Raw genomic sequence first — 115,343 nt, forward strand, 5'->3', positions numbered from 1 at the left:
GCCGGGTTGTAGGTCAAACGAAATGTCGTGAAGCACGGTAAGTGTCTGACCTGCGCTCTGGTAGGTCTTCGTCAGGTTTTCGACGCGTAAACTCATAAATCAGGTTGTATCAGGTACGTTGCACTGGTTGTCACGTACCTACCCATAACCATAGCGGATTCATTTTCGTCACGGTGCGGGAAAGAATTAGGCGGATCGGTCGCAATCGACGGATTATCGGCAAAAACTACCGGATTAAGTTGCGTTCAGGTTTCCGCCTGAGTTGGTCGTGCGTCCACTACCCACGTTGCAGTATGCCCATCTAAACGTTAATCAGACTTTCAGGGTTTGATAAAGCAACGACCAACGTCATCACCATTATGCATTTGATTGCCCGTTTTGCGCCCCTGCTGGGCCTCGCTATCTGCCTGAGCTGCACCTCAAAAACCGATACGTCGAAAACAGAAACCACCGGTGCCGACACAACGGCCACAACAACCACGTCGACAAAAAAGAAAGTCATTGTTTTCTTTGGCAATAGCCTTGCCGCGGGCTACGGACTGGAAAACACGGCCGACGCGTTTCCGAACCGGATTGGTGCCCGCATCGATTCGCTGGGCCTCCCCTACCGAGTCGTAAACGCTGGCCTGAGTGGTGAAACAACCGCCGGCGGACGTAGCCGTGTGGGCTGGGTGTTGCGCCAGGCCGCCGATATTTTCGTGCTTGAATTAGGTGGCAACGATGGCCTGCGGGGTATTCCATTGAAGTCATCGCGTGAAAACTTACAGGCCATTATTGATACTGTACGTTTGAAAAACCCGGCGGCACAGGTCGTCATTGCCGGCATGCAGATTCCGCCGAATCTGGGCAAAGCGTATACTACTGAGTTTCGGGGAATTTTCAAGGAACTGGCCGATAAAAACAAGGCCGTTCTGATTCCCTTTTTGCTGGAAAACGTAGGTGGCGATCCTAAACTTAACCAGGCCGACGGTATTCACCCCAACGTGGAGGGTCACCGCATCGTGGCCGAAAATGTCTGGAAAATCATTGGGCCGATGGTGCAGAAAGAGTTGTAATAGTATACCATTATGTTGTGGAATGTAGGAGGAAACAGCATCATTCAGTAGCCATTTTTCTATCTGAAAGACCATGTTCCTCAAAAAATTCTCGACCTGCCTGACGGCGGGATTAACTCTTTCTGCGCTATTATTGGTACTTGGCAATAGTGGTACACTAGCCTGGTTTCCTCCTCCGCTTGTCTTCTCGCTGGTGGGTATCAGTTTGGGTAGTGCAGTCATTTTTCCGTTTATCTGGCAACGATGGGAGCGTCATCCAACCCATAATGCCGACCGGATATATGCCATTCTCTTCACAGTCATTCGGTACAGCATTGCCTTTAATCTGGCAAGCTTCGGCTGGAAGAAGGTATTTGGACTACAATTTATTGTTCCGCCTGATCTGGCCGGCGAGCCGATGAACCTACAGTCGGGCGAAACCCTGGTCTGGTATTTTTTTGGTTATTCGCACCCTTTTGGCCTTATCACCGCACTGATCCAGATCATAGGCTCTTACTTTTTGCTGGTTCGGAGAACCTTCCTGTTGAGCTGCCTTGTCCTGTTTACCCTCATGCTGAACATTGCCCTGGTTGATATTTTTTACCACCTCAACGCCGGTGCTTTAATCCAGGCAGTGATACTGACACTAGGACTACTGTTCCTGCTATTAACTGATAAGCAGAAGCTGGTGGCCTTATTTCTTAAATCCGATCCTGCTATTCCGTCAATAACCTATAAAAACAAGTGGCTGAAAAATGCAGCCCGGCTGTCGGCGCTTACCCTCTCGTTGCTATTTGTGTACTACATAGTAAAAGCGTAGTCTGTAACAGACAAACGCCTACAAATCAGTTTGCAACCGATTTGTAGGCGTTTGTCTGGATAGTCGTGTACTAACGGCCCCGGTTCTGAGCGTATTTCTGCGCTTCGGGTATTTCAGCTTTCAGGTCAGCGATCCGGCGAGTATCGGATGGGTGATCGGAGAAGAACTCGGCGGGTGCTTTTCCCTGGCTATTTTGCGCCATCCGGGTCCAGAACGTGATCGCCTCGTTTGGATCATAACCCGCCATAGCCATAAAGATCAGACCGAGGTGATCGGCTTCCGATTCCTGCTTACGACTGTGGGGCAAGGCGCCGAAATACTGGTACATCAGAGGGCCACCGGTGCCAATTGCCTGCTGGAAAAGTGCCTGCGTTTGTGGCGTTTTGTTCGATGTGGCGATGCCGGCCGCCACCTGTCCAACCTGCAAGAGACCATTGGCCACCAGGCCTTCGCTCATGCGTTCGTTGCCATGCTGGGCAATGGCGTGCGAAATTTCGTGGCCTAATACAGTGGCCAGACCCGCTTCGTTCTGCGTGTAGGGTAGAATTCCAGAGTACACCACGATCTTACCACCGGGCATGCACCAGGCGTTCACCTGCTTATCCTGAACCAAATGGTATTCCCATTTAAACCCTTCAATACGGGCACCGTACCCGTTCTGATTCATGTATGTTTCTACGGCCTGCCGCAGGCGATTGCCCACCCGGTCGACCATAGCTGCATCGGCCGTGCTGTTGATGACCCGGCTCGTGTCAAGGAACTGTTTATACTCCGTTGAACTCAACTGTAACATCTGGTCATTGGGCACCAGCAAAATCTGGCGGCGATTGGTCAGCGGCACCTTCGAGCAGGCAACCACGACCGCGAGCAGTAACGCTCCAAGTAAGATTCGTTTCATGTTGGAATGTAGGTAATTTATCAATAGTGTTCCCGGATAATACTCGCCAGACCGGGGGTTTGTTGCCAAAACTAGCTTAGCGGCCTTTTACACCTTAGATTTGCAAGTCGTACATTCGTTTAATAGACCCGCTGAGCAGGGTATTCTACTACATGAAAATTATTGCAGTTGGCCGCAATTATGTTGAGCACATTCAGGAGCTAAACAATGAACAACCCGACGATCCGGTCATCTTCCTGAAGCCGGAAACGGCCCTTTTGTACCGAAACGCGCCGTTCTTCTACCCCGATTTCTCAACCGATGTGCACCATGAAGTAGAGGTGCTGGTGAAGATCAACCGGGTTGGAAAAAACATTGAAGAGCGGTTTGCGGCTAAGTATTACGACGAAATCGGGTTGGGTATCGACTTTACCGCTCGCGATCTACAGAGCAAGCTTAAAGCTAAAGGTCTTCCCTGGGAACTGGCCAAGGCTTTCAATGGCTCTGCCCCTATCTCCGAGTTTGTCCCCAAAACCGACTTCGCCGACGTGCAGAATCTGAACTTCGGGCTGACGGTCAACGGCGAAACGAAGCAGCAGAGCAACACCAGCCTGATGCTGTTCAAAATCGACTACCTCATCTCGTTCGTATCACGCTATTTTCTCCTTCAGAAGGGCGACATCATCTTCACCGGCACGCCCAAAGGCGTTGGCCCCGTACAGATCGGCGATCGGCTGGTGGGTACGCTGGAAGGACGCGAGATGTTCAATTTTGGGGTAAAGTAAAATTCTCAGACGCTCGCCGGGACTAAAATCGTTCTTGCCTGTAAATACTATTACTGATTGACGATTTGAAATTCCTTCGTTTTCTTCCCCTGTTCTTTCTGCCCGCACTGCTGTTTGCGCAAGCGAGCAAGCCGTTGCCTTCACTGGTGCAGCCCGGCTATCTGCTGTTTCCCATCAATCCGGGTCAGGCGGGGTCGCTCTCGGGCGGCATGGGCGATCTGCGTGGCAACCATTTCCATGCCGGGTTAGATATTCGCACGGGTGGGGTCGAAGGTGTTCCCGTACGGGCCGCTGCCGATGGGTACGTATCGCGCATCGCTGTGTTTACGGGAGGCTACGGCAACGTCATTTTCCTGAAACATCCCAATGGGCTCACTACCGTGTACGGGCACCTTAAAACGCTGAATGATACGCTGGGTACGTACCTGCGGGAAAATCAGTACATCAAGAAAACCTTCGAGATCGACCTGCGTCCGCAACCCAACGAGTTTCCGGTGGCGAAAGGAGATATTATCGCGTTGTCGGGCAATACGGGCGGATCGGGTGGGCCGCACCTGCATTTTGAGGTGCGTGACCCCAGCGATAACCTCCTGAACCCACTCCTCTACGGCTTTCCCGAATTGTCGGACGATGTGCCCCCCTATTTCGAGCGCATCGCCATCCGCACACTGACGCCCAACTCGCGCCTGAACGGGGAGTTTCAGCGGCAAACGTTCACCCCAACCCGACGCGCCGATGGATCGTACGTCATTAGCCAGCCCATTTCAGGGTCGGGTTTGCTGGGGCTGGAATTGCTGGCCTACGACAAAGCCAACGGCTCGCCCTACCGGAACGGGCTGAACTGCGTGGAAATCCGGCTGGACGGTAACGAGGTGTTTGCCTACAGTATGAACATGTTTCCGCATGAGCAAACCCGGTTCATCAACGTGCACATGAACTATGAGGCCGAGCAACTGAGCGGTCAACGCTACCACCGGGGCTACGTGGCCGATGGTAATCAACTGGCCCTGTACCACACCAATGCCTACCGGGGTAAACTGCCGCTATTCGACGGTAAACCGCACGAGGTAACCATTACCCTGTTCGACAATTACGAGCATTCGGCCGTGCTCCGCTTCATCATTCAGCCCGAATCGCTGGCCGCGCCCGTTACCGTCCAGCCAGTGCCTGTTGTTGCCACAGATAGTACGCTGGCTCCCCTTCCCGATCCCATTCAGGCAGGACAGGGTATACCCAGCGTAACCATTACGCCCGACGATAATGTGCTGAAGCTGGCAGTGCGTGGCCTGACCGGTACGCCGCCCAACGCGCTACTGTTTACCGGCAAAAAAACAACCGAACTGCCCGTTGCCTACACCCGCGACAGCAAAGCGGTTTACCTGATCGACCTGAACAAGACGCTGCCCGACTCCGTACAAATCGGTCGTGGTCGGTTGCCGCTCAATTTCCGGCAGGCTGTTGTGCCGGGACGTACCCAGGTAGTCGATGCAGGCAACGTAAGTATTCGTTTCAACGCCGAGTCACTATTCGATACGCTTTATTTGTCGACACGCACTTCAGCAGGTAATGTTTTGGAGATTAACCAGAACACGATTCCGCTGAACGATTTCATCGACGTCCGTTTCAGGCCTATGTCACCGATTTCCATCGACACCATGCGCACGAAAATGTACCTGCTTTCTGGCGGGCGGCAGCGGTTCGTTGGTGGTACATGGACGAAGAACCGCATCGATTTCCGAACGCGTGAACTGGGCCGGTTCGGCTTGTTGACCGATATGACGCCACCCGCCATTCGGGTGTTGGGTGCCACGGGCAAAAGCATTGTTGCCCGCATCAGCGACGATCTGTCAGGCATCGACCAGTTTCGGGTGTTTGTCAACGGAGAGTGGACGCTGATGCAGTACGACTACAAACGCGCCCTGATCTGGTCGGACAAACTCGACCCCAACACGCCGTTTGAACCGGGCTCGGAAGTGATCGTTCAGGTACGTGACCGGTCAGGTAACGTTGGCGAAGTATCGACGACCATCGCTCAGGCACCGATAGCGAAACCGAAGCCGGTAAAGAAGGTGACCGCAAAAAAACGCGGACGGAAACGCTAAGGTGAATATGTTTGTACCAAATTCCTGACTATGGCCCTTTCTGTTGGCGACCCTGCCCCCGATTTTACCGCAACCGATCAGCATGGAAACCCCCTGACGCTGTCTGATTATCGGGGCCGAAAAGTAGTGCTGTACTTTTACCCGAAAGACGACACGCCCGGTTGCACGGCTCAGGCCTGTAGCCTCCGCGACAACTACGCGGAACTAAAAAAAGCCGGTTACGAAGTATTGGGCGTGAGTATCGATCCGCAGAAAGCTCATACTAAGTTTATAGCCAAATACGATCTGCCTTTCTCGCTGGTTGCCGACACCGATCAATCGGTTGTAGGGGCCTACGGTGTATGGCAGGAAAAGTCGATGTATGGCCGCACCTACATGGGCACCGTCCGTAAAACGTTCCTCATCGACGAGAACGGCCTGATCACCGACATCATTGAAAAAGTAGACACAAAAAATCACGCAACGCAAATTTTGAAATAGTCATTTGCTTCGCGTCATTACTAGTCACTTGTTGTCATTCAGAGTCATTTGTTCTTTGCAATTAATGACAATAGATGACTAGTAATGACGCGAAGCAAATGACCTTAAGACTATGGAAATACAACAACTCGAACACATCGCCTCGCAGGTACGTCGCGATATTCTGCGGATGGTATCTGCGGTCAATTCAGGCCACCCCGGTGGTTCACTGGGCTGCACCGACCTGTTTGTCGCTCTTTACTTCGACGTACTTCGTAAGAAACTGGACGCCGACGGCAAACCGGTTTTTGACATGGATGGTAAAGACGAAGACCTGTTCTTCCTGTCGAATGGCCACATTTCGCCCGTTTTCTACTCGGTATTAGCCCGCACAGGCTACTTCCCGGTCGATGAACTGTCGACGTTCCGCAAGCTGGACAGCCGGTTGCAGGGTCACCCTACCACCGCTGAGCACCTGCCGGGCGTTCGTATCGCGTCGGGTTCACTGGGGCAGGGTCTGTCGGTAGCTAATGGCGCTGCTTTTGCCAAGAAGCTGAACAAAGACGACAAGCATGTGTATGTGCTCATGGGCGACGGCGAACAGCAGGAAGGTCAGGTTTGGGAGGCCGCTCAGTTTGCGCCCAACAAAAAACTGGGCAACCTCACGGCCATCATCGACCTGAACCACGCGCAGATCGACGGTACCACCGAAGGGGTGAATAACAACCGCGATCTGGCCGCGAAATACAAAGCCTTCGGTTGGAACGTGACCGAGATGCAGGGCAACGACATGGGCGACATTATCAAAACCCTGAAAGATGCCAAGTCTGACCCGGACGTACCTACGCTGATTCTGATGCACACCCTGATGGGCTATGGCGTCGATTTCATGGCGGGTAATTACAAGTGGCACGGCACGGCCCTCAACCCCGAGCAAATGGCCAACGCCCTCGGCCAACTGCCTGTGTATTCAGGCATGGAAGATTATTAAAAGAAATGTCATTTGCTTCGCAGTCATTGGTTGTCATTAGGTAGTCATTTATCGTAAACACTCGTTGTTAAACGATAAGTGACTACCTAATGACAACCAATGACTGCGAAGCATAATGACTCTTTTTATGCAGATCAAACGCCTCGTCATCGAAAATTTCAAGTCCATTGAACGGATCGAGCTCATTGAGCCGAATCCGTTCACGGTCTTTGTCGGCCCCAACGGTTCCGGCAAATCGAATATTTTCGAGGCGCTGGAGTTTATAAACTACATATCTGTGAATGACAGACATGCAGGATTGAGATTATTTGGTGGGCGAGATAACGTGGTTAATAGGAAGAACAAAAACGACATTTTCCGCTTCAGTGCTGACTTTAACGGTAATACACCCGATTTTGCCAACTTCGAATTCAATCTAACTAAAACAGGTCCACCCTTCAATTACTTATCGTTGATAAGTGACAAGGGGGCGAGTTATAGAGATTTTCTTTACGAAAGTGGAAATTGGTTTCATGACTATAGCCAGTTTTACGATTCTTTCAGTCGTCTATTTATAGGAGACAGGAAAGCCCCTAAAATCGATTTTCAGGATGATGAGGCCTTAAATACAACAGCATCAAACCTTGAGAAGGTCCTTAAGCGCATTTTAACTGACGAAGTTTTAAAGCGTGAAATTTTTGAATGGCTTGAACTGTTTGTACCGGGATTTAAGGCTGTTGAAATTGATGATCGAGATGAGTTACACTGGTTTGAGGAGTCGAGTGATCGTTATTTTACCAAAGACTTAATTTCTGATGGTACGTATAACATACTCTCACTACTCACTGCCGTATACCAGCAAGACCATGAGCCTCAATTCTTGTGTATTGAAGAGCCTGAAAATGGTCTTCACCCGAAAGTAGCACGTGAACTGATGGATTTTTTTCGTCTAATGTGTGAAGAACGAGGCCACTATATTTGGGTTAATACTCATTCTCCATATATGGCTTCGCGTGTGAGACCTGAAGAATTAGTGACAGTAAACAAGATTAATGGATCAACGCAGGTGAAGCAATTCAAAGGCATGAATTGGCACGGACTAACTGCGGATGAGGTATGGCTTTCGAATGTACTTGGCGGCGGAAATCCATGGTAAAGCTTGGAATCATTTGCGAGGGTGAATCGGAAAGCGTCATTTTCAGCACGCCTAATTTTAGAGAATGGCTTTTTAGGCTAAATATCGAGTTTGTGGGATTTGCCATTACAGGGAGCAAAACGCAATACAAGGAAAACCTCCTGCCAGTCCACAGAAGAGTTCTGATTGACTTGGGTGCTGAACGAATTATTGCGCTGTTGGATATGGATAATGATTCATGCATAACGTTCACTAAGCAAAGTATCCCCCAGTTTGACGATCAAGTCATTGTCGTAGCAGTTAAAGAATTTGAGAATTGGTATTTAGCAGATAGCCAGGCACTAAGTTCCTTTGTCGGAAAAAACACGTTTATCGAAAAGCCAGAGGAAGAACTGGAAGCTGATCGCTTGATTATCAGTCTATATGGCCAACGGTTTTCGAAAAGCAAAATCAAGCTAGCAAACAGCATGAAGCGTTGTGGCTTCACGATTGAGCGTGCGGCGGGGCATCCGAACTGTCCGTCGGCGCGGTATTTTTTGAATAAATTGCAAACACTCGCTTCGGCGAATTGAGAATAAGATGAAAAAATTCGAATACACGGATAAGAAAGACACCCGGTCTGGCTTCGGCGCGGGGATTTACGAACTGGGCAAAACCAACCCGAATGTGGTCGCCCTCACCGCCGATCTAGCCGGATCGCTGAAGCTCGACGCCTTCATCAAGGATTTTCCAGACCGGTTTATTCAGTGCGGTATTGCCGAGGCCAACATGATCGGCGTATCAGCCGGTTTGACCATCGGCGGGCACATTCCGTTTGCCACTACGTTTGCCAACTTCGCAACGGGTCGCGTGTATGACCAGATCCGGCAGTCGGTAGCGTATTCGGAGAAGAACGTGAAAATCTGCGCGTCGCACTCCGGCCTGACGTTGGGCGAAGATGGCGCTACGCACCAGATTCTGGAAGATCTGGGCATGATGAAGATGCTGCCCAACATGACGGTCATCAACACCTGCGATTATAACCAGACCAAAGCCGCCACCATCGCCATTGCCGAGCACGTGGGTCCGGTTTATCTGCGTTTTGGTCGTCCGGTACTGCCCGTATTTACCCCCGCCGATGAGAAATTCGTAATTGGCAAAGCCTGGCATATGAACGAAGGCGACGCCTGTTCGGTGTTCGTTACGGGTAACCTGGTTTGGGAAGCCGTTCTGGCGGGCGAAATGCTGTCGGCAGAAGGCATCGAAATCGATTTGATCAACATTCACACGATTAAACCGTTAGATCAGGAGGCGATCCTGAATTCGGTGAAGAAAACGGGTTGTGCGGTCTCAGTTGAAGAACACAACATCTGGGGTGGTCTGGGCGAAAGCATCGCGCACGTATTGGCCCAGAATTTGCCCCGTCCTCAGGAGTTTGTTGGCACCAAAGATACCTTTGGTGAAAGCGGAACGCCCGACCAGCTTTTAGAAAAATACGGCCTCAAAGCATCGTACATCGCAGACGCCGTTAAACGGGCAATAGCACGGAAATAAGTTTAATGTTCAACGGTTTAAGGTCTAACGTTGCTTCGCATTTCACCCACAAGGTTGATTGGCAACGCAACATTAAGCCTTGAACCTTTGAACGTTAGACGCATTTTGAATGACTGACCAGGAACTACTCGAAAAATACCGCGATCCGTCGAGCCGGAACTATGCTTTTAATCTGATGGTAAAAAAGTACCAGCAGAAGATATACTGGCATATTCGGAAGATGGTGATCGACCATGATGACGCCGACGACCTGGTGCAGGATACGTTTGTGAAGGTATGGGCGAGTCTGGAACAGTTTCGGGGTGACAGTCAGTTATATACGTGGATATACCGCATTGCGACCAACGAATGCCTGAACTTCCTGAATAAAAAGCGGCGACGGTTCTTTTTGCCCATCGGCGACGTGGAAGGCGAGTTGATGGAAAAGCTGGAGAGTAACGCCGACTATGTCACGTCGGGCAATGACCCCAGCGGCGAAGAGGTACAACTTGCGTTGCAGAAAGCGCTGCTTAAACTACCTGATAAACAGCGCCTTGTATTCAACATGAAATACTTCGACGATATGAAGTACGAAGAAATTTCGGAAATTACAGGTACGTCGGTAGGCGCATTGAAGGCATCGTATCACCTGGCAGTAAAGAAGATTGAGGATTTTTTAACCAACCGTTAAACCCCGGCGCGGGCTGAGCATCAAAGAAGTATGAACAGTAAACAACCAATACGGCTTGAGGAAATCGACGCGGGGCATCCCCTGCGCCAACATCCATTTGAGGCGGTAGGTGCTGGGGTGCCCGACGGATATTTTGACTCGCTCGCTTCACGGGTGCAGGCCCGGGTAGCGCATCAGACGCAACCAGCCAATCCGCTTATCAGTTGGTCGTGGGGCCGGTCTATGGCTACGCTGGCGGGTGCTGGCCTGGTGGCTACGCTCGTCTGGCTTACCTGGCCCCAACGGCAGGACTCGATCGGTCGCGATCAGTTGAGTGGCGTGAGTGATGCAGCTATTGTCGCGTACCTCGACGAACAGGGATTGAACCCCGATGAACTTACGGCACTTCAGACGAACACCGCTACGGCTGATGATGAATCAGCGTCACTTAAGTACCTCGACATTAAATCCGACGCGATTCGGCAGCACCTGGAATCGCAGGACATTAGCGACGAACTCACGAACACTGGCTCCTGATTCTTATAGAACACACCTATGAAACACTTAATATTGGCTCTCCTGTTGCTGACGACCGTATCCATGGGCCGCGTAATGGCGCAGAGCGACATGCAGAAGATTGAGTCGCAAAAGATTGGCTATATCACGAATCGCCTCAACCTCACCACCGAACAGGCCCCTCAGTTCTGGGCTATTTATAACGAGTACAACGGCAAGAAGAAGGAGTTGAATCGGAAGGTTCGTCAGTTGACGGGTGAGAACTCGCGGCAAGGAATTGCTCCTAACGATGCGGCTGTTCTTTCTAATCTGAAAGAATTGAACAATGCCAAGCAGAAAATCGGCGAACTTGACGATGAGTACATGCCCAAGTTCCTGAAGGTGATCAGCCCTACTCAGTTGCAGGAATTGTACAAAGCCGAACGCAGCTTTACGCGGCAGTTACTGGAGAAGCTAAACAGCAATCAGGACTAACACATCTACAGCCAGACTCGACTAACCCCGGTTTCAACCATGAAGCCGGGGTTATTTTTTGCGCCTACGTACCTGATTCGCTAAAATGCTATCTTGTAGGCTGTTCAGCCTGGCCCAAGTCATATAGGGCATCAGCCCCGTGTACGACTTGGCTTACGCAAACCACCGTCGGCTGAAAAACGAATATAGATAAAGCCACGTAAGGCAGACTTTAGTCGGGGACGCCTAGTCCGCTTTTTAGATCAGCAAAAGCGGACTAGGCGTCCGCGTTACATTCCTATGAAACGAATTGTTGAAAACAAGCATCCGCTGGCCATCCGCTGGTTCCATTGGGTCAACTTCCCGGTGCTGGCCGTCATGATCTGGAGCGGGTTACTGATCTACTGGGCGTACCATCCTTACAAAGTTCAGATTGGCAGTTTCACGCTGGTCACCTTTTTTCCGGACTGGTTCTTTAAGGGGCTGCATCTGAAACAACGGCTGGCCGAAGGCATGTCGTGGCACTTTGCGTTGATGTGGCTGTTCACCATCAACGGCATCCTTTACGTGGGTTATACGCTTTTTTCAGGCGAATGGCGCTATTTGTTTCCCAAACGGGGGTCGTTCAGCGAGGCCTGGCAGGTGGTGCTGCATGACCTTGGCATCAGGAAAGGGCCGCTACCGGTCGAGAAATACAACGCCGCCCAGCGTATTGCCTACAGCAGCATTATTGTGATGGGCATTGGCTCGTTGCTCACCGGATTAGCCATTTATAAGCCCACACAACTATCCTGGCTAACCTTTATACTTGGCGGCTACGAAATGGCCCGCCTTCTGCATTTTGCCCTGACGGTTGGGTACGTCCTGTTCTTCGTAGTCCACATTGCGCAGGTGGTAAAAGCGGGCTGGAACAACTTCCGGAGCATGATTACGGGTTTTGATGTGGTCGATGAAAAAGCATAAACCGATGGAGACGAACGAACAAACGCCGCAGATGCCTGAGCGTGAAGTACTCACGACAGAGCAGCAAATTCGCCGCCGTACACTGAAAGCATTTGGTCTTTTCGGACTGGCCAGCCTGTTACCGGTGGGCATCTGGAAATATGTTACCTCACAACCCAAAGAAGCCGGTATTCTAAAACCACTACGTGCTATTCTGAATAGCAATGAACAGGTAGCCAACACCTATTTTTCGAATCAGCACCTGGCACCCACCTTCGCCGTTGAGCAGGCCGCCAAAGCGGTGCGTATCAACGGACGCGAGGGCATTCGCACCGAACTTGACCCGGCAACCTGGCAGCTACAGATTCAGCAACCTGGCCGCGAAACCATGATTGTCACCCTGGATGAGATCAAAGCCTTACCGAAACAAGAACTGGTGTTCGATTTTAAGTGTGTGGAAGGCTGGAGCCAGATTCAGCACTGGGGCGGCACTCGTCTGGCCGATCTGATTTCGCATTACAAGCTAGGCACCCGAACCGGTCAGCCAGCAGCCAGCGAGGCGGATTATTTCAACTACCTGGGCATGGAAACGCCCGACAAGGGCTACTACGTTGGCCTTGACATTGCCAGTGCCATGCACCCGCAGACGTTACTCGCTTACGAAATGAACGGTGAACCGCTGACAGGCCCACATGGCGCTCCCCTGCGGCTTATTATTCCGGTAAAATATGGCGTCAAGAACCTTAAACGAATCGGCACCATGACCTTCGCCGACGATCGCCCACGCGATTTCTGGGCCGAGCGCGGCTACGATTACCACGTTGGGCTCTAGGTACGTTGGTTGCTGACCCACGGCGCGAAGCCACACAGCAACCAACGAAACCCAACTCACCAATTTCGTTAAAACAACAAATCACAATGAAACTCAACCTATTGATAATAAGCGCGGCCGCTGCTTTCACGTTGTCGGCAACGAACGTACCTACGGCAAATCATCCGGTGGCGGTGATCGAATTATTCACCTCACAGGGTTGTTCGAGTTGCCCGCCCGCCGACCGGCTTTTGATGGAAACGGCCGACAAAGCCGCAACAGCTAGGCAACCAGTCTATGCCCTTTCTTTCCACGTCGACTACTGGGATCGGCTTGGCTGGCGCGACCCGTTCAGCGATGCGCGGTTTACGGCCCGGCAACGGCAATATGCCCGTCAGCTTGGCCTCGAAACCGTGTATACGCCGCAGGCCGTTCTGAACGGCAAACAGGAATTCGTCGGTTCAAACCGCGCTCGATTAACCAGTTTGCTGGCCGATGCCCTGAACCAGCCAGTGCCCGTTATGATTCAGGTGAAGGCGACGCAGAAAGGGCAGTCGGTGGTGGTTGATACGAAGCTCGCAGGTACGTTGGCGGGCGCCGTTTTAAACGTCGCGCTGGTGAGCAACACGGTCAGTACGGTCGTTAGCCGGGGTGAAAACGCGGGTAAAACCTTGACGCATAATAACGTAGTTCGAGCCTTTACGACCGTCCGCGCAACCGAAAGTGGACAAGTCACGTTAGCGGTTCCAGCCAATTTCGACCCAGCCAATGGCGCTGTGATCACGTACCTGCAACACGAAAAAACGCTGGCCGTTCTAGGCGCTGAACGCGTAGCACTGGGTAAGTAGCGTAATCACGTGCTGGCTAGCTCTCTAGCTCTGGATTTGCCCTTTTCCACAGCTTTCATGACCCGAAAGAAGTTGCCGCTCCAGATTTTCTCAATGTCTTTCTTCGAGTAGCCGCGCCGGACCAGTTCGATGGTTATGTTCTCGTACTGACTCACGTCGAAACAATCGGCGAGTGCGCCGCCACCGTCGAAATCAGCGCCCATACCGACGTGGTCGATACCGATCATCTTTACGATATGGTCGATATGATCAACGGCATCTTTCACCGTAGCCAGTTGAATCGGATACTTCTGGTTGACCTCCATGAGTTCGGCGCGAGCCTTTTTCTGATCGTCTTCCGATAGTTTGCTCATTGCGCCCATCAACGCCCGGCGGTCTTTTACGCCCCATTTGTCGAGCACTGTTTTCATTGCCGCCTCGCGTTCCGGACTGGCGGGAATGGTTTTGATGTAATCGCTCAGCAAGTTTAGTTGCACCACACCGCCGTTTTTAGCGAGTGTCCGCAACATGTCGTCGGTCAGGTTACGTGGGTGATCACAGATCGCTCTGGCTCCCGAATGTGAAGCGATGACAGGTACGTTCGATAACCGTACCACGTCATAAAACGTCGAATCGGATACGTGCGACACGTCGACCATCATACCCAGGCGATTCATCTCCGACACAACCTGCTCGCCCAATGGGCTTAAGCCCTGGTACTCGGCTCCTTTCGGGTCCGTAGATGAGTCACAGATGTCGTTGTTGCTGGAATGACAGAGCGTCATGTAGCGGGCACCGAGATCATAAAATTGCTTCAGCAGCGCGAGGTCGTGCCCCATTGGGTAGCCATTTTCGACGCCAATGAAAATGACCCGTTTGCCGGTCTTCCCAATCTGGTAGGCTTCGTCGGGCGTGGTAGCCAGGGCTGCTTCCGACGCCGTGTTTTTAAGGGTGGTATGAACCGCATCGAAAATACCCAGTGCCTTCTTCTTCGCCGTCTCGTGCCCTTCGGCCGTCCGTGGTCCCTGCCCCAGATAAACGGCCCAGAAGATGGCGTCGAGGCCGCCACGTTTCATGCGCGGGTAATCCACTTTGCTGTTCGTCTTGCGGGCGTCGTTGTCTTTCGTGACGTCGAAACCACCCCGCGACAGCAGCATGGGCGTATCGGCGTGGGTATCAACGGTGAAGGCTTTGTCGTGAATTTTATGCGCTTTTTTCAAGAGCGCCGCCTCATTTTGCGCAGACGCGGAGAAAGCGAGCAATGCCAGGCACGCCGCCGTATATAACTGGTTTTTCATGGTTGTATGTGGGTTGGGGGTTGATGCTTCGCGCTGTAGGTTGCTTTGGCTCTAGGCCCTTCGACTCCGCTCAGGGTGACAGGCTCACTCAAGATTGTCACCCTGAGCGGAGTCGAAGGGCCTAGAGCAAAAGCAACCTAACTCGCAAAGCATCTACCCCTACGAATCAATTACTTAGCAAACCACAACTTCAGGCGCATCGTATTCTGCCCACCCTGCCGGGTCAGGGCTTCGTTGTAGTTGACGCGGTTGAGCGATTCTTCCGAACCCGGATACGGCAGGCGGGTCGGAATCACGTTCAGGTTGGTGTTCAGGGCGGGGGGCGTCAGGGCGGGAATACCCGTGCGGCGGAATTCGGTCCAGGCCTCAACGCCTTGACCATACAGGGCGATCCATTTCTGCTCCATCAACTGCGTGTAGCCAGCCGTACCCCCTTTGAAGGCGTTGGTGGTCAGGTACGTTGCCGTAGGCGTCAGGCCATATTGACCGTACGATGCTTTAATGGCATCGGCGTATAGAGTAGCTGCATCACCGGCCGCAGTAATGCCTTTGTAGGCAAATTCAGCTTTGATGAAGAGCGATTCGGCGTAGCTCAGGAGCACACCCGGCGCAGTTGCCGCCACGAAGTAGTTACCCACTTTCGAGGTTTTAGACAAGCCCAGCGAGTTGGCATCGGAAGCCGCCAGCCCGTTGGGTACGCCGACATAATCACCGCCGTCGGCCGGAGCATTGGCATAAACAGCCAGACGAGCATCGCCCAACGCTTTCATTTTGTTTACCAGTGTAGCCCCAATGCGGTGGTCATCGCGCGTTTTACGGTTTTCGTTAACGGGGTTGTTGCTCGGTGCCGCCGACAGGTAGACGAGTTGAACGTTATCTGCATTCGAGGCCAACGTAGGGTATTTCGCCGGATCTTTCAGGATGCGCTCAATCTCCGTTTTTGCATCGATGGGCGAATCGGTTTTACCCAGCATCCGGTTCAATATGCGCAGGCTAAGGGTGTTGGCAAATTTCCGCCACTTCGTCAAATCGCCGTTGAACATGATGTCGCCGCCGATCGCTTTGCTTTTATCGGCTACGTCGATCTGTTCGCCCGCTGCTTTCAACTCGGCAACGAGGCCAGCATATACATCTTTTTGCGCGTCATATTTAGGCTGCAATGTGCCTTCCAGGCCCTGAATCGCCTGCTTGTAGGGAATATCGCCGTACACATCGGTCAGCACTGAGAAGGCCCACGACCTCAGAATGACGGCAACCGCCTGGTAGTTGTTGTTGCCCGTTTGCTGGCCGATCTTGTAAATACGCTGATAATCAGCCATCGACTCGATGTACAGCGTTTGCCAGCCCGTGTTCGCCACGTCGTTGGTTACGGTGTACTGGTCAATATCGGTGTATTGAATTCGGGCCCAGTGCTGCGAAAACCCATCCCCAACATCCATGCCCAATGATCCGCCTGTATAGGCGTCAACGGCGGTCTGAATGCCGTGTGGCATGAACAGGTCGGCCGAGGCGTTGGTGGGGGTATTGGGATTGGTATTGATTTCGGCAAACTCGCCGGTGCAGGCAGACAGGCCCAGCAATAAACTGGCTGTCAGTGCTTTATATCGGAACGAATGAATGATACGGTTCATGATTCGGGAGTGACTGTCTGAGTTTATAGGCTAAAGCTGACGTTGAAACCGATGGAGCGCGTCGACGGTGTTTGTCCGTTTTCAATCCCCTGCAAGTTGCCATCGTTGTAATAGCTAGTTTCCGGGTCGATATGCGGAATGTTGCTGTACAGCAGCGCCAGATTACGACCTACGGCCGAGATGGTAATATCGCGGAAGGGCAGGCGGGTAAACACTTTGCCCGGCAGACGATAGGTGAGCCGAACTTCGCGCAGTTTCACGTAGCTGCCGTCGAAAATAGTGTTCTCGTTGTTGGTCAGCAGGTAGTATTTATGATGCCATTCTTCCGACGAAATCGACTTGGTATTGGGTACGTATACCGGGTTTTCGGCCGTGCCGGTATTCACAACGCCCGGCCCAACAATACCTGTTTCGCGGCCAAGTGTCGTTTCGGCCAGCACACCGGTGTAACGACCGATGTTGATCGTTTGCGAGAAAATATCGCCGCCCGCTTTAGCATCGATCAGCGTGCTGAGCGACAGGTTTTTGTAGGTAAATGTGTTCTGGAAACCGCCAATCCAGCGGGGGGTGAAATTGCCCAGTATCCGCCGAACCGGATCGACGCGGGGATAGCCGCTGTTGTCATAGACGATGTTGCCGACCGGGTCGCGCAGGAAACCCTGCCCGAAGAACGTGCCGTAAGGCTGTCCAATCCGTGCCTCGACGGTCATACCCCGAACACTGCCCAGCGTGTAGGTATCCAGCCCTTCGGCCAGTTCAACCACTTTGTTCTGGTTCCGCGCCCAGTTTACCGCTACATCCCACTGGAAATTGCCCGTTTTTACGGGTGAACCCGTCAATTGAATTTCTACGCCCCGGTTTTGCAGCCGACCCGCGTTCAGCAGTTTCGACGAGAAGCCCGTTGCATTGGAGATATTGACGTTCAGAATCTGGTTGTACGATTGCTTATCATAGTAGGTCACGTCGACGCCCACGCGGTTGTTCCACAATTTCACTTCGGCCCCCACTTCATACGAATCGGTCAATTCAGGTTTGAGCGCCGCGTTCAGCATGGCATTGCTTTCGGCTAGTGATGGCGTTGAACCCCAGGCATTGGCATAATTGTAGGTTTGCAGCAGGTTGTACGGATCGGTATCATTACCCACCCGGGCAACGCCAGCGCGCAGTTTTGCGAACGATAACACATCCGAATTCACCTTGAATATGTCTGTCAATACCGCACTCACCGCCGCTGATGGGTAGAAGTACGACAGGTTATCGGCCGGTAATGTGCTCGACCAGTCGTTCCGAACGGTCAGGTCGAGGAACAGGTAGTTGCGGAAACCGATGTTCGACGAAGCGTATACGCTGTTGATGACTTTGCGCGAGTACATGGTGCCATCGGTGACAGGCCGCTGCCGGGAGTTACCGATGTTCCAGACGCGGGGAATGGCCAATTCGGTAGCGCCCGTGTAGTTGCGCTGCGTGAAGTTGGCGCGGTGGTTGCCGCCCACATTGGCCGTCACGTCGAACTCACCGAATTTATGGGTAGCGTTCAGCAGGAAATCCGAGTTCGATTCCTGCACAAAGATCAAGTCTTCGTTGTAGCTGTCGAACAGGTTCGAGGTACGGGCAGCGTTCTTGGTCTTGCGCCGATCCTGGTAGAAATCGGTCCCCGAGCGACCGGTCAGCGTCAGCCAGGGCGTGAACTTGTAGGTTACGGCTACATTGCCAAACAACCGGTCTTTGGCGTTTTCGCGGGCGCTTACATTGAGTTGGTAATACGGGTTTGTCCAATAGTTGTCGTTCCAGTTGTACTGATAAATGCTGCCGGGAGCCTGGTAATTTTTCAGGCTTTCCATATCGACCTGCCGGCCAAACCAGATGAAGTACAGGCCCCAGTTGGTGCGGTTATCGCTGCCATCATTGACGTAGTTTCCGGTAGCGCGAATGCTCAGCTTGTCCGTCAGGTTCCAGCCTGCGTTCAGGGCGACGGTGCGGCGGCGATAGTCGGTGTTGGGCAGAATCCCGTTCTGGCTCAACTCGGTGTACGACATGCGGAAATCGCCTTTGTCGCTGCCGCCGGTCAATGATACGTTGTTGGTCAGGGTACGTCCTGTCTGGTAAAACTGATTCACGTTGTCGGGATGCGCGATCCAGGGCGTTGGCTGCCGAACGCCGTTGACAATGGGCGAATCGAACTGCTCGATGAGGCGACCGTCCAGTTTTGGTCCCCAGCTCTCATCGACGCCATCGTTGATACCCGCTCCCCGACCGTCTACATATTTAAACGTGCCTTTAGCACCCTGACCGTACTCATTCTGCCACTGCGGTTGGCGAAATGGCGTGTCGAAAGTGGTATTGGAATTAACCGCAACACCAATTCCTTTCGACCCTTTACCACTTTTCAGCGTAATCAGAATAACGCCGTTGGCCCCGCGAGAGCCATAAAGCGCAGCCGCACTCGGGCCTTTCAGAACGCTTATATTTTCAATATCGTCCGGGTTAATCGATGCCGCTCCATTACCGTAATCCACGGCAGTACCGGAGCCAATGTTGCTGTTATCGATTGGCACCCCGTCCACCACAAACAGCGGCTGGTTGTTGCTGCCGATTGAGTTGGAACCCCGAATCAGCACCCGTGATGATGCACCGGGCGCGCCGTTGGAGCCGGTTACCTGCACGCCCGCGATCCGGCCCGACAGGGAGTTGGCCAGGTTCGTTTCGCGGGCCTGGGTCAATTGCTTACCGCTTACTTCCTGCACCGAATAGCCCAGCGCTTTTTTCTCGCGGGTGATGCCCAGGGCGGTTACCACTACTTCGCCCAGAATAGACGCATCTTCGTCGAGCGTGATCGACAGCGTTGTGTTGTTTCCAACGGCCAGTTCGGTCGGCTTGTAGCCAATGTAGGAGACTACCAGCGTAGCATTGGGCTGCACGTTCAACGTAAACTCGCCATTTGCGTTGGTGGTGCTGCCACGATCTGTGCCTTTAATGATGACGTTGGCGCCGGGCAGGCCTGCTCCATCCGATTTGGAAAGAACACGGCCAGTCAAAGCTCGATCCTGAGCAACGATGCGAAAGCTACAACTTAGCAGGAGCGCTATGTAGCAACCGATGGATAGCAGTCTGTTCATAGGGGTTGTATTTAAGCAAAGATTAAGTATAACTATTTCAATAAGTAAGTAGTACAGATCCGGTAGCTGTTTGCGATACAGCAGGCACATTAACGACTGAATTCAGATGAATTGACGGGGTCGGGTAATCCGTTATTAAAAATTACTTAAAATTGAAACTACTAAACATTCTTAACATACATACACAAAATTCTTATTTTATTAGATTATTCAAAATTAGTATTGGTCAAATAGCATTTGTCCAAAATACGTAACTATCGGTAACTATAAATTTTACAGCATTTCTCTTCACTTGCCCTTATTGCATGGTCTTCCTACTTTTTAAATTATATTTATAATTTTTTGAAGATTCCCTGACAGGCCAGATCAGCCGGTTTCTCAGGAATGGCTTACCTCGTCTAGTTAATGAGAGGTAATATCTCACCGGGGTGGAACCCCGGTGGGCTAGTAGGCTAATTGTATCTGGGTACGTTTGCCCGGCGCCGGCTTGACGGCCCAACGGGGTGAAACCCCGATGAGCTATTGCCTCATCAGTCAGCGTAGCTTATCAGGGCAACGTACCTACAACCAACGGCCGAGCTGGCGGAGACTGTCGACGTTGTGGGCGGGAATAAGCCCATCGATGTGGGGCAGGGCAGCCTGCATGCCGGAGGCAGTGGGCTGAAAGGAGGGATTACCCGCCAGCGGATTCAGCCAGATTACTTTTTTAGCTTTTGCCCGGATGCGGAGCAGGCTATCACTCAGCAGAGAAACGTCGCCGGTGTCCCAACCGTCGCTGAGCACCAGCACGAGCGTATGCTTATCAACCAGCGACAGGTACTCGTCGGCAAACGTGTGTAGCGACGCACCAATGCGCGTACCTCCGCCCCAGCCCGTTACCGTTGCAGAGAGTTGCTGCAACGCCTCACTGAACGGGCGATTTTTCAGCGTCTGCGTGATGCGGTGCAAGTCGGTACTGAACACAAACGTATCGATGCGCCGGTAAACCGTCTGGAAGGCGTACATAAACTGGATCAGAAACGTACTGTACAGATCCATCGACTGGCTTACATCGGCCACAATAATTACGTTGAGGTGGTTTTTGCGCGGTTTCCGGTAGGCAATTTCGATCAGTTCACCACCACGGCGAAGGCTTTTACGCAAGGTCCGGGCCAGGTCAAATTGGCGACGGGCGGCTGTTTTCCGGTGCCGCCGATTCGCGCGCCGTGCCATTGCCAGCGACAGGTCGCGGATGCGCTGCATCACGTCCGCCAGTTCGTCGGCGGGAATGGCGGAGAAGTCTTTTTGGGTCAGCGAAACCTGCATGGAGTAGGTAGCTATCTCAGCTTCTTCGGTGGGCTTGTTGCCGTATAGCCACGACTTCAACTGGTTGAACGCTGCCCCGGCTTTAGGCGCCGGCCGCTTCCGGTTTGGATCGTCTTTCGTTTTTGAGTCAACCGCTTTTTCGAGTTCTTTCCAGTATTGGGCAAACAACTGGTCGAACGGTTCAAGATCCTGCGCCCGCCGACAAAGGGCCGTCCGTAGAGCCAGCCGAAACGCCACCCGGTCGCCCACCGGAATATAAGCCAGTGCCAGCAGGGCCGTACCTTCTTCGTCGGGGCCAATTTCCAGCCCATTCACCCGCAAAAACCGGCAAAACGCAACGATGTTGTGGGATAAACTGGTGCGGCGCGAAATCATAAAGTTAAAACCGTCAACGTAATGAAGGAATTTAGCTAAATCCTTTCATTACGTTGACGGTTTTTAGGTTTTCTACAGATTATCCCACTTCGAGACGATACCCGTCTGCTCGTATAACTCGCTGAGCGAAAGCTGAACGTGGCGAACATCTTTCCAGTCTTTCAGCACCACGCCAAGGGTTTGTTCGATGATGGCCTTGTCGAGGTGATCGAAGTGAAGGGCGGCGAGGGCCATTGCCCAGTCGAGGGTTTCGGCGATGCCGGGCGTTTTTTCAAGGCGTAGCTGCCGCAGGGCCTGCATAAACGCGCACAGTTGTCTGGCCAGACGGGCGTCTATTCCGGGCACTTTATCAAGCACGATGCTCAACTCCTTATCGTAGTCGGGGTAGTCGATGTACAGGTAAAGGCAGCGGCGACGCAGGGCTTCAGACAGTTCACGGACGCGGTTGCCCGTCACCACCACATAGGGAATATGTGTGGCACGAATCGTTCCAATTTCGGGAATGGTGATCTGCCAGTCGGACAGCACTTCGAGCAGAAAGCTTTCAAATTCTTCGTCGGCACGGTCTACTTCGTCAATCAGCAGCACCGGTGCTTTATGATGGGTAATAGCCTGTAAAAGTGGCCGTTTCAGTAGGAATTCATCTGAGAAAAGTGCCTTTTCCTGTGCCTGCAACGTACCTGATGAACCGTCAGGTACGTTACGGGTCGTGTCTTTCGTGACTTCCAGCAATTTCAGATGCAACAATTGCCGCTGGTAGTTCCACTCGTACAGGGCGTGGCTGGCGTCGAGCCCTTCGTAGCATTGCAACCGGATCAGATCTGTGTTGAGTGCCCGCGCCATTACTTTGGCAATCTCGGTTTTCCCTACTCCGGCTGGCCCCTCGATGAGCAACGGCTTGTTGAGTTGCATAGCCAGAAACACCGACATCACCACCTGCGGATCGGTCTGGTAACCCTGATTTTCCAGTAACGTTTGTATCGACTCGCGGGTGTGCTGGGGCATGAGAGAAAGTTTCCTGGCCTCCGTCTTCTGCCCTCTGTTGCGTTGCTAGCCTACGTACCTGGTTTTACGTAGCAGCGCAACAGAAGACGGAGGACGGAGGACAGTAAGTTAAGCGATTGCTGCCAACGCGCGGCCGAGATAGACGTTGGCCAAGTGTTGACGGTACTCTTCGGAGGCGTAATGATCTGACATGATTGGCTGACCGCTGGCGGCAGCTCCGGCCGGTTGTCCACTGGCCAGTTGCTGCTCAACGGCGGTATCGCGGAAGGGCGTGTCGGCCACGCCTGAGAAGGCGACACGTACCTGACCCGTCGCCGATTTGGCCACGGCGCACCCAACCAGTGCATATCGCGAAGCAGGCTGCGCAAACTTCAGGTACGTCATCCTGACGCCGGCTTCTACTGGCACGCGAATCTGGGTTAGTAGTTCATCCTCGGCCAGTGCCGTGCTGAACATGCCAGTGAAAAATTCGCTGGCTTTCACCGACCGGCTGCCTCGTGCGCTTTGCATAACGAGGGTGGCATCGGCGGCGAGTATCATCGCGGGCCAGTCGGCCGACGGGTCAGCGTGGGCGAGTGCGCCACCAATAGTGCCCCGGTTGCGTACCGCCGGATCACCGATCTGACTGGCTCCTTCGGCAAACATGGGCAGGTGTTGTTTCACCAGCGCCGATGAGGCAATGTCGCCGTGGGTTGTACCGGCACCGATCACCAGTTCGTTTCCGTCGATGGTGATGCCTTTCAGTTCCGTCAGCCGACCTACGTCGACGAGGGTATCCGGGGAACTAAGCCGCAGTTTCATGGACGGAATCAGGCTGTGCCCACCCGACAGGGCTTTGCCGCCTTCGGCCAGCAACGCCACCGCATCGGCTACACTACTGGCTCGTTTATATTGAAAAGGGTATGTTAGCATGGATTTGGGGTTTGGGATTTTGGATTTTGGATTGGCTTTGCGCTGGCCTGAGTACGTTCTCTTGCAGCGCAAATCCCAAACCCTACATCCGAAATTAATTTAGTTCATGGCCCGCCAGACGCGCTCGGGGGTTAATGGCATGAGAATGTCTTTCACCTGATGGCCACCGCTCCAGAGCGCGTCGATGACGGCGTTGACCACCGATGGCGTTGATCCAATGGCACCGGCTTCACCAGCACCTTTTACGCCCAGCGGGTTGTGGGGGCAGGGCGTTACCTTGCGGTCCGTCTCAAAGAATGGCAGATCATCGGCGCGGGGCATGCAATAGTCCATGTAGGTGCCATTGGTCAGTTGGGCATTTTCGTCATAAATCGTGCCTTCCAGCATCGCCTGACCAATCCCCTGCGCCAGTCCGCCGTGAATTTGGCCATCCACGATCATCGGGTTAATCACGTTACCCACATCATCGACGGCGATCATGCGTTTCAGCGTTGTTTTGCCCGTTTCTTTATCCACTTCGACCACCGCAATGTGGCAGCCAAACGGATACGTAAAGTTGGTAGGGTCGTAGAAACTCGAGAAGTCGAGACCAGGTTCGAGGCCCGCCGGGTACACGTGGGGTACGTAGGCGGTCAGGGCGACGTCACCGAAAGCGATCGACTTGTCGGTGCCTTTTACCGTCCATTTACCTTCAGCGTATTCCAGATCACCTTCGGCACATTCGAGCTTATGGGCAGCGATTTTAGCGCCTTTTTCCAGCACTTTGTCGATGCTTTTCATGATAGCCGATCCACCCACAGCCAGCGACCGCGAGCCATACGTACCCATGCCAAATGCCAGCGCATCAGAATCGCCGTGAGCAAGGTCGACGTCTTCCATCGGAATACCCAGTTTATCGGCCACCACCTGAACAAACGTTGTTTCGTGTCCCTGTCCGTGTGAGTGCGACCCGGTAAACACGCTCACCTTGCCCGTTGGCTGCACCCGTACCTGCGCCGATTCGTAGAGACCGGCCCGCGCACCCAGAGCCCCAACAACAGCCGACGGGGCAATACCGCAGGCTTCCACGTAGGTGGAGAATCCAACGCCCAGCAGCTTATTCGTTTTGGCCGCTTCTTTCTGAGCGGCACGGAAATCATCATAGCCCAGCATTTCCAGCCCCCGTTCGAGCACAGGATGGTAATTGCCGGAGTCGTATTGCAGGGCCACCTGCGTCTGGTAGCCGGGCTGCGTAACCCCATCAAAGGGCGGAATGAAGTTCTGGAACCGCAGTTGCGCCGGGTCTTTACCCATCTCGAGCGCGGCCAGGTCCATCAGGCGTTCCAGCAGGTACGTTGCTTCAGGCCGACCGGCACCCCGATACGCATCGACGGCAACCGTGTGGGTAAACACACAGGTCATGTCGATGTTGATTTTCGGCGTTGTGTAGAGGCCCTGCAGCAGCGTTCCGTGCAGGTACGTTGGCACGGCGGGCGCAAACGTGGACAGGTACGCGCCCAGATTAGCCACCGTTTTTATGCGAAGGCCCACGATATTTCCGCCGGCGTCGAAACCCATTTCGGCTTTCGTCACGTGGTCGCGGCCGTGGGCATCGAGCAGGAACGCTTCCGACCGATCGGATGTCCACTTTACGGGTTGCCCGATCTGTTTCGAGGCCCAGGTAACGAGTGCTTCTTCGGTGTAATGGTAGATTTTTGAGCCAAAACCGCCGCCTACATCCGGCCCCACAATGCGGACTTTATGTTCGGGAATGCCCAGTACAAACGCGCACATCAGCAGCCGGATCAGGTGCGGGTTCTGGGTCGAGGTATACAGCGTATACTTATCAGACACCTCATCATATTGACCAATATAGCTGCGTGGCTCCATCGCATTGGGCACAACACGCTGATTTACAAAGTCAAGCGTCGTTATATGGGCCGCACCAGCCATGGCTGCATCTACTTCTTCGATGGGGTTGCCCAGCGACCAGTCGAAAGCGATGTTGTCGGGAAACTGCTCGTGTACTTTCGGGGCGTCGGGCTTGAGTGCATCGGCGGGACTGGCTACGGCGGGCAGGTCATCCCATTCCACCATGATCGACTCGGCGGCATCGGTGGCAATGGCTTTGGTCTCGGCAATGACAATGGCCACGGGATCACCGGCATGTTTGACGGTATCGCCGGTGGCAATCAGCATCGGGTGTTTAGGTTCGCGCATGGTTTCACCATTGCGGAAATTTACCTGCCAGCCGCAGGGCACACCGTTGAGTTCTTTCACGTCGTCGCCGGTATAAATGGCGATCACACCGGGCATCGCTTTGGCCTCGGTCATGTCGATAGCGACAACGCGGGCATGAGCGTAGGGGCTGCGAACGAAGTGGGCATGCAACATGCCCGGCAGCACAATATCGTCGGTGTACCGGCCTTTTCCGGTTATGAACCGCTTGTCTTCCAGCCGTTTAACCGACTGGCCAATGAATTTATTGCTCATATTTTTTAAAGTTTACTGCCCTCAGTCCACTGTCTTCGCGGTACGCCGCCCGGTCCTCTGTTGCGTTGCTATTTAAAACCAGGTACGTAGGCTAGCAGCGCAACAGAGGACCGGGCGGCGTACCGCGAAGACAGTGGACTGAAGACATTTTTAAACTGCCTCAGGCGTTGCTACTTCATTCGTCCAGACATGATGATCGGCGAGCAGGGGGGCGGCGGTATGGTCGGCGGCCCATTGAATGGCTTTCACGATGTTGTGGTAGCCTGTACAGCGGCAGATGTTTCCTTCAAGCGCCTCCCGGATTTCGTGTTCGGATGGGTGCGGATTACGTTTCAGCAGGTCGGCGGAGGTCATGATCATGCCGGGGGTGCAGAACCCACATTGCAGGCCGTGGCACTCTTTGAAGCCTTCCTGTAACGGGTGCAACTGGCCGTTTGTGTTGCCGGTAGCCTGCGCCAGCCCTTCAATAGTCGTGACCTGGCAACCATCTGCCTGAGCAGCCAGCAGCGTACATGATTTCACCGCTACGCCATCGACGTGCACGGTGCAGGCCCCGCAGGATGAGGTGTCGCAGCCAACGTGGGTGCCCGTCAGGCGGAGGGTATCGCGGAGGTAATCGACAAGCAGGGTCCGGTCTTCAACGTCCGCGTTTCGGGCCTTGCCGTTCACTGTAAGGTTAATTTGCATAAGGATATAGGAGATTTAGTGTGTGTCTTCTGATTACCCCTAAATCCCCTGAAGGGGACTTGGCTCCGCTGTTTTACCAAATTGATGATAAGCAGCGCAAAGTCCCCTTCAGGGGATTTAGGGGTAATCAGAAGACGTTAAGCCGGTTGTTGTTCCAGCGCTTGTTCCAGGTTCGAGAAGAATTGTTTGGTGAGGGTGTTGGCCACGCCGGAAATGACGCGCTGACCCGTTCGGGCAAGCAGACCGGAGAGTTTGGCGTCACCATCGAAAGACACTTCTGTCTGGGTATCGCTGAGTGATTTCAGCGAAATAGCCACCACCGCGTCGGCATTGCCAATCTTGCTGGTCTGCTTTACGTGCAGTTTATAGCCTTCGTTTTCGCGAATGTCGGATAGCGACAGATTGCCTGAGAAAGACCCACTGACGGGGCCAAGTTTTAGCTCGGCAATGGCGAGATATTCGTTTTCAGCGGTTTTTTCCAGCCTGGATACCGCCGGCACAACCTGCGCCAGTGTGTCGGCGTCCATCAACATGGTCCAGAGCCTGGACACAGGGGCATTTAGTACGTGGGAACCAGTGAGTTGCATGGTCTTATACTTGCGCTTTCGAGACGGCTCCCGGCCGCCTTAGCTGACAAAGTATAATTATACCAGTGTTTAATGATATTTTACAGGCAACCGCCAAAAAAAAGTAAACTTGATAGGATCGTTCACAAGTATGATCGAAAAAATCAGCCTGCGAAGGCAATGCGATACGAATTCCTGATGACTTTTTTTGTCAGTGTGTAAAATGCGGACTGAAGTCCGCGCTACGTAACTGCCTGACGGCCTGCACTACATGGCTGATTGCTTGCTCAATGTCGGCGTCGGTGGTGAATCGGCCGAGGCTGAAGCGTACCGAACTGTACGCTAATTCATCGGACAGGCCCATCGCTTTCAATACGTGTGATGGATCGGTAGAGGCGGCGGTGCAGGCCGAGCCGTTTGATACGGCGATGTCGTTCAGGCTCATCAACAGAGCTTCGCCATCTACCTGGGCAAACGCCAGATTGGCCGTGTTTGGCAGGCGGTGAGCGGTGCTGCCGTTTACCTGTACGTCGGGTAGTTGCGCACGTATGCCCGCCTCAAGTGTATCGCGCAGGTGAGCAAGCCGACTGCCCTCGTCGGTCATCAGTGTACCGGCCAGTTGAGCAGCCTGGCCCAGCGCCACAATGCCCGGTACGTTTAAGGTCCCCGACCGCCGGCCACGCTCATGCCTCCCCCCATCCTGCTGGGCAATTAGCGATGTTTTTTGCCGGACAAATAAGGCTCCGATCCCTTTTGGCGCGTAGAGTTTATGACCTGAAAAACTGAGCAGATCAACGGGCAGGTCGGCCAGATCGATAGGCAGCTTACCCACGGCCTGCGTGGCGTCGGTGTGTACCAGCACGTTATGCTGTTTGGCTACCGCCGCAATTTCTTTCAGCGGCTGAATAACCCCCGTTTCATTGTTGGCCAGCATCACCGACACCAGCAACGTACCCGGACGGATGGCGGCTTCTACCTGTTGTGGTGTGATCAGTCCGTCGGCATCCGGTGTCAGGTACGTTACTTCGGTGCCGAGTTGTTCCAGATGCTGACACGTATCCAGTCCGGCTTTATGTTCCGTAGCGACCGTGATGATATGATTTCCCCGGTGGCTGTTGGCCTCGAATGTACCTTTCAGGGCCAGATTAATTGCCTCGGTCGCCCCACTTGTAAATACCAGTTCGTTGGGCAAGGCACCAATCAGCGTCGCCACCTGCCGACGGGCCTTATCAACGGCCTCCTCGGCTTTCAGCCCGAAGACGTGCGTACGCGAGGCCGCATTTCCGAAGTGGGTAGTCAGGTACGGCAACATTGCGTCCAGCACCCGCTGATCAACGGGCGTGGTGGCGTTATAATCCAGATAGATGGGGTACTTCATAGTCGTTAGCCTGCGGCGTCATTATGTGGTCATTACGCTTCGCTGTCATTAGGTGGTTATTAGCCTGCGGTGTTATTAATGGTCATTTATCGTTTTTCAACTAATGACGCCGCAGGCTAATGACCACCTAATGGCATTTCCCTATTCGCGTTCGTGGATGGGGGCCTGCCGCAGGCGAAGCGACGAGCCATCGCGACCCGACAGCACGGCCTTGATTTCGGCCACAATCGACAGGGCGATTTCTTCCGGTGAGGTGGCCCCAATATCGAGGCCAACCGGCGCGTGAACCCGCTCTTCGAGGCTGATAAAAACGCCCTCCGCCGCCAGTTCCGACACCATCCGCTCGGTGCGTACACGCGGGCCAAGTACGCCAATGAACGGGGCTTTCGTGCCCAGTGCTTTAGGCAGGTTGGCCCGGTCGGTGTTGAAATCGTGGGCCATCAGCACAAAGGCGGTCTGGTCGTCGATGGCGATTGTGTCGAATTCGGCGGGAGGAACAAGCGCATTCGCCTGTGAGAAAAATGCCTTCGTCACCTTCTGCGGATTGGCTACGACCGTTGCCTGCCAGCCCAGTTCGTTGATGAGACGAACCAGCGGGTACACATCGTACTGCTGACCCATCACCACCACGTGCGGCACCGGCGGAATCACTTCCACGAATATTTCGAGCAGCCGACCGTCGGGCAAATCGAGGCGAGCCGGGGCCGATTTACCTTTGGCAACGTACCTACGAATAACCTCGTCGAGCGCAGCGGTAACTGTATCATCGCCAAAAATGGACAGGCTTCCGGTACCGGTATACCGATACATACCGCCTATAGAAAGTCCGTTGAATTCGCCAGATAACTGGGTGATGGTCAACAGAATGTGTGTCTGTCGGGCGCTGCTTACACAGGCCTTCAGCAGGTCGATAGCCGTTGGTTGTGTAGCGTCGATGGGTGAAATCAGCACGTCGATGATGCCGTTGCAGCCCAGACCTACACCAATCTGGTAGGCATCGTCTTCGGTGGTATCGTAGGTCACCAGCGTGGGTTTGGCCTGCGCCATTGCCAGCCGGGCCCGTTTCAGCGCGTCGCCTTCCAGACACCCACCACTGATTCCGCCCACCCACACGCCATTGTCCATGATGAGCATCCGCGCGCCCGTTCGCCGATACGATGATCCTTCTACCCGCACCACGGTGGCCAACGCGGCTTTGGTGCGGGTCGGGTCCATGTTCTGGTAGGCGGTCAGGATGTTGGTAATCTCTTTCATGGTCTGCTTGGGCAATTATGTACAAACACCAAACGGGGCTCGGTGTTGCGTGTACTACAAAAGAAATAAAGATTTACGGATAATGATAGAACGCAGAAAAGCCGCCCGGCTGTTCAGCAGAGCGGCTTTGTAGGAAAGGGCAGGATAGGATAATCTTGCAGGTCAGCTCAATACCGGGATACGTTGAGGCTCGACAGGCCACCGTCGTAGCGGATCGTGATCTTTTTGGTCGATGCGTTGTAATTGGGGCTCAGGTACGTGTTGTTCCCCACCCTGTCAAAATCGTCGTCGATATCGGTCGAGTTCAGGCCACCGTCGGTCGTGATCTTAACACCCGCTGATTTCGGCACCCGGATTTTCACCGATGCCATTCCCGACGAAATTTTCACGTCCGATGTGGCGGCTCTGTCGCCCAGGCGCAGTTCGAGGCTGGCGGCACCCGCTTCAATTTTCAGCGTTTTTACCGCGTAGCGAGTCAGGTCGAACTCAGCAGCTCCGGCTCCAAAGTCCATCTGCATGTCCCAGAGTGGGCTTTCGTTCAGTTTCACCAGTACCTCCCCAAAGTCGGATCTATCATCGTCGTTATCGAACAGCCGGATGTTCCCGTCGCTTCCTTTCGCAGGCGATAGCCGAACCGTAGGTATCTGCGCCGTGTTCCGGTCAATGCTCATGCTATAGAGGTTTATAGCCTTGGTGCGGGCGTCGATCAGTTTGGGCGTCGTATCGTCCATCCGAAATTTAGCGGCACCACCTTCCAGTACAAACCGGGCCTCGGCGGGTGCTGGATTGGGCATATCTTCCATAAACGAGCCCGATTTCAGGTTACGGTATGTATGATTGCGGTCGTCATTGTCATCATCCTCGTTATCGTCGTCGTCATCATCGTCCATGCTCATTGACGGAGGGCTGGGCGGACTAGGCGGTGAGGGTGGCGAAGGCGGGTCGAAGCGCATCGAAATATCGCGATCTTCCCCATAGTGGCGGTGCCGACCCATGTAGCTAAATAGCCAGAAGGGAAGGGCAACGGCCAGAATACCTGTGGCAATCACCGACATAAGCGGTGTAGAGGTTCTCAGAATCAGAGCAATACCGCCCAGAATCAGCAGGATTGGCCAGAGCGTGCGCACAAAGTGCCAGTCGGGCATTGGAAACAGGTTCCAGTTGCGGGCCAGAAACAACACGCCAAGCGTGATGCAGGTGAGGCCCCAGAAAAGGTTGCGCTGTGTGTTCATAAAAAGACCTCACCCCCGGCCCCTCTCCGTTAGAGAGGGGAGCCGCTCTAGAGCAGCTTCGCTAACTGGCGGAGCATTGCTCCCCTCCCTGACGGGGAGGGGCCGGGGGTGGAGGATTACAGTTGATTGATAGGCCGGTTTGGATCGTACGGATCAGTTGAAGGCGGTGTTGGTGGGGTGGGCGGGGTCATTGGCGGCGTGGGGTCGCTGTCGAGGTAGCTGGTCGTATCCGTTTTACGATCACGGTCTCTCAGGATGAGCCAGGCCCCAAAACCAATGAGCAACAACGGCCACACATCGCTGAAATCGATGTCGGTATAGCGCTCGAGCAGGGCGAAAACGCCGATAATAATCAGGACGGCACCACCGATCAGGTTGCCATTACGTTTTTGGTCAGTAGACGACATAGAGAAAGCAGGATTTGAGAAAACGGTTGATTGCGTTGAGGTCGACAGGCCAAACCGGCGTTCGGGCAGAACCACCCACAAGATAATGTACAAAACCAGTGCAGGGGCCGAGGGAACAAAGATTCCTGCCACAAAAAGTACCCGGATCAGCGTCCGATCGATGTTGAAGTAATGGGCCAGTCCGGCCGCCACGCCCCCGATCTGTGCTTCGTCGAGGTAACGTTCCAAACGTTTTTCCATGTCAGTAGGTATCTTCTGTTGAAGGATGGGTCAAACGTACAGGGTGCAGGATAAACGGCAAATGGAGTTGGTAAGAACGGGGCCGGGTTTTGATGAAGGGACTTTTTTAACGTTAGTTGGCAATGCATAGTAGCGGGCATTAGCTTGTTAACGTTTAGGTACGTTCATACTATCTGGAGTTTATCCGTCCAACGGCCGGGCCAATCCTTCTTAGAAAGTAAGCTGGGTACGTTGGTAAGAACTACGACCTTTGCTAACGAATCATTACCTGACGTATGCGCCCCCTACTTTTCACCTGCCTGTTGCTGTTGGCCTCACACCTGGGCTACACCCAATCACCCGTCGCCGATCTGGTTGTTGATTTCCTGCGGAACAACCCGACGCGTTCGGCACTGTATGTGATTCGGAATGATACGGTGCTTATCAGCCAGCGCCCCGATCAGAAAATGCCGCTGGCGAGTGCGGTAAAAACAATCATTGCCATCGAGTTTGCCCGGCAGGCGGTCGCCGGTAAACTCGATCCAGCCGAGCGCGTTCCCCTCGCCGACCTGGATTTGTATTACCTGCCCAACACCGACGGCAATGCGCATCCGGGCTGGAAGCAGCAACTGGAGCGGCAGAATTTGATCGTCAATGAAACAGTGCCGCTGCTGGAGGTGGCAAAGGGCATGATCCAGTTCAGTTCGAATGCCAACACCGAGTACCTGCTCGATCGCCTGGGCATCGACGCCGTAAACGCAAACCTGAAAACCCTGAACCTGCCCAACCACGACACGATTTACCCGATTGTCTCGGCGCTCTTTTTGTATTCGGCCTCGCCCGCCGATTCGGCAAAGGCAATCACAACGGCGCGAGGGTTATCGGCTAAATCGTATGCGGCCCGGTGTCTGGCCATTCACAACCGCCTGAAACTGGATCGGGATGGGGCGTATAAAAAGGCATTTATTTTCCCCGCTATGTCGTTGCAGAAAGTATGGTCAGATCGGTTGCCCGGTTCAACGGTGCGGGAGTATGCCTCGATAATGCAAAAAATATCGTCGCGCAGCTACTTCCCGCCCGCTGTGCAAACTGTGCTCGACTCGATCATGGAATGGCCGTTTACGGTCAATCCCGGCAACAAAGACGTGTATGCGCACATTGGCATGAAGGGTGGCTCAACGGCGTTTGTGCTGACCAACGCATTTTACGCCGAAACACTGAAAGGTAACCGCGTTTCGGCTGCTGTCTTTTTCAACAACCTCACCCCCGCCGAATTCGATATGTTAAGTAAGCAACTGAACAGTATCACCCTTCGCTGCATCGGTAAAATGCAATCGGCCGCACTGGCCGCTGCGCTGGCGAAGTAGATGTAGGCTTCGTGAGCTATGTGCGCATAAATTATCAAACTTTCATATTTGCTATTAAGAGCTACGTCGCCCAAATCTTAAGGTAAAAACCTATCGACGACGGCGTGGATGACCGATTCGCTGCTTTGGATTCGTTCGTATTCGCTGGGTACGTTACTGGCCATGGGTACGTTCGCGCGCCGGAATTCCATTGGGCCTTCTGTGGCCACGCTGCCGCTTAGGTGCAGGGCCGACACACCCGTTTGGGCTAGTTGCGTAGCGTTTTGTCCATTTACACCCGAACCAGCCATGATCGTTATTCGCCCGGCGGCCTGTTTAACCAATGCTTCCAGTAACGGCAATGCGTCGATAGCCCGTGCCTGCTGCCCGGATGTCAGCACCGTCTGTACTCCAAGTCCGATCAGCGTGGCGAGTGCCTCATGCGCATCGGCGGTCAGGTCGAAAGCGCGATGGAATGTAACGGGCAACGGGCTGGCGACTTGCATCAAGTAGCGCGTCGCGTCGCGATCGACCCGACCGTCTGGCCGTAACATACCCAGCACAACGCCATCGGCACCCGCTCGCCGGGCGGCATCAATGTCGGCTTCCATCACGGCCAGTTCGGTTGTCGAGTATACGAAATCGCCGCCCCGGGGGCGAATCATCACGAATATGGGCAGTGTAATGGCTGCTTTTGCCTGCTGAATCAGGCCAATACTGGGCGTTAGTCCACCTTCGGCCCGCGCCGAACAGAGTTCAATACGATTGGCCCCGGCCCGCTGCGCAGCCAGACAATCATCAACCGAATATGCACAGACTTCGATGAGCATGGGGATACAGTTTGTGGTTTGTAGTTTGAGGTTTGTGGTTGCGCTGCTCCCCTAAACCCCAAACTACAAACCTTTTTTCTAGTAGAATCCCCACTTCACCGGGTTTCTATGGCTACAAATAACCCACGAAAATCAATGCGTCTGTCAAGTATTTGTGTCGCCTCGCTCCTCCTTTTGTCCGTAGCGGCCACGCCGCCCAAAAAACAACGTGTTACGCTGAAACGGGAAACGGGCCGGGTAGCCGTGCTGGTAGATGGTCAGCTCTTCACGGCCTACATTTACCCCGGTGCCGATGTGCTGAAAAAGCCCGTACTGTACCCGATTCTGACCGCTACCGGCAACCCCATCACCCGTGGCTGGCCAATGGACCCGCGCCCCGGCGAACGCATCGACCACCCGCACCATGTGGGACTATGGTTCAACTATGGCGATGTAAACGGCTACGACTTCTGGAATAATTCGTCGGCCGTTGACCCGAAAGGCATGTACGGTACGATTACCAGCACCAACATTGCCCGGCTCAACGAGGTGGGTGACCATGCCGAACTAACCGTTGAAGCCGACTGGAAAGATAAAGATGGCAAACCCCTGCTGCACGAAACAACGCAGTTTACCTTCTCGGCCGATGGCGCAACCCGCCGCATCGACCGGCAAACTACGCTCAAAGCGGTTGGCAACGATGTGGTGTTCAAAGACAACAAAGAAGGCTTGATTGGCCTGCGCCTGGCCCGGCAACTGGAACACCCATCGACCAAACCCGACCTGTTTACTGATGCGTCGGGCAAGACGACCGCCGTTCCCAAGCTGGATAATAAAGGCGTAACGGGTAAATACCATAGCGCCAAAGGCATCGACGGTGACGCCGTTTGGGGCACCCGCGCTCCCTGGGTTACGCTGACAGGTACGTTGCCCAACAACGAAGCGGTGGCCGTTACACTCATCGATCACCCCGGCAACCCCGGCTACCCCACCTACTGGCACGCTCGTGGCTACGGCCTTTTTGCCGCCAACCCGCTGGCTCCCAGCGTTATGTCGAGCGGTAAAGATGCGCCGATGAACTACACGCTGAAAACGGGGCAGTCAGTCGTTTTTCGGCACCGGCTGCTCATCACCCCAACAGCCGAATCTGATGCGGCCCTGAACAAGGAAGCTGCGCAATTCGGAAAATAGACTATTGGATTTGGAGTGTTGGAGTTAGGATTTGCTCCGCTTGAGGACCAAAATGTACTTGAGGGGAGCAAATCCTAAATCCGACAGCCTATTTCCGACATCTACTACCTAACTGCGTACCTTTGCGATGATGTCGCTGTTAACTGCCTCCACCTTACGCCGGGCCTATGGGCCTTTACCTGTACTGAATGACGTGAGCCTGTCGGTGGCGGCGGGCGAAGTGGTCTCGATCGTGGGGGCATCGGGCGCCGGGAAAAGCACGTTGCTTCATATCCTTGGCACGCTCGACCGTCCCGATTCAGGCACGGTAACGCTGGCAGATCAGGACGTGTTCTCGCTGAATGACACGCAACTGGCCCGATTCCGGAATGAAAAGATTGGGTTCATCTTCCAGTTTCATAACCTGCTGCCCGAGTTCACCGCCCTGGAAAACGTGTGTATTCCGGGCTTCATCGCCAACCGGGACGAGCGCGATGTACGGCAACGAGCCGAACAACTGCTGGCCAAGCTTGGGCTAGTTAATCGGCAGGGGCATTTTCCGTCGCAACTATCGGGGGGTGAGCAGCAGCGTGTAGCGGTGGCCCGGGCGCTTATCAACCAGCCCGCCGTTGTTTTTGCCGATGAACCCAGCGGCAACCTCGACTCGCGAAACGCGGAAGAACTCCACCAGCTTTTCTTCGACCTGCGCGACGAATTCGGCCAAACGTTCATTATTGTTACTCATAACGAGCCATTGGCTGCACTGGCCGACCGCACTATTACCCTTCGGGATGGGCGGGTTGTTTTGTGAAGAGTACTTACTTAACTGTATTTCCCCGTCACTCAATAAGTAGGTATGCTTAACCAGCCAACAACTCTCTGAGGGTTATCGCCTATTTTTTTAAATTTTATTTACTGTTACTTACCTGACAATTAACGATTTACATAAAGCATGTAAAATTTTTATTACCACTTGAACTGAATAATCACTTTTCTGCTTTATACTTGTATCGAAAAGAAAAGTTTTTCATAACGTTGAGTAAATCAGAAAGCCAAGGGGGAATCTCGCTTGGCTTTTTTGTTTGTAGTCGGGTCTGGTAATCAGTCGATATACGCCGCCCATAGATGAACTTATAAAGGCTGTTCCTGGCACAACTCAATCAACACACCGTTGGTGGTTTTTGGGTGTAGAAAGCACACCAGCTTATTGTCGGCTCCCTGCTTTGGTGTCTCGTTCAGCAACGTAAATCCTTCTGCTTTTAGACGGGCCATTTCAGCGCCAATATCAGCCACTTCAAACGCCAGGTGATGAATACCTTCGCCGCGTTTTTCCAGGTACGTGGCAATGGGGCTGTCGGGCCGCGTGGGCACCAGCAATTCGATCTTGGTCTGATTGACCTTGAAAAAAGAAGTCATCACCCCTTCCGAAGCTACTTCTTCCGACTTGTAGGGCTGGGCATTCAGCAGGCTGGCAAAGAGCGCGTTGGAAACCGCCAGATCACGGACGGCAATGCCAATATGTTCGACGTTGGTAAACATCTTTGGGATTGATAAAGGTGAAGGGTTCGATGAATGTGTGTTCGGCGTGTTTGCTATGAACTTTTCAGCAAGCCCGAACCGTTTTTATAGAAAGGAGTGATGGATTATAGACCATTGTTCCGCAGACATTTTTCATACATATTCACTGATGTCATGGTAACGGTAACGGAACAAGCCAAAGATAAGATTGTTGAACTGCGCCGGAAAGACGGCCTTACCGATGACTTTGCCATTCGGGTGGCGGTGCAGGGTGGTGGCTGTTCAGGGCTGATGTATGAACTTCAGTTCGACACAGCTCAGCAACCGACCGATCACATTGTTGAAGACAAAGGCATCAAGATATACGTAGACCGTAAAAGTCTGCTCTATCTGGCTGGCACTGAGCTTGATTTCTCGGATGGCCTGAACGGAAAAGGATTCCAGTTTAAGAACCCAAATGCATCGCGCACCTGTGGCTGCGGCGAAAGCTTTGCGGTGTAAACCAGACCGTTTACACTATTTTTCATACCGAATACGTGAAGTGACCGCCCTAAAGTTGTAATACGCAGGGCGGTCATTTATTTTTAGCAGGCTACTACTGTCTCCTATCGGTCTTGGATCCTCACATGAAGCTATACATAGCCGTAGGTTCGGCGATGTTATTGATGATGACCATGTTCATCATCCTCTTCGTGGCATTTTACCAAAACCGGCAGGTACGTCACCAACTGGAACTGAATGAGCTGCGTGAAGCCTATCGCAAAGAACTCATGGAGGCTACATTCAATGGGCAGGAAGTGGAGCGACGACGATTGGCCCGCGACCTTCACGACGAGATTGGCACTATGCTTTCGGTGACCAAACTGAGCCTGAATCAGTTGGAACGGAGGCTGAACACAACTCCTGAAAATAACCTCCAAGTTCAGAAAACGCGATCATTGCTCGACGAGACCATGAGCAACGTCCGCCGGATTAGCCGCGACCTGGTGCCTACCACCCTCGAACGGTTTGGCCTGCTGGCCGCCATTGAGGAACTGACAGAGAAAGCCAGTGGCCCCGATGTGGCTGTATTGCTCGAATCGCCCAACTCGCTGGAACGGATTGCCCCCGCCCAGGAACTGATGTTCTACCGCATTGCGCAGGAGCTCATCAATAACGCCATTAAACACGCCGGTGCCACGCAGGTCGATGTGCAGTTTGTGTACCTGGACGACTCAGTTCGTATGTCGGTGCTCGATAATGGCAAGGGATTTGACTACGACGAGGCCGTGAAAGACCGGCGCAGTGGCCTGGGTCTTCGTAACATCGAAAGCCGGTTATCAGTTGTAGATGGGCATGTTACCTTTGATGTAGCACCCGGACGAGGCTCCCGGATTCACGTTCAGACGCGCCTCTACACGGTAATTACAGAAGAAGCGGTACCCGCAACGGTATAAGACAGACATGGCAAAGATCAAATTAGCACTTGTAGACGATCATAACCTATTCAGACGGGGTATCGCCTCGATTCTGGGTCAGGTGGCCGATTTTGAACTGGTGCTGGAAGCCAGCAACGGACAGGAATTCATCGACAAAATTCCCCGGCGCGTCCCCGACGTTGTCTTACTCGACCTGCAAATGCCAGTGCTCGACGGAACCGCTACCGCCGATTACCTCCGCGACAATTACCCGCTCATCAAGATCATCGTGCTGACCATGCACGACGAAGACCGGATGGTGCTGCACTTGCTTGAAAAGGGCGTGAGCGGCTACCTGCTGAAAGATTCGGACCCCGACGAGGTGGAAAAGGCCATTCGGAAAGTGATGGACGAAGGCGTGTACCTCAACGAGTTCGTGTCGCGGGCGATGTTGCGGAAAATGACCAACAAGACAACCGTGGTGAAACAGTCGGCCCTGTACAACAGCAAAATATTACTGTCGGAACGGGAAAAAGAAGTGCTGAAGCTCATCTGCGAAGGCATGTCGACGGCCGAGATCAGCGACAAGATCTTCCTGAGCCCCCGAACCGTGGAAGGGCATCGCCTGCGGATTCTGGAAAAAACCGGCACCAAGAACACCGCTGGTATGGTAGCCTACGCCTTCAAAAACGATCTGGTCTAAGTCGCACAGAGCACCAGCCCTGTAGTAAGTTGAGTCTGGCTACTTAATGAACTCTTTCAAGAATTGGGTTATTTGACCACAGGGCTGGCGCCCTGTGCAACTTTGACAAAACCATTGTGAATTGAGGTGTAATGGATGAACTTTGTACAGGCCCTTTGCCTGCTGTTTCGTCCATGCTTCGTTCCGCTCCCCTCCTTCTCGCTCTTTGCTGGTTACTACTGCTTTCCTGTACGTCGTCAGACATGGCACCAGCCAACACCGGTAGCGATTATATGCCCCTGACCACCGGGCGTTACATTATTTATGACGTTACAGAACAGCGTTTTTCGCTCACGGCCGCGCCCGTCACCACCACGTATCAGTTGAAAGAAACCGTTGGGGCCAGCTACACCGATGTGACGGGCCAACCCGCGTTCCGGCTGCAACGCTACCGACGAACCAACACGCAGGCTCCCTGGCAAACCGATTCGCTCTGGACTGCCCGCCTCGATAGCCGCATGGCTGTACGCACCGAAAACGGAGCCGATTATGTTAAACTCATTTTTCCTCCCGCCGACCGGAGCCGGTGGAATGGCAACCAGTTCAATCAGTTTGCGGACGATACGTACGAGTTGCGAAACGTGAACCAGCCGTATGCGGTGGGCGCGCAGCCCTTTGCTGAAACGGCTACGGTTGTGCAACAAAACGACTCAACGCTTGTTTCGCAGGATAAACGCATTGAGGTGTATGCCCGGCAGATTGGGTTGGTATATAAAGAAACGGTTCAACTCCAGTTCTGCTCGTCGAGTCCGGCCTGCGTGGGAAAAGCGCAGATCGACTTTGGCGTTCGCAGGTACGTTCGGCTAGCAAGTTATGGCACGGAATAACCCCGCCCAACTACTCGTTGCGGCCACCCTGATGCTTATCTGTGCCCTCTCTGCGGCCAATCCGGCGCGGGCACAACGCGCTAGTCAGTACCTGCTCCTATTCCGTGATAAAGTCGGAACGTCGTTCCAGATAGACAAGCCGGAGACATTTCTGTCGCCCCGGTCGGTAGCCCGTCGGCAGCGGCAGCAGATTGCGATAACCGAACGCGATTTGCCCGTGTCGGCCACCTACGTGCAGGGATTACGTCAGGCGGGGGCGCGTGTGCTCTACACCTCACGCTGGCTCAATGCCGCGCTGGTCGAAGCCACGGCCGCGCAACTTCCTGCCCTGCTGGCACTTCCCTACGTACAGGGGCTGGAAACGGGCCGCGTACTGAACAATGCCCGGCTTGATGCCGCTGTAACCCAACAGGCTACCGAACAGCGGATCAGTAAGTTTGGACAGGCGGCAACGGTGCCCGCCTACGGACCAGCCGATTTTCAACTCAGGCAATTGGGCGTCGACAAGATGCATGACCTGGGGTATCATGGTGAAAATAAGCTGGTTGCTATTCTGGATGCGGGTTTCCTGCGCGCCAATCGGGTTCCGTTTCTGAACTCGCTTTTCACCGAGAACCGCGTGCTGGCCACCTATGATTTTCCCGATCGGGAAGCCGACGTATATGACGACGACGAACATGGCCTGAACGTGCTATCGATCATGGCCGCCGAAGCACCGAACCAACTGTATGGCCCCGCTTACAAGGCAACGTACCTGTTGCTACGAACGGAAATAGCCGCCAGCGAAAACCCCGTTGAAGAAGCCTACTGGCTGTTTGGTGCCGAATACGCCGACAGCACCGGGGCCGATATCATCAACTCATCATTGGGCTACACGACCTTCGATAACCCCGCCGACAACCATACCTACGCCGACCTGACAGGCTCCAAAACGCTGGTTAGCCGGGCCGCTACCTGGGCCGCCAATGCCGGTATGGTCGTGGTGGTATCGGCTGGCAATGAGGGCAATAGCGCGTGGCGATACATTGGCGCCCCGGCCGATTCGCCCGGCGTGCTGAGTATAGGGGCCGTTGACCGCAACGGCACGTTGGCCCGGTTCAGCTCGGTTGGGCCAACACCCGATGGCCGACTGAAACCGGATTTGGTGGCGCTGGGGCAGGGAACCACCGTAGGTACGTCGGCGGGCGGCATCAACAGCAGCGGCAACGGCACCTCCTTTTCGGGGCCATTGGTTGCCGCCCTCGCCACTGGTTTCTGGCAGGCCTACCCAACGCTCAGCGCTACACAGGTCCGAAACATCCTTCGGCAGTCAGGCTCACAGGCCGACCGGCCCGATGTTCAGTATGGCTATGGGATTCCCAACTTCGAGCGGGCCACCACCCTGGCCAATGCACAACAGACACTGGCCATTTTCCCTAATCCACTGTCAGATGCTGACCTCCTGACTGTGACACTGACCGACAACGAATTAAGCCAGCCAATCACGATTCGGCTGACCGATCTGGCGGGACGGACGGTGTTACTGCATAGTTATGACAACGGACAGAACGGTCTGCTTAACTTCCAGACCACTGGTTTGCAGGCCGGTATGTACCTTTTGTCGGTATCGACGCCAAACCATATACGAACAGTACGCCTGTTGAAACGATAGAAGCGGTAAATTTGTGGTAATTAGTCCACTTAACCGCCTGAAATGCTTTCTTCTCCCACCTCCTCCCGTTTGTCGGCATCCACAGAGTCACTGCCTTCCAGTTGGTGGAGTTACCTGACCGTTGGCCTGGCGATCGGCTTTGGCTGCTGGGTCAGTTTCGTGCAGCCACCTGACGGGGGCTACTTTACAACCGACGAGCAGTTTATTGCTGATTCGGGCGTATTTATGCTCTTTGGAGCCACGCCCCGCTGCCTCGACTGGCCCGGCATTCCAATGGTACTGGTGTTTTACCTGCTCGCCCTGGGCAAATGCCTCATCAATCTCGTAGGCGCAGCGCAGGCGGGTGGCCTGTCGGCGGTCGGCGTGTTCGAGGTCGTCGATAAAACAGCTTATGCCTACCTGCTCGACCGGGTTCCGCTGATTATGGCAGGTCGGTTTGTGCAGATCATGCTGGTTGGCGGGCTGCTGCTGTGGGGCGTTCGAATCATTCACAAGGCCAGTGCCTCACTCTTGCCGACGGTCCTTCGCCTGCCACTGGTCGTGATCCTGTGTTTGCAATATGATGTACTTGTCAGCACCCCGATCATCCGGCCCGAAGCGTTGAGCTACGCTTTGTTTGCGGTAGCCAGCCTGCTGATTCTCTTTGGCGAATTCCCGGCGCGTTCATGGCGGCAACCAACCGTGGTACTGCTACTGATTGCCCTGCTCATCAGCCAGCGACTACTCTTTTTATTCACCTTCCCGTTTCTGCTCGGGGGGCTGCTCTTCCGAATGGGCTGGAGCTGGAAATGGGCGCTGGGGCTGCTGGCCGGACTGCTGGTGTCTATGCTGCTGACGATGCCTTTTTTATGGACCGACTCATTTGTCCTGCTCAAAGCATTTGCCGGCGGAATGCTCATGAAAGTCAGCGGTAAACAAACGTCGTTTTTCAACTGGGGGTACGTCTCCGAGATGGTCTTAACGGCACCAACGGTCTGGCAGTTGCTTTTGCTGCCCATCGGCGCAGTGGTTTTCTGGCGCTGGTACCCCAACCGGGGTGTGGCCGCGCTCTTAATCAGCAACCTGGTCCTATTGACTATCTCTATTTTCCACTCGTCGACTATTTACATCACCCATACGCTTCCCCTTCGGGCTATGGGTGTGTTCCTGCTGGCCTACGCCGGCTATGGGGTATACCATGTTACTCACCGCCGGTGGGCACTCTACGGGCTGGCGGCCTTGCTGGCGTTGTCGAATTTTACCGAAAGCGTACTCTTGGAAGTTGATTTACTGCGTCCTTCGATGCTTTGGCAAACAGCTAATTTCCTGAAGACACTGCCTGCCAATACGCCCGTTCTGCTTAATCCGGAATTCGACAATGTTATACCCCGAAGCCGTGAAACGCTCCTGCGCGAATTGCAGTCCGTTACTAATCAGGCCCTTACTCAGGCGAAATACGACAGGCAACTCAACGGCCTGAACGGTCCGAGTGGCAGAGCAACACCGGTATCTCTCCAAACTTCCCTGTCGGAAGATGAACGGCTGGCTATTTTGGAACGGCAGATACTGGCCCAGTATACCCCTCCGAACAAATATGTTGATGTAACGTTTTTCGATACGGCAGTGGGGTTTGTCAATTACTTCATTGATCAGAAAGTGGCGTTTGCCGATTTCGAGAAGGGCAAGTACACGTACCTGATCACGCATGATGCACAGCTAGCGTATCCACGCGTTAGGCAGTTCGACCAACCCTCGCATGTCGAACCTTTTTACGTCTATAAAACCCCTGCTCAGTCAGCGGCACCCTGATGGAACGTACCTACGAACGCCAATATGCCAACGTGAAACTGACCCTCATTCAGGGCGATATTACCAAACTGGCCGTCGATGCCATTGTCAACGCGGCCAATAGCAGTTTGCTGGGCGGGGGCGGTGTAGACGGGGCTATCCACCGGGCGGCAGGCCCCGACCTGGTGCATGAATGTCGGCTGTTGCACGGCTGTAAAACCGGCGACGCCAAGCTCACAAAGGGCTATTGGCTCCCTGCCAGGTACGTTATCCACACGGTAGGGCCGGTTTGGCAGGGCGGTACGCAGGGCGAGCCCGAGTTGCTGGCAAGCTGCTACCGCCGGTCGATGGTCGTTGCCGAACAGCACGGCCTGAAAACAATAGCCTTTCCAAACATCAGCACGGGCATCTATGGGTATCCCAAAGCCGACGCCTGCACGGTTGCCATCGAAACGGTTACAGCCACGCTTGAATCAACCCCGACCATCGAACAGATCACGTTTGTCTGCTTCGATACCGACAATTATGCGCTTTACGAACAGGCTCTTCAGGCGCTGGCCTGAGCGCATGGATGGCCCGGCCTAAACATTTGCGGATAGACCGCCGTTGGTTTACCATCCAGTCATAGACGACTGTCTACGACGACGTACTTTCTGCTATGCCTGCTTCTAAAACACCGATCTACAGTGCGTTGATTGCCAACGTGGCCATTGCCATTACGAAATTCATTGCCGCCAGCATAACCGGTAGCTCGGCCATGATTTCGGAAGGCATTCACTCCCTGGTCGATTCGCTGAACGAAGTGTTGTTGTTGCTCGGCATTCAACGCAGTAAAAAACCCGCCGACGACCGGCGACCGTTCGGGTACGGAAAGGAGCTTTACTTCTGGGCATTTATCGTATCTATCCTGATTTTCGGCGTGGGCGGCGGGGTATCGTTCTACGAAGGCATCACCCACTTGCAGCACCCGGAAGTGATCGAGAACCCGATGTGGAACTACATCGTGCTCGGCATTGCCTTTCTGCTCGATGGCTTCTCGTTTATCACGGCCCTGAGGGAATTCAACCGGCAGCGGGGCAGTCAGCCGTTTTGGGCAGCCGTGAAACGGAGCAAAGACCCGTCGACGTTTGTCGTACTCTTTGAAGACGCCGCCGACGTACTGGGCCTGATCGTGGCGTTTCTGGGCGTATTCCTGGGTCATCAACTCGAAAATCCGTACTTCGATGGCGCAGCGTCGATCATTATTGGCCTGATCCTAACGGCCGTTTCGGTCGTGTTGGCTCGCGAAAGCCGTGGCCTGCTGATGGGCGAAAGCGTGGAAAGCGACAAGCTGCGTCAGATGCTTACTCTAGTCGAGCAGGACGAGGCCGTGGTTAGGGTGTTGCGTTCACCTTCCATGTACATGGCCCCCGAAGAGGTTATTCTGATGCTGGTGGTCGACTTCCATAACGCGCTATCGACCAGTGATATCAACCAGGCCATCAATCGGATCAGGGCGACGGTGCAGCAGGAGTTTCCGATCGTGAAACAGTTGTTCATCGAACCCGGCGAAGACCCCTCGCTTCTGGCGCAGCCGCAGAACGAAGTGCTGGCTTCCTGATGAAGTTACTGGCACATCGTAGGTTGCTTCGCGCCGAGCAACATAATACCGAAACATCACTCCGGTGAAATAGCCCCTTCAAAACCGATCGTCATGGGGTTCTTCAGGTCTTCGGCCTGACGAATACCATCGGGCTGGAGCAGTACGTTACGGCACTTAACGTATAAGAATCCGTTCACCTTCGAGACGGTGACTGTACCAGCCCCATTATTCCCTTTCCAGTTCCGTATTTCGGTTTTGGTGATATCAGAAAACGAAAGTTCTACCTTTTTCTGGGCAGGATCGGCCGTTTTGCTGACCTGATACGTACCTACGGCTGGGGCATCGGTGCCAAAATTCAGCGTCATCACCCGGTTTTGACCCGATTCAACGGCCGTAAACGTTTGCATTATTCGGTGGAAACCGCCCTTGAACCCGTACGCCGTTTTGGCAGCATTACTGACTACCGCCCGCACTTCGCCGAAATTATACCAGCCGTCGGGTCCAGCATAGAGCTTGCTTTTGGGGTTTGAATAGCGGTCATCCCGTGCTTCAGGGGCCTTGCCCCAGGTATCATTTTTGGCGGTCTGTGCGTAGGCGGTAGCGGTAGCCAGCAGGCAAATGGCAACGAGTAGCGTGCGTTTCATGGTCGTGTGTTTAGGTTGACAAGATAGCAGATAGCCAACAACTTAACTAGCTTCCACCGGCAGTGTGAACCAGAACGCGGCGCCATCAGTCACGGTAGTATCCAGACCGATCTGGCCGTTCATACTCTGAATAAACTCGCTCGAAATAGCCAGGCCCAGGCCGGTACCGCTGGGCTGTCCATTGGTGCCCGGAGCCCGGAAATAACGGTCAAAAACCCGGTCGCGGTGTTCGGGCCGGATACCCGCGCCCCGGTCACGTACCCGGAACTCGACACCCTGCGTAACCGGCCGGGCCGTGACGTCGATCCGGCTCTCATCGGGGGAATGACGCACGGCATTTGACAGGAAATTGACCAGCACCCAGGAGGCTTTGTCAGGGTCGGTACGTACCTGGGGCAACACAGCCGGCAGGTCGATGTGCAGCTTGATCTGCCGTTGCGCAGCAGCCACCCGAAGCGCATTTACGGCGTAACTAATAATATCACCGGGTGCTACTGGTTGCAAATTCAACTGTATCTGGCCGGTTTCAACCTGCGCCATATTCAGCAATTCACCCGTAATGGACAGCAGCCGGTCGGCATCATCACGTACATTCGTGACCAGCTCTTTCTGCTCGTCATTCAATTCACCAACCCGCTGATCATCAAGCAGTTTAAGACTCATTTTAATGCTTGCGATGGGCGTTTTCAGTTCGTGCGAAACGGTGGCGATGAAGTTTGTTTTAGCCAGATCAAGTTCTTTATAAGACGTCACGTTTTTCAGCACGATCACGTACCCGGCCCGCACAGGCTGCACATCGCCCGTACGCACAATGTCGACCGGCTGGGTTTGTCGGGTGAAGTAACTTTCCTTGTCTCCGTCATAGATTTTCAACAGGCTCGCTTCACCGGTGGGGCTGTTCGGCGCTTCCTGGGTACGTTGTAAAGGCGGCATCACCTCCTGAATGAGCGTTCGCATCAGATCGTTGGCGGCGGCAATATCGGGCGCATATTTGCCCAGCAGTTCCGATTCGTTCAGCCCCAGCAAGCGGCTCGCCACCTGGTTGACGAAGAGAACATACCGGTTCTGATCCAGCCCGATAATGCCATCCGACATGATCTGAATCAGGGTTTCGATGCGTTTCTTCTCGAACAGAATCCGCGCCAGGTTCGAGTGTTCATACTCGTCCAGCTTCTCGGCCATCCGGTTGAATGACCGCGCCAGTTCGCCAAATTCATCGCTCGACTCCACATGCAGCCGCTCCTCGAAATTGCGGTTCGTCACCTGTTTAATGCCCTGCGTCAGCTCGCGCAGCGGCCGGGCAATGTAGGCCGGAAAATTGATGGTGAACGACAACACGATCAGGAAACAGACCGTACCGACCACCGCCAGCCAGACCAGGGCATCATCGGCGGTTTGTTTGGCCACTTCATTCTTCCGCACCATCGCCTGCCCGTTGATGTCGTCCAGTCGAAACAGCGTTTGCAGCATTCGTTGCTTTACCGCTTCTGTGTTTCCCTCTTTCCTGAACTGATTAAATTCCCGGCGCAGGGTGGCGGTCACTTCGGCTTCACCAACCTCCGTAATGTTGGCTTCCTGTTTTTTTAAGTTTCGGTCAAAATCGGCCACAGCATCGGCGTCGGGTAACCGGGGCAGGGCCCGCTGCATACGGCTTGAGTATTCGAACGACACGTAGTTATCCCGTAAAATAGCCTGCGAATCGTTGGCCAGTTGATTCAGGTAATAACCGCCCAAGCCGCCCATCAGCAAAATAATGGCGAACATAAAAGCCAGTGCAAGGAATATCTTGGATTGGAGGTTCATGGGAGTAAGGCGTCTTCTGTCCTCAGTTTTCTATTGCGCTGCCTGGGTACGTTCCGTTCTTTTAGCGAAGCAACAGAAGACAGCTTTATGAAAGAATAATCAAATCAACGTCGGAGTCGGAGAGCTTGTTGAGGAGGCGGTTAAAGGCGTTTGTCTGGATGATGATCTGCATCAGATTCAAATGTGGTTTACCAATGCAGACCGTCGTTACCTTGCGTGTTTCAACTTCGGCCATGATGCAATCTACAATGTTACTTCCCTTCGATTGAATAACCTCAGCGCCCAGTTCGGTGGCTAATTTAAGGTTATTGATCAGGTGGCGCTGCACATCGAGTTTGATCCGGTCGGGGCTTTCGGCGGGGGTTTGTACATACAGCACATACCAGCGCGAATTGTAATAGCTTGCCAGCCGGGCCGTTTTCCGAATGACCCGCCGGGCCACGTCCGGGTTGCTACTGATCGACGCCATAAACCGTTCATGCCGGGAGTTACCCGACAACGGCATCGCCATGTCTACCTTTCGCTCCACCTGCCCCGCTACTTCCTTCAGTGCCAGTTCGCGCAGTTGCAGGATTTTGTCGGCCTGAAAGAAGTTGGCAAGAGCGGTTTGCACTTTCGCCGGGTCGTAGATCTTTCCTTCCTTCAGGCGGGCAATAAGCTCATCGGCGGTAAGGTCGATGTTCACCACCTCGTCGGCAATCTGCAACACCCGGTCTGGCACCCGCTCCGTTACATCGATGCCCGTAATAGCCCGCACCTCATCGTAGAGGCTTTCGATATGCTGGATATTCACTGCCGAGATTACATTGATACCCGCGTCGAGGATTTCGATGACATCCTGCCAGCGTTTTTCATTTTTCGAGCCGGGAATATTCGTATGCGCCAGTTCATCCACGATCACCAGTTCGGGATGCGCGTTGATGATGGCCTGCACATCCATCTCGTCGAGTTGCCGCCCTTTGTAAAACAGCGTTCGGCGGGGAATCATCGGCAGGCCAGCTACCAGCGCTTCGGTTTCGGCGCGGCGGTGTGTTTCAATAAACCCGATCTTTACGTCAACGCCGTTGCGGAGCAGGCTATGCGCTTCCTGCAACATCCGGTACGACTTACCCACGCCCGCGCTCATGCCAATATACACCTTGAACTTCCCCCTCCGCGACTCGCGGATGAGGTTCAGAAATCGGTCAGCATTTTGGTCGTTGGGGTTCATGTAGCTTTGTTAAATTACACCGGGTTTCACCCGGTGTAACCAAGTTAAAAATTTACTGCCAAGCTCGTTGTCAAACTCGTATTGATACGGCTAATGCTGCTTTTACTGGCAAAAATCGGGTCTTTGCTGTCATATACTTTCCCTTCGACACGAAACAGCGCATTGGGCAGCATGGCATAATCGTAACCCAGCGAGTAGCCAACGGTCTTGAACCCGTTCAACGTACCTGTACTGATAATCACCCCGTTGGGGTCGTTGTAATAGTCCACGCGGCCATTCACGTAACTCCGGTCCGACGTTTTATAGCGGGCAATCACAACGGGCGAATACCAGACGTAGCTGCCCCCACCGTCGACCCGAGTATCGGACCCGGTATGAACAACCGGTTTACGATCGGCCCCAATATCGAAGCCGAGGATCACGCCAAACCGCCCGCCCGACGGTCCGCCGCCCGGATTGATAATGGCGTAGAAGTTATTGAAGAACCGCCCTTGTTTCAGCGAATCGGGCCGGTCGGAGCCAATAAAACTGCTCCAGTTCAGCGTTACTTTCGATGATGGCCGGTACTGCACCTGCGTACTGATGGATGGGCCACTGTAGCCGTCCAGCTTTTTGATCCGCTGCCAGCCATTGAGCACCGATCCCAGCAGGGTCCATTTGCCATTTCCTGAGTTGTAGGTCAGTTTGGCCCCCGACAGGTAGTAGGGTGAGTTCTCGGCCAGCATGCTCCGGGTCAATGTCCAGCAGTCTTTCGAGATAGCACTTTCAAAACCGATATGCGACGCAAAAATGCCCGCATCGAGCCACAGATCGTGATCTTTCGACAGCTTCACCCCGGCATTGGCCTCGAAAATGTTCTGCACCAGCGTCTGCTCAGCGGCGTAGTTGTATTGGGCGTAATTACCCACTTGCAGCGCCAGATTACCACGTACCCGGTCGCTGGCATACGCGGCTTTCACGAACGCCAGATTAATGTTTACCTCCCGATTACGGCGGTGGTTATATAAAAATCCGGGGCGTTCCTGGCTGGTTTTGGGTGCCGTGAAGTCATGCGAATAATACGCTTCGACATACCCGGAAATGGTCAGGCCCGAATTAGGAGCCGAAACGTCGGACCGCGCCGAGGTGGCCGTAGTATCTGTGGTTTGGGCAGCACTATCCAGGTACGTTGTCGACAGCACTACAGCGGTTATTGTTGAGAAAAGTGTATTTTTTTTCATGGTAGTGGCCTGTTTATAAGGCCGTTGTTTTGTTGTACCCGAACCGGAATTTTACTGATTTTAAGAGTGATGACGGTGCTTGATGAATTGCTTCGCAAGTCGTGCCCTTCGACAAGCTCAGAGTGACACCGGGGTGGCGAACCACTACCGACCAGGGTCGTCATTCACCTGCTTGAGTGAGTTGTCACCCTGGGCTTGTTGAAGGGCCACGCGACAGCAACCTACAGCGTCAAGCCACAACTCACTTCAGTTCGTCAAGCGCCACATTCAGGGCCAACACATTCACCGTTGATGGGCCGAATAAACCTAGAAGAGGCCCTTTTGTGTGCTCGTCGATCAGTTGGTTCAGGCGTTCGGTAGCCAGACCACGCACTTTTGCAATGCGACGTACCTGGATCATAGCCGCTGCCGGCGACAGGTCAGGGTCCAGCCCAGAGCCCGACGCGGTAACCAGTTCAGCCGGAATCTCCGACTTCTGTACACCCGGATTATGCACCACAAACGTATCGATACGGGCCTGTACCGCTTTCAAATAATCGGGGTTCGATGGCCCTTTGTTCGACCCCGCCGAACTAGCCGCGTTGTAATCGACCGCCGACGGACGCGAATTGAAATACCGGTCTTCGGTAAACTTCTGGCCAATTCTGGCGTAGCCAACTACCCGGCCCTTGACCGTAACCGTTTCGCCCGCGCCGCCGCCCGGAGCCAGTTTAGCAATGCCAGCTACTACGAGCGGATAAATGACGGAAGTAAGAATAAGCAGGGCCACCGTTAACCGGATGGCTGGAGATAGGTGATTTTTCATAAGAGAAGTGTTATTTGCTTCGCTGTCATTAAGTGGGCATTAGCTTCGCGTCATTAGGTAGTCATTTATTGCTGTTACTAATGACGATGAATGACTACTTAATAACTACCAATGACCACTTAATAACAGCGAAGCGAATGACTATTAGTGACGTTTTAGACAAAAAGCCCCACGACTAAATCGAGGATTTTTATACCGATGAAGGGAGCAACCAGGCCGCCGAAGCCGTAGATAAACAGGTTGCGGCGAAGCAGTGCCGAGGCACCAATGGGTTTGTATTCAACCCCGCGAAGGGCTAGCGGGATCAGCATCGGAATGATGATCGCATTGAAAATCACGGCCGACAAAATAGCCGACTCGGGGCTGTGCAGTTTCATTACGTTGATCGCCTGCAAGGCCGGAATACTGCCCACAAACAGGGCGGGCACGATGGCGAAATACTTGGCTACGTCGTTGGCAATAGAGAAAGTCGTTAACGTACCCCGTGTAATCAGGAGCTGTTTCCCGATCTCAACCACTTCAATCAGCTTGGTTGGGTCGTTGTCGAGGTCGACCATGTTGCCGGCTTCCTTAGCGGCCTGCGTACCGGAATTCATTGCCACCCCCACATCGGCCTGCGCCAGGGCGGGTGCGTCGTTGGTTCCGTCGCCCATCATCGCCACCAGTTTGCCGCCCGTTTGCTCGTTGCGGATATACTGCATTTTATCCTCCGGTTTTGCTTCGGCAATGAAATCATCAACACCCGCTTTCTCGGCGATAAACCTGGCGGTCAACGGGTTATCACCGGTGACCATTACCGTTTTTACGCCCATTTTCCGCAGTCGCTCAAACCTCTCGGCAATACCGGGTTTGATGATGTCCTGCAACTCCACCACACCCATCACGCGCTCATTCTCAATCACGACCAGCGGTGTTCCGCCGTTTCCCGCAATTTCTTTGGCTTTAGCGTCCGTTTCGGCGGGAAATGGATTCCCCGCCTTTGTCACGATGTTCCGAATCGAATCCACGGCTCCCTTACGAATCCGCAGCGAGCCGCCATCCCGCGCCGCATCGGGCATATCAATCCCTGACGAGCGCGTTTCGGCGGTAAACTTGATCATCGTTGACCCGGTCGTGCTCAGGCCCCGCGTAACGTCGGTCCCGGCCAGTTCCACGATCGACTTTCCTTCGGGCGTTTCGTCGGCCAGCGAACTCAGGGCCGACGCCCGGACCATTTCGCTTTGGTTGATACCTGGAGCCGCGTAGAAGTGAGTGGCCTTGCGGTTACCAATCGTGATCGTACCCGTTTTGTCGAGCAGCAGCACGTCAATGTCACCCGCCGTTTCAACCGCCCGTCCCGACTTGGCAATGACGTTGGCGCGCAGGGCGCGGTCCATACCCGCAATGCCAATGGCCGACAGTAGTCCGCCAATGGTGGTCGGAATCAGGCAGACAAACAGCGATATCAGGGCGGCTACAGTAATGGGCGTGTTGGCGTAATCGGCGAAGGGTTTCAGGGCTACGCAGACGATGATGAAGATGAGCGTGAAACCCGCCAGCAGGATCGTCAGCGCAATTTCGTTCGGCGTTTTCTGCCGCGATGCCCCTTCTACCAGTGCAATCATCTTGTCGAGAAACGACTCGCCGGGCTGGGTAGTCACGATCACTTTAATCTTGTCAGACAGCACTTTCGTGCCACCCGTCACCGATGATTTGTCACCACCGGCTTCCCGGATCACCGGGGCCGATTCGCCCGTAATAGCCGACTCGTCGATGGTAGCCAGCCCTTCGATAATCTCGCCGTCGGACGGGATGATATCGCCGGTTTCGCAGAGAAAAATATCCCCTTTTTTGAGCTGTGCCGATGAAATCAACTGTACCTCATTGAGCGTCATTTCGCCCACTTCGCGAATCACTTTGGCGGGTGTTTCCTGCCTCGTTTTCCGCAGCGATTCGGCCTGGGCTTTCCCGCGTGCTTCGGCAATGGCCTCGGCGAAGTTGGCAAACAGCACCGTAAGCAGCAGAATGGCCGTAATTACGCTGTTGTAGGCCAGTGTGCCCTGGGTTCTATCGCCCGAAAAGGCGATATAGATCGTAACGGCCAGCATGATCAGCGTACCGATTTCGACCGTAAACATCACCGGATTCTTGATCAGAACCGCCGGATTCAGTTTAGTAAACGACTGTTTTATTGCTGTCCCCACCAGTTCACCCTGGAATAGGGAAGGTTGTTGCTTTGCCATAATTTTTATTGTCATTAAGTAGTCATTCGCTTCGCTGTCATTGGTGGTCATTCCTTGCTTTACGATAAATGACTATCAATGACAGCGAAGCCAAATGACTATTTCAAGCTGAAATATTCGGCCAGCGGACCCAGCGCAAGCGCGGGGAAAAACGATAATGCCGTGATGATGATAATGACCGCGAAGGTCATCAGGCCAAACGTGGGGGTGTCGGTCGGCAACGTACCTGCGCTTTGGGGAACGAACTTCTTATCGGCCAGCAGACCGGCAATCGCTACCGGACCAATGATGGGAATGAACCGCCCGAAAATCAGGACAATACCCGTGCTGAAGTTCCAGAAGAAGTTATTGTCGCCCAGCCCTTCAAACCCCGAACCATTGTTGGCGTTGGCCGAGGTGAACTCATACAGCATCTCCGTGAAACCGTGATAACCAGGGTTATTCAGCCAGGCCGATGGTTTCACCGACCAGCCTGCGTCAGGATAATTAACCGTGATCCAGGCGGCAATGGCCACACCGCCTTTCACCAGCAACGTGCTAAGCAGGGCCACCATCGAGGCAATCTTGATCTCCCGCGCTTCTACTTTACGTCCGAACAGTTCAGGCGTGCGGCCCACCATCAGACCCGAAATAAAGACGGCGATGATCAGGTAGTAGTAGTAGTTCAGAAAACCAACGCCGCAACCGCCGTAGAACGCGTTGGTCATCATGCCCAGCAACTGCATCGTACCCGACAGGGCCATCGACGAATCGTGCATGGAATTGACAGAACCCGTAGAAATGATCGTGGTCACGATGCTCCAGTAGGCCGACGACAGCGGCCCAAACCGGACTTCCTTGCCTTCCATCGCCCCCGTTGGCTGCATCACACCCAGTTGCGCCAGGGCCGGATTACCATGAAATTCCGTGATCAGCGTTGGGATAACGAGCAGCAGAAAACCGCTGGTCATCACGCCAAATACGATCCACGAAAACCGCTTGCGATTGATCATGTACCCCAGCGCGAAAAGCATGATGATCGGTAGCATCACCTGCGCAATCAGTTCGGCCATGTTGGTCAGGTAGTTCGGGTTCTCCAGCGGGTGAGCCGAGTTTACGCCAAAATAACCGCCCCCGTTGGTGCCCAGGTGTTTAATGCCGATCAGTGCTGCCGCCGGTCCGCGCGACACGTTGACGGTGTCGCCCTGCATGGAAATGAATTGGTCTTTCCCATCAAAACTGGCGGGCGAACCGTTAAACACCAGAATCAAGGCCAGCAACAGCGAACCCGGCAACAAAATGCGCGTAATCGCCTTGGTGAAGTACACGTAAAAGTTGCCCGACAGATTCGTTTTTTCGGGCAAAAACGCCCGCACAATCAACACCAGCGCGGCAATGCCGGTAGCGGCCGACACAAACATCAGGAAGTTGATCACCCCCAGTTGAGTCAGGTACGTTAGTCCCGTCTCGCCGGAGTAGTGCTGCAAATCGCAGTTCACCATGAAGCTGATTGCAGTGTTAAAAGCCAGATCCGACGTCATCGACGGGTTTCCGTCGGGGTTCAGCGGCAAACTTCCCTGCGAGATCAGCAGCACAAAGGCGTAGACGAACCAGACGGCGTTGATAGTCAGCAGAGCCACCAGGTTCTCTTTCCAGTTCATGTCCCGCGAGGCATCGACACCCCCGATTCGGTAGATGAAGCGTTCGATGGGAGCCATGAAATCGAGTGCGTTTGGTTCGCCTCTGAAGATCTTGCCAACGACTTTTCCAAGTGGAATAGCCAGCAGCAGCGTAATCAGGTACGTTACCACAACGCCAAATAATTCGGTGTTCATAATGATAGTGTCATTTGTGGTCATTGAGTGGTCATTCGTTGTCATTAGGTAGTCACTCGTCGTAGGCAGTCAATGACTACGAATGACAATGAATGACCACTCAATGACGCGAAGCATAATGACAGCGAAGCGTTAAAATTTCTCTGGTCGAATCAGCACGTACAGCATGTAGGCAAAGACCAGCAGTGAGATGATAAACAGGATTGTGAGCATGGCTAAACTTTTTCGAACCATTCGATGGCTTTGTAGAAAATGGCGAAGCAGAGAAACGCGGAGAGAAGCAGAAGCAATGACGTACCCATGAGGTCAGTTGATAAGTGGTTAATTTGATTTCAGCAGGGGTATGCCAAAAAGCGATCCATCTACGCCAAAAAGATGATCATTTTAAATTAATTAGCTACTAGTCAGACAATTGAAGTAGTCTACAGGATTTATTGGCTAGCTCTGCAACTGCTCATTTTTTCATTTTGAAAACGCTTTTTTATCGTTTTGGAAAAAAGCCGGTGCTAAAACCCAGGAAATACGGTTATTCGCTCATTGGCACGATATTCGGATAACCATTGGTGTATTGCTTCGCGCTACGTACCCAACCCAAACAAATACCCCCTTTGAGCAACCACTCTCGTAACATTGACCGCATGACAGCGGCGGGCCTTTTAGTAGCCGTTGGCATTGTCTTCGGCGATATTGGCACGTCGCCCCTGTATACGTACCGCGCCATCATTGAGGACCGAGTCGTCGACGAAACCCTGGCGCTGGGTGGCGTATCAGCCATTTTCTGGACGCTCACCTTCCAGACCACACTCAAATACGTATTGCTCACACTCCGGGCTGACAACAACGGCGAGGGCGGCATCTTTTCGCTTTACACGCTCATCCGGCGGTATGCCAGGTGGCTGCTGTTACCGGCTATTGCGGGCGGTAGCTTCCTGATCGCCGACAGTATCATTACCCCGCCCATCTCTGTATCGTCGGCCATTGAAGGCCTGCTACCGCTTTATCCCGACTTGCCTACGGTGCCTATTGTGCTGGTTATCATCTTCATACTATTTGCGGCGCAACAGGCCGGTACCGATACGCTGGGCAAAGCCTTTGGCCCGATCATGACCGTCTGGTTCACCATGATTGGGCTTATGGGTGCCTTCCAACTGGCTCAAAATCCCGGCGTAATTCGGGCACTCAACCCCATGTACGCCTACAACATGATCGTGAATTACCCCGACGGTTTCTGGCTGCTTGGGGGCGTCTTTCTCTGCTCAACCGGGGCCGAGGCACTCTATTCCGACATGGGGCACGTGGGGCGGCGAAACGTACAGGTATCCTGGGGCTACGTCAAAATATGCCTGATCCTCTGCTACTTAGGCCAGGCCGTGTGGCTGCTCGATCATACCGGAAAGCCACTAGGCAACCTCAATTCGTTCTTCGGCCTGGTGCCCGACTGGTTTTTGCTGCCCAGCATTGGCATTGCTACCCTAGCCACGATCATTGCCTCGCAGGCCCTTATCAGCGGCACATTTACGCTGGTATCAGAGGCGTTCCGGCTTACGCTGCTGCCCAAAATGCGTATCGTTTTCCCATCCAACGCGCGGGGACAAGTCTACATTCCGGCCTTCAACTGGCTGCTGATGGCGGGCTGTTTCATGGTAGTGCTGTACTTCCGCGAGTCGAAAAACATGGAGGCAGCATTTGGCCTGTCCGTCAACCTGACCATGCTGACCACGACCGTGTTGCTGGGCATGTACCTCTACGCCAGAAAGCGGGTCAACGGCCTGATCGTGTTGAGCCTATTGCTGATTTACTTCTTTATCGAAGGTGGGTTTCTGGTGGCCAACCTGCGCAAATTCACGCATGGCGGCTGGGTATCGCTCCTGTTGGGCCTGGTCATGGTCACCGTGATGCTGGTTTGGTACAATGGCAGCCGCATCAAACGGCGGCTCACGCGATTTGTCAGCCTGCGCGATCACCTGCCCATTATGAGGCAACTGAGCAACGACGCCGACGTACCTAAATACGCTACGAATCTGGTATACCTCACAGCGTCGCCGCAGCACCAACTCGTTGAAGAACATATTCTCGACTCTATTCTGGAAGGCATGCCCAAGCGAGCCGACGTGTACTGGCTCATCCATATCGAACTGGTCGACGAGCCCTACACAACAGAATATGCGGTTGATATTCTGGAAGCGGAAGACGTGGTCCGCATCACGTTTAAGCTGGGCTTCCGGGTGCAGCCGCGCATAAACCTGCTGTTTCGGAAGGTGGTGGAAGAGATGGTGCGTTGTCACGAGATCACGATAAAGCCAAAATACCGGCCGCTGAAACCAAACCCCAACGCCATCGGCGATTTCCGGTTCATCGTCATCAACCGGTTCCTCTCCTACGAAAACGACCTGACCCTGATCGAGAAGTTCATCATGAACGGCTATTTCGCACTGAAACGCATCAGCCTCGCCGACGAAAATGCCTATGGTCTCGACAGCCAGAACGTAGCCACCGAACAAATTCCGCTGGTCGTCAACCCCGCCGATTACATCCGTTTACGACGCGTGCGAAGCAAGGGAGACGTGGACGAAACGTTAGACGGACTGAACATGGCTGCGGGTGTGTAGGTAGTTGATCAGTCCTCACTGCTGCAAGCGCTTTTGGTAGTGTCCATTCGTTGAACCGTACGTTTTAGAAAGATTGAGTACCTTTTAACTCTCTTCGTAACGACTGAGCAAAGCGAGCAGTGAACAAATAAACGATATCAGGGCACAGGCGGTTCTAACAAAATTCAGCGTTACCCACCTGTTTCGAATAGCTGCAGATGGCTGCAATCTTGTAGAATTTTACCCGTTCAGAGGCCGACTCTCCAGGAAGGCGGGCGGCTTCGGGTTGTTGCGGTGGAAGGACGTACCTGCACCTGGGTTCTATGACACCGCGCGCTCATCTCAACTAGCTGGTTAGGGACTCTATACGCTCAGTGAACCCCGGAATCCGCGGGCAGCATAATACGACTGGGCACCGTTATGATACACAAAGACCTGGCCGTAGCGGAAATCAGCGAAGAGAGCACCGCCCAGCTTTCTAACCGCAACTGGCGTGTTCAGCCAGCTCGACGTTTTTGCATCGAACGTACCCAGGCGCTGCAAAGCTCGGTACTGGTCTTCGTCCAGCAGGTCGATGCCCATGTCGGCCGCCATGTCAACCGCGTTATGTTCTGGCCTATTATCTTTCCTGGATTCCAGTCCCTCAAGGTCGTAACAACAGCTTCGGCGGCCCTGCGGACTTTCGGCTGAACAGTCGACAAACAGGTACTCACCCGTTTTCTCATCATAGCCAACTACATCAGGTTCACCGCCCGTTCGCTCCATGTCATAAAGCGATCCTAGTTTGTCGGGACTGGCTTCCAGCTTCGTCTGTATGGGAGCCCAGCTCAGCCCTTCGTGTCGCCGGCTGTTCTTCTCGAACCGGGCCTGGATGGTAGAGAGCAGTGCATCGCGAAGACTAGCTGATAATTCTTTTTTGATAGACATGGGCATAACTGATAGTGTTGTTAGTGAGTTTTTTCCACAAGAAAATCTTTATAATGCTAGCTGACCCGCAAAATCTTTTCCAGTTTACGCCCTTTCGCCAGTTCATCCACCAGCTTATCCAAATACCTTACCTGTTGCGTCAACGGGTTCTCAATAGCTTCTATCCGATAGCCACAAATTACACCCTTAATAAGTGCAGCATTCGGGTTTACAGACGCATTCCGAAAGAACGTCTCGAAGGTCGACTTCTCATCAATATGCCGTTGCAACTCATTGTCAGTATAGCCAGTTAGCCACTGAATGACCTGGTGCAAATCTGCTTTTGTCCGTTCTTTCTTCTCAACTTTTGCCAAATAATGTGGGTATACAGAAGCAAACGTCATTTTTGCAATACGCTCATCGTGGCTGCTCGTCATGTTCATACCGTTGGATTCTGTTGTTTACTTTACGTCCATATGTCGTTCATTGCTGTCAGTATAAGTGGCTTACCGTCGGTAACAACGATAGTATGTTCGTGTTGCGCCATAAAACCACCCTTATTACCAACCATTGTCCAGCCGTCCTTCAATGTTTCGGCATAGGTAGACGTCGTTGAAATAAATGTCTCAACCGCCACGACCGAATTTTTTCGGAATCGGGCAAGATTAGATCGGTCTCTGAAATTAGCTATTTCGCTGGGTTCTTCGTGAAGGCTTCGCCCTATGCCATGCCCTGTCAAATTCCTGATGACTCTGTAGCCTTTTTTCTTTGCTTCTGTTTCAATCAACGCGCCAATATCAGCAATGCGAACCCCGCCTTTTATTGAATGAATGGCCTTATGTAGAATCTGCTTCGACGCCTCAATGAGCTTCCTGTGTTGGTTTACGTCCGTTCCCAACACAAATGAACCTCCGTTATCAGACCAGAAACCGTTCAATTCTGCCGACACATCGATATTGATTAAATCACCTTCCTTCAACACGCACTTATCAGACGGTATGCCGTGGCAAAATTCATTGTTTACGCTGATGCATGTCCAGCCTGGAAAACCATACGTCACGTAAGGCGCTGATTTGGCACCCAGTTCAGTAAGCAATTTCCCACCGTAAGTATCCAGCTCCTTTGTCGTCATACCCGGCCGGGCATAATTCCGCATTTCTTTCAGCGTGAGCGCAACGGCTTCGCTCGCCTTTTGCATGCCGATCAACTCTGACTCCCTTGTTATTGACATCGTTGTGTTCCAGTTTGTTGATTCAGGCCATCCCCGACATAGTCGCTATGAAATAGTTCGACGCATAAACGCCTAGTAAAATCAGTAACGTATCCTGTGGTTTTTCGTCATAGGTGATTTTGTAATTATAGTGCCATTTGCTCCAGTTAAACGTTGGATCAAAAAGCACTATCTTTTTTTCGTCTTTATCCTCTATAACAAATTTATTGTAAAACGTACCTATCGCTTTTAATACAAATTCTTGTCCGTTCTGAAACGCAATAACAATTTGTCCGCGCCAGTTCATAGTTAAGGTAGCTATATCTGCTCCGCCTCTGGTCACGGAAATAGTAGTACCAAAAATACCAACGGACTTAATTTCGTACACGTCAGACGTAGCCAGTTTAATTTCTGCGCTGAACGAAAAAATACTTTTGTAAATGATCTCCCCAAGTTGTTTTCCATTATCTACAAGTTGAAACGTCTTTTGGTCTGTCGAATTCGCTTCCATCCTATTCGTTTAAAAATGCATTTTTCAGTTTGCTCCAGTCTACCTGCTGTCGGTAAATAGAATTATAGTTGACTGTTTGACATTTTTTTGTCAGCGTGGCCTTTAATGTGTCGAGGGGAGTATGGCCGGCCTGAGCCAATGCGTTGGTCAGGAAGAAGGTAAAAAGTAGTGTGCATGTGAATCGTAGCATAGCAGAACCAGACAACCTTCAACAACCGAAACGCCAAACGTACTCTTCGCCAATATACCGGAATAAGGCGTGTCAACGGGCAGACTACCCATCAATTCCGTATTCCTGTATCTTCCGGTATAGGGTCGTCAGGCCGATGCCGAGAAGGCGGGCGGCCTCGGGTTTCTGGCCGTTGGTGTGGCGCAGCACGTACCTGATATGCTGCTTCTCGATAGTGGCCAGATCGAACGTACCTGCGGCTGATATCCCACCTGTTTGCAGATCGAAAGGCAAGGTGCCGGGCGTGAGTTCGGTCGATCCGTCATCACAGGAGTCAGACAGAATCACGGCGCGCTCGATCACGTTTTTAAGCTCGCGGATGTTGCCCTTCCAGGTGTGCTGTTGCAGTTTCTGTACAAAAGCAGGGCTAAGCCGTAGATCGCGCTTGCCAATTTTAACGCCCACCTGCCGGGCAAATTGGGTTGCCAGTTCGGCAATATCCTGCAGACGGTCGCGGAGGGGCGGCAATTCAATCGTGAAAACCGAAAGGCGGTAGTACAAATCGAGGCGAAAATGACCGGCAGCAGCCTCCTGTTCCAGGCTGCGGTTGGTAGCAGCAATCACCCGCACGTCGGTTTTGGTGGGTTTGGTATCGCCCACACGCAGAAACTCGTGGGTTTCCAGCACACGCAGCAGCTTGGCCTGCAAATCGAGCGGCATCTCGCCAATTTCGTCCAGAAAAATAGTGCCTTTGTGGGCTTCGGCAAATAGCCCTTTCTGGTCGCGGCTGGCCCCGGTAAACGCCCCGGCGCGGTGGCCAAACAGCTCGCTTTCCAGAATGTCTTTGCCCAGCGCCCCACAATTGATCGCCACGAACGTACCTGATCGCCGGGGACTGGCTCCGTGAATAGCCTGCGCAAAAACCTCTTTCCCCGTCCCCGTTTCGCCCGTCAGCAACACGGTGGTATCGGTCACGGCTACCCGCTGCGCCAATGAAATAGCTTGTTTTATGGCGGCAGACGTACCCATGATCTTCCCAAAATCGGTTCGCTCACTGATCTGTGCCTCCAGCCTGCGTACCCGGAACTGCAACTGCGCTTTCTCGACTGCCCGGCTCACCAGCGGAATAATCCGGTCGTTGTCGTCGCCTTTAGTAATGTAGTCGAACGCGCCGTTTTTGATGGCCGTTACGCCGTCGGCGATGGTGCCGTAGGCAGTTAGCACAATCACTTCGGTGGCGGGGTACAGTTGCTTGATCTGCGCCGTAAGTTCAATGCCGTTCCTGTCGGGCAGTTTTACATCGCTCAGCACCAGGTGCACATCTTCCCGTTCGAGTGTTTTCAGACCAGCGCGGGCATTTTCGGCTTCCAGCACCGTGTAGCCTTCCAGGCTCAGAATGCGGGCCAGTAAACTGCGAAGCCGGGCTTCATCGTCGATAATCAGGAGTGTAGCGGGCATAGCATAAACGGGGATCGAAGGCAATGCCAAAATTGGACTAAAAAAGCCGTGCCCACTAACGCTGGACACGGCTTTTTATAAAACAGGCAAAATCTAATGAGCAACCACTCTTTACTTAGTCTCCGATTGCCGAATCCGGGGCGCGTTTTTTCGCCCGCTTCCGGGCTAGCGTGCTATCCTGGCTGGTGCTTACCGATGGCTTCTGCATTTTATAGTTGCGGTTGGCCAGTTCATCGTTCATCGTGTGGGCTACGGTTACACCGCCAACTGGCTGCTGTCCGGGCACTTGCCTTTTATAATTGGCAAGCTGAACATCCTGGGGTGACGGTGTCTGTACGGTTATCCCTTCTTTCTCTTCCCAGCGCCGGGCGGTAGCGGCTTTGTTGGGATGTTTGTAATTATGAGTCGAATAGGTCTGGTCTTTCCGAAGTTTCTGGTCATCCTGCGCCTTCGTGGGGGCATTACAGGCGAACAGGCCTAGACCGATCAAGAGGGTGGTTAGCGATTTCATGGTGTTCTGTGGTTTTGTTGCAGGCAAACTTAACTCGTCTGCCTGCACTAAAAACCAATCCTTAAACCGCTCTGTTTCAGACGCAAAACATACGTCACATACCCCATTTTGTTTAGTTGCTCCAGGCTTATGGTTCGTTCTGATTCAGGCAACGATAGCCAGTAAATTAAGGGTAAGCAGCCCAATTTTGCCAAATAAAATTTCCTTATTAGAATTTCCTTAGAATTCGGCTCAGTAGGCATCTGCTTAGTAAGTCTATAAGGCTTCCAGTGTCTTTAATAGGGCCGGCCTGCTTTTACGAATCATCCGGCTGATCGACTCGGAGTTGGCTAGCTGCTCAGCGTCACCGAGCGACAGCCAGCGAAGTCCCTTCACTTCGCGATTTTCGCCGCCCAGGGTTTCCGCCTGATTGGCCGTAAAGAGGAACCGAATGTCGTAATGCAGGTGTGCAGGTACGTCCCCTTTGGCGGGAATGGGGTGAATGTCGACGTCGAAAATAGCGGGGCTAACCAGTCGTATATCAGTCAGGAGCGTTTCTTCTTCGGCTTCGCGCTGCGCTACGGCCGCCACATCCGGGTCGCCGTCGGCGTGGCCACCCGGCTGAAACCACCGGTCGAGTTTTCGGTGGTGAATGAGCAACACCTGCGGCTCGCTGGGTACGTCGTCGGCCGATATGATCCAGGCTGAACCGGTGATATGCCCCTCAAGCAGCGACCGCTCGAAACAAGTTGGGTTTGCCTCCACAAAAGCAAGGGTTCGGGCCGTCATGTCGGCTTCGTTGGCATCCGCAGGCTTATGTTGCCGCAGCAGGTTCAGTAAGGAAGTAGTCATGGTTTGGTAATCCAAGTCGGCGGGAGAACTACGCCGACTTCCGTTTTTTCCAGCTAATTTCGTGGCGAAACTAACAGACCAAACACACTCTGTACCATGAAAAAAATGATGCTTTCGGCCGTCGGCCTTGTGCTGGTAGCGCAACTCGCTACTGCTCAGATCAGAACGCCGTCGCCGAGCCCCGGTGCCATTGTTATGCAAACAATCGGCGTGACCGACGTAACCGTGAAATACTCGCGGCCCAGCCTGAAAGGTCGCTCGCCGTTCACTGGTGAATTCGTACCAGCCGGAAAAATCTGGCGTACCGGTGCCAATGGTGCCACAGCGTTTACCACCACCACCGACATGATGGTGAATGGTAAAAACCTCGCCGCCGGTACCTACGCTATCCTCTCGATGCCTGCCGCCGCCGAGTGGACGCTGATCTTCAGCAAAGACATGGCCGTAACGGAACAGAGCTACAAGCAGGACAACGACGTGCTGCGTGTGATGCTGACGCCCAGCAAAACCGGCTCGACCGTGGAGACATTCACTATTGGCTTCAGCAACGTGACCGACAGCAGCGCCACGATGGACATTATGTGGGCAGACGTGAAAGCCTCGGCCAATCTGATGGTCAACACCGCCGCCAATGCCGCTGCTTCCGTTGACAAAGCCGTTTCGGAAAAGCCGGATGATGTAAATACGCTCACCGCCGCCGCCAGCTACAACCTCTCGAAAGGTCGTAAGCTGGAAGAGTCGCTGTCGTATGTCGACAAGGCCGTTGCCGCTAAGGAAACGTACCGCAACCTGTGGCTGAAATCACAGATTCTGGCCAAAATGGGCAAATTCACCGACGCACTGCCACTGGCCCAAAAAGCATTGACGATGGGCGAAACATCGGGCGACGCCTCGTTCCCGTTCTTTAAAGAGGCTATTGCCAAGGGCGTGACCGAGTTCCAGTCGCATGTTACCAGTGCCGCGCCAACGCTGAAAGGCAAGGGCAAAAAGAAAGCGTAACGTACCTAACTCGCTTTTGAAGAGCCCGCCTGCACCCCGCTGGCGGGCTTTTTGTTGCTTTTCAACAATACCGGAACACCCAACCCCAACCCGGCGTTAATCCGTTATCTTACTTTGCTTCCAACTACACACCGTGACGTTTGAACTAACCAAAGACTACCTGGACCGGATTCAAACGGCCATTGAAACGGGCGACGATACCCTGCTTCGCGCCGAAATGGAAGAGCTGTATCCGGCTGATATTTCGGGTATTCTGTACGAACTCGATACCGAATCGGCGCGCTACCTGCTTAATCTGGTTGACCGGGGCGTGGGTGCCGAAATCATCGCCAACCTCGACGATTCAATCCGCGATGAGTTTGTGGCTTCCTTCACGTCGGCCGATCTGGCCCCGTTTGTCGAAGAAATGGACTCGGATGATGCCGTGGACCTGCTGAACGAACAGTCGGTTCAGGTACGTGAAGAGGTAATCGGTCTGATGGAAGACCGCGAACAGGCCCGTTTCATCATCGACCTGCTCCACTACGACGAAGACGTAGCGGGCGGCCTGATGCAGAAGGAGTTAGTCAAAGTGAACGTCAACACGAACGTCAATCAGTGCATCGAAGAAATTCGCCAGCAGGCCGAAGACGTTCAGAAAGTGTATGCCGTTTATGTGGTCGATGATGCCGGTATTCTGCTCGGTTTTGTGTCGCTGAAAAAGATCGTTCTATCGCGGAAATACACCAAGATCGCCGACATCTACGAACAGGACGTGGTCTCGGTTGAAACCTACCGCCCCGTGGATGAAGTGGCCGAGATTATGCAGAAATATGACCTTGACGCCGTTCCCGTCGTGAACGTACAGGGTCGTTTACTGGGTCTGATCACCATCGATGATGTGGTCGACGTGATTACCGAACAGGCGGAAGATGACCTTCAGGCGATTTCGGGTCTGTCGGGCGAAGTAGAGGAAGATGATACGCTCTGGGTACGTGCCAAAGCGCAGTTACCCTGGCTCGTGGCGGGTGCTGTTGGTAGCTTGCTGGCCGCTACGGTTATCAACGGGTTTCAGAGCGAACTCGGCAAAGTGGCGGCACTGGCGGCGTTCATCCCTATTATTGGGTCAACGGGCGGCAACGTGGGCATTCAGACAGCCTCGCTCATCGTACAAAGCCTCTCCGATTCGTCGGGGCTGGATTACTCGCTGGGGCAGCGGCTGTTGCGTACCCTCGTGCTGGCGTTGCTCAACGGGGCCGTGGTGGGGCTTATGGCCGGTTGCTACACCCTGCTGATTGGTGAGCCGCGCCTGTTTCCGGTTGTCAGTCTGTCGCTGCTGAGCGTGGTATTGCTGGCCTCGTTTATGGGCACCATCACCCCCCTCCTGCTCGACCGCATCGGCATCAACCCGGCGGTAGCATCCGGTCCGTTCATCACCACCGCCAACGACCTCATCGGCATCGGCGTCTATTTCAGCATTGCCAATTACCTGCTGGCTGAGTTGTAGAAGGTGTTACGCGTAGAGCGTCGCATCCGGGTACGTTGCAATTCGTACGCATCCCTACAATCAATGGCGCGACATGCTGACTCTGAACCTTCGCCACGGTTTCCAGATCACCGGCACGCAGCCCGGTAAACACGAACTGACGATCTTATTGGAAAAAGAGTTGACGTAACTTTGTCGACTTACTAAAACACAGCTTCTTTTGCCCCTTGCTACTCACGTTACGAACTCCCTTCGGCATGGCCCCGTTGTCGGGCATCAGTTTGGCTACTCGCGCCTGCCGTGGCCGAAGCCCGTTCCCGTCTGGACCTACTACGTTGATGGACTGCTAATCGATACCGGCTCGCGGCATACGCAGCATGAGGTATTGAAGACCTACACCACGTACCCGGTTGAGCAAATTGCGCTGACCCATTTTCATGAGGACCATGCTGCCAACGCTGCCCCACTGGCCCGGCAACATAACTGCCCGGTACGTTGTGGTGCGCTGACGGCCGGGCTCATTCAGAAGCCGTATCACTTACTGCCCTACGAACACTATTGGTTCGGACCAATAGAACCCTGCTCGGCGGCGGTGGGCGTTGCGGTGCTGGGTACGTTTCCGGAGCCGTTCGAGACAGAACATCACCGATTTTTGCCGATCAATACGCTGGGGCACTCCGATGATCATCATGTGTTGCTGGAGCCGAACGAAGGCTGGCTGTTCGCCGGTGACTTTTACGTGGGTAACCTGCGCATCTTCCGGCGGGGCGAAAACATCTACCAGCAGCTTGACGCAGCCCGACAGGTGATGACGCTGGATTTCGACACGCTTTTCTGCGGCCATAACCCGGTAATGACAAACGGTAAAGCGGCCGTTCAGCGCAAGATCGACCACCTCCAGCGCATCGTCGACCAATCGCTCGAGGGGGAGAAGCAGGGGCTATCGGAAGCGGCGATTCTACAACGGGTTGGCCTGCGCGAAGACTGGTTTATGCGTTTGTTTACCAGCAACGACGTGGCGGCAACGTACCTGATTCGATCGGCCCTACGCGATAAGGCAGTCTAGGTTGACGTTGGTTTGGCGTTGCGTTGTTAACAGCGAAGCAACCATACATAACAAACCACAAACTACAAACCAACCTACCCTCTATATTTGGGCCCTGAGTCAACCTGAAACGGATTTTTATGCTCGTAACTACTACCTCCAACATCGAAGGCAAACGTATTTCGACCTACATTGGCCTGGTGAATGGGGAGGCCATCATTGGGGCCAATATCCTGAAAGATTTCTTCGCCAGCATAACCGACATCGTGGGCGGCCGGTCGGGTGCCTATGAGCAGGCCCTTCGCGAAGCCAAAAGTATCGCCATCAAAGAGATGATGGACCAGGCCACGCGCCTGGGTGCCAACGCGGTTATCGGCGTGGATATGGACTACGAAAACATCAACGATACCATGCTGATGGTATCGGCCAATGGGACGGCCGTTGTGCTGGAAGAACCAGCCTGACCTGATTTTCAGCCAGTTGGACCGGGTGGACGATCTGCGGGAGAGTTGCTGACGCATAGCCCTTCGACAGGCTCAGGGTGACAGGAAACCCAAGAATGTGAATGATAACCTTGAGTGAGATTGTCACCCTGAGCCTGTCGAAGGGCTATGCGTCAGCAACTCTCCCCAAAGCAATACCTTAAAAATCACAACTCATTAACTATCAATAAGTTAACTTTATCAAAAAAATATAGTATCAATCTCATAAATGATTGAATTTTGTTAGATGATAGCCTGTTTTCTTTGTAGTAGTTTTACCCCATAGTCAAAATCAACCAACAGAACCTCTCACCGCAACACCGTACGATGAATGTACTCATTCCGATCAGCTCCAACGGGGGGGAGCCGATGGATAACCAACCAATCAACAACACCGATTATACAAAACAACAAGCCGTAGCCGCCAACAGCGCGTTCGACGAAGCCGTGAAGCATTTTTTGCGTAACTGGATCGAAAGCGGCACCGTTGCCGACAGCGCCAAAGGCCGAGACGTTGATAGCAACGCAGGTACGTTTACCGACTTTGTCAGGTACGCATCGATTGCCGAAGAAACCGAAACCTTCATTGAAGAAGGTGCGCTACGCAGTTTTTTCAAACACCACGACGATGCCCTTGAGCAACTGCTCGGCCATTCCGACATTGCCGACCACCTGCTAAGGCAGGGTTGGGCCGTTTACTTCGAGCCCGACGCCTACGAACCGTTGCTGGCTAAGTTTGAGAAGCGGATTTATAACCTGGCCGTTCACCGCGAGCATCTCGAAATACCTTTCCGATACAGTCCAACGAGCCGACAAGGCACCAATGGCGATTCGATTGGCTGGGCCGACCTGCCCGTCGATCATCAGGTACGTGAGGATATCGGCTATTATTTTGGCACACGCCGGTCAGACACGACGGCCCTTGCTATTCTTGGCCGACAGTTACAACGCGAAGCCCTGCTGGCCGACCATCTTCCCATACACGTGATGCTGGAAGGGCATATGGAGGATTCGCTTCGGGCCATCAGAACAGCCACGGAGCAGCTTCAGGCCGACGGTGACAGACGTATACACTGCTTCGTTATCCAGCGCCGCCATGCGGCCGATGACCGGCATCTGGGTGCGGCTCTGCTGTTGATGAACCCAGCCCAGCCCAATCAGCCGCAACGCCTTATTTTCTGCGATACGCTCAATCCGAACGGACAACCACCCTGGTGGCATTCATTCAAACGGAAAGTTGATGTGGTGTTTCCGCAGCCGGAAGGCACGACGCCCGTTTCTGACCGCCTTGAAGATGGCGGCGTGAATCTGCAACGTTTGCACGATGGAGTTCCCGTTCGGCATCAGGATATCGACTGCGCTTTTTATACCGCTTCGATGGCCCGCGCCCTCATTCAAACGGCGATTCAACAACCGGAGGTAATCCTGTACGGACCAACCGACGCCGTAGTTAGCCAGATGACCAGCCGTATGACCGATTATTTCGAATCAGCCAACTGCCCGAAAGATCCCGTTGCCGTGCGTGAAGTCAACGTCATCCGCCGCTGGAATACCGGCCGCGAAGCGTTGCTCAATCTGATGAGGGGCGCATGAAATAAAGTCAAGGGTCAATGTTGCTTCGCTGCATCACCATCACTTGGTGCAGCGAAGCAACATTGACCCTTGACCCTCTTTTAAACCCCCACTGGCATCGACGCCATCAGGGCTTCTGACTTTTGGGTCAATTGCTCGCGCCAGCGGGCGTATCCTGTGGGGCTCAGATGGAGGCCATCGTCGACGTATAGATTTCGTTCAGGCTTTCCGTCTGAAGTCAGCATAACCGGGGTAGCGTCAACAAACTGAAAATCAGGCAACTGCTCTATCGCTTCTGCAATCAGTGCGTTGGCTGTCCGTATTTCGTTCACTAGGTGCCAACGGGCCGGACTGGGCTTGATTGACAAAAACGTGACAGGTACGTTGGGGAAATGATGGATAATCTTTTCGGCCAGCGCGTAGAAAAACAGGCACACCTCTTGTGGTTGACGGCCTTCGGCTAGGTCGTTATCGCCTGCGTAAAGGATCAACGCACGGGGTTGAGCAGGTACCACGAGGCGCTCGAAGTGCCAGGCACAGGCCGCCAGCGTTGCCCCACCAAAGCCCACATTGATGGGTTGCACTTCTGGAAAATCGTGCTCCAGGGTGGTCCAGAGCCGGATAGACGAGCTGCCATAAAAGACCGTGCCACCAGTTGGGTACGTGCTGATCTTCCGCTCAAGCTCGCAGACTTCTTCTTCAAACAAACTCATAGTGTCGAAACAAGGTGCGGGCAAATCAACCTCACCTGTTCTAAAACCATTCAGTATCAGCTACCGGATGATGCCATTTCAGACCGGATAAACAGCCAGTTAGCTACGCTAATCAGGCTCATTACCAACGTCTGGTATCAATAACCGTTATCTTTTCGAATATACATCATTGAATGATTATACGGTAATACTTTACGAAGTATCTGGCTGATCCGTTCAGGTTTAAAATTCAATTAAATTTCGTTTAAACGAAATTCGTTTAAACGAATGTCAGTTATCTACCTGAACACCTACCGAACCCATGGATAAGCAATTTCGCAATGACTATCACCGGCTAATCGCCAACCTGCACAAGACAGACGGGTACATCATGAACTACTTCAGTCAGAAACTGGCCCCGTTCGATCTTTCTGTGCAGCAATATATAGTCCTCCGCCGCCTCTCCGAAGTTTACCCGGACAGCTTAACGGTGGGCGAATTAAAAGAAAAGATGACCGAAGTAAACTCAGACATAACACGGCTCACCGACCGGTTGATCGCCAAGAACCTGATTGTGCGTGAGGTTGACGCCCAGAACCGGCGACGGGTGAATTTACGGCTCACCGACGAGTCGAACCGGTTTGTCGAAACGGTCGCGGTTGAGTTCAACGACTTTGAATCCGTTGTCAGTCATCTGACTGATGAGGAAGTACACCTGATGAATACACTCCTGGATAAAATTAGAAATCGAATACAATGAAAAAGTACGTAGTAGGGGCTGGCCTTTGGTTGTTGGGAATGGGGTTGGCAACCGCCCAGCCTATGCCGCTGAGCCAGGCCATTCAACTGGCCCTCCAGAATAACAAAGGCATTAAACTGGCCGATACCCGGACGCTGGCCGCTGAAGCCCGTTCGCAGGAAACCAAAGATCGCAGTCTGCCGCAGGCGAGTGCCTCGTTGGCGTATTCGCGTTACGACCTTACCGGGCCGTTTTCACTGGGACAGGGCAGCGATGGGAAACCGCTGGTTGGCTTGCCCGCCGGTGCGTTCAACGCCACCATTGGCGGCGTCACGATCAGTAAAGAAATTTTTGGTGGTTTTGCCGAAAAAACGGCCGAGAAATCGGCGGAGTTGCTGGCTAAAGCCAGTCGGCTGGATGCGCAGCGTAACCGTTCGGAACTGGTTTACACCGTGACGGATGCGTATTACAACATCATCAAGCTGATTCGATCGACGTCGGTTATCGACCAGAGCATCAGGCAGTTCAATGAGCGGGAGCGGGATGCGCTTAATCTTCAGAAAGAAGGAATCGTAACCGCCAACGAGGTGCTGAAAATTCAGTTACAACGCAATAACCTGCAACTCAGCCGCCTCCAGGTCGATAAGGCGCGGCAAACGGCGCTGTACAATTTCAACCTGCTTGTCGGTTTGCCCGAAGACCAGCAGATCACCGTCGACACGACGCTGGCCAACCCGGTGACAACGATCGAACCCTTAAGCAACTTCCTGGCTCAGGCCGTTCAGGTACGTCCCGAAGTGCAGGCGAATTCGTTGCGGCTCCAGTCGGCCGAGGCGTTGTTGCAGAACACAAAGAGCAGCATGTATCCGCATTTTGGCGTATCGGCGGGCTACAATTACATCAACCCAACCGCCCGCCTGGTGCCCGAAGCCAATTCGTTCGTGAGCGCCTGGAACGTAGGGGCCGGTTTATCGTATAATATTGGTTCGCTGTATAATCTGAAAGGTCGGCTGAACACGGCCAAAACGGCGATCGACCAGGCTAGTCTGCAAGGTCAGCAACAAACTGATCAGATCCGGTCAGAAGTAGTGACGGCCTATAACAATTACCAGCTCGCCCTGGAGCAGCAGAACGTGATTCGCACGGCGGTTACGCAGGCGCAGGAAAATTACCGGCTTACCGAGTCGCGGTTCCGCAATGGACTGATCGGCTCAACCGATTTGCTGGAGGCCAATAACTTTCTGCTCCAGGCTCAACTCAACGTGATCAACGCTACAGTGGATGCCCAGTTGGCCTATCAGCGCCTGCTGAGAGCAACGGGTACCAATATGTAAAAACGTCATTATGCTACGCTGTCATTAGATGGTCATTGATTGTCATTAATTGTTTCACGAATGATGACAATCAATGACCATCTAATGACAGCGTAGCATAATGACAATTAATGACAATAAATTTCACTTCAGTAAAGTCATGAACAAGACAACATTATTCCGTGTGGGGGGCGTCATTATTCTGGTCGTTGCGCTCTTTTTTGGGTACAGTGAATTCAGTTACCTGCAACGCCATGAAACGACCGACGATGCGCAGATTGACGGCGATGTGAACCCGGTTATTCCGAAAGCGGGTGGGTACGTTAAAGCGATTCGATTCAACGACAATCAGTTCGTTAAAGCGGGTGATACGCTGGTGGTACTCGACGATGCTGATTACCGCATCCGGGTGGCTCAGGCCGAAGCTGCGTTGCAAAGCGCGATGGCCAGTGCGGGCGTTACCCGGTCGAGCGTAAACGTGGCATCGGCCACTATTCAAAGCTCACAAGCCGGCGTACAGACTGCCCGTAATCAGGTGGCTACGGCGCAGGCAAACGTAACGGCCGCGCAGGCACGGGCGCGTAAAGCCAACCAGGATTTTGATCGGTATAGCCGGTTACTGGCCGAAAAAACGATTCCTCAGCAGCAGTTCGATGCCATACAGGCCGAGCGCGACGCTGCGCAGGCGCAACTACAGGCGGCTCAGGCACAACTGCAAACGGCACAGGCACAGGTGAATGCGGCGGGCACCCAAACGGGTGTAACAAGCTCACAACGGCGGGTTACCGAAGGCCAGATCTCGGTGGCACAGGCTGCGATAAAGCAACGTCAGACCGAGTTGGACATGGCCAATCTGCAACTATCGTATACGGTGGTCCGGGCGCCTATTTCGGGGGTTGTATCGAAGCGGTCGGTGCAAATTGGCCAACTGGTTCAGCCTGGTCAGGCGTTATGTTCGGTGGTTGGTAATTCATCGCTTTGGGTGACGGCCAACTTCAAGGAAACGCAGTTGAACGACATGAAGCCGGGCCAGGTGGTTGAGGTTGACGTGGATGCGTTCGAGGGTCAGAAACTGACCGGACGCGTTGGGTCGTTTGCCGGTGCTACCGGAGCTAAATTCACCCTGTTGCCCCCCGATAATGCCACGGGTAACTATGTAAAAGTGGTACAGCGGGTTCCCGTTCGGATCGAACTGGACAAAAACTCGCCCCTGATTGCCAGCCTCCGCCCCGGCATGAGTGCCACCGTAGCGGTAGATGTTAAGAAATGAAATTTTGCTGGTCTTAACCCCCAACCCCCTGAAGGGGGCTAAAAGCTTCGCGACAGCATATTGCAGCGCAGTAGCCCCCTTCAGGGGTTGGGGGTTAGGCCGAAGCAACCACTCAGAATTATGAAGAAACTAGGCTTTGATAAATGGGTCGTTGTCCTGACGGTGACGACAGCCGCTCTGCTGCAAACTATCGACTCGTCGATTGTGAACGTGACCCTGAACCAGATGATGGGGAACCTGGGCGCGTCGCTCGGCGATATTAGCTGGGTAGTAACGGGTTACGCCGCTGCCAGTGCGGTCATGATCACGATGTCGGGCTGGCTGACGGCCAAGCTGGGGCGTCGGAATTACTTCGCGGCGTCGATTGTACTCTTTACGGTGGCGTCGGTTTTCTGCGGTACGTCAACCAACGTCTGGGAACTGGTGTTCTTCCGCGTGGTGCAGGGCATTGGCGGTGGCGGTCTACTCACCACCGCCCAATCCATTCTGATTCAGACGTTTCCGAAAGAAGATTTGGGTATTGCCAACGCTATTTTCGGGATGGGCGTCATCATTGGCCCGTCAATTGGGCCAACGCTGGGTGGCTACATCACCGATAACCTGTCGTGGAACTGGGTATTCTACATCAACATTCCGTTCGGCATTCTGGCCACGGTGCTCACCTACGCGTACATTAAAGAACCCGCCGAGAAGATGGTGGCGGGATCTATGGACTGGCTGGCGTTGATCCTGCTCATCATGGGTATCGGCGGGCTGCAGATCGTGCTTGAAAAGGGCGAAGAAAAAGACTGGCTGGATTCTGGCTTCATTGTAGGCATGTCGATTGCGGCAGGTGTTGGCCTGATCGGCTTCATCTGGCGCCAACTGACCGTCAGCATTCCCATTCTCGATCTACGTCTGCTGCGTCAGCGCCGGTTTGCGGTGGGTACGTTGTTCAACTTCATTCTGGGCTTTGGCCTGTTTGCGTCGGTGTTTATCATTCCGGTCTTCTGCCAGACCATCCTGGGTTTCACGGCCAGTCAAACGGGTTTACTGCTGATGCCCGGTTCGATCATGACGGGCCTGATGATGCCTGTAGTGGGTGGGTTGCTCAGTAAGAACTACATCTCCCCCATCTGGTACGCGGCCATCGGCTTTCTGCTGTTTTTCGGCTTCTGTTTCGACTTGTCGGGTATTAGCCTTGCCGCTGGACCCGATTATTTCTTCTGGCCGCTCATTGTTCGGGGTATTGGCATGGGAATGATTTTCATTCCGTTGACAACCATCACCCTGTCTGATCTAAAAAGCATCAGCATTCCCCAGGGATCAGCCCTGACAGGTATGATTCGGCAGTTGGGGGGTACGTTCGGTACCGCCATCATGACTACCTATATTTCAACACGCACTATGTTCCATTCATCACGCCTGGGCGATAACGTATCGATCTACAATCCGTTTTCGGCCGATCGGATCAAGCAGTATACCAGCTTGTTTCTGTCGAAAGGGGACGCACTAGCTACTGCCACCAGCAAAGCCTATGGTATAATGCAGGGTGCGGTGGTGAAACAGGCGCTGGTGATGACCTACGCCGATGCCTTCCTGGTCATCGGCGGTTTCTTCCTGGTCTGCGTGCCGTTGCTGCTGCTGTTTATCGGTAAGAAAATTGAAGCCTCCGAACATACAGAGCTGGTTATGGAGTAGGCTCCTGTCTATTTTGTGTTCAAGAGAAGCCCTGTTCTGGCGGTTAGTCGCTGGGGCAGGGCTTCTTTATAGAAAATCCTGGCCGAAAAAGCCACTTGTCAGCATACGCAAGCCGACTACTCACACAATTAAATAAATCTATTAAATCCATAGAACATATATTAATTTTTCGGGTTTGGGATTAAACTAATAGTGACTCAACGCACATTCTCAACGTACACATGATGGAAAGTACAAGTCGCCCATTTCGTATAGCAGTCATTATCGTTACTGCACTGCTGGCTGCCTGTAGCAAAGACGAGTTCAACGCCAACGTACCTGAAACGAATAAACAGCCTACCTCAGCTCAGATCGAAGGTAACGTCTTTGAACCGGCTTTAGTCCCTGCCACTGATGCACGTGTAGCGCAATTGCGTGTTCCAGCCGGATTCACCATTGCCAAATTTGCCGATTCGCTGGGCAAACCACGTCAATTGGCTGTCAGCGCGGCGGGCAATGTGTATGTGACCGACCGTGAGGCAGGTACCGTAACATTGCTGCGCGATACCAACGGCGATGGAAAAGCAGATCGGAAACAGGTTGTTGCCACCATCAAGAGCGTTCATGGCATTACGATCAATAACGGAACGATGTATCTGGCCACGATCAAGGAGGTGTTCAGGGCGCCGATCAATAGCGACGGTACGCTGGGCAGCCTTCAACAACTCATCAATAACTTGCCCGATGCGGGTCAGCACCCAAACCGCACGCTGGCCATTGGCCCCGACGGGCTGCTGTACATCACAGTAGGCAGTACCTGTAATGCCTGTGCCGAGCCTAACCCCGAACACGCGACCATGCTCCGCGCCAATGCCGACGGGTCGAACCGTACGATTTTTGCCAAAGGGTTACGCAACACCATCGGGTTTGGCTGGCATCCACAGACAAATGAGTTGTACGGCTTCGACCACGGTATTGACTGGTTGGGCGATGAGCAACAAAAGGAGGAACTGAACCTGATTAAACAAGGTGCTTTCTACGGCTGGCCCTATATCTACGGTGATGGCAATTATAACCCGCACCCACGGCCAATGGGCGATACGACCTACGCCCAAATCCTGGCCAGAACCACGTTGCCATCGCTGTCGTACGAAGCCCATGCAGCTCCGCTGGCGATGGTCTTCTACACCAACACTACCGGTAGCAGCAGTTTCCCAGCCGACTACATAAACGATGCCTTTGTCACCATGCGTGGCTCATGGAACCGCACAAAACCATCGGGCTACAATGTAGTGCGGGTACATTTCGAGAATGGCAAACCGACGCGAATCGATGATTTTGTGACGGGCTTTCTCGTCGACAATAACCAGTCGCAGTTTGGTCGGCCGGTGGGTATTATCACGCTACCCGATGGGTCACTGCTTTTTTCGGAAGATAACAACGGTGTCATTTATCGGGTAAGCCGCCAGAAATAAGTTGCCACAACGAACGTACCTGGTCGTGCTGATAGCCGGAACAGGTACGTTCGTTCGAGCCAATCCTGCTGCATATACCATAGCCGTTGACGTACCTGCTAACCGGCCAGTTAAGTAACGGAAGTGATCGTTACTCTTTTCTTAATCAGCAGGCTGTATTCATGGGCGTCGGTGGGCTACCGGCGTGCTCATTCCAGTTGACACTACGTTTAACCTCTTTTTCTCCGTTCGATAGCGTCTCGCACGCGGGCGGCACTTTCGTAGTCTTCTTTCTTGATAATTTTGGCCAGTAGTTCTTCCAGTTCGGCCATGGTGTACTCGGCGTAGGAGCCTTTCTTATCGCGGGTTCTGTCATCGACAAAATAACCCGATGTATCCACAACGTCTGCGCTGGCCCGAAGCGGGCAGTCGAAGCGAACGGCCAGCGCAATGGCGTCAGAGGGGCGGGCGTCTAGTCGGAGAGTTTCTCCGGCGGGTGTCAGCAGGGTAATTGTGGCATAGAAAATCTCCTCCTGAACACGTGTGATAACGGCCTCTTTCACCAGAATACCTGCCTGTTTTAAGGTCTGATAAAACAGGTCGTGGGTGAAGGGTCGCAGGGGCTGCATCTTTTCCATGGCAACGGCAATGGCCTGCGCTTCGCTGGCGCCAATAATAAGCGGTATACGTCGTTTACCAACGGTATCTTCCAGAATAAGGGCGTAGTTCCCAGGTTTCGACAAGCTTTCAGATAAGGCAATAATCGACAGATCAATCATCGGTGTGGGTGGCGTTTCGTTGAATAAACTGACACAACGCGCCCATATCATCGAACGGAGAAATCACGAAACCATCGACACTTAACCGATATAGATCACGTTGCTCCACCTCGATCTGATAGCCATTGGCCAATGTAATATGCTTACCGGTATGGTTCACTACCGGAATTTTCATTTCGGCCAGGGCGTACAGAACAAAGTCTGTTTCATTGTAATCCTCCATTTGGTCTAGTTACTGGTTAGTGAGTTAGTTAGTGGTCGTCTCTGGTAGAGTGTTGTTATGCCAGCTAATAATCGGTTACTAGTAACCGATAACCGACTCATAAACAACTATTGCGCCGAGGCCAATGCAGACCAGCGACGACAGTACGACCAGCGTAGTTCGAACCGCTGGGTACGTTAGGAGCCGGACAGAAAACGGCACGCTGAATACACCAGCGGCCACCATCATACCGCCAATTGACCCAACGCCAAACAATACCAGGTACAGCATACCCGCGCCCGTTCCGTTAATCTGGGTCAACACCGAGAGTAGTAACGCGCCACTGCCCGCCAGACCGTGAATGAGCCCTACGCCATAGGCCAATCCGTGAGTATGCCCTTCGTGCGAGTGAACGGCTGCCTGTGCATGGGTATGCACCAGGACCAGACTCGCCGGAACCGCCAGCTTATAGAGCCGTATACCACCAAGCGTCATCAGCATAACCCCAACGCCCGCTTCGAGTAGTCGAAAGTCGGATTCGTGCAGGGCAAACTTTCCCAACATAAAAATGCTCCCTACGATCAGGATTGTGGAGGTATGGCCAAGTCCCCAGAATACACCATCTTTCAGCGCCAGCCGGATATTGTTTCGCCGGGTCACGATGTTGCTCACCGCCACTAAATGATCGGCCTCAAACGCGTGGGTAAAACCGACACCCAACGCCAGTAAAAAAGGGAGCAGCGTTTGCATATTGGTTAATTAGTCGTTCAGTAAGCTGCCGATAATAATCCGGTGGTTACCCGTGTCGGCTACAACGAGTTGATTGCCATCTATACTGATCGAAAACGGCCAATACAGTTGCTTATCCGTGCCAAAACGGGTGTTTGCATTCTCGCTACCCGTTGCAAAACCGACATGACCAATCAGGTTATCGGCGGGTTGGTTGTGTTGAGTAGGTACGTTGTTGAACCACAGAATCCGGCTATTACCCGTATCGGCTACCAGCAGACCATTGCCGTAAAAATGGGCATCGTAGGTCCAGCTCAGCGTTTGTTTCGCCGGGAATAAGCCGTACTGATTCTGGCCACTGCTATCAAAGTCAGCCTGACCAATCAGTACATCGGCCTGTTGATGAGGGGCTGTGCGCCAATCATGCCAGATCAGGGTTCGATAATATTGCGTATCGGCTACGGCCATCTGCCCATTCGGCCCAATTTTGACGGAATACGGCCAGATGGGGTTCGCCGACTCGTAATCCCGTTCGGTAAAATCGGGCTGGCCAATAACGGCTGTGGCCGGAGTAAAAGACCCGGCTGGCATCTGATCGTAATACAGCACGCGCCGGTTACCCGTATCGGCAATCCAGAGCCGTTTACCATCGGAGGTTACGCCATACGGCCAGTTCAACGTTCGTTCAGTGGGCGCGGCTCCTATCCCTTTCCCGTTGGGCTGGTTGCTGGTAAAATCTGTCTGCCCCAGCACGACATCGGCGGGTTGGCCGTGCTGCGTGGGAAAGTGGTTCCAGATCAGCACACGGTGATTCCAGGCATCGGCTACAATCAATCGCTCCCCATCCGACCAAAGTCCCGATGGATAGTGCAGCGTATCGGCACCCGCGTGTCTACCTGAGTTTCGGCCTGTTTCTGCGGTGTCTGGCTGACCAAGAATAACATCTGGTTCAGCGTACTCCGTCGTTGGCAACTGATTCCAGATGAAAACACGGTTCTGCCCTGTATCCGACACCATCAACCGCCCCCCCACTGTCCATACACCACGCGGAGCCAAGAACGGATGACCCGCACTTCCCCTAAAAACGGCCTTTAACGCCACCAAAGGGGAAAGACCAGGTAAAGACTGTGTTAGTGACATGGCAGGTTACTGATTGTTGGTTGTTAGGCTACCGGGATTTATAGGTAAGCTGATAACTGATCAGCATATTCTCGGTAGTTGCTCACCGACCAGCATATTCACTACCCGCCGACCGCCAATGCGACTTGTGATCACGACTTGACCGGGATGTTCGGCCACCACTTCGCCAATGATTGCGGCTGAATGGCCGTAGTCGAGTGTCTGTAGTTTTTCGAGAAAAGCGTCGGCAATTTCTGGCGCGACTATAGCCAGAAAAACCCCTTCATTGGCTACGTAGAGCGGATCGAGGCCCAATAGTTCACAGGCACCAGCTACTTCATCGAGCACCGGAATAGACACTTGTTTCAGATCGATACCCACACGTGTAGCACCCACGTTCCGATCGCGGGCAATTTCGTTCAGCACGGTTGCTACGCCCCCACGTGTAGGGTCGCGCAACAAGTGAATACCGTGACCAAATTCGTCTAGCAGTGCCAGAACGGTATGGTTCAGTGGCGCCGTATCACTGAGTAAGGTCGTCTCAAATTCCAGCCCTTCCCGCACCGACATGATTGCCATACCGTGCGTGGCAATATGCCCGCTAACGATCACTTTATCGCCTGCCCTAACGTTTTTTATACTAATGTCGGCTTGGGGGTGCAACTCGCCGATGCCGGAGGTGTTAATAAAAATCTTATCCCCTTTTCCCCGTTCAACCACTTTTGTGTCGCCCGTCACGATGTGCACACCAGCCCGTTCCGAAGCGCCTTTGATGCTAACCAAGATATCCCAGAACTCGGCCATCGACAGTCCTTCTTCCAGGATAAACCCCAACGACAGGTATTTAGGAATGGCCCCGCACATCGCCAAATCGTTGACCGTGCCATTAACAGCCAGTTCGCCGATGTTGCCGCCGGGAAAAAATACAGGCGAGATAACGTAACTGTCTGTGGTGAACGCCACGCGGCCCGTCAGGTTCAGCATGGCTCCATCGTGATGGGTATCGAGCAACGGATTACTGAGCAGATCAAACACGCCTGCTTCGAGCAATTTATTGGTTAGAATGCCCCCGCTGCCGTGACCGAGCGTAATGATGTCGAAATCGAGTTTCGGCATAGGACAGTGAAGTTGCATGGTGGTTTTTGATTATTGGTTATTGAGTTAATGGTTAATGGGCGCTGATTCAGGTTAGAGCAACGAATAACCGCATCGGCGGACTGTCAATAACCAATCGCTAATAACTAACCTCCGTATTGGCGAAATGGTAGTAGGCCGCGCAAGCACCCTCCGACGAAACCATTGGTGCGCCTAGTGGGCGTTCTGGTGAGCAGGTACGTCCGAATTGGCTGCATTCGTGCGGTTTTTTGATGCCTTTCAGCACCAGGCCTGCAATACAATCGAGGCATTCAGGAACTTTAGTAATAGATACCGAGAATTTACGGTCAGCGTCGAAATCAGCCAGTTCGGGACGTACTGCCCAGCCGCTGCCGGGAATATTTCCGATGCCCCGCCACTCGCGGTCTACGACGTCGAAAACCTGTTCAATAATGCGTCGGGCTTGCGGGTTCCCTTCCGGCCGGACCACGCGGGCATACTGATTTTCGAGCTTGTACTCACCCCGCTCAAGCTGGCGTACAACCATCAGAATACCCTGCAACAGATCAACCGGCTCGAAACCTGTCACGACCATTGGCAGTTTATACCGGTCAACTAGCGGCCTGTACTCGTCGATCCCCATAATGGCACAAACATGACCAGCCGCCAGAAAACCCTGAATATGGGTATCGTCGTCCTGAATGACAGCCTCCATAGCGGGCGGCACCAGTACGTGCGACGCCAGAATGGAATAGTTCTTTAGCCCCAGTTTCTGGGCCTGTACCACCGATAGTGCATTGGCCGGGGCCGTTGTTTCAAAGCCAACGGCAAAAAATACCACCTCGCGGTCGGGGTTTTCGCGCGCCAGCCGGACCGCCTCCAATGGCGAATACAGAATCCGAACATCAGCCCCGCCCGCTTTAGCGTCGAGCAGGCTTTTGGTGGAGCCCGGTACACGGATCATATCGCCGAACGAGCATAATAGCACGCCTTTTTCTTCAGCCAGATACACCGCTTTGTCGATCAGGTTAACGGGCGTCACGCAAACCGGGCAACCCGGCCCATGTACCATCGTAACGAAGTCGGGCAGCAGGTTCAGGATACCATTTTTGACCAGTCCGTGCGTTTGTCCGCCACACACCTCCATAATTGTCCAGGGGCGGGTGGCGGTTTTATGCAACTCCTGAATATATTGTTCTACCAGTTCGGGGTCGCGGTATTCGGTGAGGTGTTTCATTTTGGTTAAGGGTTACTTAGTAATTGGTTACTGGTTGCTTGCCGTCGGTTGCAAACAAAGGATGATGGATATGAATAGCCAATACACGCCGTTGCCGATCGGCAACCAATAACTTATAAATCAATAACCAACTATAACTGACAACTTTCGGTCAATTCGTCCAGATCACCGATTTCGCGGAGATACGCGAACGTTTTCTCCGCCTCTTCTTCGTCAACAATGCTGATGGCCACGCCCACGTGCACCAGCACATAGTCGCCTACTTTCGCGTTCGGAACCATATCCAGACTTGCCTCTTTCAGGATCCCCCCGAAGTTTACGCGGGCCATACGAACCAGCCCATCATACTGGTAGTCAATGGATTTTATTTTACCGGGAATGGCTAAGCACATGACTTGTTTCGGTTTTTAAACGTGACGTATTTGCTGTCGTCAACGCGTGATGAGCCAGTTGGCCAAACGAGATGCATTCATCGTTGGGTGAAAGCTGGCGATGAAAATAGAGCTGATACGTTGGTTCCAGTTCGTGGCGGAGCCAGTCAACAAGTAGCGCGTTCTGGAAAACGCCACCACTAAAGGCCAGTTGCCAAATCCCCTTTTGCCGGGCCACTGCACCTACGGCCTTTACCAGCGTGTAATGAAAATTGGCCGCAATCTGACTGGTTGAATACCCGGCCTGACTGTCTCGAACTACCCCTGTAATAATGGCCTGCGTAGGTACGTACCGGGTCCGTAGCGTATCAGGCAAATAGCTTTTCGCCGCTTCGTAACCATTCGTCCGAACGTACCCAGCGGCTGCATTTTCCAGTAGTAGCGCGGCCTCGCCCTCGTAACTAACAATATCTGCCAGCCCCAACAGAGCCGCCACAGCATCGAAAAGCCGCCCGACACTACTGGTTTTCAACCGGCTATTACTCAATTCAGGCAGCCTTGAATATAGACTCCACTCCTTTTCGGTGAACTTTGATCGCACTAATTCATTGGCCCCAGGTACGTTAACGGCCAATGATAAGGCCGATAGGCGAGGTTCACGGGGCATTTTGTCGCCTAGCAATGCGTCAAAATACTCGAAGTGCCCTATCCGATTGAAGACGCCGTTCTGATAGTCTATAAACTCCCCACCCCAAATTTGCCCATCGGTACCGTAGCCCGTTCCATCCCAGATGACGCCCAGAACAGGCTTGTCGCCATTCGTCAACCCGTTTTCGGCCAGCACCGCAGCCAGATGGGCTTCGTGGTGTTGAACCGCAACGAGCGGAACACCCCAGATCGTCGCTAGTTCACGGGCCAGTTGCGTTGAAAAATAGCCTTCATGTTTGTCAGCCAGAATGAGTTTGGGCGTTGCCTCAAACAGACCCAGAAAGTGATTGAGCGTAGCCCGAAAGCTGGTTTGCGTATCGTAGCTTTCCAGATCACCCAGGTATTGACTAACGTACCTGTTGCCGCGCAACTGCCAGGCAAACGTACTTTTGAGCGAGGCGCCAAGAGCAAGAATGTTGGAATTCGAGCCCGTCAAATCGGGTAGCATCAACGTTGGCGCCAGCCCCCGCGACCGCCGCAACACAATAGACTGACGATAGGTTGGCGACAGCCGCATAACCGAATCATCCTGCGGCACAACAATATCCCGATTATGCGTCAGAATAAGATCGGCTACGGCGGGCAGTTGCTCCAGCGCCTGTTGGTTGGTGTAACAAATTGGTGACCCGCTTACATTGCCACTCGTCGCCACCAGAGGTAGTCCAAACGACTCGGCAATCAGGGCTAGCAGGGGCACATAGGGCAGCATAACCCCTAGCTGGTTAAGGCCCGGTGCCAGTTGGTCAACGGCCAGTCTGGAGCCTGTTTCGAACCGCCTATCGAGTAGCATGATGGGCGATGCCGGACTTGTAAGTAACGCTAATTCATCGTTGGCAAGGTGACAATCCGTTCGTAATTGACTCACGTTTGAGTATAGGACGGCCAGCGGTTTCGTTGGGCGATGTTTACGTGCGCGAAGCAGTGCGATGGCGTGCGCGTTTGTCGCATCGCATAACAACAAATAGCCGCCAACACCTTTTACAGCCACCGTTTGGCCCGCGCCGAGTGCATCAACCACGTACCCAAGTAGCTCCGTTTGCGACCCAGTTGCAGACTGCCCTGAAGCCAGGAATAGGCTCAGTGTGACCGGGCAGTTGGGGCAGGCGTTAGTCTGCGCATAAAACCGCCGATTGGTCGGGTCAGTATATTCCCGTTCACAATCGACACACATCGAAAACGGGGCCATTGCGGTTGTTGGCCGGTCGTAGGGCACTTTTTGTAAAATAGAATAGCGTGGCCCGCAGTGTGTGCAAGTCGTAAAGGCATAGCCAAAACGACGGTTGGCTGGATCAGTCAGTTCCTCCCGGCAGGCATCACACAAGGCGAGGTCCGGCGTTAGTTGCAGTGAAGCCAGCCCCGTTTCCAGACTGTCAACAATTGAAAAATCAGTGAACCAGCTCGGTGACACTTCTCTCAATTCCACCGCCTGAATCCGGGCGATTACAGGTGCTTCGTTCTGAACGCGGTCTGAAAACTCCTGCGCTGTACCAGAATCAGTATTGACATAAATATGTACCCCATCGGCTCCGTTACTCACGCTACCATTCAGCTTCATTGACCGTGCCAATTGCCAGACGAAAGGCCGAAAGCCCACGCCCTGCACTTGACCGGTAAGGTGAAGATGAAATGTCATTGGGGTTGATTATTGGTTAGTAAGTTATCCGCTATTAGGGGCGATAGTTATGAATGGCTTGCACTGATCTTCGCCAGCTAATTAGCTACTGTCCAACAGCTAATAACTAGTAACCAACAGCCATACCTTTCTTTGTTTCAGCTTTGGCTAGCAGCCAGTTGCACCAGGCATCGAGTCCCTCGCCGGTGGTGCTGGAAATGGTGAGTACCTCAATATCGGGATTCACGTCGCGGGCATCCTGGATCACGTTTTCAACCTTGAACGGCACGTAGGGGAGTAAATCCGCCTTCGAGACAACCATTAGTTCGCTGGTCAGGAACATGCGCGGGTACTTTTTGGGTTTGTCGTCGCCTTCGGTCGTAGCCAGCAGCGTTACGCGCAGGTCTTCGCCCAGGTCGAAGGCAGCCGGGCATACCAGGTTACCTACGTTTTCGATAAACAGCACGTCTACACCCGTCAGGTCGATGTGGTCGAGAGCCTGGTAAATCATCTGCGCTTCGATATGGCACATGCCTCCCGTCACGATTTGCAGGGCGTTGATTCCGACATCACGCATCCGAATGGCGTCGCGTTCGGTTTCGGGATCGCCTACCAGCACAGCCATGTTTAACCGACCGGCAAGCCGCTTACCCGTTTCCTGCATGAGGGTAGTTTTGCCACTACCCGGCGACGAACAGACGTTGATCACCAGCACATCGGGCAACCGATCCCGAATCGCTTTCGCTACGAAATCGTTGACCTTTAACAGGTTCAGCGTCGTATTTTCGCACTGTACGGCTCCTGCAGAAGCCTGATTTGATTTGGGTCTTGTCATTGGTTGATGGTTATTAGTTACTGGTTATCAGGAGGTCTAATCAATTACTAACCAGTAACCACTCCTAGTCTTCAAATTCCACTTTGCTTATCAGCAACTCTTCGCCCTGAACGACATTTCGACTGGGTTTTCCGCACGAACACACAAACTTGTATTGCTGTACTTCGGTCGTCTTATCGCAATCGTCGCAATGAATCAGAATCGGCAGTATTTCTACATGCAGGCTCGTTTGCTGATAGGTTGGCTCGTCTTCCAGCACAGCCGCAAACGCATTTTGCATCAGGATGGGTTGCACATTTGAGAGTAAGCCCGCTTTCAGGTAAATGCCACGTACCCGATTCATATCGGCCGGAAACTCCTCTTCAAGCGTTCGGAAAATGTTGCGGACCAATGAAATCTCGTGCATGTTGGATAGTGGTTACTGGTTAAAAAATAGTCAATTAATAAAGTCCTTCATCAACCACACTTTCAGCAATCCATTACCCAATAACGACTAACCGATAACCAATTCACCCAGGCGTTCTAGGTGTAAATCGGCGTCCCGAATCAGGGTTTCATCGGCTACCAACGACCGTATCTCGCCCGCTTTCTTCACCATGTCGTTGTAGAGCGCCCGCTGATTTTGCGGGTCCTCTTCCCCAACATACCAGCCCGCTTCGAGGTAGTTCAGAATGGTTAATGCGCGTTCGTACGGATAGGCATTGGCGGTGCGAACCTGTAGGGCATCGCGGTAGTAACCAATGGCCCGGGCATAATTGTCAGACTTTCTGGCCAGTGGGTACTTGGTCAGTGCGTTGGCATAGTGGTTGCAAACTGTAGCATACTCATACGGAAACTCTTCCCGGGTAAAATACGCCAACGCCTGTTGAAACGAACTCGACGAAACGGCTGCCCAGATACTTTTCTTCTTGACCTCGTCTGGTATTTCGGCGAAAATGACCCCGAGGTGGTGCTGAATCTCGGCGAAAATGGCCGGGGCACTTTGTTGCGTAAACACCTTCAGGGCTTGCTGATAAGCTTCCATAGCCGGGCGGTAAAACTGCGGATTGCCGTTTTGTGCCCACGTATAAAGTAATATGCCCTTGCGATACTGCGAATTAGCCAGTAGTTCAGGTACGTCCTCCTTGTCGAAAATGGTTACCGCGCGGCTGATATAACCCAGGGCTTCAGAAAAACTATTGGCGAAGTTGGCTACCTGCGCGGCATCGACCAGCAACAGACCCACCTGAATGGTGCGCTGTTGGGCTTCATAATACTGCAAGACCTGCCATAGCGCCGTTTTCGTTTTTTCCAGCAAACCGGCATCGTACGGAACAACCAACTGTTGAAGCCAAACGGCGTATTGAACAGCCAGCAATTCGTGGTTGGCCGTATCACTTAGTTCGGGCGCAATGACCTGTTCCAGTACCTGATTAGCCTCCGTGAGTTGCCCCGTATCGAGCAGCAGGGTCGCAAACTGTTTGGCCGTGTAGGCTCGACATTCGGCATCCGGCGCGCGTTTTATGGCCGATTGGTAAGCCTCCCCTACATCGTCGGCTGCACCGTTTTCGAGGTTACCGTAGTGCAGCGCCACCGCCCGATTGTGCCACCGCCGATAGGTGTCGAACGTACCTACGCCGTTGACGGGACGCACGGGTGCCACCAGCGATACGCCCGACTGCAAGCGGTTCGTCAGGTCGATCGTGTCGGCAAGCGGGCGGTCATGCCGGGCATAGGCATATGCTTTCTCCCAGTTTTCTAGCCGCATGAACACGAACGACAGCAGGTTATCAACTGAAAAGGGTAGTGGACGAGGGAGTAAAACCGGTGGTAACGTTTCACTCCAATCAAGCGGCAATTGAATAATTTCTTCGCAAACGAGAATGGCCTCCGCGTTGGACGTTGTACCAGTTAGTGGGCTAATCTGCACCAGTTCATCCAGCCGATATTCGGTTTGAATGGCCTTGGTCACAGCGGGTATATCGTCGGTTTGTATGGTCAGGTAGTACATAACGTGGGGTTAGAGCGTAATGCTCAGAATTCCGGTGGTTTTTAACTCGTAGGGTAAGTCACGGTCCGTATCATCAATGTCGTTGTCGATCAGCAGTTCGCGGATATTCACCGATTTATCACCCAACAGATTTCGATCTTTCAGGAGTAACCAACTGGTTTTGTGTAGCTTTTCGAAAAACCCTTTCGACTTGCCCGCTACCAGCAACGTTTGCCGGTCGGGGTAATACACCACACTTACCTGCAAATCGCTACCAAAAGCAACGCCAGCAACGGCTACCTCAACGAGTAAATAGCTATTCTTCAGGCGAATCATTTGGAGTTATTGGTAAAATAGTCAGGCTTGGGAGCATATATTCATCAAACAACCTACTAACCAGTAACTTACTAACTATTAACCAATAGCGAATCCCGCAGTAAGGCGACGACACGATCGCCGGCGGCTCTCACAGCGTCAGACAGGTTAACTTTCAGTTTCGTATCGTCGACGGCAATCAGGTAAACCTGTACATCATCGGGGTACTCCCTGAGCAAAATTTTGCGGGCATACGACAGGGCCTGATCCCATTTCAAACTGTGCAGAAACACCATCGGGTCGTCCTGAATAGCTGCTTCAACTTCATGAGCTGGTAGTTTGTAGAGCGTGCCGGGAGCTTCTCCCGTGTTGATCACCGCATCAACAATCAAAATCCGGTCGTGACCACGCAGTTGAAACAGCACTTCGAACGCCGACGTACCCATGTCAAACAAATTGACTTCGGGCTGCTCACCAAGCGATTTCCGAAGCTGATCGATTACGTAACAACCCACGCCGTCATCGCTGCGAACGGGGTTACCGAAACCCATAATAGCTGTCTTCATTTGGTTATTAGTTACTGGCTGGTGGTTACTGGTTATTCGTTACCGGATCAGCTTGTTACAGCCTACTAACCAATGACTCAATAACCAGCAACCACCAACCAATCTACAGTTTGAACTTCGCCATTTCTTTGCCTGATTTTCCGTCGTGGGCGTGGACGGTGCAGACCAGGCAGGAGTCGAACGAGCGGGCTACCATGCCTACTTCGACAGGGTCGTGCGGATCTTCGATTTCAGTGCCTTCGAGAGCGGCTTCGATCGGGCCGGGGTTACCCCGGTCGTCGTTCGGACCAACGTTCCAGGTCGTGGGGGCCATCACCTGGTAAATTTTAATAACACCGTCTTCGATCTCAATCCAGTGAGCCAATGCGCCACGGGCGGCTTCAGTAGCACCGAATCCTTTCCCATCACGTTCTTCGGGCTTGATGTAGAATTCACTGTTGAGGTCTACCTGACGAAGCCATTCATCAATTTGCGTATACAGTCGGGCAGCTTCGTGAACACGGGCCAGCGTCCGGGTAAACACATTCGCCCCTAATTTGTCGATCACATCGCCAAACAGCGGATCGTAGACCTGATGCGGTAACAGATCATTCGGGTTGGCGTTCATGAGCACGCGCGCCAGCGGACCAGCCTCAGCGGCCATATCCATGTAGCGGGGTGCTTTCGACCAACTGTATTTTTCATTGAAGTTAGAGTCCGCCAATGTGTTCGACTGTAAGGGCGTCGGCATGGGTTCATCCCAGGGGTGAGCCGCCGGTACATCCTCATACCAGGCATGGCCCACGTGCTCTTTGATGCTCAGGTGATCGAAAACATGGTATTTTTTACCATCGTAGAATCCACTTCGGCTAATCAGGGCTGCGTTTCGGCCTTCTACGGTCGGATTCTGGTAATGGTCTTTGTGCAGGTACGTTCCATAGGCGATAAACTTGCCAACGCCCTGGCCGAATTTATGCAGCCCAAACTCCAGACTGGCCCGGATAAACAAGCCGAGGTCGGAGTTCCGCTGCGAATCATTTTCTTCCACCCAGGCCATCAGATCATCCCAGGTTTTGATCTGCATATACCGCTCAATGGAACAGCCCAGCCAAAGTGATTCGAGCCAGTCTTTACGAAACTGGTTCATGATGGCGTGCGCACGAGTGATGTCTTTAAGAGTTGGCGCGCACATAACGCCCCCCGGCACCATGTAGCTCGAATGCGGCCACTGACCACCAAAAAGCGCGTATACTTCTACCGGGCGACCGCTAGCCGAAACACCCTGCTGAAACGAGGTACCTACATAGGCCGCAAAGCGTTTGACAACCTCATCGTAAAGCGGCTTATTAGCGAATTTTTTGTTCGCCATATCGGTAGCGAAAATGGCATAAAACCAGCGCGGAATGCTCTGAATGGTTTCAGTAGCCTGACCGATAGCCCGCAGCAACAGCGCATTGGGAGGCAGGGTTGTTTTCCAGGCCGTATCCAGGGCCGAGGAGGCGCAATAGAGGTGAGACCCTCCGCAAATGCCACAAATACGGGGTGTTACGATCAGACCCGCCTGCGGATCTTTGCCCTGCATAATTTTTTCGAAGCCCCGGAACATGGCCGCCTGCGTATGCGCCCGCGTCACGACTCCGTCTTCCATATAAACCTTCACGTCGAGGTCGCCCTCAACCCGCCCAACCGGCGATATATTTAATTCTTTCTGCGTTGCCATGTTTGGTTGTTAGTTACTGGTTACTGATTATTGGTTAATTCGTTACTGATGAGTGAGTTATCGACGCCTAACGCGTACTACTGACCAGTAACCAGTTAACCAAATAACCAACCCCTACTTTGAAGAAGAAAACTGGGGTTGATCAACACCGACAAGGCGCTCGCTACCGGAAACGACTTTTTCGAATCCCGCACGGAGATAGTAGCCTAGTTTCGACGTACCTACCGGCACTTCTTTGGGCAGGAAACCGAGGTAGTGCATGGTTTTAAAAATGCTGCCTTTCTCCAGGTCATGGTGCGGGAAACCCGGCTCCGTACAGCCCAGGCACGGATGGTTGGCGCGGGTCTTGCTCGAATGACGATTCCACAGAATCCGGTTGCAACTGGCGCGGGTCATGGGTCCGCGGCAACCTACCTCATAAAACAAACAACCACCCCGCTTACCGAAGCCGCCATCTACTTTCTGCGCAAAACTGACCACGTTGGTACAGCCCGTTTGCACAAAGTCGGTAAAGAACGTTTTGGGGCGATGGTATTCATCCAGCAACACATCGCCGATACGGCCGGTAGAGATGGCCACCAGAATTTGCGTAATCCAGTCGGGGTGGGCCGGGCAACCGGGAATATTGATAACAGGTAAACCGCCCTTCGATACATAATCAGGGCCAAGAAAACCGCCCTTGGCCTTCTTCAAAAACTGCAACCCAGTGGATTCGCTGGGGTTAGGTGCGACGGCTGGAATGCCACCCCAGGTAGCACAATCGCCGATAGCCACCACGTAACCAACCACGTTCGATAGCTCCCGAACCCAATCCTGCATGGGGCGGTCAGCAAAGTAATTCATGGTCCCGCTACCATGCGGCCCCTGAATGATACTGCCTTCGTACACGAGTATGTCGCATTGGATACGGCCGCTTAGAATATCATTGAGCAGGTCGGTTACCTGCTCGCCAATTTCAAGGCCAATAGACGGGTGCCAGAGGATGTTGACACCAAAATCGGTCACTAGTTCGACAACTGTGGGCTCCTCGGCGTTGAGAAACGACATGGTGTTGCCGCTGCACGCTCCTCCCTGAAGCCATAATACGTTAGCCATGTGAAACGGTGGTGTTAAGGTTCGGAATTTTTGAACTATAAGAAGTACAAATGTAATTATTATTTTTAATTAGAAAATTTTTTCTAATTCTTTTCGAGAGTTAGGCCTGGGTTGAAGGCATCAACGCAGAAATCACCAGGCTAGATCAGCCAAGTACCTGATTAATAACAGGAAAAGAGGAGGTTTTTAGGGAGGAAAAATTCCTCCGGCTACTAGGCTATCATGGGTAGGACCAGCGCCTCAAATTCAGCCGTACCTTCTTCAGTGAAGTAGGGGCGCAGCTGTTCCCAGATGGCTTGCTTGTAGCTTCGTTCGGTGGTCGTTTGACCTCGCATGCTCGCAAATGCAGGTGAAAAAACGAGCGTCATCCAGAGCGATTGCGCTAATTGATCGTATTGCCCCGGGCTACTCTCGGGCTGAAGCCTGTTGCGCTGAACGTGAAAATTGAGCCAGCTACGGAGTTGAATCAGCATCTTATTCACTGCCCGTTGCCATTGTAGCTGTTGTTCCATTTGTTCAGGAGTGGTCTTAAAGAATTCGGCCAGATAGAACTGGTAGTTCTGGAAGAACTGGTAATACAGGCTAAGTTGCTGATCGAAGGCCACTAATTCGGGTGCTTGCAGGTATTGGCGAAATATATGCGCAAACTCATCGAGAACCTGTTCATAAACCGACTCGATAATGGCATCTTTCGTCTTGAAATGATACGCTAAATTGCCTACGCTAATCCCTATCTCTTCGGCTATCTGCTGAAGGCGCACCGCATCGACCCCGTACTCATTGAAGAGTCGGACTGAGGCGTTCAGAATGCGTTCCTTCGTCGAGACAGGCATACGGAAATTAATTCAGACAGGCATTTAGCTGGTTAGCCGAAACCGTGAGTGTACCTCGCTGATCTTTAGCCGCCAGGCGACGCATAAAATGGGCTTGTTGTGCAGCTCGTTTAGGGCAGGAATGAGACGTAATTCGGCGTTTTATGAACTTGAGCGGATTGACCGTGTAAGCAAAAATCAGTTCTACCTCCCACTCACCCCGGTATAAACGAAGGTTTTCGATCACCGCCGTGTCAGACAGCCATAGATCATCGTAATACAGTCGAAAATCGGTCAGGTTTCCTTTCCGCTCCGTAAAGTGTTGGCTATTCAGACCCGCCAACATGTTGGCATAGGCTGTCTTATCCATCGTAAAAAGCGGCTTCATAACGCTTCGATTTGAGAAGGGTGATTCAGAATTAAACAGAACGAATGTATACTGTTTGGGTCGTTAAAGCCTCTCTTTCGCAAAAAAACTATCGTTTATAAGGTTAATACGACCCTGACAATCTTAATTATTTTCTCTAAATCGAGCACTGCCGACAATATCATCTTAACCGTTTACATTAAAAGTTCCACCAATTTGGTGGATTTACTATTTTTAACTCTCACGTAGTTACCTTTAGTTCTATAATTACAGCAAATACATACGTTCAAGTTTTTAGTATACTTTATACAGTTTTCTATCTGACTACCAAGAAATTCACTCCTTTTTCCTTTTAGTACGATCCAACCAGGTTGCTTGATCAATACGCGCCCATTTTCATTAATGGGCTGATGGTCAGTATTGGCTCAGGATTTGTAATTGCATCGGTCCCGCAGTCTCTGCCTTATTGAGTGCGTTGAAGCGGGCCGCGCTCAAACGCTGTTAGTTCACCCAGTCCACCCATAGTTAAGCCTCTTTATGCGTAAACCATTACTTGTCACTCTGCTGATTCTGCTCACTACTCACCTGTGGGCGCAAACCAATCCGGCACCGGTCCGGCTGTCCATCACCGCCGTTACACCAGCCGAAAACACCGGTCAGGATTATTCGCCCTGGCTTAATGATAACCTGAACAAACTAGTGCAAAGTGCCTGGTCGGGCAACGAGAAATGGACGCAGGTAACGCTGAAACTACAGCAGAAAAGCCTGGTCACCAGCCTGTCTCTGTACGACTACGACGGCTCGTTTGCCGACAAGCCAGCCCTGCTTTACGCCATGAATGGCCAGCAGCGCGTATTGATTGGCGCCTTTACGGGCGAAAGCTACAAGACCTGGGTGACGCTGACTCCCCCGCAACCGCTGGTGGCCGACGCCATCATGATCTATAAATATGGCAACAATATTCCGCAAAAGCTCAAGGCGTTTGGCCAACCCATCACCCCCAGCATTACGCTACCCCGGCCACTTGATCTGCTGAAACTGGTGTCGGCCAAAGACAAGCCCGTGACGGGTCAGAATTATTCGGCCTACCTCAACAACGACATGAATAACCTGGTGCCCACGCACTGGTCGCCCGATAATGCACAATGGACCGACGTGACAATTGCGTTCGAGAAAAAAAGCCTGCTCACGAAACTGGAAGCCTATGATTATGAGGATTCGTTCGAGGCAACACCCGCCGATATTTACGCTTACAACGGGAAAGAAAAAACCCTGATCGGTCGCTTTACGGGCGACGGGTACATGGTGTTCAAAACGTATACCATCAACGAACCCCTTGTGGCCGAAGGGCTTATCATTCATAAGTATAACAACGCCATTCCGGTTAAACTCAGGGCCTATGGCAAAGTATTGCCTCCCGATCCGCTCGATGCTATTCTGTATGCGCAGGAACGCGTGAAGGTCGTGGCAGTCACTACCGATTTGCCCACGCCACAACGGTACGACGCCTATCTGAACGACGACATGAACAGTCTGGTGCAGGACGAATGGCACCCGGACAATAGCCGCTGGATCGAGCTGAAACTGAAGCTCGAAAGCCTGGCCGAGATCAACAAACTGGAACTCTTCGACGGCTCCAATAGCTGGAACGACACCCCGGCGTCGATCTACGCGGTGAAGGGCACCACCCGCACCTTGCTGGGTACGTTCACCGGACCCGATTACATGACGTGGCAGCCATTACCCATTGCCCAACCCCTGGTGGCCGATGCCGTTGTAATTCGAAAATACGGCAATGCCCTGCCGCTCAAAGTGCGGGTATATGGTCACCTGGTCGATGAACCGGCGAGTACAACGCCCGTGGTATCGACCACCGCCGCCGCCGTTACGCTGGGCGACAAAATTCCGCTGACGGCCAGCCGATGGTATCAACTCAACAACACGACGAGCGGGCTCGATGGCCTGTTCGATGGCAACACGCAGGGCGAAATTCAGACAGGTTACGGCAAGATCCTGAGCAGCTACGACGCGTATTACCCGCTGCAACCCGGCGAGTCGATGTCGATCAAAGCCGTTAAGTTTTTCGATGGCAACGGCACCAACACCAACACCCCACTGCGCCTGTCGATTATCACCAATGACTGGCGGCGGGTGGAAATTGCCCAGTTTCAGGGCCTGGACTACGAAAGCTGGGTTGGCCCTTACCCGAATCGGCAACCCGCCGGCAACGCCAGGTTCCTGCTGGATAACATGGTAACCGATGCCCGCTATTTGGTCATCAACACGTCGGATTTCTGGCCGCGCGAAATCGAGTTGTACGGTTCCTACCAGGCTCCCACGCAAACCGCTGGTAATGGCCCGAAAAAAGCGCCGGTATTCAAAAACCTGACGGGCATCAACGGCTTTGAGTGGGATTTTTATCCGCCCGGCGTCTCCACCATCGACGAAGCGAAGATGAAGGCGTTGCAATCGTTCGGCGTCATCCGGCACTACATGGACTGGGAGAAACTGGAGCTGACCGAGGGCAATTACACCTTCAACCCAACCCACGCGGGCGGCTGGAATTATGACCTGATGTACGAACGCAGCAAAGCCGCTGGTATGGAGGTGATGGCCTGTTTGAAAGACATCTCACCCTATCTGAAACAAACGTACCCAGACAACCAGCGCGGCAACGACAACGTACCTGTGGCCTATGGCCGCGACTACGCCCAGCCAGCGTCGTACATCGAACAGGCCCGCGTGGCGTTTCAGTTTGCCGCCCGCTACGGCAAAAATACCCAGGTTGACCCTAGCCTTGTGAAAGTAAACACGGCTACCCGCTGGAACACCGACCCCGCCAATGTGGTGAAGATTGGGCTGGGCCTGATCAACTACATCGAGTGCGATAACGAACGCGACAAATGGTGGCGCGGGCGACTGGCCTACCAGACCGGCCGCGAATATGCCGCCCAGATGTCGGCGTTTTACGATGGTAACAAGAATACGATGGGGCCGGGAGCAGGTGTCAAAAATGCCGATCCGAGTATGGTCGTCGTCATGGGCGGGCTGTGTTCTGTTTACGCGGGCACCGACTACATCCGGGGCATGATCGACTGGTGCAAGGAATTCCGGGGCTACAAAGGCAACGGACAGGTGGACCTTTGCTGGGATGTGATCAACTACCACCTCTACCCCGACAACAACAATTCGTCGCAGGGTGGAAGCTCAACGCGGGGCGCGGCACCCGAACTGTCGATTGCGACGAAAGTGGCCCGTAACGTGCTGAAACTGGCCCACGAAGCCTGTTACGACATGCCGGTGTATGTATCGGAAACGGGCTATGACCTCAATCAGGGCAGCCCGCTCCACGCCATCGCCATTGGCAACCGGTCGGTTGAACAAACCCAGGCCGACTGGAACCTGCGGACGGCTCTGCTCTATGCCCGCGAAGGCGTTGAACGGGTCGATTTCTACCAGACCTACGACCTCAACATCGACTGTGCCACGCAGTTTTGCTCAATGGGCCTCATCAACCAGGATTTCAGCCGCAAGCTCACCGCCGATTATTTTTTCCAGACGAAAAAGCTCATCGGCGACTTCGTTTTCAAAGAAACCCTGAGCACTAACCCCAACGTCGACCGCTATGAACATAACGGCCAGTCTGTTTATGCGCTTTGGGTACCCGACGAAGTGGGGCGCACCAGCCAGTATACGCTGAACCTGGGTACGTCGTCGGCTAAAGTGTATCGGCCACAGGCAAAGCAGGATACGCTGGCGATGGAAACACGCCAAACAGCCGGTGGAAACCTGGCCCTGACGCTCACCGAAACGCCGCTGTTTGTGATGGCCGACGGATTCACCGGCGCAGCCCGCCGCGCCAATAGTGCCGAACCAACTGAGCAACAACTAACGATTCGGACGTACCCGAACCCCACCACCGATTACGTGACGGTGGAATGGACCAACGACTACCTCGGCGATGTGTCGATTCGGGTAGTGGATGCAAATCTGGGAACGACGCATAAGCAGGTAACCCTCCGAAAAGAAAGCCCGGCTATCTCGACTAAAATCGACCTCTCATCGCTGCCCTACGGCCTGCATCTGATCAATATTCAGCAGGGCAACGAGCGAATTGTGAAGAAGATTTTGAAAGTCTGGTAGTGACGTTTTACCAGACCGAAAAACACCGCTAACATTAAGAGAGTCCTGTCGGGGTGTTCATCGCCGGGGCAGGGCTCTTTTTTGATGCGCCTGCCGCAATTCGCGTCAACTGATGATGAGTCAGATGGTTTACTCCTGCTCCACGCCTACCGGTCGTTTTCGCATAAGTACAACGCCCACACCGATGAGCCATACCAGCCAGAGCGTACTCCCCAGAAACCCAGCCAGACCCCAGACAGGCAGACCGGGTAAAACGGTGGCCAGTAGTTCGGCCTGAGCCAGCAGGTAGATCGCCGATGAGCCGTAGCCCAACACCACCCATCCACGCTTCAGCACACCAGCCCGACCCAGCGTACCGGTGAGCACAACCGTCCAGATGATGGTAAACAATTGCCCCAGGTGCTCGCCCAGCACCACACCGCCATACTGGTGAATGGTGATAAAGGCGATCCGGCAGGCTTCGCGGGTAACTTGGTTGGTAGCCGCGACGAAGGTGCGGGCCAGCACCGGAACCACGAAGGTCCAGCGCAATAGACCGACCATCTGCACCACCAACCCAACGACCCCGATTGAGGTGGCCCAGCGCACATTCGGGGTATCAACGCCCGAGTTGGTTTCCAGCCATTGCCCAAGCCGACTATAGGCGGGAATCAGGGGCAGGCCAACCAGAGCAAAGGCCAGCCACGTCCAGATCAGGCTGGCCCCGCCCGCCTGAAAACGGGTGAGAATCAGGCCGGAATCCTGCCGGAGAATATCCGGGTAGTCAAAGGTGATAGTCAGGATCGTGTACGGAATAAAAAGCAGGACGGCGCCAGCGATAAGGAACCGCCCGGTAGCTGAGGCAGAGTTTGGTGACGTGCTCATGAGGATTACCTGTTTTGATGGGTTCACCTGAAAAAGAATGAATAGCTAATTCCCGGCGTTGGATTGATTTTCAAGTCCTTCCCTTCAGCCGCCAGCGCAATGGCACCTAATCGCAGGTTCAGCCCGCGCCATACCATCCACCGAAAACCGACCTCGGCGGAGGCCGCATTCTGCAATTCGTAGTCCAGATTCAGCCCCCGCAGGTACGACAGCGACGCGTAGAAAGACGAGGGATTTTCTCGCTGACCAACCGGCAGAAACCAGCCCGTCAGGCCCACTTTTACAAAGCGCGTAGTCACGTTAGGTGTCAGGTTGGTCAGATAATAACCACCATGAATCGACACGGCCCGGTGCCGGTATTCCAGCCCGATAGAAGGTGCCCGGAAGGCATTGATAATCACTTCATTTTTCGAAAAACGGCTCTGGGCGAACGTACCTGATCCCAGTAACACCAACGCCGCAACCAACAGCACGTTGACCCCGCCCATTTGGCGACTGTCCGATTTGACAGTTGGTACGTAGCGGCTTCTGAGTGCATCCAGCCGCCCGCGCCGGGCAGCCCGACGGGCCAACCAGCCAAACACCGGCTGAACAAGGCGGGCAACACCCACCATGTTCGAGTTGCTCAGTAGCATGAACAACGCCAGATCACCCAGCCGCTTAGGTGTGCCCGAAGGCGTAGCCTGACCGTCCCGCATGAGGCCGTAATAAATCTGCATGGCCTCTTCAAACGGCGCGTTGCCCGGCTCGATACGTACCTGAATATGACAAACAAGACTCGTTTGATTTTTGAACGAATGCGTCTGTCCGGGAGCCACTGTGGCCGATTCGCCCGTTCGTAACACCCGCGATTGACCAGCAACGCCGACGTGCAGTTCACCGGCGAGTACCGTAAACGTTTCGGCAAACTGGTCGTGAGCGTGTGCGGGCGTACCCACTCCGGGCGATACGCTCATCTCCAACACACTGATAGCTTCCCCATCTTTGGCCGATTGCAGCACATGAACGTACCCAGGCTGCGGCCCCGCCGACAGACGGGGTGCTCTGCGAACGAGCAACAACGTACCTGTCACCGCACAGAAAACCGCCGTCAGCCAGTGGGTCAATACGGCTGATGTGGTTACTTCGGGCCGGGACAAGACAATCCAGCCATCGGTTATGGGAATCAACGTACCCAGCAACAGACAGAAGGCGAGTGCCTTACGTTGGCCGGTCAGTGCCAGCAGCGTAATCAGCAAACCGGTGAACAGATCACGGATACCTTTGATCGAATGAAAAGCGAAGTCGCCCTGATTAGCAACCAGTATGCCGAATCCGCGTTCGGCGATTTCGGGAGCGAGGAGAAAGCGGCCTCCGATAAAAATCAGCCCCAAACCAGGCAACAGGCTCAGTAGGGTAAGTGGTGTTTGACGTGTCATGATGATGAATTGCTACGGTTACCGATGTTGATAACGGGAGCAAAATTCATCGCCCAAAATTTCGGATTAATGCACCTGAGTTAATAAACGCAACAGGCAGCTAATCAACTATTGCAAACCAGTAGCGAGCCGTAACCCAGGTGCCGTTTATCCGCCTTCCTGGGCCAATCGCCGCCGTATTCGACTGAGCGACTGTGGCTTAACGCCTACATACGACGCCAGGTAGTATTGCGGAATACGCTGTTGAATATCCCGAAAATGGGTCATGAAACTCAGATACCGATGTTCGGGCGTATTGGTATACAGGCCGGTAAGCTGCTTTATCGTTTGCAGAAAAACCTGCTCGATCACCAGCCGCCCAAACCGTTCCCCTTCCCGTACGTCCCGATAAAACCGTTGCAGATCGTCGTAGCTCATACACCGCAACACGGTTGGCTCAATCGCCTGGATCGCACAAGTCGCCGGCGATTGATCCAGGAAGCTCTCGTAACTGCTGGCAAAATCGTTTTCTTTCCCAAACGAATATGTTACCTCTTCGCCATCGTGGTTGACGGTGTAGCGCAGTAACCCTTCCTCAATAAAGGCAACGTATCGGCACACCTGCCCCTCCTGCAACCACTGATCACCGGGGCGGAGCGTTTGCGGCCGAAACAACTCGTCGACCAGCACCTGTTCGGATGCCGACAGCGCAATGATCTGGCCAATTTTTGTAACGAGAGGACTGGTGTTCATAATCTCTTGTCAACCAGGGTGTGAGGTTTGTTTTCCGGCGTAACACGGTCTCCACTAAGCCCGTTCCGCAGTAATTGTCCGTTCATAACGTACCTGACGAGGGGCAACGGCAAAAGCTGTTTATCGCGACAAATCGGGCTCTGTCTTGTTTAATAGTTATCTGTGCAAAATCTTGTTTGTTATGAATCAGCCAGCCATTCCTGTTCTCGATCCTCACTCGTTTGTCAGCCAGTTCGTGACCCAGGACGCCCACGAGCGAGCCCGGATACTGAATCCGGTAGATAGTACCAACTCGTCGGCGACCGGCTTTTTCTCGCTGATGCGTATTGAGGATTTCGCCCGGCACATTACGTTTCCAATTCCTGTAAGCCGGAGTTTTCACTACGATTTCATATTCCTGACGGGCGGGTCTATCGAACGTACCTACGGTCTTGACTCCTACGTAATTGGCCCGTCGATGTTCTCGGCTTACACAGCGGGCGATATTGTTTCCACCGATGCCTGTAGCCCCGACGCCACTGGTTATTACGGCCTGTTCAATGCCGACTACGTGTTGCATACCCTGAAAAATCCGCATGCGCTCAACGACCTGAGTTTTTTCCAGACCGACGCCAGCCCGGTGCTTTCCATCGATGCGGAGACGACGCAGGACTGGCAGGCGCAACTAGGCCGAATCGAACGGGCATTCCAGAGCCAGCGCCCTGACCAGCAGGCCTATATCGGTTCGCTGCTCTACGCTTTTTTGCTGGATGTTCAGCAGCAGTATGGTCAGCAGGCGCAAACCCGGCTTTTATCATCGGCCGCTCAGCTTACCGCCCGTTTCCGGCAGCTACTGACGCGCCACATACTTAGCAAACAGTCGGTTCGTGACTATGCCGATCTGCTGGCCGTTACGCCCAACCACCTGAACAAGTGCGTAAAAGAAACGACGGGCAAACCCGCCAGCACCCTCATTGCCGACATGCTGATGCTGGAAGCCAAAGTGCTGTTGGGCCAGCCAAACCTGACCATTTCGGAGGTGGCTTTCCGGCTCAGTTTCGACGATCTGTCGTACTTCGCGCGGTTTTTCAAAAAGCACAGCGGCCTCAATCCAACAGACTACCGGCAGCAGGCATAAATTGTGCGACTTTCCCCCCGATTCGTCTTACCCGCCCCCTGAACCACCCAAATACCTTTGTTCCGTCGCTTTCACATCCGGGCGACATCATGGGCATGAAAACGATTTCAGTAGACAAAGCAGATGAAGTGACGTCGGAAAAGGCGGAAACAAGGAGTGAAAAATGGAAAGTCCTTTCCCTGTTTTCAATCGGAACATTAATCGTCGGCATGCTGACCGCTTATGTCAGTTTTGCCGTATTCCCGCTAAACCGGACATACACTTTACCGGCCGTGTATCCGCCCCTCTGGGTGTTCTGGCTGGTGTGGCTTATCCTTTACCCGACTATGGGGCTGGCAGCAGGTCATATCTGGCTGAAACGGCGCGAGTTTGACGTCAGGGGCGCTATGACTTTTTATGCCTCTATTCTCCTGACCAACTTCATGTTTTTGCCCGTTGCCAACCTGTCCAATGGTAATCCGGCGGTTATGACTTGCATGGATATAAACGGTGTGTTGACGGCGGGTCTACTGAGCTGGCTGTTTTCGAGGCACTCGAAGCAGGCGTTTCACTGCCTGCTTCCCCTGCTTATCTGGATGCCCATTACGGCTATCTTTAAACTACTGCTGTGGCTAGCCAACCCAATAACCATTTGATTATCAACTACAAATCCATTACGACAGTGTCGCGCCTGTCGCCAACCGTTGGCCAGCTCCTTTATCGTGCGAAGGCAGATACACCAGCGGATGGTTGGCCGCCTGCTCGCGGATGGTCAGGTACGTCTGCCGCGACTGCTTCAGGCTGGCGTTGGCACCGGGCAGGTCGTTGGTCAGCAGTTGCTGCTGCATATACGACACAATGACGCCTTCTAGTTTTTGGCAGTTATCGGCGATGAGCCGGTCCTGTAGACGGTGGAAATCCCGGTAAGACAAGCCAGCAATAAGGGCAAACACCAAGCCAAAACCCATAAACCAGTAGCGCTGTGGGTACGTACCGGGCTTTAGTTTGGCAAACAGGCCGAAGCTCTAGAGCGTTACGAGCAGAAACATGCCAGTCAGGCCAAACCAAATCCAACCTTCGTAGGGCTCTGTCGATATAGCCTATATAGTGGCGGATTACATGGCTACCCGATAGCTATTTTTCAGGGTATAAGGCACTCAAAATCAACGATTAACGCCAAATACAAATAGACTATCCAAGCCGCTTGTTCGGGTACAGTATTGCGGTGGCTTTTTTGCGCCAGGCAATTCAACCAGCATGGGTCGCCGCGATTTACATCATGTATCAGGTCACCCATTACCTTCCGGTTGGTAATTGACCTGATACATGATGTAGTTGAATCCAGGTCAGTCTGATGCATTGAATCGAAGCCCGTACCTACCTTATCAACTAAAAAATCAACGCAACTTTACCCTGTGTCCGGCGTGATTCCATATCCTGCTGGGCGGTCCGAACGTCGGCAACAGGGTATGTCTGAACAGGTAATTTCAACTTTCCGGCCTGTAAAAGGCTGAATAATTCGCCCGCGTATTCACCAAACTTAGTTACGTCGGCGAAGAGTGTGTACCCACGAACAGACTGCCCCTGACCAATAAGTTGCTGCCCGGCCAGCATGGTTGGCTGGCCACTGGCCGCACCGTAGATAACGCCGGTTCCACCAGCACCGAGGGTTTGCAACGCCCCCACGCCCACAGCCCCGCCAACGGCATCGAAACTGGCCGAAACGCCCTGGCCGTCGGTAGCGTCACGTACCTGCTGCACCCAGTCGGCATCGGCGCGGTCGGCGTTCCGGTAGCTTACGGCAGCATCGGCACCAAAGGCCAGCGCCTGTGCTTTTTTGGCGTCGCTGCCTACGGCCGCAATCACCCGCTTACCCTGACTTTTAGCCAGTTGCACCAGCACTGATCCCACGCCGCCCGACGCCGCCAGCACCAGCACCGAGTCGTAGTTGCCCGTGCGCAACAGGCCCACTGCCGTCATGCCCTGCACAAGTAAGGCCGTGGCCTCGGCATCGCCCAGCTCGCTGGGCAATGGAATAGCCTGTGCAGCTTGCGCAATGGCATATTCGGCATAGCCTCCGTTGGGAATCATAGCCATTACTCGCTGGCCGGGTTGCAGATTAGTGACCCCATCGCCAAGCGCTTCAACCACTCCGGCCACTTCATAACCCGCCACGAACGGTAACGTTACCGGCACTGGGTACGTCCCCTTGCGCTGAAGCACATCGGCATAGTTGACACCCGCCGCAGCTACTTTTATCAACACCTCGCCCGCCTGTGGCTGTGGCGTGGGCAACTCAACAAACGTTAATACATCGGACTCGCCGTGCTCTGCAAACTGTACTGCTTTCATCGTAGTAATTAGTTTAATTGAAACTATTTTTGTTACATTAAAATACAAAAATTTCAGGAACAGCTACGGGTTGCCTCCTGCATACGGGCTAATGACGTGTTCAGGACCTCTGCTACCGAATAACGCCCTAAATCTTCTTTGAGCGCCGCCAGTGACTGGGCAAATATGGGATGCAACGTCTGCTGGATACTGTTGGCAATAGCACTACAACCCGGCTTATTATCCCGATGGGCCAGCGAAAAGAAATCGACCCGATCGCCCTCTACGGCCAGAAAAATATCGAGTAGCGACATGTCGTTGGCTGACCTTCCGAGTTGATACCCCCCCGTTTTACCCCGTGTCGACGTAACCAGCCCAGCCGCACGAAGCTCCTTTAAAATCCGCCTGACAATTACCGGATTGGTATTGATTACGCCCGCAATTTCTTCAGACGTGACCAACGTACCCACGCCCTCCACGTACCGCACGAAGGAGACAATATGGGTAACTGGCGCACCTGCGTTGCCGGGATAGGCCAGGTACGTCATAATGTGGATCGCCGTTAGGAAGTTGCCGCTCATTGACTGGTTGCTGATTGATACCAAAAGCTTATTGTAACAAAAATAGTTTCATTTAAACACGAACAACTCAAGCTTGCTTTCGTCTGGGCGTTGCTTTGAGGCACAATCGCTAATCGGGCACTTTTTTGGCTGATTAGCGGCTAACTGCGGGGAACTGATGATGACACGGCCGTTTTTGACTAGATTTCCAGAACAGAATCAACCTGATAAATCACCCGGTTAACAAACATCACGTCCATGAAAAGATTAATTACTTCACTCCTGCTCTGTATTTCCTTTCATTCGTACAGTCAGAATGCCGATTCGGTCGCCATTCGGAAGATTTATAACGAAGCCCTCTCAAACGGCAAATCGCACGAGTGGCTCCGGTACCTGACGCAACAGATTGGGCCGCGCCTGAGTGGCTCTGAAGGGGCACAAAAGGCCGTTGACTGGACAAAACAACTGATGGAGCAGCAAGGCTTCGACCGGGTATTTTTGCAGGAAGTGATGGTACCGCACTGGGTACGTGGCGCGAAGGAAGTGGCTTACATTCAGAACGGTAAGCAGAAAACAAACGTACCCATCGCCGCCCTGGGCGGATCGGTGGCAACGGCGGCCAAAGGCGTTGAAGCGCAGGTGATCGAGGTGACGAGCTTCCCTGAGTTGCGGGCACTGGGACCCGAAAAGGTAAAGGGTAAAATCGTGTTTTTCAACCGACCCATGGACCCCACCAAAACTATCACGTTCGATGCCTACGGCGGGGCGGTTGATCAGCGGGCAGGCGGTGCTACCGAAGCCGCCAAACTAGGGGCCGTGGGTGCCATCATCCGCTCGATGGGCCTGGCGCAGGACGACTATCCGCATACGGGCGGCACGCGCTACGGCACCGGTGTTCCACTCATTCCAACGGCGGCGATCAGCACCAACGGGGCCAATCTACTGAGCAAGTCACTGGCCGAAAACCCGAACCTGACGTTCTATTTCAAGCAAAACTGCGAGACCCTGCCCGACGCGAAATCATACAACGTGGTAGGCGAGCTGAAAGGCTCCGAAAAGCCCGACGAGATTATTGTGGTGGGTGGTCACCTGGATTCGTGGGACCTTGGGCAGGGCGCACACGACGATGGCACGGGCTGTATGCAGTCGATTGAAGTGCTTCGGATCATGAAAGTGCTGGGCATTAAGCCGAAGCGTACGATTCGTGCGGTGATGTTCATGAACGAAGAAAACGGCCTTCGCGGGGGCGTTAAGTACGCCGATCTGGCCAAGCAGAACAACGAGAAACACATTGCTGCCATTGAATCGGACGAAGGTGGCTTTACACCGCGTGGCTTTGGCATTGTGGGCACACCCCAGCAAAAAGAGAAGGTGATTCAGTGGAAACCGTTGCTGGCCCCCTACGGTCTGCATGATATTGGTCCCGGTGGCGGTGGTGCCGATATTGGCCCGCTGGTCAACATTGGCACGGTGCTGTTCGGCTTCAAACCTGATTCGCAACGCTACTTCGATTTTCACCACACCGCCGCCGACCGCTTCGAGATGGTCAACAAGCGCGAACTTGAACTGGGCGGCGCCTCAATGGCCGCGCTGGTTTATCTGCTGGACACGTATGGCTTATAATCTCGGTGTAATAGCCCTGCCCTTTAGGGGCGGTCCGCGTCTGGGTTGGGGGTTGCACCGAGAAAAACAAAAACTCCTTATGTTTGCATTGACTTGATAATTAGCCGATTACCCGACACATGGCAAACTCCTTACCCCACCCGGCAACCCTTATCCACGCAAAGCGACTGCATCAGGAAACCGGCTTTTTAAAAAGCCGGTTGATGTCGATGGATGCGTATCGGGGGTTTGTCATGCTGCTGATGGCCGGTGAGTTGCTGCACTTTTCGGAGCTACACGACGCCTTTCCGACAAGTGTATTCTGGGCGTTTCTGGCGTATCAGCAAAGCCATGTCGATTGGGCGGGCTGCTCGCTGCACGACCTGATCCAGCCCTCGTTTTCGTTTCTGGTGGGCGTGGCACTCCCCTACTCAATGGCCAGTCGAAGCATGCAAGGCGGTTCAATTCGGTCGCAGTTTGGGCATGCGCTTCGGCGGTCGTTGATCCTGGTTGTGCTGGGCATTTTCCTGCGCTCTATTCACAGTACGCAAACCAATTTCACTTTTGAAGACACGCTGACGCAGATTGGCCTCGGCTATCCGTTCCTTTTTTTGCTCGGAACTACCGCACCCCGCACGCAGTGGTTTGCGCTGGCTGGCATTCTGGTCGGCTACTGGCTCGCGTTTGTGTTGTATCCTGCTTCTGCGACCACGTTCAACAACTACGCGTCCGTGGGCGTACCGGCCACCTGGACCCATCACTATACAGGACTGGCTGCCCATTTCAACAAAAACAGCAACCTGGCCTGGGCCTTCGACACCTGGTTTCTGAACCTCTTTCCCCGCCCAACGCTCTTTTTATTCAACAGAGGCGGTTACGTTACCCTAAGTTTCATTCCTACCCTCGGCACCATGCTGCTGGGGTTGCAGGCCGGGCAGTGGCTCCGTGCTGAACAGCCAGACCGAGCAATCATTCGCCAGCTACTGATTGCCGGGGCCGGTAGCCTCGCTCTGGGATTAGTCCTTCACCTGACAGGCATCTGCCCAATCGTGAAACGCATCTGGACTCCAGCCTGGACGCTGTTTAGCGGCGGGTGCTGCTTCGCGTTCATGGCCTTTTTCTACGCCCTTATCGACGTCGCCAAACGCCGGAGCTGGGCCTTCTTTTTAACCGTCATTGGCCTGAATTCTATCGCGATTTATTGTCTGGTGGAATTAATCAGCCCCTTCATTACCAACTCGTTTTATATTCATCTGGGGCACGGTCCTTTTCTGGTATTTGGACCCGCTTTTGAGCCCCTGCTGGCTGGAGCGGCTACCCTTGGCACATTCTACCTCATCCTGCTCTGGATGTACCGCCGAAAACTCTTTATCCGAATCTGAGCGATCCATCAACACCAACGGATACGAAACAACGTACCTGGCCACCCATGACCGACGCCTTTCAGCCCTTCATTCGTTTACTGAAACAACTGGTGACCCTGACGCCAACGGACGAAACATTAATCCGAACGCTCTTTGAGCCGATCAGTTACGCAAAAAGTACGTTACTGGTTGAACCAGGGAAAGTGGCCAGCTACATTTACTTCATCAATGACGGGTTTGCGCGGGCCTACCATTATGAAGACGGAAACGAGATTACCAATCACCTCGGCGCACCAACCGGTTTCATCACCGCTTACCTCAGTTTTTCAACCAAAACGCCGTCAGACGAAGCCGTTGAAACACTCACGCCGGCGCAGCTACTCCGTATCACAAAAGACAACCTGGACCAACTTTATCGCCAGAGCCATAACCTGGCCCTGTTTGGCATCGTCATGGCCGATCAATACCTGGTGTTCAACAACCAGCGCAGCCGCGACCTGATCACGCTATCGGCCGAACAGCGGTATCAGAAACTCATGCAGGAAACCCCAGTCCTGCTCCAGCATATTCCGCTCCAGTACATTGCTTCGTATATCGGTGTGACGCCGGAATCGCTCAGCCGCATTCGTCGCAAACGCCCCGTCAACGGCTGATTTCCTACCATTTGTTAAGTAGCGCTGGCCGAGCAAGCCGGACCTTTGTGCTGTTCAAACCAACTTAAACAGCACAGACAATGGAATTGATACACGGAAAAACTGCCTTGATCACCGGCGCTTCATCGGGTATTGGCCGCGCGTTTGCCCTGGAAATTGCCAGCCAGGGAGGATCGCTCATTTTAACGGCCCGCTCTGAAGACAAACTTCAGGAGCTAGCCCGGCAAATTCGCCGACAATACAACGTCTCCGTCACGGTTATTCCGGCCGACCTGGCCAAACCGGGTGCGGCCAACGAACTGATGGATGCCGTTTATGCCGCTAAGCTGCAAGTAGACCTGCTGGTGAACAATGCGGGCGTGGGTAAATGGACGGATTTCCTGGATGAACCGCTGGGATCTTACGAAGCAATGATAACACTGAATATCACATCGCTGATGGCGTTAACGTACCTGGTGCTCCCCCAAATGCTCGCCAGCGGACAGGGCGGCATCATCAATGTGGCATCAACGGGGGCCTTCCAGCCTTGCCCTTATATTGCCACCTACTGCGCCACGAAGGCGTTTGTCCTGAGTTTTTCGGAAGCCTTGCATGGTGAATACCAGCATCGGGGCATCCGCATCACGGCCCTTTGCCCCGGCAACACCGACACGGGTTTCCAGGCCGAAGCCCAGGCCAATACAGACGGTATGCGCGCCGATTCGCCCGAAACCGTAGCCCGACAGGGACTTAAGGCGCTAACACAAAACCGCAGTTACACCATCGTGGGCACCGACAATTATGCCCAGGCATTACTACCACGCCTGTTGCCCCGCAAAACGGTGATCAACATCGTGGCATCCATGATGAGCAGGAAGATTAAAAAGGCAACGCTACAACCTGCCTGAGTAGGTATTCTTCTAAAACGGCAACGTACCCAGACGGTATGTATGACCGAACCATAAAGCTGGGTACGTTGCCGATAATAGAGATCGTTGGTTTATTAACTCGTTATTGTAAATCGGGTTCAGGCCCCCGGAAAGCGTCTTTTTTCGACACAGACGCCAGCTTTACCGGCCGTCCCTCACTTGCCGACTGGTAGATGGCTTCCATTATTTTATGATCCTGTAAGCCCTCTTCGCCGGGCGTAAATGGCTGTTTATTGGTTGTGATACAAGCCGAGAAATGGTCGATCTCGGTCGCAAACTGATTTTTCTGCTCAAGAATCGGCGTTTCTTTTCGTTCAACCATTCCGTCGGCATGAGCCGTTTCCATCTTCAGCCCTGTATACGAAAAGGCCGGGTCCAGGCCCATCCAGCCGCGTTCGGTAAGCACCCGATACCGCCGCGACTCATGCACGTTGTAGTGGGCAGCGCAGTTGGCAATGACGCCACTCGGAAACCGCATCTGCCACGACATCACCTCTTCCACCTCCCGAAACAGCGGATTTCCGGGCGTACTATACTGGTAGCCAAACACTTCGCTTGGCTCTTCGCCCAGGATAAACCGCGTGGTGTTCAGGCAGTACAGGCCAATATCAGGCAATGAACCGCCCCCGGCCAGCGCCTTGATATGCCGCCAGTGCTGCGGGTTAGCCGAACTCTGGCAGTTAAATGATTCCACAAACTTTGGGGCTCCATACTGTTTCGACCGCACCATATCGCGAATCATCCGGTTGTTGGGCTCATATTGAATCCGGTAGGCCACCATCAGTTTGCGCCCCGCCCGGTTACAGGCATCGATCATGGCCTGCGCCTGCTGCGACGAACTGGCCATTGGCTTTTCGCACAGGATATGCTTGCCCGCCTGCGCGCCGCGAATGGTGTACTCGGCATGCATGGAGTTGGGCAGAACGATGTAGATCGCCTGCACCTCCGGGTTATCTTTCAGCCGGTCATACTGTTCGTAGCTATAGCAACTGCTGGCTTTAATACCATACTGCTGCGCTACCTTTTGCAGCTTCTCCGGACTACCACTGACCAGCGCAACCGGCTTCGATTTTTTACACTGCGCAAATGCGGGTAGAATCTCTTCCAAGGTCAGGTGGCCCAGCCCAACCAGCGCGTAACCAACCCGTTGATCCATTGGCAACGGCGTGGGTGTGGGGGCCGATTTGCGGTCGACATCCGATTTCCAGGCTTCCAGTTCAATGGGTTTGTCGGCCTCTTTGGGCACTTTCGCGGGCGGCGAGTAGGGCGTCGACGACGGAATTTGCTGGCCCGTTGGCGAGCGATACACCGTGGCTGGATTGGCCGGGTAGCGCGTACCCGACTGGCTGGTTTTACACGAAGCGGCCAGCCCGCCAACAAGGCCCACGGCTAATCCTTTACCGGTCAGTCGTAAAAAATCGGTCCGGGACAGTCCGTCGGGTACGTCCGTATCAGGTTCTGTTTTAAATAATTGCAGCAGGTGATCGATCTGTTTCATAACGTCTGAGTTTGTCAGGAAACAACCGGCACTCCCTGCTTTGGTTACGAAAAGCGATTTACTGTTGCCATTTTCCGATCTGGTGTATGGATAGCCCGCCAGTTGGCCGTTACCGAACGGCCAACTGGCCACTGACCAGCGCACCATGTTGCCTGATGGTACAGTATATTCATCAAAAAAGCCTCCTTCACGGCACATGACGGTACGGTAAAGGAGGCAAAATCAGCGGTGTGGAAGAATAAATGACACGACAAAGGTGGCTCTTCTGGGCATCGGACCCTATACCGCGTTCGGGGTATTTTTCAGTGACTTCTTCCTGTCTACTTTTGATAAACTTCTTCCGTATGAATATACTCAACGGCCTATTAATCATGCTGTTGATTCTGCTACCACTGATGGGGCAAGGGCAAAACCTGTCTCAGCCTTTACCCGAGATCCAGATTAGTCGCCGGGCGAATGGCTCGTATCTGGACAGCCTGTCACAGGTGGCCAAGAAACGATATAGTGACCTGACCAGGCTTACACGAACGGCCCAGACAGATACACTCCGTTTTAAAGCGCTCTATTATTTAGGGCGTCTCTATAAAATCTGGTCGGGGCGCCGCGACAGCACACGTTACTTTAGCAACGAACTGGTGGCTCAGGCCCACCAAAGCAATAATCTATTTTATGAACTCAATGGTAAACTCTCGCTGGCTGAATACTACCGATCCAATGAATTGAATACGCCGCTGGCCCTTCGGTTAAACCTGGAGATACTTCCTCTTATTCCTGCCACTGTCGTTTATAAATACGTGCGCTTTCAAACGAATGTAAACCTTGGGAGCCTGTATACACTATCCCGAGACTATCCAAACGCACTTCGCCACCTGTCACGAGCACGGAACGCTATCATTCAGGATACCATCTACAGATCGCCGAAGGTCTATAGCCAGCTCATTGATCTGGAGCAGCATATTGGCGCTATCTATAATCAGCAAGACAACTTTGCAGAAAGTGAACGGCACTATCGGATAGCCGAAGCGATGTTAGCGTACAGTACCTCGCCCGTAGAACATGGGTACGTGTATGACGATCTGGCCGAATTGTACTGCAAGTTTCAGCGCTACGAACAAGCGTTGCCTTACGCCAAAAAAGCAGAGTCGATCTGGAATCGGCTAAAAGCAGCGGGCGAGTCGCAGGGCTGGGGTACGTTGGCTACCGTTTATGCGGGGCTTGGTCAGGATGAACTGGCGTATCAATATGCGCAGTATGTACTGCAACTACGAAAACCAACGAAATTCATACTGGAGCAGGCTTATAAGGCACTGTATCAGGTATTTGAGCGCAAGGGAGACTGGAAAAACAGTTCGCTCTTTTACAAAAAATACATCGTAGTGCGCGATACCATCGCCTACGACCAGCGTACGTTTGAATTAACGGCGATTCAGAAACAGGCCGAATTTGATAACATTGCCCTGGAAAACCGGCAGGCCCACGAGCTACAGGCCCAACGATTATTAACCCTTCAACAACAGGCCGAACTCAATCAGCTTCGGGCTACTGCACAGGCCGAGGCCCTAACCAAAAAAGCGCAGTTGAGCGAACAGCAGCGTCGGTTCGACCGGGAGCGGGCCAACGCCATGTTGAATCGTCAACAGACGGCCCAGGCACTGCAACGGCAGGCGTTTGAGCAACAAACGTTGCAGCAGGAAAACAAAGCGCAGCAAAACCTGATCTTCTACCTGGTTAGTTCGTTCCTATTCATCGTCGGCCTCCTGACGTTATTGCTTTACATGGCTCAATTACGAAAAAGGAAGGCTGAAGCCGACCTGCGTCTGGCATCTGAACGCCGGGAAGCCAATGCCCGCATCATTCAAACGCAGGAAACTGAACGGCAACGTATAGCCGCCGATCTCCACGATGACCTCGGCGGCACAATCGCCACGCTACGCCGACGGTTAGCCGATATCAGCCAGCATACGACCGACACCAATACGCAACGGGCTTTTGCCGATGCAGAGCCACTCATTCAGAAAAGCAGCGATGATCTGCGACGCATTTCTCATAACCTGATGCCACCTGAGTTTGTCCGCATTGGGCTACGGCATGCTTTGGAACAGTTGGTACGAAATCAACCCCTGCAGCCCACTCGCTTCACCTTTGTGGTATCGGGCGTAGAACAACGGCTACCGGTAGATATTGAATTGAACGCCTACCGCATTGTATCTGAACTGATTCAGAACATTAATAAACATGCTCACGCTGACCGGGCCGCCGTGCAGTTACTCTACCAAAATGATAAACTGACTATCACCGTTGACGATGATGGGCTGGGGAGCCGGACCATAGCAAATATGAATGAATCGGCTGGCATTGGCTTGAAAAATAGTAGTTTACGGGCCGAATATATCGGAGCAACGTTATGGCGTGACGCAAGTGAAGCAGGTACGCTCGTTGTGCTGGATATTCCTTATCCAACGCCCATGTATGCAGCCCGCACCAGCCTCCCAAATTCTCTTAATTGATGATCATCGCCTTTTCAACGATGGCCTGAAAAGCCTGCTTAACGGACAACCTGATTTGACCGTTTGTGGCCAGGTATTTCAGGCCTCGGATGCCCTCCCGGCTATTCAACGCACAAATCCACAGCTCATCCTGCTGGATGTGAACCTACAGGGAAGCAACGGTATCGACCTGGGCAAATCCATTATCAGCAATTTCCCGGCCGTTCGTGTGCTGATACTGACCATGTATAATCAGCCCAGATTACTGGATGAAGCACGCCGGGCAGGGCTACAGGGGTATCTGCTTAAAGACTCCACCACCAACGAACTGCTACGCGGAATCCGGCATGTATTGGGCGGAGGAACGGTATTCGACCCCAACATCATCGACACGGCCTCACCACCCGACGACCCGTTTGGCGATAATTTTGCCCGGCGGCTGAACCTGACATTCCGCGAAGTTGAGATCATTGCCCTTATCCGTGAGGGCCTTAATAATGACCAGATTGCCGTACGGATACATTTAAGTGTAGAGACGGTAAAAACGCATCGTAAGAATATTTACTTCAAGCTGGGTATTGGCAAAGCCACCGACCTGGTACGGTTCGCGATCGAACATGGCCTGTAATGGTTTCCAGGTGCGTTACAAGGTAAAAAAGCCGCTATCCAGATTGCATAGCGGCTTTTTTTACCTTATCAGTCACCAGGTACGTTACCTATCATTGTTTAAAACCGATCGTCGTCGTCCTCTTCCTCTTCTTCCCCGAAATGCTTGCTGGGGTCGAACATGGAGCCAACAAGGTCTTTGAATTGCAGGCCAGTATCCATTGCTTTCTTACCTACCAGCGAATATTCGGCGATGCCATGCAGGGCAAATTCCATCATGAATAGCCGTTCCTGTTTGCTCAGACGCGGGTGAAACTGATCGACCAGATCATCGAGACCGTCGATGGTACGAAGGCGGCTTTCATAATCCCGGTTCGACAGGTCGTTGAGCAGGTCCATGGTGTTACTCTCGCCAAACCAGTCGGTGATTTTTTTGTACGGATTACCGCGCTTGTCCTTCTTGGCTTTTTCCGGATTAGGGAAGTAATTCAGGAACTGGGTACGTATCGCTTTGCCAATCAGGTTCTGCGCCACAATAACGGGGCCTTCCACTTCACCTTCATACACCAGTTCGACCTTCCCGCAAATGGCAGGCACAACACCGTATACATCGGCGATGCGCACGTAGGTTTCTTTCTCGCTATTCAACAACGTACGCCGCTCGGCCGACGATAACAGATTTTCGTAGGCTGAGATCGTCATCCGCGCCGACACACCCGATTTTGCATCGACGTATTCGCTCTGGCGGGCTTCAATAGCTACCTGCTCGATCAGATCGGCTACCAGGTCGTTGGTTTTTACCAACCCTTTCTGCTCGGTTTTCACCACGGCCTCCTGCTGCGTAATCTTACGGCCCATTTCGATCGTTTTCGGGTAGTGCGTCACGATCTGGCTGTCGATCCGGTCTTTCAACGGCGTTACAATACTGCCCCGGTTGGTATAATCTTCCGGGTTGGCGGTAAACACAAACTGGATATCGAGCGGCAGACGCAGTTTGAAACCACGGATTTGAATGTCGCCTTCCTGCAAAATATTGAACAGCGACACCTGAATCCGGGCCTGTAGATCGGGCAATTCGTTGATGACGAAAATGCAGCGATGCGAACGTGGAATCAGGCCGAAATGAATCGTCCGTTCATCCGAATACGGCAGTTTCAGTGTGGCGGCTTTGATGGGGTCAACGTCGCCAATCAAGTCAGCTACCGACACATCGGGCGTTGCCAGTTTTTCGGTGTAGCGGTCGCCGCGGTGCATCCACGAGATTGGCGTTGCGTCGCCGTGCTGCGCGATCAGATCATGGGCAAAACGCGAGAGTGGTTTCAGCGGATCATCATTGAGTTCAGACCCATCAACCACCGGAATGTATTCGTCCAGCAGATTAACCATCAGGCGGGCAATCCGGGTTTTAGCTTGCCCCCGTAGCCCCAGCAAGTTGATGTGGTGCATGGACAGGATAGCCCGTTCAACGTCGGGGATAACCGTTTCTTCATAGCCCCAGATGCCTGGGAAAACCGATTCTTTAGCCCGAATTTTTTGAATTAAATTCTCGCGTAATTCCTGTTTAATAGACCGGGATTGGTAACCGGCGGCTTTCAATTCGCCAAGGGTTTTAATGGCAGTTAACTCCTTCGCTTTCAGGTTATAGTAACTCATTCGTTGGGAACGTTCGTTGGCAACACTCGTTGAAGAAAACAGATAAATGAACAGGTTGTAATATATAATGGACAATGGCTACTGATCCGTCGCAAAACCTGCCCTCATCCAGTACCCATTGTCCATCATACATTATAATTCAAACAGGCTTTTGCGGTAAATGGTTTAGCCACCCGCCGGTTAACAACCAGCGGGTGGCTTCCTGATTTGCCCCTATGTTTTCTCGAAATAAGTCAATAAAAAAGCATATATCGGGCTTATTACCTCAAAAAAATAGCATTTGAGTAAGGCGGCTGTAATCTTAACCGTAGTTTTACGTTTTAAAAGTCAAATTGGCCCAGGTACGTAGCATGATAAAATACTGTTGGCTTGCGTTCTTGCTGATCGGGTGGATCACCAGCCCGTTTTGCCAGGCGCAGGACCCAAAATCATTTCAGATTCTTCTTCCACAACAAGCCGACTGGAACGCAGTGGCCGAGGGGCAGTCTATCCGCTTCACGCTAAAAACAAGCGGCAGCCTGGCTGATTCTGTCACCTACAGTATTGCCCAGGGTATGCTCGAGGGAATGGCCTTCGATTCACTGGGCCACTTCAGTTGGACACCCGGCTACGATCTGGCCGACCGCCTGAAAACAACCCGGACCGTTCCCGTCATTTTTGAAGTCCGCAACCGCCGGGGCGAATCGGCTACTCAGTTGGTCGACCTTCGCGTGCAGCACGTGAACCGGCCACCAGTTGTTGAAGAATTACCCCCGTTTTATGTTCGTTTTCAGACCCAGAACGTCTATAAATTTGATCCCAAGCAGGTCTTCGATGCCGACGGTGACCCCATCGCCTTTATCGCCATTCCCGACCAGATGCCCGAAGGCAGCAAGCTCAGCGCCCAGGGCGAACTAACCTGGACATTGTCTAAAAACCAGTTCAACCAGCTTAGGGCCAAGCCTATTTACATCGAATTCTGGGTGGAAGATCAGCCCGCGAAAACCCGCACCAAAGGCCGACTGAAGATCGACGTAACGCAGATGGATTTACCGCCGGTGATTTCGGTGGTACCCAAAGAGAAATCATATCGGGTACGTGAAAACGCCACGATCAACCTCAAGTTTTACCTGGCCGACCCCAACGGCGACGATGACATTCATACCTTTGATTTTCTGAGTACCGACCAACGCATACCAAAATCGGCGCTGGTAAAGAATACCAACAACCAGTACGAGTTTATCTGGATGCCCGGCTACGAGTTTGTTCGTGACCCGAATGATACACTACGGCTTAACCTGACTTTTTTTGTGCTCGACAAGGCGCAAAACCGCGATGAGCAAACCATCGCTGTCACGGTGTTGAATACAGTCAATGAGGAAGCTAAAGACCGATATACATACGCGCTGTATAACCAGGCGCTGGTACAAGCCTGGAACCTGGTGACTCAACTGGATGAAAAAGAAGTAGAGTTGAAACACGACTATCGGCGGGCTAAAGGTGGTAAGCGGAACCGGTCGGTGGCCAATGCCTCGCTTGGAGCTGTCACAGGCGTTGCGCCAGCCGTAACCAATGCTCAGTCGAGCCAGACAGCCCAGAGTAACCAACGCCTGATTTCGGCAATTGGTGGAACGGCGGTGTTGACGATGGGTACGTTGGAAGCCACTGAGGTGATTGGTAAATCGATGAAAGACCTGCTTGACCGATACAATTACGTGTTAGGCAAGAAAAGCGAACTCCAGAACAAAGGCGACGTTTTTGCCCGCGAGTTCGCGCTGAAATCGGCCCGCCGCTCGCCCGAATTCATTAAGCGGCTCGACGAGTTCCGCAACGCGATGAGTTTAAGTGGGCTGGTGGCGCTTGAACTGGATGCAAATTGGCAAAACAAAAAAGAAGCAACGGATAAAGCCATAAAGCGCACATTTAAGGACTTTACGCCCTTAGATGAGGCACAATAGACGGAAATAGGTATAGATGATGATCGACTGGTAGCCCCGCATTGGTGACCAGTCGATCATTTTTTTGTCTCAACAGGAGAATACTTACCCAACCGTCTAACTAGATTTATCCTGAATGAAGCCATTCATCCGTGTTGTACTGGCACTCTATTTTGTCGGCGCACAACAGGTAGTCAGTTTGGCTAAAGAGGGCAATCGGGTTACCGTTCCCGCCAGCGATCGGACTTGTTCTTTGTTGACCTACATACCAGCTATTTATCCTGCGTTTCCAGGTACGTTACCGCCTGTTCATTTTTGCGGTGAGGTAGTGCCCATGCATGAAGAGATTGTGGCGCGGCGGTTGATTTCAGCCCTGTCGCATAGTTCGGTGCAGGCATCTGCCATTGTTCGAATGCGTCAACGGGCGGCGGCTTTCTTCCCGATCATTGAACCCGTATTACAGAAATACCACATTCCGCTTGACTTTAAGTACCTCCCCCTCGTAGAAAGTGCATTGGTGGGTACGGCCGTTTCGCCTAAGGGCGCGGTTGGCTACTGGCAATTGATGCCTGCTACGGCGCGGGAACTGGGTTTATCGGTAGAAACGTACCGCGACGAACGCCTGAACCTCATGCGCTCGACCGAAGCCGCCTGTCGATATCTCCGCTTTTTGCACAGTCGATTGGGGTCGTGGACCCTAGCGGCTGCGGCCTACAACATTGGCATTGGCAACCTGCTGGGAAATATTCGGAAGCAGCAGAAGCGGGATTATTACTACCTGCGCCTGAACGCCGAAACGGGCAAATACCTTTACCGGATTCTGGCTTTTAAA

The 115,343-nt window shown here is 53.2% G+C and carries 105 protein-coding genes and 1 pseudogene (2 of these 106 only partly in view); 48 read left to right on the forward strand and 58 right to left on the reverse strand.

Annotated elements, in window-relative coordinates; genetic code table 11:
* Window positions 1-96: the 5' portion of an ABC transporter ATP-binding protein gene (locus ACFE8Q_RS23965; protein WP_375447972.1), read on the reverse strand. Its footprint begins 591 nt before the window's first position; the window shows 96 of its 687 coding nt (coding positions 1-96); the start codon lies at window positions 94-96; its stop codon lies beyond the left edge, outside the window.
* 263 nt (window positions 97-359) lie between these two features.
* Here ACFE8Q_RS23965 and ACFE8Q_RS23970 point away from each other — a divergent pair, with 263 nt between their 5' ends.
* Complete coding sequence (locus ACFE8Q_RS23970) at window positions 360-1,055, forward strand: arylesterase (RefSeq protein WP_375447973.1); 696 nt, start codon at window positions 360-362, stop codon at window positions 1,053-1,055.
* A gap of 73 nt (window positions 1,056-1,128) precedes the next feature.
* Complete coding sequence (locus ACFE8Q_RS23975) at window positions 1,129-1,854, forward strand: hypothetical protein (RefSeq protein WP_375447974.1); 726 nt, start codon at window positions 1,129-1,131, stop codon at window positions 1,852-1,854.
* A 70-nt stretch (window positions 1,855-1,924) separates the two neighbouring features.
* Here the strand turns inward: ACFE8Q_RS23975 and ACFE8Q_RS23980 are convergent, their stop codons facing one another.
* A complete protein-coding gene (locus tag ACFE8Q_RS23980) occupies window positions 1,925-2,752 on the reverse strand; it encodes a M48 family metallopeptidase (protein WP_375447975.1) in 828 nt (275 codons plus the stop codon).
* 152 nt (window positions 2,753-2,904) lie between these two features.
* On the opposite strand from ACFE8Q_RS23980, the gene ACFE8Q_RS23985 reads away from it, so the two are divergent.
* From ACFE8Q_RS23985 to ACFE8Q_RS24045, 13 genes and pseudogenes are all read left to right on the forward strand, one after another.
* Window positions 2,905-3,516 (forward strand): fumarylacetoacetate hydrolase family protein, encoded by a 612-nt coding sequence (locus tag ACFE8Q_RS23985; RefSeq protein WP_375447976.1) that lies wholly within the window; start codon window positions 2,905-2,907, stop codon window positions 3,514-3,516.
* A 65-nt stretch (window positions 3,517-3,581) separates the two neighbouring features.
* Window positions 3,582-5,618: a M23 family metallopeptidase gene (locus tag ACFE8Q_RS23990; protein WP_375447977.1), complete on the forward strand. Its 2,037-nt coding sequence runs from the start codon at window positions 3,582-3,584 to the stop codon at window positions 5,616-5,618.
* 30 nt (window positions 5,619-5,648) lie between these two features.
* The gene (gene bcp, locus ACFE8Q_RS23995) at window positions 5,649-6,098 is read left to right on the forward strand and encodes a thioredoxin-dependent thiol peroxidase (RefSeq protein ID WP_375447978.1); all 450 of its coding nucleotides are present in this window, start codon (window positions 5,649-5,651) and stop codon (window positions 6,096-6,098) included.
* Window positions 6,099-6,201: 103 nt separating this feature from the next.
* Window positions 6,202-7,068: pseudogene (locus ACFE8Q_RS24000) on the forward strand (transketolase); the annotation flags it as partial.
* Between the two features lie 127 nt (window positions 7,069-7,195).
* Window positions 7,196-8,203, forward strand: a complete 1,008-nt coding sequence (locus tag ACFE8Q_RS24005) for an AAA family ATPase (RefSeq protein WP_375447979.1) — start codon at window positions 7,196-7,198, stop codon at window positions 8,201-8,203.
* Entirely contained in the window at window positions 8,197-8,754 is a 558-nt protein-coding gene (locus tag ACFE8Q_RS24010) for a hypothetical protein (RefSeq protein WP_375447980.1), read from the forward strand. The genes ACFE8Q_RS24005 and ACFE8Q_RS24010 overlap by 7 nt, the downstream gene beginning before the upstream one ends.
* Window positions 8,755-8,761: 7 nt before the next feature.
* Window positions 8,762-9,715 (forward strand): transketolase family protein, encoded by a 954-nt coding sequence (locus ACFE8Q_RS24015; protein WP_375447981.1) that lies wholly within the window; start codon window positions 8,762-8,764, stop codon window positions 9,713-9,715.
* Between the two features lie 109 nt (window positions 9,716-9,824).
* Window positions 9,825-10,385: an RNA polymerase sigma factor gene (locus ACFE8Q_RS24020; protein ID WP_207328498.1), complete on the forward strand. Its 561-nt coding sequence runs from the start codon at window positions 9,825-9,827 to the stop codon at window positions 10,383-10,385.
* Window positions 10,386-10,415: 30 nt separating this feature from the next.
* Entirely contained in the window at window positions 10,416-10,901 is a 486-nt protein-coding gene (locus ACFE8Q_RS24025) for a hypothetical protein (RefSeq protein WP_375447982.1), read from the forward strand.
* An 18-nt stretch (window positions 10,902-10,919) separates the two neighbouring features.
* The gene (locus tag ACFE8Q_RS24030; RefSeq protein WP_375447983.1) at window positions 10,920-11,354 is read left to right on the forward strand and encodes a hypothetical protein; all 435 of its coding nucleotides are present in this window, start codon (window positions 10,920-10,922) and stop codon (window positions 11,352-11,354) included.
* Between the two features lie 279 nt (window positions 11,355-11,633).
* On the forward strand, window positions 11,634-12,296 hold the full coding sequence (locus ACFE8Q_RS24035; RefSeq protein WP_375447984.1) for a cytochrome b/b6 domain-containing protein: 663 nt from the start codon (window positions 11,634-11,636) through the stop codon (window positions 12,294-12,296).
* Between the two features lie 4 nt (window positions 12,297-12,300).
* Window positions 12,301-13,107, forward strand: coding sequence for a molybdopterin-dependent oxidoreductase (locus tag ACFE8Q_RS24040; protein WP_375447985.1), 807 nt, complete (start codon window positions 12,301-12,303; stop codon window positions 13,105-13,107).
* Window positions 13,108-13,193: 86 nt separating this feature from the next.
* The gene (locus ACFE8Q_RS24045) at window positions 13,194-13,934 is read left to right on the forward strand and encodes a DUF1223 domain-containing protein (RefSeq protein ID WP_375447986.1); all 741 of its coding nucleotides are present in this window, start codon (window positions 13,194-13,196) and stop codon (window positions 13,932-13,934) included.
* A 5-nt stretch (window positions 13,935-13,939) separates the two neighbouring features.
* Here the strand turns inward: ACFE8Q_RS24045 and ACFE8Q_RS24050 are convergent, their stop codons facing one another.
* The 13 genes from ACFE8Q_RS24050 to ACFE8Q_RS24110 form a co-directional block, all read right to left on the reverse strand.
* Window positions 13,940-15,211: a dipeptidase gene (locus ACFE8Q_RS24050; protein ID WP_375447987.1), complete on the reverse strand. Its 1,272-nt coding sequence runs from the start codon at window positions 15,209-15,211 to the stop codon at window positions 13,940-13,942.
* A 170-nt stretch (window positions 15,212-15,381) separates the two neighbouring features.
* A complete protein-coding gene (locus ACFE8Q_RS24055; protein ID WP_375447988.1) occupies window positions 15,382-16,842 on the reverse strand; it encodes a SusD/RagB family nutrient-binding outer membrane lipoprotein in 1,461 nt (486 codons plus the stop codon).
* A gap of 23 nt (window positions 16,843-16,865) precedes the next feature.
* Window positions 16,866-19,958, reverse strand: a complete 3,093-nt coding sequence (locus ACFE8Q_RS24060; protein WP_375447989.1) for a SusC/RagA family TonB-linked outer membrane protein — start codon at window positions 19,956-19,958, stop codon at window positions 16,866-16,868.
* A 561-nt stretch (window positions 19,959-20,519) separates the two neighbouring features.
* Window positions 20,520-21,638 carry a VWA domain-containing protein gene (locus ACFE8Q_RS24065; RefSeq protein ID WP_375447990.1) on the reverse strand — a complete coding sequence of 373 codons (1,119 nt, stop codon included), beginning with the start codon at window positions 21,636-21,638 and terminating at the stop codon, window positions 20,520-20,522.
* Window positions 21,639-21,710: 72 nt separating this feature from the next.
* Complete coding sequence (locus ACFE8Q_RS24070) at window positions 21,711-22,643, reverse strand: AAA family ATPase (protein ID WP_375447991.1); 933 nt, start codon at window positions 22,641-22,643, stop codon at window positions 21,711-21,713.
* A gap of 108 nt (window positions 22,644-22,751) precedes the next feature.
* Window positions 22,752-23,555, reverse strand: a complete 804-nt coding sequence (locus tag ACFE8Q_RS24075) for an FAD binding domain-containing protein (protein WP_375447992.1) — start codon at window positions 23,553-23,555, stop codon at window positions 22,752-22,754.
* Window positions 23,556-23,654: 99 nt separating this feature from the next.
* The gene (locus ACFE8Q_RS24080) at window positions 23,655-26,027 is read right to left on the reverse strand and encodes a xanthine dehydrogenase family protein molybdopterin-binding subunit (protein WP_375447993.1); all 2,373 of its coding nucleotides are present in this window, start codon (window positions 26,025-26,027) and stop codon (window positions 23,655-23,657) included.
* A gap of 150 nt (window positions 26,028-26,177) precedes the next feature.
* The gene (locus ACFE8Q_RS24085; protein WP_375447994.1) at window positions 26,178-26,714 is read right to left on the reverse strand and encodes a (2Fe-2S)-binding protein; all 537 of its coding nucleotides are present in this window, start codon (window positions 26,712-26,714) and stop codon (window positions 26,178-26,180) included.
* Between the two features lie 137 nt (window positions 26,715-26,851).
* Window positions 26,852-27,301 carry a CoxG family protein gene (locus tag ACFE8Q_RS24090; protein ID WP_375447995.1) on the reverse strand — a complete coding sequence of 150 codons (450 nt, stop codon included), beginning with the start codon at window positions 27,299-27,301 and terminating at the stop codon, window positions 26,852-26,854.
* A 190-nt stretch (window positions 27,302-27,491) separates the two neighbouring features.
* The gene (locus ACFE8Q_RS24095; protein ID WP_375447996.1) at window positions 27,492-28,658 is read right to left on the reverse strand and encodes a cysteine desulfurase family protein; all 1,167 of its coding nucleotides are present in this window, start codon (window positions 28,656-28,658) and stop codon (window positions 27,492-27,494) included.
* 141 nt (window positions 28,659-28,799) lie between these two features.
* Window positions 28,800-29,912, reverse strand: a complete 1,113-nt coding sequence (locus ACFE8Q_RS24100; RefSeq protein WP_375447997.1) for an XdhC family protein — start codon at window positions 29,910-29,912, stop codon at window positions 28,800-28,802.
* 167 nt (window positions 29,913-30,079) lie between these two features.
* On the reverse strand, window positions 30,080-31,144 hold the full coding sequence (locus tag ACFE8Q_RS24105; protein WP_375447998.1) for a LiaI-LiaF-like domain-containing protein: 1,065 nt from the start codon (window positions 31,142-31,144) through the stop codon (window positions 30,080-30,082).
* A 116-nt stretch (window positions 31,145-31,260) separates the two neighbouring features.
* Window positions 31,261-31,791, reverse strand: a complete 531-nt coding sequence (locus ACFE8Q_RS24110) for a PspC domain-containing protein (RefSeq protein WP_375447999.1) — start codon at window positions 31,789-31,791, stop codon at window positions 31,261-31,263.
* A 275-nt stretch (window positions 31,792-32,066) separates the two neighbouring features.
* Here ACFE8Q_RS24110 and ACFE8Q_RS24115 point away from each other — a divergent pair, with 275 nt between their 5' ends.
* Window positions 32,067-33,137: a serine hydrolase gene (locus tag ACFE8Q_RS24115; protein ID WP_375448000.1), complete on the forward strand. Its 1,071-nt coding sequence runs from the start codon at window positions 32,067-32,069 to the stop codon at window positions 33,135-33,137.
* Between the two features lie 77 nt (window positions 33,138-33,214).
* On the opposite strand, the gene ACFE8Q_RS24120 is transcribed toward ACFE8Q_RS24115, so the two are convergent.
* The gene (locus ACFE8Q_RS24120) at window positions 33,215-33,946 is read right to left on the reverse strand and encodes a copper homeostasis protein CutC (RefSeq protein ID WP_375448001.1); all 732 of its coding nucleotides are present in this window, start codon (window positions 33,944-33,946) and stop codon (window positions 33,215-33,217) included.
* Between the two features lie 135 nt (window positions 33,947-34,081).
* Between ACFE8Q_RS24120 and ACFE8Q_RS24125 the strand changes: the two genes are divergently transcribed.
* Window positions 34,082-35,116 (forward strand): PmoA family protein, encoded by a 1,035-nt coding sequence (locus tag ACFE8Q_RS24125; RefSeq protein WP_375448002.1) that lies wholly within the window; start codon window positions 34,082-34,084, stop codon window positions 35,114-35,116.
* 130 nt (window positions 35,117-35,246) lie between these two features.
* Window positions 35,247-35,906, forward strand: a complete 660-nt coding sequence (locus tag ACFE8Q_RS24130; RefSeq protein WP_375448079.1) for an ABC transporter ATP-binding protein — start codon at window positions 35,247-35,249, stop codon at window positions 35,904-35,906.
* 320 nt (window positions 35,907-36,226) lie between these two features.
* Here ACFE8Q_RS24130 and mce read toward each other — a convergent pair whose 3' ends face one another.
* Entirely contained in the window at window positions 36,227-36,634 is a 408-nt protein-coding gene (gene mce, locus ACFE8Q_RS24135) for a methylmalonyl-CoA epimerase (RefSeq protein ID WP_375448003.1), read from the reverse strand.
* A gap of 153 nt (window positions 36,635-36,787) precedes the next feature.
* Between mce and ACFE8Q_RS24140 the strand changes: the two genes are divergently transcribed.
* From ACFE8Q_RS24140 to ACFE8Q_RS24175, 8 genes are all read left to right on the forward strand, one after another.
* Window positions 36,788-37,114: an iron-sulfur cluster assembly accessory protein gene (locus ACFE8Q_RS24140; protein WP_207328484.1), complete on the forward strand. Its 327-nt coding sequence runs from the start codon at window positions 36,788-36,790 to the stop codon at window positions 37,112-37,114.
* Window positions 37,115-37,239: 125 nt separating this feature from the next.
* On the forward strand, window positions 37,240-38,049 hold the full coding sequence (locus ACFE8Q_RS24145) for a sensor histidine kinase (protein ID WP_375448004.1): 810 nt from the start codon (window positions 37,240-37,242) through the stop codon (window positions 38,047-38,049).
* A 7-nt stretch (window positions 38,050-38,056) separates the two neighbouring features.
* On the forward strand, window positions 38,057-38,713 hold the full coding sequence (locus ACFE8Q_RS24150) for a response regulator (RefSeq protein ID WP_375448005.1): 657 nt from the start codon (window positions 38,057-38,059) through the stop codon (window positions 38,711-38,713).
* A 173-nt stretch (window positions 38,714-38,886) separates the two neighbouring features.
* The gene (locus tag ACFE8Q_RS24155) at window positions 38,887-39,579 is read left to right on the forward strand and encodes a hypothetical protein (RefSeq protein WP_375448006.1); all 693 of its coding nucleotides are present in this window, start codon (window positions 38,887-38,889) and stop codon (window positions 39,577-39,579) included.
* A complete protein-coding gene (locus ACFE8Q_RS24160; RefSeq protein WP_375448007.1) occupies window positions 39,566-41,230 on the forward strand; it encodes a S8 family serine peptidase in 1,665 nt (554 codons plus the stop codon). Before ACFE8Q_RS24155 ends, ACFE8Q_RS24160 begins: the two co-directional genes overlap by 14 nt.
* Before the next feature lie 42 nt (window positions 41,231-41,272).
* Window positions 41,273-43,018, forward strand: a complete 1,746-nt coding sequence (locus ACFE8Q_RS24165) for a hypothetical protein (protein ID WP_375448008.1) — start codon at window positions 41,273-41,275, stop codon at window positions 43,016-43,018.
* Entirely contained in the window at window positions 43,018-43,560 is a 543-nt protein-coding gene (locus ACFE8Q_RS24170; RefSeq protein ID WP_375448009.1) for an O-acetyl-ADP-ribose deacetylase, read from the forward strand. The genes ACFE8Q_RS24165 and ACFE8Q_RS24170 overlap by 1 nt, the downstream gene beginning before the upstream one ends.
* Before the next feature lie 95 nt (window positions 43,561-43,655).
* Window positions 43,656-44,597, forward strand: a complete 942-nt coding sequence (locus tag ACFE8Q_RS24175; protein WP_375448010.1) for a cation diffusion facilitator family transporter — start codon at window positions 43,656-43,658, stop codon at window positions 44,595-44,597.
* Between the two features lie 56 nt (window positions 44,598-44,653).
* Here ACFE8Q_RS24175 and ACFE8Q_RS24180 read toward each other — a convergent pair whose 3' ends face one another.
* The 8 genes from ACFE8Q_RS24180 to ACFE8Q_RS24215 form a co-directional block, all read right to left on the reverse strand.
* Window positions 44,654-45,223, reverse strand: coding sequence for a hypothetical protein (locus tag ACFE8Q_RS24180; protein ID WP_375448011.1), 570 nt, complete (start codon window positions 45,221-45,223; stop codon window positions 44,654-44,656).
* 42 nt (window positions 45,224-45,265) lie between these two features.
* Window positions 45,266-47,026, reverse strand: a complete 1,761-nt coding sequence (locus ACFE8Q_RS24185) for an ATP-binding protein (RefSeq protein WP_375448012.1) — start codon at window positions 47,024-47,026, stop codon at window positions 45,266-45,268.
* Between the two features lie 85 nt (window positions 47,027-47,111).
* Window positions 47,112-48,236: a sensor protein KdpD gene (locus tag ACFE8Q_RS24190; protein WP_375448013.1), complete on the reverse strand. Its 1,125-nt coding sequence runs from the start codon at window positions 48,234-48,236 to the stop codon at window positions 47,112-47,114.
* Between the two features lie 44 nt (window positions 48,237-48,280).
* Window positions 48,281-49,456 carry a porin gene (locus ACFE8Q_RS24195; RefSeq protein WP_375448014.1) on the reverse strand — a complete coding sequence of 392 codons (1,176 nt, stop codon included), beginning with the start codon at window positions 49,454-49,456 and terminating at the stop codon, window positions 48,281-48,283.
* A gap of 241 nt (window positions 49,457-49,697) precedes the next feature.
* The gene (locus tag ACFE8Q_RS24200) at window positions 49,698-50,261 is read right to left on the reverse strand and encodes a K(+)-transporting ATPase subunit C (RefSeq protein WP_375448015.1); all 564 of its coding nucleotides are present in this window, start codon (window positions 50,259-50,261) and stop codon (window positions 49,698-49,700) included.
* 155 nt (window positions 50,262-50,416) lie between these two features.
* Window positions 50,417-52,483 (reverse strand): potassium-transporting ATPase subunit KdpB, encoded by a 2,067-nt coding sequence (gene kdpB / locus ACFE8Q_RS24205; RefSeq protein WP_375448016.1) that lies wholly within the window; start codon window positions 52,481-52,483, stop codon window positions 50,417-50,419.
* Between the two features lie 98 nt (window positions 52,484-52,581).
* Window positions 52,582-54,297, reverse strand: coding sequence for a potassium-transporting ATPase subunit KdpA (gene kdpA, locus ACFE8Q_RS24210; RefSeq protein WP_375448017.1), 1,716 nt, complete (start codon window positions 54,295-54,297; stop codon window positions 52,582-52,584).
* A 132-nt stretch (window positions 54,298-54,429) separates the two neighbouring features.
* Window positions 54,430-54,531, reverse strand: a complete 102-nt coding sequence (locus ACFE8Q_RS24215) for a potassium-transporting ATPase subunit F (RefSeq protein ID WP_375448018.1) — start codon at window positions 54,529-54,531, stop codon at window positions 54,430-54,432.
* Between the two features lie 404 nt (window positions 54,532-54,935).
* On the opposite strand from ACFE8Q_RS24215, the gene ACFE8Q_RS24220 reads away from it, so the two are divergent.
* Window positions 54,936-56,906 carry a KUP/HAK/KT family potassium transporter gene (locus ACFE8Q_RS24220; protein WP_375448080.1) on the forward strand — a complete coding sequence of 657 codons (1,971 nt, stop codon included), beginning with the start codon at window positions 54,936-54,938 and terminating at the stop codon, window positions 56,904-56,906.
* 342 nt (window positions 56,907-57,248) lie between these two features.
* Here ACFE8Q_RS24220 and ACFE8Q_RS24225 read toward each other — a convergent pair whose 3' ends face one another.
* The 7 genes from ACFE8Q_RS24225 to ACFE8Q_RS24255 all read right to left on the reverse strand — a co-directional run bounded on the left by ACFE8Q_RS24225 (window position 57,249) and on the right by ACFE8Q_RS24255 (window position 62,481).
* Window positions 57,249-57,812 (reverse strand): DUF4256 domain-containing protein, encoded by a 564-nt coding sequence (locus tag ACFE8Q_RS24225; RefSeq protein WP_375448081.1) that lies wholly within the window; start codon window positions 57,810-57,812, stop codon window positions 57,249-57,251.
* Between the two features lie 56 nt (window positions 57,813-57,868).
* Entirely contained in the window at window positions 57,869-58,234 is a 366-nt protein-coding gene (locus tag ACFE8Q_RS24230; RefSeq protein WP_375448019.1) for a DUF2200 domain-containing protein, read from the reverse strand.
* A 23-nt stretch (window positions 58,235-58,257) separates the two neighbouring features.
* Entirely contained in the window at window positions 58,258-59,022 is a 765-nt protein-coding gene (gene map / locus ACFE8Q_RS24235) for a type I methionyl aminopeptidase (protein WP_375448020.1), read from the reverse strand.
* Window positions 59,023-59,044: 22 nt separating this feature from the next.
* The gene (locus tag ACFE8Q_RS24240; RefSeq protein WP_375448021.1) at window positions 59,045-59,512 is read right to left on the reverse strand and encodes a hypothetical protein; all 468 of its coding nucleotides are present in this window, start codon (window positions 59,510-59,512) and stop codon (window positions 59,045-59,047) included.
* A gap of 274 nt (window positions 59,513-59,786) precedes the next feature.
* Window positions 59,787-61,139 (reverse strand): sigma-54-dependent transcriptional regulator, encoded by a 1,353-nt coding sequence (locus ACFE8Q_RS24245; protein WP_375448022.1) that lies wholly within the window; start codon window positions 61,137-61,139, stop codon window positions 59,787-59,789.
* A 115-nt stretch (window positions 61,140-61,254) separates the two neighbouring features.
* Window positions 61,255-61,650 carry a hypothetical protein gene (locus tag ACFE8Q_RS24250; protein WP_375448023.1) on the reverse strand — a complete coding sequence of 132 codons (396 nt, stop codon included), beginning with the start codon at window positions 61,648-61,650 and terminating at the stop codon, window positions 61,255-61,257.
* Between the two features lie 255 nt (window positions 61,651-61,905).
* Window positions 61,906-62,481 carry an NUDIX hydrolase gene (locus tag ACFE8Q_RS24255; RefSeq protein ID WP_375448024.1) on the reverse strand — a complete coding sequence of 192 codons (576 nt, stop codon included), beginning with the start codon at window positions 62,479-62,481 and terminating at the stop codon, window positions 61,906-61,908.
* 96 nt (window positions 62,482-62,577) lie between these two features.
* Between ACFE8Q_RS24255 and ACFE8Q_RS24260 the strand changes: the two genes are divergently transcribed.
* From ACFE8Q_RS24260 to ACFE8Q_RS24280, 5 genes are all read left to right on the forward strand, one after another.
* Window positions 62,578-63,480: a DUF2911 domain-containing protein gene (locus ACFE8Q_RS24260; RefSeq protein ID WP_375448025.1), complete on the forward strand. Its 903-nt coding sequence runs from the start codon at window positions 62,578-62,580 to the stop codon at window positions 63,478-63,480.
* 133 nt (window positions 63,481-63,613) lie between these two features.
* Entirely contained in the window at window positions 63,614-64,966 is a 1,353-nt protein-coding gene (gene mgtE, locus ACFE8Q_RS24265; RefSeq protein WP_375448026.1) for a magnesium transporter, read from the forward strand.
* 199 nt (window positions 64,967-65,165) lie between these two features.
* On the forward strand, window positions 65,166-66,011 hold the full coding sequence (locus tag ACFE8Q_RS24270; protein WP_375448027.1) for an MBL fold metallo-hydrolase: 846 nt from the start codon (window positions 65,166-65,168) through the stop codon (window positions 66,009-66,011).
* 119 nt (window positions 66,012-66,130) lie between these two features.
* Complete coding sequence (locus tag ACFE8Q_RS24275; protein WP_375448028.1) at window positions 66,131-66,454, forward strand: YbjQ family protein; 324 nt, start codon at window positions 66,131-66,133, stop codon at window positions 66,452-66,454.
* Window positions 66,455-66,799: 345 nt separating this feature from the next.
* Complete coding sequence (locus tag ACFE8Q_RS24280) at window positions 66,800-68,065, forward strand: hypothetical protein (RefSeq protein ID WP_375448029.1); 1,266 nt, start codon at window positions 66,800-66,802, stop codon at window positions 68,063-68,065.
* Between the two features lie 80 nt (window positions 68,066-68,145).
* On the opposite strand, the gene ACFE8Q_RS24285 is transcribed toward ACFE8Q_RS24280, so the two are convergent.
* Window positions 68,146-68,757, reverse strand: coding sequence for an SGNH/GDSL hydrolase family protein (locus tag ACFE8Q_RS24285; RefSeq protein ID WP_375448030.1), 612 nt, complete (start codon window positions 68,755-68,757; stop codon window positions 68,146-68,148).
* A gap of 301 nt (window positions 68,758-69,058) precedes the next feature.
* Between ACFE8Q_RS24285 and ACFE8Q_RS24290 the strand changes: the two genes are divergently transcribed.
* The 5 genes from ACFE8Q_RS24290 (at window position 69,059) to ACFE8Q_RS24310 (ending at window position 75,192) form a co-directional block, all read left to right on the forward strand.
* Window positions 69,059-69,496: a MarR family winged helix-turn-helix transcriptional regulator gene (locus ACFE8Q_RS24290; protein WP_375448031.1), complete on the forward strand. Its 438-nt coding sequence runs from the start codon at window positions 69,059-69,061 to the stop codon at window positions 69,494-69,496.
* The gene (locus ACFE8Q_RS24295) at window positions 69,493-70,809 is read left to right on the forward strand and encodes a TolC family protein (protein WP_375448032.1); all 1,317 of its coding nucleotides are present in this window, start codon (window positions 69,493-69,495) and stop codon (window positions 70,807-70,809) included. The genes ACFE8Q_RS24290 and ACFE8Q_RS24295 overlap by 4 nt, the downstream gene beginning before the upstream one ends.
* Before the next feature lie 139 nt (window positions 70,810-70,948).
* Window positions 70,949-72,058 carry an HlyD family secretion protein gene (locus ACFE8Q_RS24300; protein ID WP_375448033.1) on the forward strand — a complete coding sequence of 370 codons (1,110 nt, stop codon included), beginning with the start codon at window positions 70,949-70,951 and terminating at the stop codon, window positions 72,056-72,058.
* Between the two features lie 120 nt (window positions 72,059-72,178).
* The gene (locus ACFE8Q_RS24305) at window positions 72,179-73,738 is read left to right on the forward strand and encodes a DHA2 family efflux MFS transporter permease subunit (protein ID WP_375448034.1); all 1,560 of its coding nucleotides are present in this window, start codon (window positions 72,179-72,181) and stop codon (window positions 73,736-73,738) included.
* A 224-nt stretch (window positions 73,739-73,962) separates the two neighbouring features.
* On the forward strand, window positions 73,963-75,192 hold the full coding sequence (locus ACFE8Q_RS24310; protein WP_375448082.1) for a PQQ-dependent sugar dehydrogenase: 1,230 nt from the start codon (window positions 73,963-73,965) through the stop codon (window positions 75,190-75,192).
* 209 nt (window positions 75,193-75,401) lie between these two features.
* On the opposite strand, the gene ACFE8Q_RS24315 is transcribed toward ACFE8Q_RS24310, so the two are convergent.
* The 17 genes from ACFE8Q_RS24315 to ACFE8Q_RS24395 all read right to left on the reverse strand — a co-directional run bounded on the left by ACFE8Q_RS24315 (window position 75,402) and on the right by ACFE8Q_RS24395 (window position 90,702).
* The gene (locus ACFE8Q_RS24315; protein WP_375448035.1) at window positions 75,402-75,950 is read right to left on the reverse strand and encodes a bifunctional nuclease family protein; all 549 of its coding nucleotides are present in this window, start codon (window positions 75,948-75,950) and stop codon (window positions 75,402-75,404) included.
* Entirely contained in the window at window positions 75,943-76,173 is a 231-nt protein-coding gene (locus ACFE8Q_RS24320; protein WP_375448036.1) for a hypothetical protein, read from the reverse strand. The genes ACFE8Q_RS24315 and ACFE8Q_RS24320 overlap by 8 nt, the downstream gene beginning before the upstream one ends.
* Window positions 76,174-76,251: 78 nt before the next feature.
* Window positions 76,252-76,902, reverse strand: a complete 651-nt coding sequence (locus tag ACFE8Q_RS24325; protein ID WP_375448037.1) for an urease accessory protein — start codon at window positions 76,900-76,902, stop codon at window positions 76,252-76,254.
* A gap of 9 nt (window positions 76,903-76,911) precedes the next feature.
* Window positions 76,912-78,021, reverse strand: coding sequence for an NHL repeat-containing protein (locus ACFE8Q_RS24330; protein ID WP_375448038.1), 1,110 nt, complete (start codon window positions 78,019-78,021; stop codon window positions 76,912-76,914).
* Window positions 78,022-78,081: 60 nt separating this feature from the next.
* Window positions 78,082-79,116, reverse strand: a complete 1,035-nt coding sequence (hypE, locus tag ACFE8Q_RS24335) for a hydrogenase expression/formation protein HypE (protein ID WP_375448039.1) — start codon at window positions 79,114-79,116, stop codon at window positions 78,082-78,084.
* 118 nt (window positions 79,117-79,234) lie between these two features.
* Window positions 79,235-80,332, reverse strand: coding sequence for a hydrogenase formation protein HypD (hypD, locus tag ACFE8Q_RS24340; protein ID WP_375448040.1), 1,098 nt, complete (start codon window positions 80,330-80,332; stop codon window positions 79,235-79,237).
* 131 nt (window positions 80,333-80,463) lie between these two features.
* On the reverse strand, window positions 80,464-80,724 hold the full coding sequence (locus tag ACFE8Q_RS24345) for a HypC/HybG/HupF family hydrogenase formation chaperone (RefSeq protein WP_375448041.1): 261 nt from the start codon (window positions 80,722-80,724) through the stop codon (window positions 80,464-80,466).
* Window positions 80,702-83,044, reverse strand: coding sequence for a carbamoyltransferase HypF (hypF, locus tag ACFE8Q_RS24350; protein ID WP_375448042.1), 2,343 nt, complete (start codon window positions 83,042-83,044; stop codon window positions 80,702-80,704). Before hypF ends, ACFE8Q_RS24345 begins: the two co-directional genes overlap by 23 nt.
* Window positions 83,045-83,150: 106 nt before the next feature.
* Window positions 83,151-83,858 (reverse strand): hydrogenase nickel incorporation protein HypB, encoded by a 708-nt coding sequence (hypB, locus tag ACFE8Q_RS24355; RefSeq protein ID WP_375448043.1) that lies wholly within the window; start codon window positions 83,856-83,858, stop codon window positions 83,151-83,153.
* A 64-nt stretch (window positions 83,859-83,922) separates the two neighbouring features.
* The gene (locus tag ACFE8Q_RS24360) at window positions 83,923-84,264 is read right to left on the reverse strand and encodes a hydrogenase maturation nickel metallochaperone HypA (protein ID WP_375448044.1); all 342 of its coding nucleotides are present in this window, start codon (window positions 84,262-84,264) and stop codon (window positions 83,923-83,925) included.
* A gap of 87 nt (window positions 84,265-84,351) precedes the next feature.
* The gene (locus ACFE8Q_RS24365) at window positions 84,352-85,848 is read right to left on the reverse strand and encodes a hypothetical protein (RefSeq protein ID WP_375448045.1); all 1,497 of its coding nucleotides are present in this window, start codon (window positions 85,846-85,848) and stop codon (window positions 84,352-84,354) included.
* Between the two features lie 9 nt (window positions 85,849-85,857).
* Complete coding sequence (locus ACFE8Q_RS24370; protein WP_375448046.1) at window positions 85,858-86,163, reverse strand: hypothetical protein; 306 nt, start codon at window positions 86,161-86,163, stop codon at window positions 85,858-85,860.
* Window positions 86,164-86,234: 71 nt separating this feature from the next.
* The gene (locus tag ACFE8Q_RS24375; protein ID WP_375448047.1) at window positions 86,235-86,708 is read right to left on the reverse strand and encodes a hydrogenase maturation protease; all 474 of its coding nucleotides are present in this window, start codon (window positions 86,706-86,708) and stop codon (window positions 86,235-86,237) included.
* Window positions 86,709-86,811: 103 nt separating this feature from the next.
* The gene (locus ACFE8Q_RS24380) at window positions 86,812-88,407 is read right to left on the reverse strand and encodes a nickel-dependent hydrogenase large subunit (RefSeq protein WP_375448048.1); all 1,596 of its coding nucleotides are present in this window, start codon (window positions 88,405-88,407) and stop codon (window positions 86,812-86,814) included.
* A gap of 114 nt (window positions 88,408-88,521) precedes the next feature.
* The gene (locus tag ACFE8Q_RS24385; RefSeq protein ID WP_375448049.1) at window positions 88,522-89,502 is read right to left on the reverse strand and encodes a hydrogenase; all 981 of its coding nucleotides are present in this window, start codon (window positions 89,500-89,502) and stop codon (window positions 88,522-88,524) included.
* A 212-nt stretch (window positions 89,503-89,714) separates the two neighbouring features.
* A complete protein-coding gene (locus tag ACFE8Q_RS24390) occupies window positions 89,715-90,335 on the reverse strand; it encodes a TetR/AcrR family transcriptional regulator (protein ID WP_375448050.1) in 621 nt (206 codons plus the stop codon).
* Window positions 90,336-90,342: 7 nt separating this feature from the next.
* Entirely contained in the window at window positions 90,343-90,702 is a 360-nt protein-coding gene (locus tag ACFE8Q_RS24395) for a hypothetical protein (protein ID WP_375448051.1), read from the reverse strand.
* Between the two features lie 516 nt (window positions 90,703-91,218).
* On the opposite strand from ACFE8Q_RS24395, the gene ACFE8Q_RS24400 reads away from it, so the two are divergent.
* Window positions 91,219-94,824 (forward strand): T9SS type A sorting domain-containing protein, encoded by a 3,606-nt coding sequence (locus ACFE8Q_RS24400; protein ID WP_375448052.1) that lies wholly within the window; start codon window positions 91,219-91,221, stop codon window positions 94,822-94,824.
* 129 nt (window positions 94,825-94,953) lie between these two features.
* Here ACFE8Q_RS24400 and ACFE8Q_RS24405 read toward each other — a convergent pair whose 3' ends face one another.
* The 3 genes from ACFE8Q_RS24405 to ACFE8Q_RS24415 all read right to left on the reverse strand — a co-directional run bounded on the left by ACFE8Q_RS24405 (window position 94,954) and on the right by ACFE8Q_RS24415 (window position 97,838).
* The gene (locus tag ACFE8Q_RS24405) at window positions 94,954-95,688 is read right to left on the reverse strand and encodes a DUF4386 domain-containing protein (RefSeq protein WP_375448053.1); all 735 of its coding nucleotides are present in this window, start codon (window positions 95,686-95,688) and stop codon (window positions 94,954-94,956) included.
* Window positions 95,689-95,711: 23 nt separating this feature from the next.
* A complete protein-coding gene (locus ACFE8Q_RS24410) occupies window positions 95,712-97,106 on the reverse strand; it encodes a DUF4267 domain-containing protein (protein ID WP_375448054.1) in 1,395 nt (464 codons plus the stop codon).
* A 147-nt stretch (window positions 97,107-97,253) separates the two neighbouring features.
* Window positions 97,254-97,838, reverse strand: a complete 585-nt coding sequence (locus tag ACFE8Q_RS24415) for a Crp/Fnr family transcriptional regulator (protein WP_375448055.1) — start codon at window positions 97,836-97,838, stop codon at window positions 97,254-97,256.
* A gap of 181 nt (window positions 97,839-98,019) precedes the next feature.
* Here ACFE8Q_RS24415 and ACFE8Q_RS24420 point away from each other — a divergent pair, with 181 nt between their 5' ends.
* Both ACFE8Q_RS24420 and ACFE8Q_RS24425 read left to right on the forward strand, forming a co-directional pair.
* A complete protein-coding gene (locus tag ACFE8Q_RS24420; RefSeq protein ID WP_375448056.1) occupies window positions 98,020-98,955 on the forward strand; it encodes a helix-turn-helix domain-containing protein in 936 nt (311 codons plus the stop codon).
* Between the two features lie 95 nt (window positions 98,956-99,050).
* Window positions 99,051-99,590, forward strand: coding sequence for a TspO/MBR family protein (locus ACFE8Q_RS24425; protein WP_375448057.1), 540 nt, complete (start codon window positions 99,051-99,053; stop codon window positions 99,588-99,590).
* An 18-nt stretch (window positions 99,591-99,608) separates the two neighbouring features.
* Here ACFE8Q_RS24425 and ACFE8Q_RS24430 read toward each other — a convergent pair whose 3' ends face one another.
* The 3 genes from ACFE8Q_RS24430 to ACFE8Q_RS24440 all read right to left on the reverse strand — a co-directional run bounded on the left by ACFE8Q_RS24430 (window position 99,609) and on the right by ACFE8Q_RS24440 (window position 101,846).
* Window positions 99,609-99,902: a hypothetical protein gene (locus ACFE8Q_RS24430; protein WP_375448058.1), complete on the reverse strand. Its 294-nt coding sequence runs from the start codon at window positions 99,900-99,902 to the stop codon at window positions 99,609-99,611.
* A 421-nt stretch (window positions 99,903-100,323) separates the two neighbouring features.
* Window positions 100,324-101,286 carry a zinc-binding alcohol dehydrogenase family protein gene (locus tag ACFE8Q_RS24435; RefSeq protein WP_375448059.1) on the reverse strand — a complete coding sequence of 321 codons (963 nt, stop codon included), beginning with the start codon at window positions 101,284-101,286 and terminating at the stop codon, window positions 100,324-100,326.
* Window positions 101,287-101,339: 53 nt separating this feature from the next.
* Window positions 101,340-101,846, reverse strand: coding sequence for an Rrf2 family transcriptional regulator (locus tag ACFE8Q_RS24440; RefSeq protein ID WP_375448060.1), 507 nt, complete (start codon window positions 101,844-101,846; stop codon window positions 101,340-101,342).
* 237 nt (window positions 101,847-102,083) lie between these two features.
* Between ACFE8Q_RS24440 and ACFE8Q_RS24445 the strand changes: the two genes are divergently transcribed.
* From ACFE8Q_RS24445 to ACFE8Q_RS24460, 4 genes are all read left to right on the forward strand, one after another.
* Window positions 102,084-103,448: a M28 family peptidase gene (locus tag ACFE8Q_RS24445; protein WP_375448061.1), complete on the forward strand. Its 1,365-nt coding sequence runs from the start codon at window positions 102,084-102,086 to the stop codon at window positions 103,446-103,448.
* A 119-nt stretch (window positions 103,449-103,567) separates the two neighbouring features.
* A complete protein-coding gene (locus tag ACFE8Q_RS24450) occupies window positions 103,568-104,809 on the forward strand; it encodes an acyltransferase family protein (protein ID WP_375448062.1) in 1,242 nt (413 codons plus the stop codon).
* 47 nt (window positions 104,810-104,856) lie between these two features.
* Window positions 104,857-105,444: a Crp/Fnr family transcriptional regulator gene (locus ACFE8Q_RS24455; RefSeq protein ID WP_375448063.1), complete on the forward strand. Its 588-nt coding sequence runs from the start codon at window positions 104,857-104,859 to the stop codon at window positions 105,442-105,444.
* An 80-nt stretch (window positions 105,445-105,524) separates the two neighbouring features.
* On the forward strand, window positions 105,525-106,331 hold the full coding sequence (locus ACFE8Q_RS24460) for an SDR family NAD(P)-dependent oxidoreductase (protein ID WP_375448064.1): 807 nt from the start codon (window positions 105,525-105,527) through the stop codon (window positions 106,329-106,331).
* A gap of 103 nt (window positions 106,332-106,434) precedes the next feature.
* On the opposite strand, the gene ACFE8Q_RS24465 is transcribed toward ACFE8Q_RS24460, so the two are convergent.
* The gene (locus tag ACFE8Q_RS24465; RefSeq protein WP_375448083.1) at window positions 106,435-107,850 is read right to left on the reverse strand and encodes a Gfo/Idh/MocA family protein; all 1,416 of its coding nucleotides are present in this window, start codon (window positions 107,848-107,850) and stop codon (window positions 106,435-106,437) included.
* 344 nt (window positions 107,851-108,194) lie between these two features.
* On the opposite strand from ACFE8Q_RS24465, the gene ACFE8Q_RS24470 reads away from it, so the two are divergent.
* Entirely contained in the window at window positions 108,195-110,357 is a 2,163-nt protein-coding gene (locus ACFE8Q_RS24470; protein ID WP_375448065.1) for a histidine kinase, read from the forward strand.
* The gene (locus ACFE8Q_RS24475; protein WP_375448066.1) at window positions 110,320-110,964 is read left to right on the forward strand and encodes a response regulator; all 645 of its coding nucleotides are present in this window, start codon (window positions 110,320-110,322) and stop codon (window positions 110,962-110,964) included. The genes ACFE8Q_RS24470 and ACFE8Q_RS24475 overlap by 38 nt, the downstream gene beginning before the upstream one ends.
* 98 nt (window positions 110,965-111,062) lie before the next feature.
* Here the strand turns inward: ACFE8Q_RS24475 and ACFE8Q_RS24480 are convergent, their stop codons facing one another.
* A complete protein-coding gene (locus tag ACFE8Q_RS24480; protein WP_375448067.1) occupies window positions 111,063-112,595 on the reverse strand; it encodes a magnesium chelatase in 1,533 nt (510 codons plus the stop codon).
* Window positions 112,596-112,945: 350 nt separating this feature from the next.
* Here ACFE8Q_RS24480 and ACFE8Q_RS24485 point away from each other — a divergent pair, with 350 nt between their 5' ends.
* Both ACFE8Q_RS24485 and ACFE8Q_RS24490 read left to right on the forward strand, forming a co-directional pair.
* Window positions 112,946-114,532, forward strand: a complete 1,587-nt coding sequence (locus ACFE8Q_RS24485; protein WP_375448068.1) for a hypothetical protein — start codon at window positions 112,946-112,948, stop codon at window positions 114,530-114,532.
* A gap of 115 nt (window positions 114,533-114,647) precedes the next feature.
* Window positions 114,648-115,343 carry the 5' portion of a lytic transglycosylase domain-containing protein gene (locus ACFE8Q_RS24490; RefSeq protein WP_375448069.1) on the forward strand. Its footprint extends 558 nt past the window's final position, so the window shows 696 of its 1,254 coding nt (coding positions 1-696); it begins with the start codon at window positions 114,648-114,650; its stop codon lies off the right edge, out of view.

Origin of the sequence: uncultured Fibrella sp. (genome assembly GCF_964250085.1) — a bacterium.
In the GTDB taxonomy this organism is placed as follows: domain Bacteria; phylum Bacteroidota; class Bacteroidia; order Cytophagales; family Spirosomataceae; genus Fibrella.

Coding starts and splice junctions, on each gene's coding strand:
- ACFE8Q_RS23970 (WP_375447973.1), top strand. CDS start 360: ATGCATTTGATTGCCCGTTTTGCGCCCCTGCTGGGCCTCGCTATCTGC.
- ACFE8Q_RS23975 (WP_375447974.1), top strand. CDS start 1,129: ATGTTCCTCAAAAAATTCTCGACCTGCCTGACGGCGGGATTAACTCTT.
- ACFE8Q_RS23980 (WP_375447975.1), bottom strand. CDS start 2,752: ATGAAACGAATCTTACTTGGAGCGTTACTGCTCGCGGTCGTGGTTGCC.
- ACFE8Q_RS23985 (WP_375447976.1), top strand. CDS start 2,905: ATGAAAATTATTGCAGTTGGCCGCAATTATGTTGAGCACATTCAGGAG.
- bcp (WP_375447978.1), top strand. CDS start 5,649: ATGGCCCTTTCTGTTGGCGACCCTGCCCCCGATTTTACCGCAACCGAT.
- ACFE8Q_RS24005 (WP_375447979.1), top strand. CDS start 7,196: ATGCAGATCAAACGCCTCGTCATCGAAAATTTCAAGTCCATTGAACGG.
- ACFE8Q_RS24010 (WP_375447980.1), top strand. CDS start 8,197: ATGGTAAAGCTTGGAATCATTTGCGAGGGTGAATCGGAAAGCGTCATT.
- ACFE8Q_RS24015 (WP_375447981.1), top strand. CDS start 8,762: ATGAAAAAATTCGAATACACGGATAAGAAAGACACCCGGTCTGGCTTC.
- ACFE8Q_RS24020 (WP_207328498.1), top strand. CDS start 9,825: ATGACTGACCAGGAACTACTCGAAAAATACCGCGATCCGTCGAGCCGG.
- ACFE8Q_RS24025 (WP_375447982.1), top strand. CDS start 10,416: ATGAACAGTAAACAACCAATACGGCTTGAGGAAATCGACGCGGGGCAT.
- ACFE8Q_RS24030 (WP_375447983.1), top strand. CDS start 10,920: ATGAAACACTTAATATTGGCTCTCCTGTTGCTGACGACCGTATCCATG.
- ACFE8Q_RS24035 (WP_375447984.1), top strand. CDS start 11,634: ATGAAACGAATTGTTGAAAACAAGCATCCGCTGGCCATCCGCTGGTTC.
- ACFE8Q_RS24040 (WP_375447985.1), top strand. CDS start 12,301: ATGGAGACGAACGAACAAACGCCGCAGATGCCTGAGCGTGAAGTACTC.
- ACFE8Q_RS24045 (WP_375447986.1), top strand. CDS start 13,194: ATGAAACTCAACCTATTGATAATAAGCGCGGCCGCTGCTTTCACGTTG.
- ACFE8Q_RS24050 (WP_375447987.1), bottom strand. CDS start 15,211: ATGAAAAACCAGTTATATACGGCGGCGTGCCTGGCATTGCTCGCTTTC.
- ACFE8Q_RS24055 (WP_375447988.1), bottom strand. CDS start 16,842: ATGAACCGTATCATTCATTCGTTCCGATATAAAGCACTGACAGCCAGT.
- ACFE8Q_RS24060 (WP_375447989.1), bottom strand. CDS start 19,958: ATGAACAGACTGCTATCCATCGGTTGCTACATAGCGCTCCTGCTAAGT.
- ACFE8Q_RS24065 (WP_375447990.1), bottom strand. CDS start 21,638: ATGATTTCGCGCCGCACCAGTTTATCCCACAACATCGTTGCGTTTTGC.
- ACFE8Q_RS24070 (WP_375447991.1), bottom strand. CDS start 22,643: ATGCCCCAGCACACCCGCGAGTCGATACAAACGTTACTGGAAAATCAG.
- ACFE8Q_RS24075 (WP_375447992.1), bottom strand. CDS start 23,555: ATGCTAACATACCCTTTTCAATATAAACGAGCCAGTAGTGTAGCCGAT.
- ACFE8Q_RS24080 (WP_375447993.1), bottom strand. CDS start 26,027: ATGAGCAATAAATTCATTGGCCAGTCGGTTAAACGGCTGGAAGACAAG.
- ACFE8Q_RS24085 (WP_375447994.1), bottom strand. CDS start 26,714: ATGCAAATTAACCTTACAGTGAACGGCAAGGCCCGAAACGCGGACGTT.
- ACFE8Q_RS24090 (WP_375447995.1), bottom strand. CDS start 27,301: ATGCAACTCACTGGTTCCCACGTACTAAATGCCCCTGTGTCCAGGCTC.
- ACFE8Q_RS24095 (WP_375447996.1), bottom strand. CDS start 28,658: ATGAAGTACCCCATCTATCTGGATTATAACGCCACCACGCCCGTTGAT.
- ACFE8Q_RS24100 (WP_375447997.1), bottom strand. CDS start 29,912: ATGAAAGAGATTACCAACATCCTGACCGCCTACCAGAACATGGACCCG.
- ACFE8Q_RS24105 (WP_375447998.1), bottom strand. CDS start 31,144: ATGAACACACAGCGCAACCTTTTCTGGGGCCTCACCTGCATCACGCTT.
- ACFE8Q_RS24110 (WP_375447999.1), bottom strand. CDS start 31,791: ATGGAAAAACGTTTGGAACGTTACCTCGACGAAGCACAGATCGGGGGC.
- ACFE8Q_RS24115 (WP_375448000.1), top strand. CDS start 32,067: ATGCGCCCCCTACTTTTCACCTGCCTGTTGCTGTTGGCCTCACACCTG.
- ACFE8Q_RS24120 (WP_375448001.1), bottom strand. CDS start 33,946: ATGCTCATCGAAGTCTGTGCATATTCGGTTGATGATTGTCTGGCTGCG.
- ACFE8Q_RS24125 (WP_375448002.1), top strand. CDS start 34,082: ATGCGTCTGTCAAGTATTTGTGTCGCCTCGCTCCTCCTTTTGTCCGTA.
- ACFE8Q_RS24130 (WP_375448079.1), top strand. CDS start 35,247: ATGTCGCTGTTAACTGCCTCCACCTTACGCCGGGCCTATGGGCCTTTA.
- mce (WP_375448003.1), bottom strand. CDS start 36,634: ATGTTTACCAACGTCGAACATATTGGCATTGCCGTCCGTGATCTGGCG.
- ACFE8Q_RS24140 (WP_207328484.1), top strand. CDS start 36,788: ATGGTAACGGTAACGGAACAAGCCAAAGATAAGATTGTTGAACTGCGC.
- ACFE8Q_RS24145 (WP_375448004.1), top strand. CDS start 37,240: ATGAAGCTATACATAGCCGTAGGTTCGGCGATGTTATTGATGATGACC.
- ACFE8Q_RS24150 (WP_375448005.1), top strand. CDS start 38,057: ATGGCAAAGATCAAATTAGCACTTGTAGACGATCATAACCTATTCAGA.
- ACFE8Q_RS24155 (WP_375448006.1), top strand. CDS start 38,887: ATGCTTCGTTCCGCTCCCCTCCTTCTCGCTCTTTGCTGGTTACTACTG.
- ACFE8Q_RS24160 (WP_375448007.1), top strand. CDS start 39,566: ATGGCACGGAATAACCCCGCCCAACTACTCGTTGCGGCCACCCTGATG.
- ACFE8Q_RS24165 (WP_375448008.1), top strand. CDS start 41,273: ATGCTTTCTTCTCCCACCTCCTCCCGTTTGTCGGCATCCACAGAGTCA.
- ACFE8Q_RS24170 (WP_375448009.1), top strand. CDS start 43,018: ATGGAACGTACCTACGAACGCCAATATGCCAACGTGAAACTGACCCTC.
- ACFE8Q_RS24175 (WP_375448010.1), top strand. CDS start 43,656: ATGCCTGCTTCTAAAACACCGATCTACAGTGCGTTGATTGCCAACGTG.
- ACFE8Q_RS24180 (WP_375448011.1), bottom strand. CDS start 45,223: ATGAAACGCACGCTACTCGTTGCCATTTGCCTGCTGGCTACCGCTACC.
- ACFE8Q_RS24185 (WP_375448012.1), bottom strand. CDS start 47,026: ATGAACCTCCAATCCAAGATATTCCTTGCACTGGCTTTTATGTTCGCC.
- ACFE8Q_RS24190 (WP_375448013.1), bottom strand. CDS start 48,236: ATGAACCCCAACGACCAAAATGCTGACCGATTTCTGAACCTCATCCGC.
- ACFE8Q_RS24195 (WP_375448014.1), bottom strand. CDS start 49,456: ATGAAAAAAAATACACTTTTCTCAACAATAACCGCTGTAGTGCTGTCG.
- ACFE8Q_RS24200 (WP_375448015.1), bottom strand. CDS start 50,261: ATGAAAAATCACCTATCTCCAGCCATCCGGTTAACGGTGGCCCTGCTT.
- kdpB (WP_375448016.1), bottom strand. CDS start 52,483: ATGGCAAAGCAACAACCTTCCCTATTCCAGGGTGAACTGGTGGGGACA.
- kdpA (WP_375448017.1), bottom strand. CDS start 54,297: ATGAACACCGAATTATTTGGCGTTGTGGTAACGTACCTGATTACGCTG.
- ACFE8Q_RS24215 (WP_375448018.1), bottom strand. CDS start 54,531: ATGGTTCGAAAAAGTTTAGCCATGCTCACAATCCTGTTTATCATCTCA.
- ACFE8Q_RS24220 (WP_375448080.1), top strand. CDS start 54,936: ATGACAGCGGCGGGCCTTTTAGTAGCCGTTGGCATTGTCTTCGGCGAT.
- ACFE8Q_RS24225 (WP_375448081.1), bottom strand. CDS start 57,812: ATGTCTATCAAAAAAGAATTATCAGCTAGTCTTCGCGATGCACTGCTC.
- ACFE8Q_RS24230 (WP_375448019.1), bottom strand. CDS start 58,234: ATGAACATGACGAGCAGCCACGATGAGCGTATTGCAAAAATGACGTTT.
- map (WP_375448020.1), bottom strand. CDS start 59,022: ATGTCAATAACAAGGGAGTCAGAGTTGATCGGCATGCAAAAGGCGAGC.
- ACFE8Q_RS24240 (WP_375448021.1), bottom strand. CDS start 59,512: ATGGAAGCGAATTCGACAGACCAAAAGACGTTTCAACTTGTAGATAAT.
- ACFE8Q_RS24245 (WP_375448022.1), bottom strand. CDS start 61,139: ATGCCCGCTACACTCCTGATTATCGACGATGAAGCCCGGCTTCGCAGT.
- ACFE8Q_RS24250 (WP_375448023.1), bottom strand. CDS start 61,650: ATGAAATCGCTAACCACCCTCTTGATCGGTCTAGGCCTGTTCGCCTGT.
- ACFE8Q_RS24255 (WP_375448024.1), bottom strand. CDS start 62,481: ATGACTACTTCCTTACTGAACCTGCTGCGGCAACATAAGCCTGCGGAT.
- ACFE8Q_RS24260 (WP_375448025.1), top strand. CDS start 62,578: ATGAAAAAAATGATGCTTTCGGCCGTCGGCCTTGTGCTGGTAGCGCAA.
- ACFE8Q_RS24275 (WP_375448028.1), top strand. CDS start 66,131: ATGCTCGTAACTACTACCTCCAACATCGAAGGCAAACGTATTTCGACC.
- ACFE8Q_RS24280 (WP_375448029.1), top strand. CDS start 66,800: ATGAATGTACTCATTCCGATCAGCTCCAACGGGGGGGAGCCGATGGAT.
- ACFE8Q_RS24285 (WP_375448030.1), bottom strand. CDS start 68,757: ATGAGTTTGTTTGAAGAAGAAGTCTGCGAGCTTGAGCGGAAGATCAGC.
- ACFE8Q_RS24290 (WP_375448031.1), top strand. CDS start 69,059: ATGGATAAGCAATTTCGCAATGACTATCACCGGCTAATCGCCAACCTG.
- ACFE8Q_RS24295 (WP_375448032.1), top strand. CDS start 69,493: ATGAAAAAGTACGTAGTAGGGGCTGGCCTTTGGTTGTTGGGAATGGGG.
- ACFE8Q_RS24300 (WP_375448033.1), top strand. CDS start 70,949: ATGAACAAGACAACATTATTCCGTGTGGGGGGCGTCATTATTCTGGTC.
- ACFE8Q_RS24305 (WP_375448034.1), top strand. CDS start 72,179: ATGAAGAAACTAGGCTTTGATAAATGGGTCGTTGTCCTGACGGTGACG.
- ACFE8Q_RS24310 (WP_375448082.1), top strand. CDS start 73,963: ATGGAAAGTACAAGTCGCCCATTTCGTATAGCAGTCATTATCGTTACT.
- ACFE8Q_RS24315 (WP_375448035.1), bottom strand. CDS start 75,950: ATGATTGATCTGTCGATTATTGCCTTATCTGAAAGCTTGTCGAAACCT.
- ACFE8Q_RS24320 (WP_375448036.1), bottom strand. CDS start 76,173: ATGGAGGATTACAATGAAACAGACTTTGTTCTGTACGCCCTGGCCGAA.
- ACFE8Q_RS24325 (WP_375448037.1), bottom strand. CDS start 76,902: ATGCAAACGCTGCTCCCTTTTTTACTGGCGTTGGGTGTCGGTTTTACC.
- ACFE8Q_RS24330 (WP_375448038.1), bottom strand. CDS start 78,021: ATGTCACTAACACAGTCTTTACCTGGTCTTTCCCCTTTGGTGGCGTTA.
- hypE (WP_375448039.1), bottom strand. CDS start 79,116: ATGCCGAAACTCGATTTCGACATCATTACGCTCGGTCACGGCAGCGGG.
- hypD (WP_375448040.1), bottom strand. CDS start 80,332: ATGAAACACCTCACCGAATACCGCGACCCCGAACTGGTAGAACAATAT.
- ACFE8Q_RS24345 (WP_375448041.1), bottom strand. CDS start 80,724: ATGTGCTTAGCCATTCCCGGTAAAATAAAATCCATTGACTACCAGTAT.
- hypF (WP_375448042.1), bottom strand. CDS start 83,044: ATGACATTTCATCTTCACCTTACCGGTCAAGTGCAGGGCGTGGGCTTT.
- hypB (WP_375448043.1), bottom strand. CDS start 83,858: ATGACAAGACCCAAATCAAATCAGGCTTCTGCAGGAGCCGTACAGTGC.
- ACFE8Q_RS24360 (WP_375448044.1), bottom strand. CDS start 84,264: ATGCACGAGATTTCATTGGTCCGCAACATTTTCCGAACGCTTGAAGAG.
- ACFE8Q_RS24365 (WP_375448045.1), bottom strand. CDS start 85,848: ATGTACTACCTGACCATACAAACCGACGATATACCCGCTGTGACCAAG.
- ACFE8Q_RS24370 (WP_375448046.1), bottom strand. CDS start 86,163: ATGATTCGCCTGAAGAATAGCTATTTACTCGTTGAGGTAGCCGTTGCT.
- ACFE8Q_RS24375 (WP_375448047.1), bottom strand. CDS start 86,708: ATGAAGACAGCTATTATGGGTTTCGGTAACCCCGTTCGCAGCGATGAC.
- ACFE8Q_RS24380 (WP_375448048.1), bottom strand. CDS start 88,407: ATGGCAACGCAGAAAGAATTAAATATATCGCCGGTTGGGCGGGTTGAG.
- ACFE8Q_RS24385 (WP_375448049.1), bottom strand. CDS start 89,502: ATGGCTAACGTATTATGGCTTCAGGGAGGAGCGTGCAGCGGCAACACC.
- ACFE8Q_RS24390 (WP_375448050.1), bottom strand. CDS start 90,335: ATGCCTGTCTCGACGAAGGAACGCATTCTGAACGCCTCAGTCCGACTC.
- ACFE8Q_RS24395 (WP_375448051.1), bottom strand. CDS start 90,702: ATGAAGCCGCTTTTTACGATGGATAAGACAGCCTATGCCAACATGTTG.
- ACFE8Q_RS24400 (WP_375448052.1), top strand. CDS start 91,219: ATGCGTAAACCATTACTTGTCACTCTGCTGATTCTGCTCACTACTCAC.
- ACFE8Q_RS24405 (WP_375448053.1), bottom strand. CDS start 95,688: ATGAGCACGTCACCAAACTCTGCCTCAGCTACCGGGCGGTTCCTTATC.
- ACFE8Q_RS24410 (WP_375448054.1), bottom strand. CDS start 97,106: ATGACACGTCAAACACCACTTACCCTACTGAGCCTGTTGCCTGGTTTG.
- ACFE8Q_RS24415 (WP_375448055.1), bottom strand. CDS start 97,838: ATGAACACCAGTCCTCTCGTTACAAAAATTGGCCAGATCATTGCGCTG.
- ACFE8Q_RS24420 (WP_375448056.1), top strand. CDS start 98,020: ATGAATCAGCCAGCCATTCCTGTTCTCGATCCTCACTCGTTTGTCAGC.
- ACFE8Q_RS24425 (WP_375448057.1), top strand. CDS start 99,051: ATGAAAACGATTTCAGTAGACAAAGCAGATGAAGTGACGTCGGAAAAG.
- ACFE8Q_RS24430 (WP_375448058.1), bottom strand. CDS start 99,902: ATGGGTTTTGGCTTGGTGTTTGCCCTTATTGCTGGCTTGTCTTACCGG.
- ACFE8Q_RS24435 (WP_375448059.1), bottom strand. CDS start 101,286: ATGAAAGCAGTACAGTTTGCAGAGCACGGCGAGTCCGATGTATTAACG.
- ACFE8Q_RS24440 (WP_375448060.1), bottom strand. CDS start 101,846: ATGAGCGGCAACTTCCTAACGGCGATCCACATTATGACGTACCTGGCC.
- ACFE8Q_RS24445 (WP_375448061.1), top strand. CDS start 102,084: ATGAAAAGATTAATTACTTCACTCCTGCTCTGTATTTCCTTTCATTCG.
- ACFE8Q_RS24450 (WP_375448062.1), top strand. CDS start 103,568: ATGGCAAACTCCTTACCCCACCCGGCAACCCTTATCCACGCAAAGCGA.
- ACFE8Q_RS24455 (WP_375448063.1), top strand. CDS start 104,857: ATGACCGACGCCTTTCAGCCCTTCATTCGTTTACTGAAACAACTGGTG.
- ACFE8Q_RS24460 (WP_375448064.1), top strand. CDS start 105,525: ATGGAATTGATACACGGAAAAACTGCCTTGATCACCGGCGCTTCATCG.
- ACFE8Q_RS24465 (WP_375448083.1), bottom strand. CDS start 107,850: ATGAAACAGATCGATCACCTGCTGCAATTATTTAAAACAGAACCTGAT.
- ACFE8Q_RS24470 (WP_375448065.1), top strand. CDS start 108,195: ATGAATATACTCAACGGCCTATTAATCATGCTGTTGATTCTGCTACCA.
- ACFE8Q_RS24475 (WP_375448066.1), top strand. CDS start 110,320: ATGCAGCCCGCACCAGCCTCCCAAATTCTCTTAATTGATGATCATCGC.
- ACFE8Q_RS24480 (WP_375448067.1), bottom strand. CDS start 112,595: ATGAGTTACTATAACCTGAAAGCGAAGGAGTTAACTGCCATTAAAACC.
- ACFE8Q_RS24485 (WP_375448068.1), top strand. CDS start 112,946: ATGATAAAATACTGTTGGCTTGCGTTCTTGCTGATCGGGTGGATCACC.